At 67.8% G+C, this 115,343-nt stretch carries 98 protein-coding genes, 1 tRNA gene and 7 pseudogenes (1 of these 106 running past the window's edge); 69 read left to right on the top strand and 37 right to left on the bottom strand.

The window, feature by feature from the left end; translation table 11 throughout:
• Positions 1 to 248 carry the 5' end (the start) of a GNAT family N-acetyltransferase gene (locus G6N07_RS11725; RefSeq protein WP_085191201.1) on the bottom strand. Its footprint begins 346 nt before the window's first position, so 248 of the gene's 594 nt are visible here — the first part of the coding sequence; it begins with the start codon at positions 246 to 248; the stop codon falls past the left edge of the window.
• 237 nt (positions 249 to 485) lie between these two features.
• On the opposite strand from G6N07_RS11725, the gene G6N07_RS11720 reads away from it, so the two are divergent.
• The 20 genes from G6N07_RS11720 to G6N07_RS11625 all read left to right on the top strand — a co-directional run bounded on the left by G6N07_RS11720 (position 486) and on the right by G6N07_RS11625 (position 21,729).
• On the top strand, positions 486 to 896 hold the full coding sequence (locus tag G6N07_RS11720; protein WP_085191199.1) for an SCO2097 family morphological protein: 411 nt from the start codon (positions 486 to 488) through the stop codon (positions 894 to 896).
• Positions 897 to 1,193: 297 nt separating this feature from the next.
• Positions 1,194 to 1,625 carry a division/cell wall cluster transcriptional repressor MraZ gene (gene mraZ, locus G6N07_RS11715; protein ID WP_085191197.1) on the top strand — a complete coding sequence of 144 codons (432 nt, stop codon included), beginning with the start codon at positions 1,194 to 1,196 and terminating at the stop codon, positions 1,623 to 1,625.
• A gap of 112 nt (positions 1,626 to 1,737) precedes the next feature.
• Positions 1,738 to 2,712: a 16S rRNA (cytosine(1402)-N(4))-methyltransferase RsmH gene (rsmH, locus tag G6N07_RS11710; protein WP_085191422.1), complete on the top strand. Its 975-nt coding sequence runs from the start codon at positions 1,738 to 1,740 to the stop codon at positions 2,710 to 2,712.
• Entirely contained in the window at positions 2,709 to 3,701 is a 993-nt protein-coding gene (locus G6N07_RS11705) for a cell division protein FtsL (protein WP_163784181.1), read from the top strand. Before rsmH ends, G6N07_RS11705 begins: the two co-directional genes overlap by 4 nt.
• The gene (locus G6N07_RS11700) at positions 3,698 to 5,656 is read left to right on the top strand and encodes a peptidoglycan D,D-transpeptidase FtsI family protein (RefSeq protein ID WP_085192572.1); all 1,959 of its coding nucleotides are present in this window, start codon (positions 3,698 to 3,700) and stop codon (positions 5,654 to 5,656) included. Before G6N07_RS11705 ends, G6N07_RS11700 begins: the two co-directional genes overlap by 4 nt.
• A gap of 43 nt (positions 5,657 to 5,699) precedes the next feature.
• A complete protein-coding gene (locus G6N07_RS11695) occupies positions 5,700 to 7,220 on the top strand; it encodes a UDP-N-acetylmuramoyl-L-alanyl-D-glutamate--2,6-diaminopimelate ligase (protein WP_165756779.1) in 1,521 nt (506 codons plus the stop codon).
• Positions 7,217 to 8,710, top strand: a complete 1,494-nt coding sequence (locus G6N07_RS11690) for a UDP-N-acetylmuramoyl-tripeptide--D-alanyl-D-alanine ligase (protein WP_085192570.1) — start codon at positions 7,217 to 7,219, stop codon at positions 8,708 to 8,710. The genes G6N07_RS11695 and G6N07_RS11690 overlap by 4 nt, the downstream gene beginning before the upstream one ends.
• A complete protein-coding gene (gene mraY / locus G6N07_RS11685; RefSeq protein ID WP_085192569.1) occupies positions 8,707 to 9,786 on the top strand; it encodes a phospho-N-acetylmuramoyl-pentapeptide-transferase in 1,080 nt (359 codons plus the stop codon). The genes G6N07_RS11690 and mraY overlap by 4 nt, the downstream gene beginning before the upstream one ends.
• Position 9,787: 1 nt before the next feature.
• Positions 9,788 to 11,251 (top strand): UDP-N-acetylmuramoyl-L-alanine--D-glutamate ligase, encoded by a 1,464-nt coding sequence (gene murD / locus G6N07_RS11680; protein ID WP_085192568.1) that lies wholly within the window; start codon positions 9,788 to 9,790, stop codon positions 11,249 to 11,251.
• A gap of 5 nt (positions 11,252 to 11,256) precedes the next feature.
• Entirely contained in the window at positions 11,257 to 12,825 is a 1,569-nt protein-coding gene (gene ftsW / locus G6N07_RS11675) for a putative lipid II flippase FtsW (protein ID WP_085192567.1), read from the top strand.
• On the top strand, positions 12,822 to 13,943 hold the full coding sequence (gene murG, locus G6N07_RS11670; RefSeq protein ID WP_085192566.1) for an undecaprenyldiphospho-muramoylpentapeptide beta-N-acetylglucosaminyltransferase: 1,122 nt from the start codon (positions 12,822 to 12,824) through the stop codon (positions 13,941 to 13,943). Before ftsW ends, murG begins: the two co-directional genes overlap by 4 nt.
• Positions 13,940 to 15,394: a UDP-N-acetylmuramate--L-alanine ligase gene (gene murC / locus G6N07_RS11665; RefSeq protein WP_085192565.1), complete on the top strand. Its 1,455-nt coding sequence runs from the start codon at positions 13,940 to 13,942 to the stop codon at positions 15,392 to 15,394. The genes murG and murC overlap by 4 nt, the downstream gene beginning before the upstream one ends.
• The gene (locus tag G6N07_RS11660) at positions 15,391 to 16,320 is read left to right on the top strand and encodes a cell division protein FtsQ/DivIB (RefSeq protein ID WP_085192564.1); all 930 of its coding nucleotides are present in this window, start codon (positions 15,391 to 15,393) and stop codon (positions 16,318 to 16,320) included. The genes murC and G6N07_RS11660 overlap by 4 nt, the downstream gene beginning before the upstream one ends.
• Positions 16,321 to 16,619: 299 nt before the next feature.
• Entirely contained in the window at positions 16,620 to 17,786 is a 1,167-nt protein-coding gene (ftsZ, locus tag G6N07_RS11655) for a cell division protein FtsZ (RefSeq protein WP_085192562.1), read from the top strand.
• Positions 17,787 to 17,807: 21 nt separating this feature from the next.
• A complete protein-coding gene (gene pgeF / locus G6N07_RS11650; RefSeq protein ID WP_179959984.1) occupies positions 17,808 to 18,512 on the top strand; it encodes a peptidoglycan editing factor PgeF in 705 nt (234 codons plus the stop codon).
• Positions 18,509 to 19,282 carry a YggS family pyridoxal phosphate-dependent enzyme gene (locus tag G6N07_RS11645; RefSeq protein WP_085192560.1) on the top strand — a complete coding sequence of 258 codons (774 nt, stop codon included), beginning with the start codon at positions 18,509 to 18,511 and terminating at the stop codon, positions 19,280 to 19,282. Before pgeF ends, G6N07_RS11645 begins: the two co-directional genes overlap by 4 nt.
• 66 nt (positions 19,283 to 19,348) lie before the next feature.
• On the top strand, positions 19,349 to 20,011 hold the full coding sequence (locus tag G6N07_RS11640; RefSeq protein WP_085192559.1) for a cell division protein SepF: 663 nt from the start codon (positions 19,349 to 19,351) through the stop codon (positions 20,009 to 20,011).
• 97 nt (positions 20,012 to 20,108) lie between these two features.
• Complete coding sequence (locus G6N07_RS11635; RefSeq protein ID WP_085192558.1) at positions 20,109 to 20,399, top strand: YggT family protein; 291 nt, start codon at positions 20,109 to 20,111, stop codon at positions 20,397 to 20,399.
• A 206-nt stretch (positions 20,400 to 20,605) separates the two neighbouring features.
• The gene (wag31, locus tag G6N07_RS11630) at positions 20,606 to 21,421 is read left to right on the top strand and encodes a DivIVA-like cell division protein Wag31 (protein ID WP_085192557.1); all 816 of its coding nucleotides are present in this window, start codon (positions 20,606 to 20,608) and stop codon (positions 21,419 to 21,421) included.
• Between the two features lie 17 nt (positions 21,422 to 21,438).
• A complete protein-coding gene (locus G6N07_RS11625; protein WP_085192556.1) occupies positions 21,439 to 21,729 on the top strand; it encodes a hypothetical protein in 291 nt (96 codons plus the stop codon).
• Here G6N07_RS11625 and G6N07_RS11620 read toward each other — a convergent pair.
• Both G6N07_RS11620 and G6N07_RS11615 read right to left on the bottom strand, forming a co-directional pair.
• Complete coding sequence (locus G6N07_RS11620; RefSeq protein ID WP_085192555.1) at positions 21,726 to 22,376, bottom strand: phosphoribosyltransferase; 651 nt, start codon at positions 22,374 to 22,376, stop codon at positions 21,726 to 21,728. The two genes, G6N07_RS11625 and G6N07_RS11620, sit on opposite strands and share 4 nt — an antisense overlap.
• Before the next feature lie 180 nt (positions 22,377 to 22,556).
• Positions 22,557 to 22,706, bottom strand: coding sequence for a hypothetical protein (locus G6N07_RS11615; protein ID WP_163784179.1), 150 nt, complete (start codon positions 22,704 to 22,706; stop codon positions 22,557 to 22,559).
• Here G6N07_RS11615 and G6N07_RS11610 point away from each other — a divergent pair.
• Positions 22,699 to 23,656: pseudogene (locus tag G6N07_RS11610) on the top strand (DUF1731 domain-containing protein); the annotation flags it as partial. The gene G6N07_RS11615 and the pseudogene G6N07_RS11610 overlap by 8 nt on opposite strands.
• Here G6N07_RS11610 and G6N07_RS11605 read toward each other — a convergent pair.
• Positions 23,638 to 24,360: a type 1 glutamine amidotransferase gene (locus G6N07_RS11605; RefSeq protein ID WP_099050296.1), complete on the bottom strand. Its 723-nt coding sequence runs from the start codon at positions 24,358 to 24,360 to the stop codon at positions 23,638 to 23,640. The pseudogene G6N07_RS11610 and the gene G6N07_RS11605 overlap by 19 nt on opposite strands.
• Before the next feature lie 200 nt (positions 24,361 to 24,560).
• Between G6N07_RS11605 and tnpA the strand changes: the two genes are divergently transcribed.
• Genes tnpA through G6N07_RS20380 form a run of 3 tightly spaced genes read left to right on the top strand, consistent with a single transcriptional unit; the run spans position 24,561 to position 26,212 of the window.
• Positions 24,561 to 24,959 carry an IS200/IS605 family transposase gene (gene tnpA, locus G6N07_RS11600; protein ID WP_163784126.1) on the top strand — a complete coding sequence of 133 codons (399 nt, stop codon included), beginning with the start codon at positions 24,561 to 24,563 and terminating at the stop codon, positions 24,957 to 24,959.
• 4 nt (positions 24,960 to 24,963) lie between these two features.
• Positions 24,964 to 26,001 (top strand): RNA-guided endonuclease InsQ/TnpB family protein, encoded by a 1,038-nt coding sequence (locus G6N07_RS11595; RefSeq protein WP_244949065.1) that lies wholly within the window; start codon positions 24,964 to 24,966, stop codon positions 25,999 to 26,001.
• A complete protein-coding gene (locus G6N07_RS20380) occupies positions 25,913 to 26,212 on the top strand; it encodes a zinc ribbon domain-containing protein (RefSeq protein WP_235849947.1) in 300 nt (99 codons plus the stop codon). Before G6N07_RS11595 ends, G6N07_RS20380 begins: the two co-directional genes overlap by 89 nt.
• On the opposite strand, the gene G6N07_RS11590 is transcribed toward G6N07_RS20380, so the two are convergent.
• The 5 genes from G6N07_RS11590 to G6N07_RS11565 form a co-directional block, all read right to left on the bottom strand.
• A complete protein-coding gene (locus G6N07_RS11590; RefSeq protein WP_443678247.1) occupies positions 26,209 to 27,306 on the bottom strand; it encodes a serine hydrolase domain-containing protein in 1,098 nt (365 codons plus the stop codon). The genes G6N07_RS20380 and G6N07_RS11590 overlap by 4 nt on opposite strands.
• A 589-nt stretch (positions 27,307 to 27,895) precedes the next feature.
• Positions 27,896 to 28,579, bottom strand: a complete 684-nt coding sequence (locus G6N07_RS11580; protein WP_085187561.1) for a sensor domain-containing protein — start codon at positions 28,577 to 28,579, stop codon at positions 27,896 to 27,898.
• Between the two features lie 95 nt (positions 28,580 to 28,674).
• Positions 28,675 to 28,983 carry a Rieske (2Fe-2S) protein gene (locus G6N07_RS11575; protein ID WP_085187564.1) on the bottom strand — a complete coding sequence of 103 codons (309 nt, stop codon included), beginning with the start codon at positions 28,981 to 28,983 and terminating at the stop codon, positions 28,675 to 28,677.
• Between the two features lie 60 nt (positions 28,984 to 29,043).
• Positions 29,044 to 31,515 carry a nitrite reductase large subunit NirB gene (gene nirB, locus G6N07_RS11570; protein ID WP_085187567.1) on the bottom strand — a complete coding sequence of 824 codons (2,472 nt, stop codon included), beginning with the start codon at positions 31,513 to 31,515 and terminating at the stop codon, positions 29,044 to 29,046.
• Between the two features lie 2 nt (positions 31,516 to 31,517).
• On the bottom strand, positions 31,518 to 31,871 hold the full coding sequence (locus G6N07_RS11565; RefSeq protein ID WP_085187570.1) for a molybdopterin oxidoreductase: 354 nt from the start codon (positions 31,869 to 31,871) through the stop codon (positions 31,518 to 31,520).
• Between the two features lie 162 nt (positions 31,872 to 32,033).
• On the opposite strand from G6N07_RS11565, the gene G6N07_RS11560 reads away from it, so the two are divergent.
• Complete coding sequence (locus G6N07_RS11560) at positions 32,034 to 33,449, top strand: nitrate/nitrite transporter (protein ID WP_085187573.1); 1,416 nt, start codon at positions 32,034 to 32,036, stop codon at positions 33,447 to 33,449.
• Between the two features lie 109 nt (positions 33,450 to 33,558).
• A complete protein-coding gene (locus G6N07_RS11555) occupies positions 33,559 to 37,617 on the top strand; it encodes a bifunctional nitrate reductase/sulfite reductase flavoprotein subunit alpha (protein ID WP_179959983.1) in 4,059 nt (1,352 codons plus the stop codon).
• 82 nt (positions 37,618 to 37,699) lie between these two features.
• Here the strand turns inward: G6N07_RS11555 and G6N07_RS11550 are convergent, their stop codons facing one another.
• The 5 genes and pseudogenes from G6N07_RS11550 to G6N07_RS11530 form a co-directional block, all read right to left on the bottom strand.
• Complete coding sequence (locus G6N07_RS11550) at positions 37,700 to 40,609, bottom strand: MMPL/RND family transporter (protein ID WP_085187576.1); 2,910 nt, start codon at positions 40,607 to 40,609, stop codon at positions 37,700 to 37,702.
• Positions 40,606 to 41,031, bottom strand: a complete 426-nt coding sequence (locus G6N07_RS11545) for an MmpS family transport accessory protein (protein ID WP_085187579.1) — start codon at positions 41,029 to 41,031, stop codon at positions 40,606 to 40,608. The genes G6N07_RS11550 and G6N07_RS11545 overlap by 4 nt, the downstream gene beginning before the upstream one ends.
• A 382-nt stretch (positions 41,032 to 41,413) precedes the next feature.
• A complete protein-coding gene (locus G6N07_RS11540) occupies positions 41,414 to 41,848 on the bottom strand; it encodes a type II toxin-antitoxin system VapC family toxin (protein ID WP_085187582.1) in 435 nt (144 codons plus the stop codon).
• A gap of 3 nt (positions 41,849 to 41,851) precedes the next feature.
• Positions 41,852 to 42,307: pseudogene (locus tag G6N07_RS20375) on the bottom strand (type II toxin-antitoxin system Phd/YefM family antitoxin).
• A 191-nt stretch (positions 42,308 to 42,498) separates the two neighbouring features.
• Positions 42,499 to 42,584: transfer RNA gene (locus tag G6N07_RS11530), tRNA-Leu, on the bottom strand.
• 76 nt (positions 42,585 to 42,660) lie between these two features.
• On the opposite strand from G6N07_RS11530, the gene G6N07_RS11525 reads away from it, so the two are divergent.
• Both G6N07_RS11525 and G6N07_RS11520 read left to right on the top strand, forming a co-directional pair.
• Positions 42,661 to 43,995, top strand: coding sequence for a M20/M25/M40 family metallo-hydrolase (locus tag G6N07_RS11525; protein ID WP_085187911.1), 1,335 nt, complete (start codon positions 42,661 to 42,663; stop codon positions 43,993 to 43,995).
• A gap of 28 nt (positions 43,996 to 44,023) precedes the next feature.
• Complete coding sequence (locus tag G6N07_RS11520; RefSeq protein ID WP_085187585.1) at positions 44,024 to 44,560, top strand: YbhB/YbcL family Raf kinase inhibitor-like protein; 537 nt, start codon at positions 44,024 to 44,026, stop codon at positions 44,558 to 44,560.
• An 8-nt stretch (positions 44,561 to 44,568) separates the two neighbouring features.
• Here the strand turns inward: G6N07_RS11520 and G6N07_RS11515 are convergent, their stop codons facing one another.
• From G6N07_RS11515 to G6N07_RS11505, 3 genes are read right to left on the bottom strand one after another with little or no spacing between them, the layout of a single operon-like run.
• Positions 44,569 to 45,639: a quinone-dependent dihydroorotate dehydrogenase gene (locus tag G6N07_RS11515; RefSeq protein WP_085187588.1), complete on the bottom strand. Its 1,071-nt coding sequence runs from the start codon at positions 45,637 to 45,639 to the stop codon at positions 44,569 to 44,571.
• Positions 45,636 to 45,866 (bottom strand): DUF5703 family protein, encoded by a 231-nt coding sequence (locus tag G6N07_RS11510; RefSeq protein WP_099050112.1) that lies wholly within the window; start codon positions 45,864 to 45,866, stop codon positions 45,636 to 45,638. Before G6N07_RS11510 ends, G6N07_RS11515 begins: the two co-directional genes overlap by 4 nt.
• A gap of 43 nt (positions 45,867 to 45,909) precedes the next feature.
• A complete protein-coding gene (locus tag G6N07_RS11505) occupies positions 45,910 to 46,941 on the bottom strand; it encodes an NHL repeat-containing protein (RefSeq protein WP_085187594.1) in 1,032 nt (343 codons plus the stop codon).
• Positions 46,942 to 47,073: 132 nt separating this feature from the next.
• Here G6N07_RS11505 and G6N07_RS11500 point away from each other — a divergent pair, with 132 nt between their 5' ends.
• From G6N07_RS11500 to G6N07_RS20370, 13 genes and pseudogenes are all read left to right on the top strand, one after another.
• On the top strand, positions 47,074 to 47,385 hold the full coding sequence (locus G6N07_RS11500) for a hypothetical protein (protein ID WP_085187597.1): 312 nt from the start codon (positions 47,074 to 47,076) through the stop codon (positions 47,383 to 47,385).
• A gap of 44 nt (positions 47,386 to 47,429) precedes the next feature.
• Positions 47,430 to 48,260, top strand: coding sequence for an undecaprenyl-diphosphate phosphatase (locus tag G6N07_RS11495; protein ID WP_085187914.1), 831 nt, complete (start codon positions 47,430 to 47,432; stop codon positions 48,258 to 48,260).
• Entirely contained in the window at positions 48,257 to 48,973 is a 717-nt protein-coding gene (locus G6N07_RS11490) for a histidine phosphatase family protein (protein WP_085187600.1), read from the top strand. The genes G6N07_RS11495 and G6N07_RS11490 overlap by 4 nt, the downstream gene beginning before the upstream one ends.
• 28 nt (positions 48,974 to 49,001) lie before the next feature.
• Positions 49,002 to 49,589: an Rv2134c family protein gene (locus G6N07_RS11485; protein WP_085187603.1), complete on the top strand. Its 588-nt coding sequence runs from the start codon at positions 49,002 to 49,004 to the stop codon at positions 49,587 to 49,589.
• Positions 49,573 to 50,406 carry an Rv2133c family protein gene (locus G6N07_RS11480; RefSeq protein WP_179959982.1) on the top strand — a complete coding sequence of 278 codons (834 nt, stop codon included), beginning with the start codon at positions 49,573 to 49,575 and terminating at the stop codon, positions 50,404 to 50,406. Before G6N07_RS11485 ends, G6N07_RS11480 begins: the two co-directional genes overlap by 17 nt.
• On the top strand, positions 50,406 to 51,164 hold the full coding sequence (locus tag G6N07_RS11475; RefSeq protein ID WP_085187918.1) for a 3'(2'),5'-bisphosphate nucleotidase CysQ: 759 nt from the start codon (positions 50,406 to 50,408) through the stop codon (positions 51,162 to 51,164). The genes G6N07_RS11480 and G6N07_RS11475 overlap by 1 nt, the downstream gene beginning before the upstream one ends.
• A gap of 90 nt (positions 51,165 to 51,254) precedes the next feature.
• A complete protein-coding gene (gene mshC / locus G6N07_RS11470; protein ID WP_085187606.1) occupies positions 51,255 to 52,502 on the top strand; it encodes a cysteine--1-D-myo-inosityl 2-amino-2-deoxy-alpha-D-glucopyranoside ligase in 1,248 nt (415 codons plus the stop codon).
• A 193-nt stretch (positions 52,503 to 52,695) separates the two neighbouring features.
• Positions 52,696 to 53,744 (top strand): annotated as a pseudogene (locus G6N07_RS11465) (DUF222 domain-containing protein); the annotation flags it as partial.
• Between the two features lie 301 nt (positions 53,745 to 54,045).
• Positions 54,046 to 54,450, top strand: coding sequence for a hypothetical protein (locus tag G6N07_RS11460; RefSeq protein ID WP_085187609.1), 405 nt, complete (start codon positions 54,046 to 54,048; stop codon positions 54,448 to 54,450).
• A 57-nt stretch (positions 54,451 to 54,507) separates the two neighbouring features.
• Complete coding sequence (locus G6N07_RS11455) at positions 54,508 to 54,822, top strand: type VII secretion target (RefSeq protein WP_085187612.1); 315 nt, start codon at positions 54,508 to 54,510, stop codon at positions 54,820 to 54,822.
• A gap of 15 nt (positions 54,823 to 54,837) precedes the next feature.
• Entirely contained in the window at positions 54,838 to 56,604 is a 1,767-nt protein-coding gene (locus G6N07_RS11450; protein ID WP_085187615.1) for a TNT domain-containing protein, read from the top strand.
• Positions 56,605 to 57,090, top strand: a complete 486-nt coding sequence (locus tag G6N07_RS11445) for an Imm61 family immunity protein (protein ID WP_133055511.1) — start codon at positions 56,605 to 56,607, stop codon at positions 57,088 to 57,090.
• A 31-nt stretch (positions 57,091 to 57,121) separates the two neighbouring features.
• A pseudogene (locus tag G6N07_RS20370) lies at positions 57,122 to 57,361 on the top strand (HNH endonuclease); the annotation flags it as partial.
• 126 nt (positions 57,362 to 57,487) lie between these two features.
• Here G6N07_RS20370 and G6N07_RS11435 read toward each other — a convergent pair.
• Positions 57,488 to 58,381: a PAC2 family protein gene (locus G6N07_RS11435; protein WP_085187618.1), complete on the bottom strand. Its 894-nt coding sequence runs from the start codon at positions 58,379 to 58,381 to the stop codon at positions 57,488 to 57,490.
• Between the two features lie 374 nt (positions 58,382 to 58,755).
• On the opposite strand from G6N07_RS11435, the gene metH reads away from it, so the two are divergent.
• The 6 genes and pseudogenes from metH to G6N07_RS11405 all read left to right on the top strand — a co-directional run bounded on the left by metH (position 58,756) and on the right by G6N07_RS11405 (position 67,272).
• Positions 58,756 to 62,433 (top strand): methionine synthase, encoded by a 3,678-nt coding sequence (gene metH / locus G6N07_RS11430; RefSeq protein WP_275990665.1) that lies wholly within the window; start codon positions 58,756 to 58,758, stop codon positions 62,431 to 62,433.
• Between the two features lie 246 nt (positions 62,434 to 62,679).
• Complete coding sequence (locus tag G6N07_RS11425; RefSeq protein ID WP_085187920.1) at positions 62,680 to 64,158, top strand: sugar porter family MFS transporter; 1,479 nt, start codon at positions 62,680 to 62,682, stop codon at positions 64,156 to 64,158.
• A gap of 33 nt (positions 64,159 to 64,191) precedes the next feature.
• Entirely contained in the window at positions 64,192 to 64,473 is a 282-nt protein-coding gene (locus tag G6N07_RS11420) for a phosphoribosyl-ATP diphosphatase (RefSeq protein WP_085187624.1), read from the top strand.
• 5 nt (positions 64,474 to 64,478) lie between these two features.
• On the top strand, positions 64,479 to 65,330 hold the full coding sequence (hisG, locus tag G6N07_RS11415; protein WP_085187922.1) for an ATP phosphoribosyltransferase: 852 nt from the start codon (positions 64,479 to 64,481) through the stop codon (positions 65,328 to 65,330).
• A 79-nt stretch (positions 65,331 to 65,409) separates the two neighbouring features.
• Positions 65,410 to 65,891, top strand: a pseudogene (locus tag G6N07_RS11410) (DUF4126 domain-containing protein).
• A gap of 1 nt (position 65,892) precedes the next feature.
• A complete protein-coding gene (locus tag G6N07_RS11405; protein WP_085187626.1) occupies positions 65,893 to 67,272 on the top strand; it encodes an FAD-containing oxidoreductase in 1,380 nt (459 codons plus the stop codon).
• Positions 67,273 to 67,865: 593 nt separating this feature from the next.
• Here the strand turns inward: G6N07_RS11405 and G6N07_RS11400 are convergent.
• Both G6N07_RS11400 and G6N07_RS11395 read right to left on the bottom strand, forming a co-directional pair.
• Positions 67,866 to 68,669, bottom strand: coding sequence for a thioesterase family protein (locus tag G6N07_RS11400; protein WP_085187924.1), 804 nt, complete (start codon positions 68,667 to 68,669; stop codon positions 67,866 to 67,868).
• Positions 68,666 to 69,499 carry a RecB family exonuclease gene (locus G6N07_RS11395; RefSeq protein WP_085187628.1) on the bottom strand — a complete coding sequence of 278 codons (834 nt, stop codon included), beginning with the start codon at positions 69,497 to 69,499 and terminating at the stop codon, positions 68,666 to 68,668. The genes G6N07_RS11400 and G6N07_RS11395 overlap by 4 nt, the downstream gene beginning before the upstream one ends.
• Positions 69,500 to 69,584: 85 nt before the next feature.
• On the opposite strand from G6N07_RS11395, the gene G6N07_RS11390 reads away from it, so the two are divergent.
• Positions 69,585 to 70,436 (top strand): tRNA (adenine-N1)-methyltransferase, encoded by an 852-nt coding sequence (locus G6N07_RS11390; RefSeq protein ID WP_085187631.1) that lies wholly within the window; start codon positions 69,585 to 69,587, stop codon positions 70,434 to 70,436.
• Positions 70,437 to 70,445: 9 nt separating this feature from the next.
• Here the strand turns inward: G6N07_RS11390 and G6N07_RS11385 are convergent, their stop codons facing one another.
• From G6N07_RS11385 to G6N07_RS11375, 3 genes are read right to left on the bottom strand one after another with little or no spacing between them, the layout of a single operon-like run.
• Positions 70,446 to 70,742 carry a DUF503 domain-containing protein gene (locus G6N07_RS11385; protein ID WP_085187634.1) on the bottom strand — a complete coding sequence of 99 codons (297 nt, stop codon included), beginning with the start codon at positions 70,740 to 70,742 and terminating at the stop codon, positions 70,446 to 70,448.
• 3 nt (positions 70,743 to 70,745) lie between these two features.
• Positions 70,746 to 71,273, bottom strand: a complete 528-nt coding sequence (locus G6N07_RS11380; protein ID WP_085187926.1) for a lipoprotein LppK — start codon at positions 71,271 to 71,273, stop codon at positions 70,746 to 70,748.
• A gap of 26 nt (positions 71,274 to 71,299) precedes the next feature.
• Positions 71,300 to 71,797, bottom strand: coding sequence for an MTB12 family secreted protein (locus tag G6N07_RS11375; RefSeq protein WP_179959981.1), 498 nt, complete (start codon positions 71,795 to 71,797; stop codon positions 71,300 to 71,302).
• 146 nt (positions 71,798 to 71,943) lie between these two features.
• Between G6N07_RS11375 and arc the strand changes: the two genes are divergently transcribed.
• The 5 genes from arc to prcA all read left to right on the top strand — a co-directional run bounded on the left by arc (position 71,944) and on the right by prcA (position 77,348).
• The gene (gene arc, locus G6N07_RS11370; RefSeq protein ID WP_085187640.1) at positions 71,944 to 73,791 is read left to right on the top strand and encodes a proteasome ATPase; all 1,848 of its coding nucleotides are present in this window, start codon (positions 71,944 to 71,946) and stop codon (positions 73,789 to 73,791) included.
• Positions 73,792 to 73,853: 62 nt separating this feature from the next.
• Entirely contained in the window at positions 73,854 to 75,353 is a 1,500-nt protein-coding gene (gene dop, locus G6N07_RS11365; RefSeq protein ID WP_085187643.1) for a depupylase/deamidase Dop, read from the top strand.
• A 110-nt stretch (positions 75,354 to 75,463) separates the two neighbouring features.
• On the top strand, positions 75,464 to 75,655 hold the full coding sequence (locus tag G6N07_RS11360) for a ubiquitin-like protein Pup (RefSeq protein ID WP_085187929.1): 192 nt from the start codon (positions 75,464 to 75,466) through the stop codon (positions 75,653 to 75,655).
• Positions 75,652 to 76,605 (top strand): proteasome subunit beta, encoded by a 954-nt coding sequence (gene prcB, locus G6N07_RS11355; RefSeq protein WP_085187646.1) that lies wholly within the window; start codon positions 75,652 to 75,654, stop codon positions 76,603 to 76,605. The genes G6N07_RS11360 and prcB overlap by 4 nt, the downstream gene beginning before the upstream one ends.
• Complete coding sequence (gene prcA / locus G6N07_RS11350; protein ID WP_085187649.1) at positions 76,602 to 77,348, top strand: proteasome subunit alpha; 747 nt, start codon at positions 76,602 to 76,604, stop codon at positions 77,346 to 77,348. The genes prcB and prcA overlap by 4 nt, the downstream gene beginning before the upstream one ends.
• Positions 77,349 to 77,361: 13 nt before the next feature.
• Here the strand turns inward: prcA and G6N07_RS11345 are convergent, their stop codons facing one another.
• On the bottom strand, positions 77,362 to 78,225 hold the full coding sequence (locus tag G6N07_RS11345; protein WP_085187652.1) for an Rv1486c family protein: 864 nt from the start codon (positions 78,223 to 78,225) through the stop codon (positions 77,362 to 77,364).
• Positions 78,226 to 78,284: 59 nt separating this feature from the next.
• On the opposite strand from G6N07_RS11345, the gene G6N07_RS11340 reads away from it, so the two are divergent.
• From G6N07_RS11340 to G6N07_RS11330, 3 genes are read left to right on the top strand one after another with little or no spacing between them, the layout of a single operon-like run.
• Positions 78,285 to 78,719 (top strand): NfeD family protein, encoded by a 435-nt coding sequence (locus tag G6N07_RS11340; RefSeq protein ID WP_085187655.1) that lies wholly within the window; start codon positions 78,285 to 78,287, stop codon positions 78,717 to 78,719.
• Between the two features lie 15 nt (positions 78,720 to 78,734).
• Positions 78,735 to 79,913, top strand: a complete 1,179-nt coding sequence (locus G6N07_RS11335) for an SPFH domain-containing protein (RefSeq protein ID WP_085187658.1) — start codon at positions 78,735 to 78,737, stop codon at positions 79,911 to 79,913.
• Complete coding sequence (locus tag G6N07_RS11330) at positions 79,910 to 80,272, top strand: DoxX family protein (protein ID WP_085187661.1); 363 nt, start codon at positions 79,910 to 79,912, stop codon at positions 80,270 to 80,272. The genes G6N07_RS11335 and G6N07_RS11330 overlap by 4 nt, the downstream gene beginning before the upstream one ends.
• Here the strand turns inward: G6N07_RS11330 and G6N07_RS11325 are convergent.
• From G6N07_RS11325 to G6N07_RS11310, 4 genes are all read right to left on the bottom strand, one after another.
• Positions 80,262 to 80,444, bottom strand: coding sequence for a hypothetical protein (locus G6N07_RS11325; RefSeq protein ID WP_163784177.1), 183 nt, complete (start codon positions 80,442 to 80,444; stop codon positions 80,262 to 80,264). The two genes, G6N07_RS11330 and G6N07_RS11325, sit on opposite strands and share 11 nt — an antisense overlap.
• Positions 80,441 to 80,812 carry a hypothetical protein gene (locus tag G6N07_RS11320; protein ID WP_085187667.1) on the bottom strand — a complete coding sequence of 124 codons (372 nt, stop codon included), beginning with the start codon at positions 80,810 to 80,812 and terminating at the stop codon, positions 80,441 to 80,443. The genes G6N07_RS11325 and G6N07_RS11320 overlap by 4 nt, the downstream gene beginning before the upstream one ends.
• Before the next feature lie 2 nt (positions 80,813 to 80,814).
• Positions 80,815 to 81,534, bottom strand: a complete 720-nt coding sequence (locus G6N07_RS11315) for a hypothetical protein (RefSeq protein WP_133055512.1) — start codon at positions 81,532 to 81,534, stop codon at positions 80,815 to 80,817.
• A gap of 127 nt (positions 81,535 to 81,661) precedes the next feature.
• On the bottom strand, positions 81,662 to 82,390 hold the full coding sequence (locus G6N07_RS11310) for a TVP38/TMEM64 family protein (protein ID WP_235849505.1): 729 nt from the start codon (positions 82,388 to 82,390) through the stop codon (positions 81,662 to 81,664).
• A gap of 151 nt (positions 82,391 to 82,541) precedes the next feature.
• Between G6N07_RS11310 and mutA the strand changes: the two genes are divergently transcribed.
• From mutA to G6N07_RS11275, 7 genes are all read left to right on the top strand, one after another.
• The gene (mutA, locus tag G6N07_RS11305; protein WP_179959980.1) at positions 82,542 to 84,404 is read left to right on the top strand and encodes a methylmalonyl-CoA mutase small subunit; all 1,863 of its coding nucleotides are present in this window, start codon (positions 82,542 to 82,544) and stop codon (positions 84,402 to 84,404) included.
• Position 84,405: 1 nt separating this feature from the next.
• On the top strand, positions 84,406 to 86,688 hold the full coding sequence (scpA, locus tag G6N07_RS11300; RefSeq protein WP_085187676.1) for a methylmalonyl-CoA mutase: 2,283 nt from the start codon (positions 84,406 to 84,408) through the stop codon (positions 86,686 to 86,688).
• 1 nt (position 86,689) lies between these two features.
• Positions 86,690 to 87,679, top strand: coding sequence for a methylmalonyl Co-A mutase-associated GTPase MeaB (gene meaB, locus G6N07_RS11295; RefSeq protein WP_085187679.1), 990 nt, complete (start codon positions 86,690 to 86,692; stop codon positions 87,677 to 87,679).
• Between the two features lie 1,036 nt (positions 87,680 to 88,715).
• Positions 88,716 to 95,009 (top strand): sulfolipid-1 biosynthesis phthioceranic/hydroxyphthioceranic acid synthase, encoded by a 6,294-nt coding sequence (gene pks2 / locus G6N07_RS11290; protein ID WP_085187685.1) that lies wholly within the window; start codon positions 88,716 to 88,718, stop codon positions 95,007 to 95,009.
• A gap of 61 nt (positions 95,010 to 95,070) precedes the next feature.
• On the top strand, positions 95,071 to 96,537 hold the full coding sequence (locus tag G6N07_RS11285) for a condensation domain-containing protein (RefSeq protein WP_085187688.1): 1,467 nt from the start codon (positions 95,071 to 95,073) through the stop codon (positions 96,535 to 96,537).
• Entirely contained in the window at positions 96,537 to 97,934 is a 1,398-nt protein-coding gene (locus tag G6N07_RS11280) for a hypothetical protein (protein WP_085187935.1), read from the top strand. Before G6N07_RS11285 ends, G6N07_RS11280 begins: the two co-directional genes overlap by 1 nt.
• Before the next feature lie 13 nt (positions 97,935 to 97,947).
• Positions 97,948 to 99,336, top strand: coding sequence for a hypothetical protein (locus tag G6N07_RS11275; RefSeq protein WP_085187691.1), 1,389 nt, complete (start codon positions 97,948 to 97,950; stop codon positions 99,334 to 99,336).
• On the opposite strand, the gene G6N07_RS11270 is transcribed toward G6N07_RS11275, so the two are convergent.
• Positions 99,318 to 100,583, bottom strand: coding sequence for a glycosyltransferase (locus G6N07_RS11270; RefSeq protein ID WP_085187694.1), 1,266 nt, complete (start codon positions 100,581 to 100,583; stop codon positions 99,318 to 99,320). The genes G6N07_RS11275 and G6N07_RS11270 overlap by 19 nt on opposite strands.
• A 158-nt stretch (positions 100,584 to 100,741) precedes the next feature.
• On the opposite strand from G6N07_RS11270, the gene G6N07_RS11265 reads away from it, so the two are divergent.
• The 5 genes and pseudogenes from G6N07_RS11265 (at position 100,742) to G6N07_RS11245 (ending at position 107,754) form a co-directional block, all read left to right on the top strand.
• Positions 100,742 to 103,933: an MMPL/RND family transporter gene (locus G6N07_RS11265; RefSeq protein WP_085187937.1), complete on the top strand. Its 3,192-nt coding sequence runs from the start codon at positions 100,742 to 100,744 to the stop codon at positions 103,931 to 103,933.
• 83 nt (positions 103,934 to 104,016) lie between these two features.
• A pseudogene (locus G6N07_RS11260) lies at positions 104,017 to 104,885 on the top strand (UDP-glucose dehydrogenase family protein); the annotation flags it as partial.
• A 10-nt stretch (positions 104,886 to 104,895) separates the two neighbouring features.
• Positions 104,896 to 105,858 (top strand): polysaccharide pyruvyl transferase family protein, encoded by a 963-nt coding sequence (locus tag G6N07_RS11255; protein ID WP_085187940.1) that lies wholly within the window; start codon positions 104,896 to 104,898, stop codon positions 105,856 to 105,858.
• Between the two features lie 47 nt (positions 105,859 to 105,905).
• A complete protein-coding gene (locus tag G6N07_RS11250; RefSeq protein ID WP_235849506.1) occupies positions 105,906 to 106,763 on the top strand; it encodes a glycosyltransferase family 2 protein in 858 nt (285 codons plus the stop codon).
• A 55-nt stretch (positions 106,764 to 106,818) separates the two neighbouring features.
• Complete coding sequence (locus G6N07_RS11245; RefSeq protein ID WP_085187700.1) at positions 106,819 to 107,754, top strand: glycosyltransferase family 2 protein; 936 nt, start codon at positions 106,819 to 106,821, stop codon at positions 107,752 to 107,754.
• Between the two features lie 316 nt (positions 107,755 to 108,070).
• On the opposite strand, the gene G6N07_RS20365 is transcribed toward G6N07_RS11245, so the two are convergent.
• The 8 genes and pseudogenes from G6N07_RS20365 to G6N07_RS11205 all read right to left on the bottom strand — a co-directional run bounded on the left by G6N07_RS20365 (position 108,071) and on the right by G6N07_RS11205 (position 114,382).
• Positions 108,071 to 108,418, bottom strand: coding sequence for a hypothetical protein (locus tag G6N07_RS20365; RefSeq protein ID WP_235849507.1), 348 nt, complete (start codon positions 108,416 to 108,418; stop codon positions 108,071 to 108,073).
• A gap of 191 nt (positions 108,419 to 108,609) precedes the next feature.
• A complete protein-coding gene (locus G6N07_RS11235; RefSeq protein WP_235849508.1) occupies positions 108,610 to 108,834 on the bottom strand; it encodes a hypothetical protein in 225 nt (74 codons plus the stop codon).
• A gap of 167 nt (positions 108,835 to 109,001) precedes the next feature.
• Positions 109,002 to 109,796: an ABC transporter permease gene (locus G6N07_RS11230; RefSeq protein ID WP_085187703.1), complete on the bottom strand. Its 795-nt coding sequence runs from the start codon at positions 109,794 to 109,796 to the stop codon at positions 109,002 to 109,004.
• Positions 109,793 to 110,530, bottom strand: a complete 738-nt coding sequence (locus tag G6N07_RS11225; protein WP_085187706.1) for an ABC transporter permease — start codon at positions 110,528 to 110,530, stop codon at positions 109,793 to 109,795. Before G6N07_RS11225 ends, G6N07_RS11230 begins: the two co-directional genes overlap by 4 nt.
• On the bottom strand, positions 110,527 to 111,459 hold the full coding sequence (locus G6N07_RS11220) for an efflux ABC transporter ATPase subunit, DrrA-related (RefSeq protein WP_085187709.1): 933 nt from the start codon (positions 111,457 to 111,459) through the stop codon (positions 110,527 to 110,529). Before G6N07_RS11220 ends, G6N07_RS11225 begins: the two co-directional genes overlap by 4 nt.
• 43 nt (positions 111,460 to 111,502) lie before the next feature.
• On the bottom strand, positions 111,503 to 113,242 hold the full coding sequence (locus tag G6N07_RS11215; RefSeq protein ID WP_085187713.1) for an AMP-binding protein: 1,740 nt from the start codon (positions 113,240 to 113,242) through the stop codon (positions 111,503 to 111,505).
• 177 nt (positions 113,243 to 113,419) lie between these two features.
• On the bottom strand, positions 113,420 to 113,953 hold the full coding sequence (locus tag G6N07_RS11210) for a hypothetical protein (protein WP_085187715.1): 534 nt from the start codon (positions 113,951 to 113,953) through the stop codon (positions 113,420 to 113,422).
• A gap of 45 nt (positions 113,954 to 113,998) precedes the next feature.
• Positions 113,999 to 114,382, bottom strand: a pseudogene (locus G6N07_RS11205) (XRE family transcriptional regulator).
• A 168-nt stretch (positions 114,383 to 114,550) separates the two neighbouring features.
• Between G6N07_RS11205 and G6N07_RS11200 the strand changes: the two are divergent.
• Complete coding sequence (locus G6N07_RS11200; protein WP_085187943.1) at positions 114,551 to 115,201, top strand: hypothetical protein; 651 nt, start codon at positions 114,551 to 114,553, stop codon at positions 115,199 to 115,201.
• The last annotated feature ends 142 nt before the right edge of the window (positions 115,202 to 115,343 follow it).

The following is a 115,343-nucleotide window of genomic DNA, read 5'->3' as shown; positions in this document are numbered from 1 at the left end:
CAGTAGCCGTACGCGACCCCGAGCAGCGGCGCGCCGCGCAGATCGTCCGGCGTGTCGGGTTCCCGGGCCGGCGATTCGACGACTGCGACGGCCTTCCACCCGTGGCGCCGGGTGTGCTCTATCCACATCGAGGCGCGCTGCTCCTCGGTGCCCCGTGGATAGCGCATGGCGTCGACGTAGATGCCGAGCGCCTCGCCGAGTCGACGCTCCATGTCGGTCGACGACAGATCGATGATATGCGGCGCCAATGTCGTTGCCCTTCGGTCCGTCGCGCGGAAGTGTGCACACAAGTCGTCGGTCCCCATTATCTCCGCGGGCGGGCGGTGTCCTTCCAGGGGCGGCGAAGGTCATACGGCGAAGGTCATACAATGGTGGGCGAACTAGGTGGTACGGCTCAGATCGACCTCGTATCATGACGGTTAGGGGTCCGTGAACGCGGGCACGCACGATTTGAACGAACGGCCGCAGGCGGCGAGGAGGGACGAATGCCACTCTCCGATCATGAGCAGCGCATGCTCGATCAGATCGAGAGCGCGCTTTATGCCGAGGATCCCAAATTCGCGTCGAGTGTGCGCGGTGGGACGCTACGTGCGCCGTCGGCCCGCCGTCGGATACAGGGCGGCGCCCTGTTCGTCGTCGGGCTGGCGATGCTGGTCTCCGGTGTCGCGTTCAAGGCAACCATGGTCGGAAGCTTCCCGATCCTCTCGGTCGTCGGGTTCATCGTGATGTTCGGTGGCGTCGTCTTCGCGATCACCGGCCCAGCGGTGGCCGGTGGCCGGGACCGCTCGGCGCCGCCCGCCAGCGGTGGCCGGCGGCAGAAGCGGTCGAAGGGTTCCGGTGGTGGTTCGTTCACCAGCCGAATGGAAAACCGTTTCCGTCGGCGGTTCGACGAGTAGTCACTGACACGCGCAAGAGGGGCGGCCCCGTGTGGGGCCGCCCCTTTCTCGTGTGGTGAGCCGGGTGAGATTCCCCCACCTTGCCCCACCGCGCCGCTGCGGCCTCTGAACTGCGGCGTTGTGCCTATCGATGTTGCACTTGCAGCCCGGTTACCGGTAACCGACTGCGGCAGGAGCGATTGGAGTGGGGCGACGTAGCGATCTAGTCCCGGCCAATGGCGCAAAGTGGGGGGATGTGGGGTAAAGTGGCGTTCAGCGGAGCGACCGAGGCTCCCAGGGGCGCAGGAGGTGGCCAGGATGTTTCTGGGCACCTACACGCCGAAGCTCGACGACAAAGGGCGGCTCACACTGCCCGCCAAGTTCCGCGACGCACTGGCAGGAGGGTTGATGGTCACCAAGAGCCAGGACCACAGCCTGGCCGTCTATCCGCGTGCAGAATTCGAGAAACTGGCCCGCCGGGCTTCGCAGGCGTCGCGGAGCAATCCGGAAGCGCGTGCCTTCCTGCGGAACCTGGCCGCCGCGACCGACGAACAGCATCCCGACGCCCAGGGCCGGATCACGTTGTCCGCCGACCACCGCCGCTACGCGAACCTGTCGAAGGAATGCGTGGTGATCGGGTCGGTCGACTACCTCGAGATCTGGGACGCCGCGGCGTGGCAGGAGTACCAGCAGGCCCACGAAGAGAACTTCTCCGCGGCGACTGATGAAACTCTGCGCGACGTCATTTGAACCGGCCCTTGCAGCGTGGCCTCTGTCCGAACCGGCCCTGGCGTACTTCCCCGACGCCAGGTCCGCCTCGGACAGGGACCTCGCTGCAGGGGCGTGCAGCCCGGGGGTGGCGATGGAGCACATTCCGGTCCTCCTGGACCGTTGCGTCGAACTGCTCACCCCGGCACTGACCCGCCGGAATCCCGACGGCCGTGGCGCCGTCCTGGTCGACGCCACACTGGGCGCGGGCGGCCACGCCCACCGGTTCCTCAGCGATCTACCCGGACTGCACCTCATCGGATTGGACCGCGACCCGCAGGCGCTGCAGATCGCCGGCGAGCGGCTCGCACCGTTCGGTGACCGGGCGACCCTCGTGCGCACCCGCTACGACGGGATCGACGACGCCCTGGCGCAGGCGGGCGTGGACGAGGTCGGCGGAGTTCTATTCGACCTCGGAGTGTCGTCGATGCAACTCGACCGCACCGAGCGGGGATTCTCCTACAGGGCGGACGCCCCACTGGACATGCGCATGGATAGCGAAGCCCCGCTGACCGCAGCGGAGGTCGTCAACACGTTCGCGGAGAAGGACATCGCACGGATCCTCCGGGAATTCGGCGAGGAACGGTTCGCCGGCCGCATCGCCAAACACATCGTGCGACGCCGGCCACTGACGACCACGGGTGAACTGGTCGAGCTGCTCTACGACGCGATCCCCGCACCGGCCAGGCGGACCGGCGGGCATCCGGCCAAACGCACGTTCCAGGCCCTGCGGATCGCGGTCAACGGCGAGCTGGACTCCCTGCGCGCCGCGCTCCCCGCTGCCCTGGCCGCCATCGAGCCCGGCGGACGGATCGTCGTGATGGCCTACCAGTCGCTGGAGGACCGCATCGTCAAGACCGAGTTCGGCGCGGCCACCGCGTCGCGAACGCCACCCGGTCTGCCCGTCGAACTACCCGGCCATGAACCCGATTTCGTCGCCATCACTCGCGGGGCCGAACGAGCCACCCCCGAGGAGATCGAACGCAACCCGCGCAGTGCTCCGGTGCGGTTGCGCGCGTTGGAGAAGGTCGCCAGCAGGCCAGAGACGGCCAGGAGGGACGCGCCATGAAGGCAAAGCGATCTGCACCCGTGCGTGGTGGCGAGCGACGGCGGGGTCCCCGCCAGCCGGTCCGCACCGCGGCCCGCCGCGGCGTCGAGGCCACTCCGCGTCGTCCTAGGCCGACCCGCGACTCCCGGTCGGCTCCGCAGACCACCCCGATCCCGCGGCCGGCGGAGGTGCCCGCGCGTCCGAAAAACGCCAGTCAGGCCAAGGCCCGGGCGAAGGCGCGCAAGGCGAAGGCGCCCAAGGTGGTACGCCCGCCCCTGCGGGAACGGTTGCTGATCGGGCTCTCGTCGATCGAGCTGAACCCCAGGGCTCTGATCGGGCGGGTGCCCTTCGTGGTGCTGGTCATCGGCTCACTGGGCCTGGGTCTCGGTATCACGCTGTGGCTGTCGACGGGAGCGGCCGAACGGTCCTACCAGCTCGGCGCTGCCCGCCAGACCAATCAGGCACTGGCGCAGCAGAAAGAGGCCCTAGAGCGCGACGTTCTGGAGGCTCAAGCGGCGCCCGCCCTTGCCGAAGCCGCCCGTGGTCTCGGCATGATCCCGTCCCGCGACACCGCCCACCTGGTTCAGGACCCGGCGGGCAACTGGGTGGTCGTCGGAACGCCGAAACCGGCCGAGGGTGTGCCCCCGCCGCCGCTGAACACCCCGATCCCCGACCCGACGCCCGCACCCGCCCCACCCCGGTTGGCAGACCAGGTCACCGCTCCCCGGGTGGTCGATCCGCGCGAGGTCCCCGTCCGCGTCACCACTCGTCCGCAGACCGTCCTCCCGCAGGGTGAGGTACCGCATCTCGCACCCGGTGCTCAGCCGCCGGGACCGGGTCCTGTTGCCGCGCCGCTGGGTACGGCTCCCGCATTACCCGGCGACCCGGCTCAGCTCCCGCCCGCGCCGGTCGACCCGGCCCTGGCCCCGGTGCCGCCCCCGCTTCCGGCGCCCCCGCCGGAGCACCTCGCCGCGCCGCAGACGCCCGTGCAGGCTGGACCCCCGGCATGAGTTCCCGTCGGGGTCCGCGGGTTTCCGCGCCGCGCCGCACCCGTAAGGCGAAGGGGAGGTCCGCACCGGGCCGCCCGGCTCAGGATCATCCGGCTAAGGATCATTCCGCTAAGGCCCGCCGGACCCGTAAAGCGGTCGCCGGGGAAGCCGGCTTGCGCACCTCGTCGTTCGTGTTCCGGCACCGAGCCGGCAACGCGGTGATGATGGTGCTGCTGCTGGTCGCCGGCGCTCAGCTGTTCAACCTGCAGGTGCCGCGGGCCGAGGGCCTGCGCGCGGAGGCGGCGGGGCAGCTCAAGGTCACCGACGTCCAGAAGGCGGTGCGGGGCAGCATCGTCGACCGCAACGATGACAAGCTGGCCTTCACCATCGAGGCACGGGCATTGACGTTCCAGCCGGTCAAGGTCCGCAAGCAACTCGAGGAGGCACGCGCGAAATCGGAGGAGGCGCCGGATCCCAAGCGCCGCCTGGTCGAGATCGCCGACGAGGTCGCGTCGCGGCTGGACAACAAACCTGATGCGAAAACGGTTCTGCGCAAACTGAACGGCAACGAGACGTTCGTCTACCTGGCGCGTGCGGTCGACCCGGTCGTCTCCGATGCGATCACCGAGAAGTTCCCCGAGGTTGGCTCGGAACGTCAGGACATCCGGCAGTATCCGGGTGGCTCGCTGGCGGCGAACATCGTCGGCGGCATCGACTGGGACGGCCACGGCCTGCTGGGTCTGGAGGACTCCCTCGACGCGGTGCTGGCCGGCACCGACGGATCGGTCACCTACGACCGCGGTTCCGACGGTGTGGTGATCCCCGGCAGCTACCGCAACCGCCATGACGCGGTCAACGGTTCGACCGTCCAGCTGACCATCGACGACGATATCCAGTTCCACGTTCAGCAGCAGGTCCAGATGGCCAAGGACGCCTCCGGCGCGAAGAACGTCTCGGCCGTCGTGCTGGACGCCAAAACCGCCGAGGTGTTGGCGATGTCGAACGACAGCACCTTCGACCCCAGCCAGGACATCGGCCGTCAGGACAACCGGCAGATCGGCAACCTTGCGGTGTCCTCACCGTTCGAGCCGGGATCGGTCAACAAGATCGTCACCGCCGCCGCGGCGATCGAGCACGGGCTCACCAACCCCGACGAGGTGTTGCAGGTCCCCGGGTCGATCCACATGGGCGGCGTCACGGTCAGCGACGCATGGAACCACGGCACCATGCCGTACACCACCACCGGGGTGTTCGGGAAGTCCTCGAACGTCGGTACGCTGATGCTCGCCGATCGGGTCGGCCCAGAACGCTACGCCGAGATGCTCGAGAAGTTCGGCCTCGGCCAGCGCACCGGCGTGGGTCTGCCCGGTGAGAGTGCCGGTCTCGTGCCGCCGATCCATCAGTGGTCGGGCAGTTCGTTCGCGAATCTACCTATCGGGCAGGGACTTTCGATGACGCTGCTGCAGATGGCTGGCATGTACCAGGTGATCGCCAACGACGGTGTCCGCATCCCGCCGCGGATCCTCAAGGCGACCGTCGCCCCCGACGGCACCCGCACAGAAGAGGAGCGGCCCGAGGGCGTGCGGGTGGTGTCGCCGCATACCGCGCAGACCGTGCGCAACATGTTCCGCTCGGTCGTACAGCGGGATCCGATGGGGGAGCAGCAGGGCACCGGGCCCGCGGCCGCCGTCGAGGGCTACCAGATCGCCGGCAAGACCGGCACCGCGCAGCAGATCAACCCCGCGTGCGGCTGCTATTACAGCGACGTCTACTGGATCACCTTCGCGGGCATGGCCACCGTCGACGACCCGCGCTACGTGATCGGCATCATGATGGACGCCCCGCACCGTGCCGCCGACGGTTCGCCGGGGTCCTCGGCCGCGCCGTTGTTCCACAACATCGCCTCGTGGCTGCTGCAGCGGGAGAACGTACCGCTGTCGCCGCCGGGCGCGCCGCTGACCTTGCAGGCGACCTGACCGACGCGGCGGGCCGGCTGGGGCTCGGTACTGTGTCATGGCCATGAAGCTGCGCCCCAGCCATCCCGTCGGACACCCGCTCGGTGCCCTCGCCGAGCAGGTGCAGGCGGTTCCCGCCCCCGGATTCCCGCTGCCTGACATCCGGATCACCGGGGTGACGCTGCGCGGTCAGGACGCGCTGCCCGGTGACCTGTTCGCCGCGCTGCCGGGTTCCTCGGCACACGGGGCCCGGTTCGTCGCCGACGCGGTCGCCGGTGGTGCGGTGGCCGTGCTCACCGACGCCGCCGGAGCGGTCATGCTGGGTGCCGACCCGGTGGTTCCAGTACTGGTCCACCCGGACCCCCGCGCGGTGCTCGGTGCCGTCGCCTCGACCGTGTACGGTCATCCGTCGCGGCGCCTGCGCGTCGTCGGCGTGACCGGGACGTCCGGCAAGACCACCACCACCTACCTGATCGAGGCGGGGTTGCGGGCGGCCGGGCGGGTCGCCGGCCTGATCGGCACCGTCGGCATCCGGATCGACGGGCGCGACCAGCCCAGCGGGCTGACCACGCCCGAAGCGCCCGAGCTGCAGGCGCTGCTGGCCGTGATGGTCGAACAGGGTGCCGACACCGTCGTCATGGAGGTGTCCAGCCACGCGCTGAGCCTCGGGCGGGTCGACGGGGTGCGGTTCGCGGCAGGCGGGTTCACCAATCTCTCCCGCGATCACCTGGACTTCCATCCGACCATGGAGGAATACTTCGAGGCCAAAGCCCGACTGTTCGATCCGCAGTCGCGTGCGCACGCCGAGATCTCGGTGGTCTGCGTCGACGACGAAGCGGGTCGGGCGATGGCCACCCGGGCCCGCAGGGCGACGACTGTCAGCGCCACCGGTAAACCCGCGGGCTGGCGCGCGGAGAGCATCCGGGCGGTCGAGGCGGGCGCACAGGAGTTCGTCGCCGTGGACCCGGCGGGCGTGCACCACGGACTGCGGATCGGGCTGCCGGGGCATTACAACGTGGCGAACTGTCTGCTGGCGACCGCGCTGCTCGACGCCGTCGACGTGTCGCCCGAACAGGCGGCGCCGGGGCTGCGCACCGCGACCGTTCCCGGCCGCTTGGAGGCCGTCGACCGCGGCCAGGACTTCCTCGCGCTGGTGGACTACGCGCACAAACCCGGCGCGCTGAGCGCGGTGCTGGGGGCGCTGCGCGGCCAGACCGCGGGCCGCATCGCCGTGGTGTTCGGCGCGGGCGGCAACCGTGACGCCGGGAAACGGGAACCGATGGGCCGCGTCGCCGCCGAACTGGCCGACCTGGTGGTCGTCACCGACGACAACCCCCGCGATGAGGATCCCGCCGAGATCCGCTCGGCCATCATGGCCGGCGCCCGCGCTGTCGCCGGTGGCGCCGCCGTCGTCGAGATCGGTGACCGCCGCGAGGCGATCGCCCACGCCGTGCGGTGGGCGCGCTCCGGTGACGTGGTGCTGATCGCCGGGAAGGGCCACGAGACCGGTCAGACGGCGGCCGGGCGTACCCACCCGTTCGACGACCGGGTCGAACTGGCCGAGCTGCTGGAGAAGCGCGGGTGATCGAACTCTCGCTGGCCCAGGTGGCCGAGATCGTCGGCGGCCGGCTTGCCGACATCAGCTCCGAGGAGGCCGCCGCCACCCGGATCACCGGAACCGTCGAATTCGACTCGCGCGCCGTCACCGCCGGCGGGTTGTTCCTGGCGCTGCCGGGAGCCCGCTCCGACGGCCACGACTTCGCCGCCGCCGCGTTCGCGGCGGGTGCGGCCGCGGTACTGGCCGCGCGGCCGGTGGGGGTGCCCGCCGTGATCGCGCCGCCGGCCGAAGGGCCCGCGGGCGCCGGGGTGCTCGAGTTCGACACCGACGGCGCAGGCGCCGCTGTGCTGGCGGCGCTGGCCAGGTTGGCCGCAGCGGTCGCCGCCGATCTGGTCGACGGTGGGCTGCGGATCGTCGGGATCACCGGCTCGTCCGGGAAGACCTCGACGAAGGATCTGGTGGCCGCCGTGCTGGCCCCGCTCGGTGAGGTGGTGGCCCCACCCGGCTCGTTCAACAACGAACTCGGCCATCCGTGGACGGTGCTGCGCGCCGACCGCTCGACCGACTTCCTCGTCCTGGAGATGTCGGCGCGTCACCCGGGGAACATCGCCGCGCTGGCGGAGATCGCGCCGCCGTCGATCGCGGTGGTGCTGAACGTCGGCACTGCGCACCTCGGCGAGTTCGGCTCCCGGGAAGCCATTGCCGCCACGAAATCCGAACTCCCACAGGCTGTCCCACCATCCGGCGTGGCGATCCTGAACGCCGACGACAGTGCGGTCGCCGCGATGGCCGACACGACGGCGGCCCGGGTGGTGCGGGTGTCGCGGGAACCGGGCGCCGACGTCTGGGCGGATGCGGTCACCCTCGACCGCCTGGCCCGCCCGCGGTTCACCCTGCACGCGGGGGGCGGCGAGGTGGCGGTGAGCCTGGCCGTGCACGGCGACCACCAGGTGTCCAACGCGCTGTGCGCGGCCGCCGTCGCCCTGGAATGCGGGGCCACCCTCGACCAAGTCGCGGCGGCGCTCGCCGGTGCCGGCCCGGTCTCGCCGCACCGCATGCAGGTCACCACCCGCGACGATGGTGTCACCGTGGTCAACGACGCCTACAACGCCAACCCGGACTCCATGCGGGCGGGGCTCAAGGCGCTGGCCTGGATGGCTCGGTCCGGCGAGGCGCCGCGCCGGAGTTGGGCCGTGCTCGGCGAAATGGCCGAACTCGGGGACGACTCGATATCAGAGCACGACAGCATCGGCCGGCTGGCGGTGCGCTTAGATGTGTCTCGACTCGTCGTCGTCGGAACCGGGAGGTCAGCGAGCGCCATGCATCAGGGGGCGGTCATGGAGGGATCCTGGGGCGTGGAGGCCACCCGGGTCGATGACGCCGACGCTGCGCTGACGCTGTTGAACGACGAACTGCAGCGCGGTGACGTCGTGCTGGTGAAGGCGTCCAATTCGGCGGGCCTCGGTGCACTCGCCGACACCCTGGCCGCGGGACGTGACGGGATTGCCGCCCGATGAGGCAGATCCTCATCGCCGTCGGCCTCGCGCTGGCGGTGTCGATCCTGCTGACGCCGGTGCTGATCCGGTTGTTCACCCGGCAGGGCTTCGGCCACGAGATCCGTGCGGACGGCCCCCCGACCCACCACAAGAAGCGGGGCACCCCGTCGATGGGCGGGGTGGCCATCCTGGCCGGCATCTGGGTCAGCTACCTCGGCACCCACCTGGTCGGCATGGCGCTCGACGGGGAGGGTCCGTCGGCCTCGGGCCTGCTGGTCCTCGGTCTGGCCACCGCACTGGGCATCGTCGGGTTCATCGACGACCTGATCAAGATCCGCCGGGCCCGCAACCTGGGCCTGAACAAGACCGCCAAGACCGTCGGAATCCTCGTCGCCGCCCTGCTGTTCGGCGTGCTGGCATTGCAGTTCCGCAACGCCGACGGGCTCACCCCGGGCAGCCCGGAACTGTCCTACGTGCGCGAGATCGCCACCGTGACGCTCGCGCCGCTGATCTTCGTGCTGTTCTGCGTCGTCCTGGTCAGCGCCTGGTCCAATGCGGTGAACTTCACCGATGGGCTCGACGGTCTGGCCGCGGGCGCGATGGCGATGGTGTCGGCGGCCTACGTGCTGATCACGTTCTGGCAGTACCGCAACGCGTGTGCGACCAGTCCCGGCCTGGGCTGCTACAACGTGCGCGATCCGCTGGATCTGGCGCTGGTCGCCGCGGCCACCGCCGGTGCCTGCATCGGTTTCCTGTGGTGGAACGCCGCGCCGGCGAAGATCTTCATGGGCGACACCGGATCCCTGGCACTCGGCGGCATCATCGCCGGCCTGTCGGTGACCAGTCGCACCGAGATCCTCGCCGTCGTGCTCGGCGCGTTGTTCGTGGCCGAGGTGACCTCGGTGGTGGTGCAGATCCTGGCGTTCCGCACCACCGGCCGGCGGGTGTTCCGGATGGCGCCGTTCCACCACCACTTCGAACTCGTGGGCTGGGCAGAGACCACCGTGATCATCCGGTTCTGGCTGCTCACCGCGATCACCTGCGGGCTGGGGGTGTCGCTGTTCTACGGCGAGTGGCTCACCGCCGTCGGGTCCTGACATGGTGCGCGCCACCGTCGAACCGCTGATCCCGGGCGCCCGGATCCTCGTCACCGGCGCCGGGCTGACCGGACGGTCGGTCAGTGCGGTCCTCGAGCCGACCGGGGTGCGGTTGACGATCTGCGACGACGACCCCCTGGCACTGCAACGGCTGATCACCCCGGCCGCCGTCGTCACCACCGACGAGGCGGTGGCCGGCATCGCCGACTATGCCCTGGTCATCACCAGTCCGGGGTTCCCCCCGACGGCCCCGGTGCTGGCCGCGGCCGCAGCCGCCGGCGTGCCCATCTGGGGTGACGTGGAACTGGCGTGGCGGCTGGACCGGGCGGGTTGGTTCGGGCCTCCGCGCCGCTGGCTCGTGGTCACCGGCACCAACGGCAAGACCACGACGACGTCGATGCTCTATGGGATGCTGCAGGCCGCGGGCCGCCGCGCGGCGCTGTGCGGCAACATCGGCAATCCGGTCCTCGACGTGCTGTGCGAGGACAACGACACGCTGGCCGTCGAACTGTCGAGCTTCCAGCTGCACTGGGCGCCATCGCTGCGGCCCGACGCCGGTGTGGTGCTCAACGTGGCCGAGGACCATCTGGACTGGCACGGGTCGATGACGGCCTACGCCCGCGACAAGGCCAGGGCGCTCGACGGCCGGGTGGCCGTGGTGGGCCTCGACGACCCGGTGGCCGCCGATCTGCTCACGACCGCCGCCGCGCCGGTGCGGGTGGGGTTCCGCCTCGGCGCTCCGGTGGCCGGCGAACTCGGCGTACACGACGGGTGGCTCGTCGACCACGCATTCGCCGCCGACCTCCGGCTGGCGCGCGCGGACGACATCCGGGTCGCCGGACCCGTCGGGGTGCTCAACGCGCTGGCGGCGGCCGCACTCGCCCGCGCGGTCGACGTGCCCGCCGCGGCGGTGGGCGCGGCGCTGGCGACCTTCGAGGTGGGGCGCCACCGCGCCGAGGTGGTGGCGGTGGCCGACGGTGTCACCTACGTCGACGACTCCAAGGCCACCAATCCGCATGCCGCGCGCGCCTCGATCGCTGCGTACCCGCGGGTGGTGTGGATCGCTGGCGGACTGCTCAAGGGCGTGTCGGTGGACGCACTCGTCGCCGAGGTCGCCCACCGGCTGGCCGGCGCGGTGCTGATCGGCCGCGACCGCGCGGTGGTCGCCGAGGCGTTATCGCGACACGCGCCGGATGTCCCCGTCGTCGCGCTCGTGACAGGGGAGGATTTTGGGGTGAATGCGACAGATGAGTCAAATGTGAGCTTTGTGACTCGCGTGATCGACACGACGGGGCGGTCGCTACCCGATGCGGTGATGCGGGCGGCGGTCGACGCCGCGCGCCACCTCGCCCGTCCGGGAGACGCTGTGCTGCTGGCGCCCGCAGGCGCCTCATTTGACCAGTTCAGCGGCTATGCTCAGCGCGGCGACGCCTTCGCCGCCGCGGTGCGCGCCGATCTCGGGTAGACGCCGTGGCGACGATCCTCGCCCGGTTGCGCGGCAGCGCGGCCGGAACTCCGAACACCCAACACGCCGGCCACACCGACCGCACCGACGCGCCGACCGCTCCGGAAGCTGTGAAACCCCCGGGTGTGCCCGGCACCCGCATCGCGGCCTGGCTCGGCCGCCCGATGACGTCGTTCCACCTGATCATCGCGGTCACCGCACTGCTGATCACGCTCGGTCTGACCATGGTGCTCTCGGCGTCGGGGGTGTATTCCTACGACTCCGACGGTTCACCCTGGTCGGTCTTCGCCAAACAGGTGCTGTGGACGGCCGTCGGGCTGTTCGCGTTCTACCTCGCGCTGCGCATGCCGGTGAAGAGGCTGCGTCGGTTGGCGTTCCCCGGCTTCGCGTTCACGATCGTGCTGCTGATCCTGGTACTCATCCCGGGCATCGGCACGGTGGCCAACGGTTCGCGCGGCTGGTTCGTCTTCGCCGGATTCTCGATGCAGCCCTCGGAACTCGCCAAGATCGCGTTCGCAATCTGGGGGGCGCACCTGCTGGCCGCACGCCGGTTGGAACGCGCCACGCTGCGCGAGATGCTCATTCCACTGGTGCCCGCCGCGGTCATCGCGCTGGCACTGATCGTGGCCCAGCCCGACCTCGGCCAGACCGTGTCACTGGGCATCATCCTGCTGGCACTGCTCTGGTACGCCGGCCTTCCGCTGCGGGTGTTCCTCAGCTCCCTGCTGGCGGTGATGGTGTCGGCGGCCGTTCTGGCCATGGCCGAGGGCTACCGGTCGGCCCGCGTGCAATCCTGGCTCGATCCGAGCGCCGACACGCAGGGGTCGGGGTATCAGGCGCGGCAGGCGAAGTTCGCGCTGGCCAACGGAGGCGTGTTCGGCGACGGCCTGGGCCAGGGCACCGCGAAGTGGAACTACCTGCCCAACGCCCACAACGACTTCATCTTCGCGATCATCGGCGAGGAACTCGGATTCATCGGCGCGGCCGGGCTGCTCGGCCTCTTCGGCTTGTTCGCCTACACCGGCATGCGGATCGCGCGCCGCTCGGCCGATCCGTTCCTGCGGCTGCTCACCGCCACCGCCACCACATGGGTGCTCGGCCAGGTGTTCATCAACGTCGGCTACGTGGTGGGCCTGCTGCCGGTCACCGGCCTGCAGCTGCCACTGATCTCCGCGGGCGGCACGTCGACGGCGACGACGCTGCTGATGCTGGGCCTGATCACCAACGCGGCGAGACACGAACCCGAGGCGGTGGCCGCACTGCGGGCCGGCCGCGACGACCGGGTCAACCGGCTGCTGCGGCTGCCGAGGCCGGAGCCGTACGTGCCGACCCCGCTGGAGGCGGTCCGCGACCGGCTGCGCTCGCGTCCGGGTAAGCCGGCGGCCCCGCGTGCGGCCAAACCGGCCCGCGCTCCGCGGCGCAGACCCCCCGCGGCTGCAGGACGGGAGCGAGGCTCAAGGCATCATGTAGGCGGTCAGGGTTCGGCAGCGAGCCGGAGCGGTCGGGATCAACAGGGTCGGCGGGGCCAACAGGGTGGACGAGCTCGCCCCGGGGAAGGTCAGCGTTACGGGTGAACGGCACCATCTCGGTCCTCCTCGCCGGCGGCGGAACCGCGGGGCACGTCGAACCGGCGATGGCGGTCGCCGACGCGCTGGCCGCACTGGAGCCGGGGGTGCGGATCACCGCGCTCGGCACCGAGCGGGGGCTGGAGACGCGGCTGGTTCCCGAGCGTGGCTACGACCTCGAACTGATCACACCGGTGCCGCTGCCGCGCAAGCTGTCGGGTGACCTCGCGCGGTTGCCGCTGCGGGTGCTTCGGGCGGTGCGCCAGACCCGCGTGATCCTGGACACCGTGCACGCCGACGTCGTGATCGGATTCGGCGGCTACGTCGCATTACCGGCCTATCTCGCCGCCCGGCGCAACAAGGTCCCGGTCGTCGTGCACGAGGCCAACGCCAGCGCCGGGCTCGCCAACAAGGTCGGCGCCCGGCTCGCGCGGCGGGTGCTCTCCGCGGTGGCGGATCCGGGCCTGGGCCGGGTCGAGGTGGTCGGCACGCCGGTTCGGTCGACGATCACCGAACTGGACCGCGGCGCGTTGCGCGCCGAGGCCCGCGCTCACTTCGGGTTCGCCGACGACGCCCGCGTCCTGCTGGTGTTCGGCGGCTCGCAGGGTGCCCGCTCTCTCAACAACGCGGTGTCCGGCGCCGCGAAAGCTATAGCTGCAGAGGGTATTTCGGTCCTGCACGCATACGGGGCGAAGAACATCGTCGAGCTGCCGGAGCGGGCGCCGGGTGATCCGCCCTACGTGGCGGTGCCGTATCTGAGCCGGATGGACCTCGCCTACGCGGCTGCCGACTTTACGATCTGCCGGGCGGGGGCGATGACGGTGGCCGAGGTGACCGCAGTCGGGTTGCCCGCGGTGTACGTGCCGCTGCCGATCGGCAACGGCGAACAGCGGCTCAACGCGCAACCGGTGGTGGACGCCGGCGGTGGCCTGGTGGTCGACGACGCCGACCTGTCGCCGCAGTTCGTGGCCGACACGGTGGTTCCGCTGCTCACCGACACCGGCCGAATGCAGACCATGACCGCGGGTGCGGCGCTGTCCGGCCACCGGGACGCGGCCCGGCGCGTCGCTCATGTCGCGCTGGACGTGGCGCGCGAGGCGGCGGACGTGCGGAAGGAGGTGCGGTGAGCATGCCGCCGCTGCCCGACGAACTGCGCCGGGTGCACATGGTGGGCATCGGCGGCGCCGGCATGTCGGGCATCGCCCGCATCCTGCTCGACCGTGGGGCGATGGTCTCCGGGTCGGACGCCAAGGAGTCCCGCGCCGTGGTCGCGCTGCGGGCGCGCGGCGCGGTCATCCGGGTCGGGCACGACGCCTCCTCACTCGACCTGCTGCCGGGCGGGCCGACCGCCGTCGTCACCACTTACGCGGCTATCCCCAAGACGAACCCCGAGTTGGTCGAGGCGCGCAGGCGCGCGATCCCGGTCGTGCTGCGACCGGTGGTGCTGGCCAAGATGATGGCCGGCCACACCACCCTGATGGTGACCGGCACCCACGGCAAGACCACGACCACCTCGATGCTCATCGTCGCCCTTCAGCACGGCGGTTTCGATCCGTCCTTCGCCGTCGGCGGTGACCTCGGCGAGGCGGGTACCAATGCCCACCACGGCAGCGGTCAATGCTTCGTGGCCGAGGCCGACGAGAGTGACGGCTCCCTGCTGGAGTACACCCCGGACGTCGCCGTGGTCACCAACATCGAAGCTGACCACCTGGACTTCTTCGGCAGCGCGGAGGCCTACACCGCGGTCTTCGACGCGTTCGTCGAGCGGCTCACCCCGGGTGGCGCGCTCATCGTGTGTGTCGACGATCCCGGCTCCGCTGCGCTCGCGGCACGCACTGAGGCCCTTGGTGTTCGGGTGTTGCGCTACGGATCGGCCGGGGGTGCGGATCTGGCCGGCGCGTTGGCCGGCTGGGAACAGAAGGGGACCGGTGCGGTGGCCCACGTCCAGCTGGCCGGGGAGAGTGCCCCACGGGCGATGCGGCTGTCGGTGCCGGGCCGCCACATGGCGCTCAACGCACTGGGCGCATTGTTGGCGGCGTTGCAGGTCGGGGCGGACGCCGACACCGTGCTCGACGGATTGGCCGGCTTCGAAGGCGTGCGCCGCCGGTTCGAACTGGTCGGCACAGCGGGCGGGGTACGCGTCTTCGACGACTACGCCCACCACCCGACGGAGGTGGCGGCGACGCTTGCGGCGCTGCGCGCGGTCACCGATCAGGCCGGTGACGGGCGTGCGGTGGTCGTGTTCCAGCCCCATCTGTACTCGCGCACCGAGACGTTCGCGCGTCAGTTCGGCGCCGCCCTCAGCACGGCCGACCTGGTGTTCGTACTCGATGTCTACGCCGCCCGTGAACAGCCGATCGCCGGGGTGAGCGGGGCCAGCATCGTCGAGCACGTCGACGCACCGGTCACCTATGTGCCCGACTTCTCCGCGGTGGCCGATCAGGTGGCGGGCTCGGTACGGCCCGGCGACGTCGTCCTCACGATGGGTGCGGGCGACGTGACCATGCTGGGTCCCGAGATCGTCGCCGCGTTGCGTACCCGGGCGAACCGAACCGTACCGGGGGCCGGCCCGCGATGACGTTGCCGCCGTCCGGTCCGGCTCCGGATCAGCCCGAGGCGGCGCCGGAGGAACTCACCCCGCCGCCGACGGCCCCACCGGCCGAGAACCCACCCGCGGGCGACGAGGACCACGAGGGACCCCGCCGCCGCGCCCGGCGGGAGCGGGAGCAGCGCCGTGCGGTGAAGGACCGCGCTATGGCCATCGAGGAGGCCCGCCGCGAGGCCCGACGACGGGTGGTCAGCGGTCCGGTCCGGGAGGCGACACCCATCGACCGCCGGGCGGTACGCGGTCTGAAGGTGCTGGTGTGGTCGGCGCTGCTGTCGGTCGTCGCGGTCGTCCTCGGGCTTCTGCTCTACTTCACCCCGATCATGTCGGTACGCGACATCGTCGTCGTCGGTGTGCAGGCGGTCCCACGAGAAGAGGTGCTCGCCGCCGCTGCCGTGGTGTCCGGCACTCCGCTGCTGCAGGTCGACACCGACGCCGTGGCCGAACGCGTCGCGACCATCCGGCCGGTCGCCAGTGCCCGGGTGCAGCGTGAGTACCCGTCCTCGCTGCGGATCACTGTCGTCGAACGGGTGCCGGTGGTGGTCAAGGACTATCCGGACGGTCCGCACCTGTTCGACCGCGACGGTGTGGATTTCGCTACCGCACCGCCGCCGCCCAACCTGCCGTATCTGGAGACCGCGACACCGGGTCCGAACGATCCGGCGACCGAGGCGGCGCTGCAGGTGATGCTGGCGCTGCCGCCCGAGGTGGCCGGTCAGGTGGGGCGGATTGCCGCGCCCTCGGTGGCGTCGATCACGCTGACTCTCGTCGACGGTCGGGTGGTGGTGTGGGGGACCACCGACCGCACTGACGAGAAGGCACTCAAGCTGGCAGCGCTGCTCACGCAGCCGGGTCGAGCGTATGACGTGTCGAGCCCGGATTTGCCCACGGTCAAGTAGAAATTCGTGCCGACACCGTCGGCGCGCCTGCATGGTCGATCCGGAGCGTCGCCTTACCGTTCTGGTTGCGCGGATCAACTTGACATAACTCTAAGCCTGTGGTTGAGGTTTAGGGTTTGCGGGAAGGCTTCGCACGAGTACTGACAACCAGGCAGCAGAAAGGCGACGCCGATGAGCGCTTGCGCGAAGAGCAGGTCGCAGGGGATGAGCGCTTGCGCGAAGAGCAGGTCGCAGGGGATGAGCGCTTGCGCGAAGAGCAAGTGGCAGGGTATGAGCGCTTGCGCGAAGAAGGTCGAGCGATGACCCCGCCGCACAACTACCTCGCCGTCATCAAGGTGGTCGGCATCGGCGGCGGTGGCGTGAACGCCGTCAACCGGATGATCGAACAGGGCCTCAAGGGTGTGGAGTTCATCGCCATCAACACCGACGCCCAGGCGTTGTTGATGAGCGACGCGGACGTCAAGCTCGACGTCGGGCGGGACTCGACGCGCGGGCTCGGAGCGGGGGCCGACCCCGAGGTGGGCCGCAAGGCCGCCGAGGACGCCAAGGACGACATCGAAGAACTCCTGCGCGGCGCCGACATGGTGTTCGTCACCGCCGGCGAGGGCGGCGGCACCGGTACCGGTGGCGCGCCGGTGGTGGCGTCCATCGCCCGCAAGCTGGGCGCGCTGACGGTCGGCGTGGTGACGCGGCCGTTCTCGTTCGAGGGCAAGCGGCGCAGCAATCAGGCCGAGAACGGCATCCAGTCGCTACGCGAGAGCTGCGACACGCTGATCGTCATCCCCAACGACCGGCTGCTGCAGATGGGCGACGCCGCGGTGTCGCTGATGGACGCGTTCCGCAGCGCCGACGAGGTGCTGCTCAACGGTGTCCAGGGCATCACCGATCTCATCACCACCCCAGGTCTGATCAACGTCGACTTCGCCGACGTCAAGGGTGTGATGAGTGGCGCGGGCACGGCGCTGATGGGTATCGGTTCGGCCCGCGGTGACGGCCGGGCGCTCAAGGCCGCCGAGATCGCAATCAACTCGCCACTGCTCGAAGCCTCGATGGAGGGCGCGCAGGGGGTGCTGCTCTCGGTGGCCGGCGGCAGCGATCTGGGGCTCTTCGAGATCAACGAGGCAGCGTCGCTGGTGCAGGACGCCGCCCACCCCGAGGCCAACATCATCTTCGGCACCGTGATCGACGATTCGCTCGGCGACGAGGTCCGGGTCACCGTGATCGCGGCCGGTTTCGAATCGGCGGGTCCGAGCCGCAATCCGGTGGTGAGCCCCGGTGCGGCCGCCACGCAGCCCATCGCCCCCGGGCGGGCGGGCAAGGTCTCCTCGCCGCTGTTCGAACCGGCCGATCCGGCGAGCGTGCCGGTGCACACCAACGGCGCGACTGTGAGCATCGGTGGCGACGGCCGGGGCGACGGGGGTATCGCAGACGACGACGTCGACGTGCCGCCGTTCATGCGGCACTGACCCAGGTTCGATACTGGCAACGTGACCGTTCGTGTGCGGCGGGTGACCACGACCCGCGCCGGTGGCGTCTCGGCGCCGCCGTACGACACCTTCAACCTCGGCGACCACGTCGGAGATGACCCCGCCGCCGTCGCCGCCAACCGCGAGCGGCTCGCGAAGGCGACCGGACTCGATGGTCGGCTGGTCTGGATGCACCAGGTGCACAGCGAACGGGTGGTGCGCGTGGACCGGCCCGCCGACGGACCGGTGGACGACGCCGACGGTCTGGTGACCACGACCCGCCGCCTGGGGCTCGCCGTCGTGACCGCGGACTGTGTGCCGGTCCTGCTGGCCGATGCGCGCGCCGGGGTTATTGGTGCTGTCCACGCGGGACGGGTCGGGGCGCGCGACGGTGTCGTCGTGCGCGCGGTGGAGACGATGCGCGAAGCCGGCGCGAAGGTGGAGGACATCTCGGTGCTGCTCGGCCCCGCGGTGAGCGGCCGCAACTACGAGGTGCCCGAGGCGATGGCCGCCGAGGTGGAAGCGGTGCTCCCGGGGAGTAGGACCACCACCGCCCGCGGGTCCGTCGGCCTGGACCTGCGAGCCGGAATCGCCCGTCAGCTCATCGATGTGGGTATCACGGCCATCGACATCGACCCACGCTGCACCGTGGCCGATCGCACCCTGTTCAGCCACCGCCGCAACGCCACGACCGGCAGGATGGCGTCTCTGGTGTGGATGGAGTGAACGCCGTGGTCACCGACCGAGAATCCGAGTTGGCCGCCTCGCTGGCAGCGGTTCGGGAGCGGCTCAGGCGTGCGGCGCAGGCGGCGGGCCGCGATGCCGGCGAGATCGCCCTGCTGCCGGTCACCAAGTTCTTCCCGGCCTCCGACATCCTGATCCTGTACGGTCTGGGATGCCGGGATTTCGCCGAGTCGCGGGAGCAGGAGGCCTCGAAGAAGGCCATCGAGGTGGCCTCGGCGCTTGCCGGCGAGTTCGCCGATCCGGTGCGGTGGCACATGGTCGGCCGGATCCAGCGCAACAAGGCCAGGGCGATCGCGCGTTGGGCGTATGCAGCGCACTCGGTGGACAGCGCCAAGCTGATCACCGCGCTCGACCGGGGCGCGGCCGACGCGCTCGCCGACGGGGTGCGCGCTGCGCCGCTACGGGTGTATCTCCAGCTCAGTCTCGACGGCGACGTGGAGCGCGGCGGTATCGACGTCGACCAGCCGGATCTGATCGACGAACTGTGTGCGGCAATCGATTCTGCGGAGGCGTTGCAGTTCGTCGGGTTGATGGGCATTCCACCGCTCGGCGTTGACGCGGCGTCGGCCTTCGCACGTTTGCGGTCGGAATGGCTGCGGGTACAGCGGCTCCGGATCGAACAGGGCCACGAGCAGCGGCTCGAGCTGTCCGCCGGGATGTCCGGCGATCTCGAGACGGCGGTCGAACTCGGCTCCACGTGTGTGCGTGTCGGAACCGCGCTTATGGGACCCCGTCCTCTAACGTCACCCTGAATAGTCACTCCAGTCACATCTTCATCACAGACACCACAGCTTGATGGTCTTCAGAAGGGTCGCGCGATGAGCACACTGCACAAGGTCAAGGCCTACTTCGGTATGGCTCCCATGGATGACTACGACGACGAGTACTACGAGGACGAGGACCGCCCCGAGCGCGGCGCCGCCCGTGGTTACGCCCGCAGGACCCGCGAAGACCGGTTCGAAGACGAGGGCTACCTGGATCGCGGCGGCCGCGAGTACGACGACCGGCCCTCCCCGCGTGAATACGACGAACCGCCGATCTACCGCGGGGGGTACGACGAACCCCGGTTCGAACCCCGGCTCCGCGGTCCCCGCGAGTTCGAGCGGCCGGCCCCGCGACTGGGTGCGCTGCGGGGCTCTACCCGCGGCGCGCTGGCGATGGACCCCCGCCGCATGGCGATGCTCTTCGAGGAAGGCAGCCCACTGGCCAAGATCACGACCCTGCGTCCCAAGGACTACAGCGAGGCCCGCACCATCGGCGAGAAGTTCCGCGACGGGACTCCGGTGATCATGGACCTGGTCTCCATGGACAACGCCGACGCCAAGCGCCTCGTCGACTTCGCCGCCGGGCTGGCCTTCGCATTGCGCGGTTCGTTCGACAAGGTCGCCACCAAGGTGTTCCTGCTGTCGCCGGCCGACGTGGACGTCACCGCCGACGAACGCCGGCGCATCGCCGAGGCGGGCTTCTACGCGTATCAGTGACTTCGGCGGTGCCTCGGCCCGGCAGGTAGGCTGACGAGGTTGTTCTCCCCGCTGTATCGAATGTCACATATCTGCGCGTAGTGAGGTCGAGCTTCCGTTGGAGCAGTTCTTTCAGATCCTTGGTTTTGCGCTGTTCGTCTTCTGGCTTCTGCTGATCGCGCGGGTCGTCGTCGAGTTCATCCGGTCCTTCAGCCGGGACTGGCGCCCGCGGGGGCTGACGGTCGTGGTGCTCGAGGTGATCATGACCCTGACCGATCCGCCGGTGAAGCTGCTGCGCCGCCTGATCCCCCAGCTCACGATCGGTGCGGTGCGTTTCGACCTGTCAATCATGGTGCTGCTGCTCGTCGCCTTCATCGGTATGCAATTGGCGTTCGGGGCGGCGGTCTGATCATGGTCCGAAAGGCCGCCACAGCGGCGTGGTCAGTTCGGTTTGCCGAGGTGCCAAGCGGACGTGGAAGAAATTGAAATTCGCTCTTAAAATCTGACCTCCGCTGCAACCGCCGGGTCTGGTGTGACAGGATGGGCGCCAGTTGCGATCCATGCAGGCTTTACACTTTGAGATCGGTTGACGGTCCAGACTCAAGGGGGCAGACGATGCCGCTCACACCCGCCGACGTTCACAACGTCGCGTTCAGCAAGCCACCCATTGGCAAGCGGGGCTACAACGAGGACGAAGTCGACGCCTTCCTCGACCTGGTCGAGAACGAGCTTACCCGGCTGATCGAGGAGAACACCGACCTGCGTCAGCGGGTCGCCGAGCTGGACCAGGAGCTCTCGTCGGCCCGGTCCGGCGGCGTCTCGCAGCCGCAGGCTGCTCCGGTCTACGAGGCGGAGCCGGAGCCCACTCCGCCGCCGCAGCCGGTGTACGAGGCGCCCCCCGCGGCGCCGGGACCCACTGCGCAGCAGAGCGAGGATTCCACACTGCGTGCGGCCAAGGTGCTCAGCCTGGCCCAGGAGACCGCCGACCGGTTGACCGGTACCGCCAAGGCCGAATCGGACAAGCTGCTCTCCGATGCGCGTGCCCAGGCCGATGCGATGGTCAGCGAGGCCCGCCAGACGGCGGAGAAAACCGTCGCCGAGGCGCGTCAGCGGGCCGACGCCATGCTCGCCGACGCCCAGACCCGATCCGAGGCTCAGCTGCGGCAGGCTCAGGAGAAGGCGGATGCGCTGCAGGCGGACGCCGAGCGCAAGCACTCCGAGATCATGGGCACCATCAACCAGCAGCGGACGGTGCTTGAAGGCCGGCTGGAACAGCTGCGGACCTTCGAACGTGAGTACCGTACGCGGCTGAAGACCTACCTGGAATCGCAGCTCGAGGAGTTGGGCCAGCGCGGTTCGGCCGCCCCGGTGGATTCGAGCACCAACAACGACGGTGGCGGCTTCAACCAATTCAACCGCGGCAACAACTGACACGGCCGCGCTGGTCGATGCTGATCATCGCGCTCGTTCTGGCTGTCGTCGGGCTCACCGCACTGGTGACCGCCGTGGTCACCGGCAACGCGGTGATCGCCTGGCTCTGCATCGCGGCGAGTGTGCTCGGTGTCGTGTTGCTGATCGTCGACGCCGTGCGGGAGCGGTCCCGTAAGCCGGCCACGGGAGCCGCTGACAGCCGGACGGCCGAGGAGTTCGATGCCGACTATCCCGACGAACCCGAGGCCTACCAGCCCGACGACGCCCAAGCCGGCGCCGAGCATCCCGAAGAACCCACCACCCGCTAACGGGTCGGTGTTGCGAGCAGGTCGCGGACCTCGTCGTCGGTGACCTGGTGGAAGTCGGCGTACAGCTGGCCGACCGCCTGGAATCCGGCGGGCATCGTCACGCAGACCACCGCATCGGCTTCGTCGCGGAGCTCACGGCACGCCGATGCGGGAGCAACCGGAACGGCCACCACCACCCGCGCGGGCTCCGATGCCCGGACCGCGCGGACCGCGGCCCGCATGCTGGCACCGGTGGCGATGCCGTCGTCGGTGAGCAGCACCGTCTGCCCGACGAGCACCGGCGGTGGACGCCCCTGCCGGTAGGCGTTCTCACGGCGGCGCAGTTCCGTCGTCTCGCGCTCGATCACCCGCTCCACCGCCTCCTCGGTGATGTTCAGGCGGGCGACGAGCTGCTCGTTCACCACGACCCCGCCACCGGACGCGATGGCCCCCATCGCGAGCTCTTCCCATTGCGGTGCCCCGAGTTTTCGCACGAGAAACACGTCGAGAGGTGCCCCGAGACCGTGGGCCACCTCCCAGCCGACGGGAACGCCGCCGCGTGCAAGGCCGAGCACCACCACGTCGTCGCGGCCCCGATAGGCCGACAACTCCTCGGCCAGGGCCCGGCCGGCGTCCCGGCGGTCCCGGAAGATGCGCCGCGCGATCATCTCGTCACCACCTCGGCAAATAGGATTCCGGTACTTCCCCGGCCGTCCAGCGCCGGGCGTGGAAATAGTGGCCGCCTGCGCCCGAATGAGTGCTGAGGCAGATCGGAAGGGCGTCACCGGCCTCGCGGGCCAGCTGCCCGAGAGTGATCTGGCCGTCCTCTGACATCTCCGTAGCGCGCGTCACCGACGGACGTCGGCATCGGCGGTGGCCACCGAACCGCGCAATCGACTACTCATGACGTTGGCGTACCCGCCGTACACCGGGGCAATCCACCGTCGGGGTGGCGCCGAATACAGATTGTGCACCGGTGACAGGAGGGCCATGGGCATCGAGTTCGAGAGCATCGTGGACCACCCGCTCGGCGAGGTGTTCGCCTGGCACACCCGGCGGGTGCCATGCCCCGGCTGGTTCCGCCGTGGCAGCCGATGACGGTGGTCGCCGAGACCCCGTCGCTGGCGGACGGCCAGGCGGTCCTGGGCCTGCCCGCCGGCCTGCGCTGGATCGCGCAGCACGGAGCCGGCCGCATACCACCCGCCGCACCGGTTCGTCGACGCCCTGTCGTCGCGCGGAGTGCGTTCACTGCCGCCACGGGTGATCGGTCGGCGGCGGCACACTCATGACTTCGCCGACGCAGGCCAAGGCCGCACCGGAGCGCTGCTCCGCCCGACGTTCGTCTACCGGCACCGCCAACTGGCCGACGACCTCGCCGCGCACCGGGACGCCGCCGATTCACCGCGACACACAAGGCCGCGATCAGCGACAGCCGCATCGACCCCACTCGCCGGCTCGCCGAGTTGGCGGGCAGCATGGGCCTGCGCACCTTTGTCAGCGCGTCGGCGATCGGATTCTACGGCTACGACCCCGGGGACGCGGTGCTGTGCGAGGACAGCGCGCGGGGCGCCGGTTTCCTGGCCGACGTCGTCGCGGACTGCGAGGCCGCGGACGGCTGCGCGCCGCACGGCAGTGGCTGTCCTGGATCGGGCTGGACGAGTACTACCGCGCGCTGTGGGACGAGCGGACGAGTGGGCCGGTCAACGCCGTCGCGCCGGACCCGGTGCGAAACGCCGACTACGCCGAGACGCTGGCGGGGGTACTGCACCGGCGGGCCGTGCTGCCGGTGCCGTCAGTCGGCCCCCGGCTCCTGCTCGGTGCTCACGGCGCCCGCGAGCTGGCCGAAGCCGACCAGCGGGTTGTGCCGACGAAACTGCTCTCGCTGGGTCACCGGTTCCGATACCGCCGCCTCGCCGACGCGCTCGCACATCAGCTCGGACATGGCGCCGACGCGACACAGGAGAGGAACGCATTGACGAGCACGCGAACCCGGCTGGCCGCGGCGCCCTCCATTTCCCTTGTGCGGGAGAGCAGTTCATCGTGATCGAGACTGCGGCCGGGGGCCTCGCCGTCGCGGTCGTCGGCCAGCCACTCGGTCAGCAGAGCGTGGTCGATTTCGGGGTGAAACTGCAGCGCGAGGCTACGGTCGAGCAGGAACGCCTGAGACGAGTCCGCTGTCCTGGCGATCTCCACTGCCCCCGGCGGCACCGTCCACCGGTCGAAATGCCACTGGAACCACGGGCCCGTCGAGACGAGGTCCGGTCGGTCGGTCGTGATGTCGTACCACCCGATCTCCGGTGCCGGCGAGCGCCCGACGGTGCCGCCGAACGCCTGGGCGATGATCTGCCCGCCGAAGCACACGCCGAGCAGTGCGACGCCGGCGCCGGCGGCCTGGCGGAGCATCGTCATCTCGGCGCCGACCCAGGTGCGGCGCAGCGCGTCGTCGTAGACCGGCCACCGAGCACCGAGCGGCACGATGACGTCGTAGCCGATCGGGTCGGGGAACACCACGTCGAGGGCGGGGTCCGCAGCCCGCTCCGGGGGCACCACGGTGAAGGTCTCGATGTGGAATCCGGCGTCGGTGAACGCGTCGGCGAGCAGCGCTTCGGTGGCGACGGGGTCGTTGTGGAGGAACAGGACTCGGCGTGTCACCCGGCCATTATCACCGCGGCACCGGCGGGGCGTCGTCCGGTGCCAGTTCGGCGACGATCGAAAGTAGGTAGCGCGGCGGACCCCTGCTTTCAGGTATGGGGGTGAGCGCGTCAAGTTCGTGCTTTGGGTGGCCACTGCGCGGGTACGGTTGCGGCGTGTTGAAACATTAGATGGTTGATCGCTGTCTAATGTTGTCGGGTGTGGGTGTTACGTTGCGGACGAACGCGAATATCGCGTTCGGGTGCGCCTATCACGTTGTCTGGTGCCCGAAATACAGACGCAAGGTGATCGGCGGGCGGATGGAGCAGCGGCTCAAGGACATCATCGTCGAGGTGATCGAGGAGAAGGGGGCATGGTTGATCGAGATGGAGACCATGCCTGAGCACGTGCATTTGCTGGTGGAGGTCGACCCGCAGTTGGGGGTTCACAAGCTGGTGAAGGCGATCAAGGGCAGGTCCTCGCGGTTGCTGCGGCAGGAGTTCTCGTGGCTGAAATCGCGGTTGCCGACATTGTGGACGAATTCGTATTTCGTGGCGACGGTGGGTGGGGCACCGTTGTCGGTGATCAACCGCTACGTCGAGTCGCAGAAGGATCGTTGAGATCGTGGTGACGGGGCGGCGGTTTCGGGTGGAGTTCACCGACGCGCGGGCGGTGTTCGCCGAGCAGATCGGGGCAGTGTGTCGGGCGGTGTGGAACACCGGGTTGGAGCAGCGCGGTGAATACCGCCGGCGCGGGGCGTGGATGAACTACGGGTCCCAGGCCAAAGAGTTGGCCGAAGCCAAGACTGAGCATTCGTGGCTCAGAGACGTTTCGGGGCACTGCCTGCAGCAGACGCTGATGGATCTGGATAAGGCGTGCCGTGAGCAGGGGACGTTTCGGGTGCATTGGCGTTCGGGTCGGCGGTGGGCGCCGTCGTTCCGGTTCCCCGAGGGCAACAAGGTGGTGGTGGAGAAGCTCAGCTGCAAACATGCGCGGGTGAAGCTGCCCAAGCTTGGGTGGGTGAAATTCCGGGCGTCACGCAGCCTGCAGGGGGAAACCGTCTGCTCGGCCACCCTGTCGTGGGGCGGTGCGCACTGGTTCGTGTCGTTGCTCGTCGACGACGGGATCGCGGCCCCGGCAGAGCACGCCGCCCCGGGGACCGCGGTGGGGGTGGATCGTGGTGTGGTGGTGGCCACCAGCGACGGTGAGCTGGCTGACCGGGAGTTCGTCACGACCGGTGAACGCCGCCGCCTGGTAGCGCTGCAACGCAGGCTGTCCCGCGCGGCCAAGGGGTCGGCAAACCGCACCAAGACCCGGCGGGCTCTGGCGAAGTTGCGGGCCACTGAGCGGCACCGCCGCCAGGATTTCTGCGTCCAGACCGCGCACCGCCTGGCCCAGTCGAACGCAGTCGTGGTGCTCGAAGATCTCAAGACCCGCAACATGACGCGCCGTGCTGCTCGGGTCGAAGATCCCGCCAACGCCGGGGCGTTCCTGCCGAACGGCGCGTCGAGTAAATCAGGTTTGAATCGGGCTGTACTGGGGAAAGGATGGTATTCGGTTCGAGCAAGCGTTGATGTCTGTGTCGCGTTATGCCGGGACACAGGTGATCAAGGTTCCGGCGGCCTTCACGTCGCAACGGTGTCCGGTGTGTGGGCATGTTGACCCGAAGTCCCGTGAGAGCCAAGCGGTGTTTCGGTGCACAAACTGCCCGCACGGGCCCGTACACGCTGATGTGAACGCCGCCAAGAATGTATTGGCCGCAGGGCTTGCGGTCACCGCCTGCCGAGAAACCACAGCGCCTGCGGGTGTTGCGGTGACGTCGACGCAGGAACCAGCAGGAAACCGCGAGGAATTACTGCTCCAACCCGTCTAACAGGTTGGAATCCCCCGACTTTCAGCCGTGGGGAGGAACGTCAAACGTGAGAACAGCGTCTGGGCGCCGTTGGTGTAGTCGCCTTGGGCGTCGAATGCCTCGGGGGCGAAGGTGACGGCGACGGCGATCGCGAGGCCGCGCCCGGGTAGATACGCCTCGACAGCCCCGTACCCGGACAACATCGGGTTCTGCAGCAGCCAGTTCCCGGAGATCACGATGCCGAGGCCGTAGGTGTATCGGTCGGTCATCGGCGCGCAGGTGGGGCACCCGGTCTGGGTGCGGGTGCGACCCCGCAGGTCGGTGGCCACCATGCGGCGGTAGGACTCCGGTGAAAGCAGCTTGCCGGATCCGATGCCGACGGCGGTGGCCTCCAGATCGTTGATGGTCGCGGTCTGGATGGCGCCGTGCGTGATGGTCCACGACGGATTCCAGTACGTCGACTCCTCGTAGAATGTCGTCCCTGAAGGAATGCCGAGCTCCTGGCGACGTTCGGAGGTGAAGGCGTGTAACGCCGGTTCGGGGATCTCCGCGGTCAACGAGGCGCGGGTGTCGGTCAGTCCGAGCGGCTGGAGGACTCTCTGGCTCAGCAGGTCGGCCATGGGCGGCCGGTGGCCTTCTCCAGCGCCAGCCCGAGTAGGACGTAGTTGGTGTGGGCGTAGCTCCAATTGGTGCCCGGTTCGTACTGCAACGGCTTGTGCACCGCGAAGTCGAGCAGGTCGTCTGTCGTGTAGGCCCCGGAACGGGTCGGCATACGCCGCGTCGACGAACGCGTCGTTGGCGAGGACGTAGTCGTGGTAGCCCGACGTCATCTGTGCCAGTTGGCCGAGCGTCACGCGGTCGGATTGCGGCACGTCGGGCAGCCATCGTGAGAGCCGGTCGTCGAGGCTCACCGTGCCGTCTTCGGAGAGCAGCAGCAGCGTCGCGACGTAGGAGATCGCCACCGCGCCGTTACGGAAATGCATGTCGGCGTTGGCGTCCAATCCGGTCATCGATTCGCCGACGGCGCGGGTGACGATCTCGTTGCCGTTCTCGGTGACCCGCACGATCACCGCCTGCAGATGGGTGTCGGCGATCGTGTCGCCAACGATCTGCATGACGGCCTCGGCGCGCGGGTCCGTACCGGTGCGCGAGCTGACGAACGCGGCAACCCGTCATCGGATCTGCCGGTGTACTGCGAAGGCAACCCGATGCAACCACTGAGCCACGGCGCGACCTACTTTCGACGCCCTGGCCAACCGAGGTCGAGGCCCCGCGACTGGGTGACCACCCTTCTTCACCGACTGGCGTGGCGACCCGGAGCAGACGTTGCGGGACGGCCTCGAGGTGTTGGTCGATCAGCGGGTCCAGATCGGTGGGTCACACCACCAGAGGTTCGGCGTGATCGGCGATCCGGAGGCGCCCGAACGCGACGCGGCACCTCGATGAACATGTACGACCTCGCCGCGAGGCTCTCGACCGCAACGACCACCGACCTCTACCGGCACGTGCGTGGCTTCATCGCCAGTACTGTGCCGCGCAGAACCTCGGGGTCGACGGCGAGTGCATAGCGACGAAGTCCTTGTCCCGATCTGTTGGGGCCGTGCGCCACGTTCGGCAGCCCGTTCGGTGGCCCGGAGTCACATCCACCCGGATGAAGCGCCGGGTGTCAGTCGCTGAGCCGGTAGCACGTGTTGATCGCGCTTGCTACCACTGAGCGAGCACGTTCTCGCCGATCTGAGCGGCCACCCGCACCGCCGAGTCGGCCGGGTCGGCACTGCACGTGTTGACGTCGACGATGATGTTGTTGCGTAGCGCCAGCGCGCGTCCGCAGCCCCAGCCCGGCGCCTTGGCCTCCTGCATCATGGCGGTGGTGCTCAGAATGTGGTCCCGGTTGACGATCTTCTGCACGTCCCATACCGATCCGCTCTGCGTGTGGGTGTACTGGCGGCACGCCGGCCACTGGCCGACGGACGCCTCGAAGAAGGCGGCGGCCTTCTCCCGGTACGGGAACAGCACCACCGCCTGCTTGAGGTAGCGGGTGAAATCGTCACCGTTGTTCATGCTCACTCCGCGCTCGGCCCAGTAGCCGCTGCCCTCGTAGACGAGGGCCTCCGCGGCGGCGTCGATGGCTAGACACTCGCGCGGCTCCATGATCGCGCTGTTGTCCTCCATCGCGTTCTCGGTCAAGGTGACCGCCATACCAGTGGTCCCCATCACCGCGGACGCCTCTTCGGGAGCCAGCAGCAGTCCTGGGAGCTCGCGCTCGACAAGTGGACGCGGGATCATCGATCGGGTTGTCGTGGCGGACTCGGCGCTGACCGTCTGGGTGCATCCGGTGACCAGAAGACAGATGGCTGCGACAACAACGAGGGCCCTTGATTGGCGCATAGGTAAATGGTGCGCCAAACGCCGACCCACCACGGCGAAATCGACGGCAATTCGCGGTCACGATGCGCCACAAACCCGGTAACGAATCGATGCGGTCAAGATCGGCTGAGCCGGATCACCCCGTCGACCGCGGCGACGGCGTAGCTGCGTACCGAGACATCCGCGCCGCCCGTCTCCGCACCGCTGCACAGGTCGAACGTTTGGCCGTGCAGCGGGCACACCACGACCCGCTCGTCGGCCAACCCGTCGGCCAGCGGTCCGCCACGGTGCGGACACACTGCATCCAAGGCCCGCAGGGACCCGTCGCGCAGCCGGAACACCGCGATCTGGTCGCCCTCGACGGTGAACGTGCGGCCCTCGCCGACGGGGATCTCGTCGAGCGACCCGAGCTCGACGTGTTTCACCGGGGTCCTCGGCTCTTCGCGCGGGCGCTCATCGGTGTCCTCGGCTCTTCGCGCGGGCGCTCATCGCACCGGCACCTGGGGCAGCGGCAGCAGCGGCAGCGACGGCCGGAACTGCCCCGCGGTAGCCGGTTCCCGGCCGTCCTGCCAGGGGTCGCGGTAGGCGTCGACGGAGCGCTGCATCCGGGCGTCGAGTTCTGCGGCGATGCCCTCGCTGTCCTCCACGACGATCTGGCGGATCTTCTCGATGCCGATGCGGGGCACGAACGCGTAGGTGCGCTCCAACCAGTTGGCGTTCTCCCGGTAGTACTGCAGGAACCGCCCCGTCAGCGTCATCACTTCGGCGGGGGAGCCGACGGTGGCCAGTAGGTCACCCTTGCGCACGTGAGCGCCGGCTGCCCCGCCGACGTAAATCTCCCACCGGTCGCCGTCGATCGCGACGACACCGAGATCCTTGCACAGCGATTCCGCGCAGTTGCGGGGGCATCCGGTGACGGCCAGCTTCATCTTTCCCGGGCTGGCCAACCCCTTGTACCGGTCCTCGATCGCGATCCCCAGCGCCGTCGAGTCGCCGACGCCGAACCGGCAGAAGTCGCTGCCAACACAGGTTTTGACCGTGCGGAAGCTCTTGCCGTACGCGTAACCCGACGGCATGTCCAGATCCGCCCACACCGCGGGCAGGTCCTCTTTGCGCACCCCGAGCAGGTCGACGCGTTGCCCGCCGGTGAGTTTGATCATCGGGATCGAGTACTTGTCGGCGACGTCGGCGATGCGACGCAGCTGCCACGGGTTCGTGACGCCGCCCTTCATCTGCGGCACCACTGAGAACGTGCCGTCTCGCTGGATGTTGGCGTGTACCCGGTCGTTGATGAACCGGGCGTCGCGCTCGTCGACGAATTCGTCCGCCCACATCATGTCCAGCAGCGAGGCCAGTGCCATCTTCGATCCCGCGTCCTCCTTGCCGTCCGGCGCCAGCGCGGCGAAAACCGAGGACACCGAATGTAGTCGCAGCTCGCGAATGTGACGCATCAGCGTCGGCTTGTCGTACGGCACACCGGGCACGTACCAGGACGTCGACGGATCCTCGGTGACGGCGCCACCGGCGGCCCATTCGACGATCTGCCCGACGAGCTCCTTGCAGGACCCGCACCCCTTGCCCGCCTTCGTCTTCGCCATCACCCCCGACACCGAGGTCACGCCGTCGCGCACGCAATCCACGAGCGTGCCCTTCGAAACCCCGTTGCAGTTGCACACCTGGGCGTCCTCGGCGAGTTCGGCCACTCCCACTTCGACGTCGGGGGTGCCGATGTCGAACATCAGTGACACCCGTTCCTCGGGCAGCGGCAGTCCCGTGTCGAATGCCTGGGTGAGAAACGACACCTTGCTGACGTCGCCGAGCAGCGTTGCGCCGACCAGCTTTCCGTCACGGATGACGATGGTCTTGTACACGCCATGCCTGGGCTCGGAGTACTGCACGAATTCGTCGTCGGGCAGTTCGGGTGCCTTGAGTCCCATCGACGCGACGTCCACCCCGGCCACCTTCAGTTTGGTCGCCGTGCGGGAACCGTGGTACGCCGCAGTCGGGTCGGTGCCGGTGAGGTGGGCGGCCAGCACACCCGCCTGTTCCCACAGGGGTGCCACCAACCCGTAGACCTGGCCGCGGTGTTGCGCGCATTCGCCGACGACGTAGATTCGGTCGTCGTCGGTCGAGCGCATGTGGTCGTCGACGACAATCGCGCGTTCGACGGTGAGGCCGGCTCGCTGCGCCAGGCCGACATTGGGCCGGATGCCGGCCGCGACGACCAGCATGTCGCAGTCGATCTCGCTGCCGTCGGCGAACACGATGCCGCACAGCTTTCCGTCGGCGCTGGTGCGCACCTCGGTGGTGCGCTTGTCCATGTGCACGGTGATACCGAGCCGCTCCACCGAACGGCGCAGGATTGCGCCGGCGGTGTCGTCGAGTTGGGCGTTCATCAGCACCGGACCCGCGTGCACCACCTCGACGGTCAGGCCGCGGTTCTGCAGTCCGCGCGCGGCTTCCAGGCCCAGCAGGCCGCCGCCGATCACGACGGCCTTCGTCCGGTGTTCGGCCTCCTGGATCATGCCGAGGCAGTCGTCGAGGGTCCGGAAGCCGAACACGCCGTCGGTGAGTGTCTTGTTGTCCGCCCAGAGCCCCGCCATCGGTGGGAAGAATGACCGGCTGCCGGTGGCGAGGATCAAATGGTCGTAATGCAGCACAGTGCCATCGTCGGCGTGCACGAGGCGGGCGAACCGGTCGATCTTGACCACCCGGACCCCGGCCCGCAGGTCGATGCGGTTGTCGGTGTACCAGTCCATCGGGTTCAGGTAGATCTCGGAGCTATCGTCGCTGCCGGCCAGCACGTTCGACAGCAGGATACGGTTGTAGTTGCCGTAGGGTTCGTCGCCGAAGACGGTGATCTGGAACAGGTCGCCACCGCCACGCGCCAGGATCTCTTCGATGGCGCGCACACCGGCCATCCCGTTGCCGACCACCACCAGCGTCCTTCGGGCCATCTCTAGACCTCCACCAATCCGAGGTCGACGATCACCGTGCCGCGGCAGCCGGGCGGGGCGGCGACGAACAGTTCGAGCACCGTGTCGCCGAGAAGATCCTCGACCACCCGCAGGGCGACGTGGGTGGCACCCTTGGCGGCGATCGGGAAGTAACGCATGGGTTTACCGTCGCGGAACAGGACGACGGTGATCATCTCGTCACTGGAATTGCCGCCGCGGAAGTACACGGGCTGGGTTACCGACCCAGCGGGCACGATGTACCGGAGCGACGTGTCGATCGGCATAGGTTTGTCCAACCCGTTGCCTTCGAACTCGAATGGGCCCTGCAGGAATCGGGGAGTGCTGCCGTCGCTCATGCCTCCTGCTTAGGGTTCATGTGTTTCCGATTGGTTTCCGCCACGCTTCGGACATGGGTCCCGTTCACGAACCACCCGCCGCGCCAGGGCTGTGAGGCGGAGTTGACATGGACGACACAAGTCCGCAACCGATGCGGAATGGCCCCGCCGTAAACCGAATTCATGAGCCGCAATCGCACCATCGCACATTGGGACGCCGAAGACGTCGAAGCCTGGGAGGCGGGCGGCAAACACATCGCGAAGAGAAACCTGATCTGGTCCATCGTCGCCGAACACGTCGGCTTCTCGATCTGGTCGATCTGGTCGGTGATGGTGCTGTTCATGCCTCAGGACGTCTACGGCATCGACGCGGCGGGCAAGTTCTACCTCGTCGCGATGCCCACCCTGGTCGGCGCGATGATGCGGATCCCGTACACGATCGCGCCGGCCCGTTTCGGCGGCCGCAACTGGACGATCGTCAGCGCGCTGCTGCTGCTGATTCCGACGGTTCTCACCTGGTATGTGATGGAGCATCCCGGCACGTCCTACACGACCTTCATGGTGGTGGCAGCCTTCGCGGGCTTCGGCGGCGGCAACTTCGCCTCCTCGATGACCAACATCAACGCGTTCTATCCACAGCGGCTCAAGGGATGGGCGCTCGGGCTGAACGCCGGCGGCGGCAACATCGGTGTGCCGGTGATCCAATTGCTCGGGCTGCTGGTGATCGCCACCGTCAGCAACACCGCCGCCGAGATCGTCTGCGCGATCTACCTGGTACTGATCGCGCTGGCCGCGACGGGCGCCGCGATGTTCATGGACAACCTCGGCAATCAGCGGTCGACGCTGAGCGCCCTCGGCGAGGCGCTGCGCTACAAGCACTCCTGGGTGATGAGCTTCCTCTACATCGGTACGTTTGGCTCGTTCATCGGCTTCTCGTTCGCCTTCGGTCAAGTGCTGCAGATCAATTACCTCGCCGGCGGTGACACCCCCGCGCAGGCAGCGCTGCACGCCGCGCAGATCTCGTTCATCGGCCCGCTGCTCGGGTCGATATCCCGGCCCTTCGGAGGGAAGCTGGCCGACCGTATCGGCGGTGGGCGCATCACGCTGTACACGTTCGTCGCGATGACCTTCGCGGCCGGGATTCTGGTGACCACCGGCATGGTCGACGACGGCATGGCCGGGGCCCCGACAGGTTCCCAGATGATCTTCTACGTAGTCGGGTTCATCCTGCTGTTCGTCCTCTCGGGGATCGGCAACGGCTCGACGTACAAGATGATCCCGTCGATCTTCGAGGCCAAGGCCCAGGGCCACAGCGAGTGGAGCACGGCGGAGAAGGCGGCGTGGTCGCGCAGCATGTCGGGGGCATTGATCGGCTTCGCCGGCGCGGTCGGCGCACTCGGCGGGGTGTTCATCAACGTCGTCCTGCGCGCGTCCTACGTGGGTGATGCCAAGTCGGCAACCAATGCGTTCTGGGTGTTCATGGCCTTCTACGTGGTATGCGCAGTAGTGACGTGGGTCGTCTTCCTGCGCCTCCAGACCGCCCGGGTGGGTGGCGGGGAACACATCGGGCGCGTTCCGGCCCCTGTGTCGACGGGTTGACCTGCGGAGATCCGGCTCACCCCGGTGGCCTTGCGCTGGTGAGCATCAGTTTTCCTTCCGATAACGTCAGCGGAAAGCAACCGGAACAAGCCGAGCCCACCATGGGTTCATGGCGGTGACCAGGACGGCGTGTTCGTACTGCGGTGTCGGGTGCGGCATCGAGGTGCAGACCAGACTGCTCGGTGACGAAGACGGTGGTCGCCCGGTCATCGCCCGCGTTTCCGGTGACAAGCTGCACCCCACCAATGGCGGTCGCTTGTGCACCAAGGGCGCGACCCACGCCGAAATGATGCGCGCCGACGACGGCCGGCTCAAGTCGGCGCTGCTGCGTCCCGGGCGCAACGACGAACCGGTGCCGCTACCGGTCGACGACGCGATCGCCGAAGCCGGGCGGCGACTGCGGGCCATCGTCGACAAGCACGGCGCCGACGCCGTGGCGCTCTACGTCTCCGGTCAGATGTCGCTGGAGTCGCAGTATCTGGCGACGAAACTCGCCAAGGGGTTCCTGCGCACCAAGTACCTGGAGTCCAATTCCCGGTTGTGTATGGCCAGCGCGGGCACCGGCTACAAACAGTCGCTCGGCTCAGACGGGCCGCCCGGGTCCTACGAGGACTTCGACCTCACGAACCTGTTCTTCGTCATCGGGTCCAACATGGCCGACTGTCACCCGATCCTGTACCTGCGGATGGCGGACCGGCTCAAGTCGGGCGCCAAACTCATCGTCGTCGACCCGCGCCGCACGACCACGGCCGACAAGGCCAACCTGTACCTGCAGATCAAGCCCGGCACCGACCTCGCCCTGCTGAACGGACTGTTGCACCTGCTCGTCGAAAGCGGTGACATCGACCGGGAGTTCATCGCCGAGCACACCGAGGGCTGGGAGCGGATGCCGGCGTTTTTGGCCGACTATCCACCGGCCAGGGTCTCCCAGATCACCGGCATCGGTGAGTCGGATCTGCGGTTGGCCGCCGCGATGATCGCCGAGGCCGGTGACTGGATGACCTGCTGGGCTGTGGGCATGAACCAGAGTGTCCACGGCACCGCGAACACCAATGCGATCTGCAATCTGCATCTGGCCACCGGTGCGATCTGTCGTCCCGGCAGCGGGCCGATGTCGCTGACCGGTCAGCCCAACGCCATGGGTGGCCGCGAAATGGGGTACATGGGGCCGGGCCTGCCGGGACAGCGGGCCGTGACGTCGGCGGAGGACCGCGAGTTCGTCGAACAGAAGTGGGGCTTGGCGCGCGGAACGATCCGCTCGGAGTTCGGGCCCGGCGCGGTCGACATGTTCGAACGCCTCGCCGCCGGCGAGATCAAGGCGTGCTGGATCATCTGCACCAACCCGGTGGCAACCATGCCGAATCGCAAGACGACGATCGCCGGTTTGGAGGCCGCCGAACTCGTCATCACCCAGGACACCTACCGCGACAACGCCACCAACCGCTATGCCGACATCGTGTTACCCGCCACCCTCTGGGCGGAGCATGACGCGGTGATGGTGAACTCCGACCGCACCATGACCCTGCTGCAGCAGGCGATTCCGCCGGCCGGACAGGCGCGCCCGGACTGGCAGCTGATCTGCCAGATCGCCGATCAGCTCGGCTTCGGGGAGCACTTCAGTTACCAGAGCAGCGCCGAGATCTTCGACGAGATCAGGGAATTCACCAATTTCCGGACTGGATGGGATCTGCGCGGTGCGAGCTACGACCGGTTGCGGCAGACGCCGCTGCAGTGGCCGGTGCCGCCCGATGACCTACCGGGAGGGCGTGAGCACCGCCATCCCATTCGCTACCTCAACGACGGCGTCAGCCAACACCTCTACGTCGACGAGAACGGCCGTCAGCCACGGCTGGCCTTCGCGACTCCGTCACGGCGAGCGGTGTTCATCCCTCGGCCGCATGTCGACGCCGACGAACTGCCCGACGCCGACTACCCGATCGTGCTGAACACCGGTCGACTGCAACACCAGTGGCACACGATGACCAAGACCGGCAAGGTCGACAAGCTCAACAAGCTCAACAGCGGGCCGTTCGTCGAGATCCACCCGGTCGACGCGGTCACACTCGAGATCACCGACGGCGAGTCGGTGGAACTCGCCTCCCGTCGCGGCCGTGCGGTGCTTCCCGCGGTGGTGACCGACAGGGTGCGGCCGGGCAATTGCTTCGTCCCGTTCCACTGGAACGACGAGCACGGTGAGTACCTCACGATCAACGCCCTGACCAACGACGCCGTCGACCCGGAGTCGCTGCAACCGGAGTTCAAGGTCTGTGCAATCAGCCTGCGTCCGGTGAAGCCGGTTGGCACGCCCCCCGGCCATCCGCTTGTCGCGGAGCTGGGCATTGGCCGCATCCGCAAACCTGCGCTCACCGACGACGAGAAGCTCTATCTCGCAGCCTTTCTCGGTGCCCTCGGCGACCACCCGACGGGTGTGCCGGTGCTGCCGCCGCACGCCCCGGTGCGTGCTGACGTGCGGCTGTGGATCGACGGTGTGCTCGCGGGGCGCTATTCCCGGGCTGGTGGCGGCGCCGGCGTCGGACCGGCGCGTCCGGAAGCCGATACGCCCGACCGGGGACCGCTGGTGGTGTGGGCGTCACAGACGGGTAACGCGGAGGACGTCGCAGGGCGGGTCGCCGCGAAACTCGGTGAGGGCCGAATGCGGAACATGGACGAGCTGGCGCTCGCCGAGTTGAAGTCCGCGCGTGACGTGTTGGTGGTCACCAGCACCTTCGGCGACGGAGGTCCACCCGACAACGGAGCGGACTTCTGGAGCCGTCTGGAGTCACCGGAGGCACCGAGCCTCGACGGCGTCCGCTTCGCCGTGCTGGGCATCGGGGACCGGTCCTACGACAACTTCTGCGGCCACGCCCGCTCCCTCGACGCCCGACTGGCCGCGCTGGGCGCCACCCGACTGCGCGACCGAGCCGAATGCGAATCCTACGACGACGAGCCGATGGCGAAGTGGGCCGACGACGTCGCCGCCCTGCTCGGCGGCGACTCGGGTGAGACGGCACCGTCCGGCGGCGGCGCGACGACGATCACCCGACACACCACCGTCGCCGAGCCCTTCACTCGCGCCAAGCCGGTGCTCGCCCCGCTGGCCCGCAACACCGGCCTGAGCGCTCCGACGTCGGCCAAAGAGGTGCGCCACTTCGGATTCGACATCTCCGAGCACGACGTGTCCTACGCGGCAGGTGACTCACTGGGTGTGTTCGCCCGAAACGATCCGCGGGTCGTCGACGCCTGGTTGGACGCCACCGGCCTGCGCGGTGACCTGGTGGTGGAAGTCGACGGTGTCCAGCGGTCGCTGCACGATGCGCTGGTGTGCTGTTACGACATTCGCCGGGTCACCCCGAACCTGTTGCGGTTCGTCGCCGACAACAGCCGCGATGCCGAGGTCCTGCACGCGCCGAAGGAAAAGCTGGACAAGTGGTTGCAACGCCGGGACGGGATCGACATCGTGCGTGAGTTCGCCGTTCATGCCGACCCGCAGCAATGGCAGGAGGTGTTGGTGCGGTTGACCCCCCGCAACTACTCGATCTCGTCGAGCCCACTGGTCAGCCCGCACGAGGTGCAGTTGACGGTCGGGGTGGTGCGGTATCGAGGCGCCGACGGCGGTCTGCGCGGCGGCGCGTGCTCGACCTATCTTGCCGACCGGGCCGGGAACACGCCGGTCCCGGTATTCCTGCAGCGCTCGCCGCACTTCCGGCCGCCGCAGGACGCGGACACCCCGATGATCATGGTCGGCCCGGGCACGGGTGTCGCCCCTTTCCGCGGGTTCCTACAGGAAAGACGGGCACTCGGCCACACGGGACGCAACTGGCTGTTCTTCGGCGACCGGCACCGAGACGAGAACTTCTACTACCGCGACGATCTCCAGGACATGGTCACCGACGGGTTCCTGACCCGGCTCGACCTGGCGTTCTCCCGCGATCAACCGAAGTCGGTGTACGTCCAGCACCGGATGGCCGAACACGGCGCCGAACTGTGGAGCTGGCTGGAGAGCGGCGCCCACCTCTACGTCTGCGGCGACGCCGCCCGGATGGCCAAGGACGTCGACACCGCCCTCACCGAGATCATCCGAAAGCACGGTGGCATGTCGGAATCGGCTGCGCGGGAATACAAGAAGAGTCTTGTCGCAGGCAAACGCTACCTGCGCGACGTGTACTGACCGGCTGTCTACTTGGGAAGACGATGTTCAGGTTTGGGTGAGGCCGAAGACCGCCGGGATCGCGTCGAGGGCGCCATCGAGGTCAGCTACCGGGGCCCCCGACCGATCCGGTGGCACCGGGGGATCCAACTGTCGGCCACGGCCGCGGCAGCGGACGCTGGCGAACGTGCATGGGCCACCAGAACCACTTCCCGAACAGGGCCGCGAGTGACGGTGTCATCAGCGAACGCACGACGAGCGTGTCGAACAGTAGGCCCAGACCGATGGTGGTGCCGACCTGTCCGATGACAATCAGATTGCTGACCGCCATGGACATCATCGTGAACGCGAAGACCAGGCCGGCCGAAGTGACCACCGATCCGGTGCCCGCCATCGACCGGATGATGCCAGTGTTCAGACCGGCGCCGATCTCCTCCTTCATCCGGGAGACCAGGAGCAGGTTGTAGTCCGCACCGACGGCGAGCAGGACGATGACCGCCATCGGCAGAACCATCCAGTGCAGCGGGATCCCGATGAGGTGCTGCCAGATCAGAACCGACAGGCCGAACGATGCTCCGAGACTCAGAACCACGGTCCCGACGATGACTGCGGCGGCGACGATTGCCCGCGTGAGCACCACCATGATGAGGAGGATGAGGAGCAGCGATGCGACCCCTGCGATGAGCAGATCGTAGTCCGCGCCCTGTTGCATGTCCTTGTAGGTGGCGGCGCTGCCACCTACGTAGACCGTAGAGCCTTCCAGTGGCGTGCCCTTTATGGCATCGACGGCGGCGATCTGCAACGGTTCGATGTGCTCGGTACCCTCCTCGGTCAACGGGTCGCCCTGGTGGATCACCGTGAATCGGACGGCGTGACCGTCGGGCGAGAGGAACAGCTTGATGCCGCGCTGGAAGTCCGCCGTCTCGAATGCCTCCGGCGGCAGGTAGAAGGTGTCGTCGTTCATGGCGGCGTCGAACGCCTCACCCATCGCGGTGGCGTTCTCCTGCGCCGCCATGGTGTGGTCCTGCTGCGCTTTCTGTGCCTGGTACTGGTTGAGCAGCAGCTGTTTCTGGTTCTGCAGCGTCTGGATCTGCGCAGGCATCAAGGCGGCCAACTGTGGCGTCAAGGTCGCCAGTTCTTCGATGTCGGGCACCACGGCCTCCAAGTCCTCGGACAACAGGTTGATGCCGTCGAGGCTGTCGAAGACCGAGCGCAACGCCCAGCAGACCGGGATGTCGTAGCAGTGCGGCTCCCAGTAGAAGTAGTTGCGGATCGGCCGGAAGAAGTCGTCGAAATCGGCCAGGTGGTCGCGAACCTCGGTGGTGTGCTCGGAGGTGGTCCTCATCTTTTCGGCCATTCGTGCCGTGACTTCGGCCATCTGGAGAGTGAGGCTGTGCATCCGCGTCATCGAGTCGATGCTGATCTGCAGGTCGTCAGCCTGCTTGAGGGTGTTCTCCAGCACCTTCTGCTGATAATCGTTGGTCATGATCTGGCCCGTGCCGCTCTGGCTGACGGTGTAGGCCAGCGACGCGTGCTCGATCGGCTTGCCGTCGGGCCGTGTGATCGTCTGCACCTGGGCGATGCCGTGCACGCGGACCATCGCCTTGGCGATCTTGTCGATCACCAGGAAGTCGGCGGGGTTGCGTAGGTCGTGATCGGCCTCCACCATGACCAGTTCCGGATTCATCTTGGCCTCGGAGAAATGCCGATTGGCGGCCGCGTAGCCGACGTTGGCCGGCACGTCCTCGGGAAGGAAGATGCGGTCGTTGTAAGTGGTGTGGTAGCCGGGCAGCGTCAACAGGCCCACCAGAGCCAGGACCACCGCCATGACCAGCACCGCGCCGGGCCAACGCACCGTGGCCGCTCCGACACGACGCCACCCGCGGGCCCGCTTCGTACCCTTGGGCTCCAGAATCCGCCCGAAACGAGTCACGATCGAGATGACCGCCGGACCCAGCGTCAGTGCGGCGGCCACCACGATGACCATGCCGATCGACAACGGGAAGCCCATGGTCTGGAAGTACGGCAGTCGGGTGAAGTGCAGGCACAGCGCCGCCCCCGCTATCGTCATGCCCGATGCCAGCACGACGTGCGCGGTGCCGTGGAACATGGTGTAGTAGGCCGACTCTCGATCCTCACCTGCGCGTCTGGCCTCCTGGTAGCGCCCGATGAGGAAGATGGCGTAGTCGGTGGCGGCCGCGATGGCCAGCGTCACCAGCAAGTTGGTGGCGAACGTGGAGAGCCCGAAGATCTCGTGATAGCCGAGGAACGCGACGATCCCCCGCGCGGAGAGCAGCCCGACGACCACCATCCCCATCGTGATCACCACCGTGACGACCGAGCGGTAGACCAGCAGCAGCATGACGATGATGACGGCGAACGTCAGAGCCTCGATCGTCCTCATGCTCGCGTCACCGACCACGCGCTGATCCGCCGTCGTCGCCGCCGGCCCGGTCACGTAGGCCTGCACGCCGGCGGGCGGCTGGATTCCGGCGATGATCTCGCGCACCGTCTGGACCGACTCGTTGGCCAGCGACTCGCCTTGATTACCGGCGATGTACACCTGCACGTAGGCGGCCTTGCCGTCCATGCTCTGGGCCCCCGATGAGGTCAAAGGGTCGCCCCAGAAGTCCTGGACGTGCTGGACGTGGGTGGCGTCGGCGCGTAACTGGCGCACCATCTCGTCGTAGAACGCGTGCGCGTCTGGGCCCAGGGGTTCGTCACCCTCGAGCACGATCATCACCGAGCTGCTGGTGGTGTACTCCTCAAAGACCGCGCCGACGCGCTTGGTGGCGATGAGGGCGGGCGCGTCATCGGGGCTCATGGACACCGCGCGCATCTCGCCGACGTCCTCGAGCTGCGGCACGGAGACGTTGAGGAAGGCCACGATCGCGATCCACACCAGGACGATCGGAACGGCGAAGGCTCGAATGAACCGGGCCAGCGGCGACCGGTGCGGTTGGTGAGAACCGGGAAGGGCGTCGGTCACGCTGTCGCCGATGTGAGTCGTCATGCCGCCTTCACCAAGCAGTACGTCGCCGCGTTCACACCCTCAGCCGTCCTTTCGTCTTCTACCTCACCGTCGACGGTCACCCGGCAACCGATGAACTGCCCGTCGCCCTGGGCGAGGAGATCCGGTCTGACCGACGGGATGGTCGTCTCCAAGGTCAGGGTCCATGGCAGACCTACCTGCCCGGTCCGCTGCGGCAACCCGTCGAGATCGGTGTAGTTGATGACCGCGGATGTGCCTGTGCCGAACACTTCATAGGTGACGACCGTGGGATTGAAGTCCTCGGCAGTGTCCGACCCCACCGGTGTCACCACCGCCCCATTCGATCCGAAGACCGACCGCAGGTAGGAAATGCTGACGAAGCCGATCGCCAATGCTGCCACGATCAGCACAGGTAGCCACGACTTCTTGATCACGGTGATCATGCCAACCTGCCTTCTTACCTGTCTGATACCGCGGTTACGGGCGGAATTTAGGTAGTTAACCTAAACTGACGAGTGGGAGTGCGTCAATCCGGCTACGCCGAGCGCTCTCCCACGGCGAGGCCGCTGAATGCGTCATGCTGCTCTGCGATCCTGCGTACGCTGCGCGCGAGCACCACGTTGACACCCTCGGCACAGCAGCCGATAGCAGCAAAATCGGAGAACCCGCTCTGATCGGCTCAGAGCGGGTTCAGCTATTCTTCGAGCTCACAAATTGTGTCCGAGGGGGGACTTGGCCATCTACGACACGAGTTGAGACTTGGCAAATGGGTACCTGATCGTCGTCCGCCGCCGGGCTGGCGCACTCTAACGTCGAACGGTCGGACTAGGGATCAAGTTGCGCGGGGGCGACTCGGCACCCGGCGGCTTGGGCTCCGGCGTGCAGGCGTCGGTCCCAAACGGCGACGATCAGCCCGGGTTCGCCGACAGCCAAGGCGCTGGCCAAATGAACTGCGTCAGCTCCGCGCAAGGCGTGGACTCGGGCCAGGTGGCCGGCGTGCTGTTCAACCGTCGCGGTGAGTTCGACTGGGCGGGTGGCGGCCCAGAAGTCCTCCCAGTCACGCTCGGCGTCGGCGAGCTCGGATTCGGTTAGGTCGTGATTGCGGGCCGCTGCGGCGAGTGCGGCGCGGACTTCGGGGTAGGCCAGGCGGTTGGACAGTGCGGCGTCGCAGCCGTCCCATAACGCGGCCGCCAGCGAGCTCCCTGTCTCGGTGGTGAGAAGTTTGACGAAGGCGCTGGCGTCGAAGTAGACCAGCGGCACCGGTCACCGCCGCTGGTCGCTGACCCGGTCAGACACCGGCCGCCGCGGTCGGGGCCTGGGCCGTCCCGCAGCGACGGGGCGCTGCGCGGCGGGCTTGCCAATCACGCCTTCGGCCGTGAGACGCTCCAAGGTGTCTGTGCTGTCCAGCGCAGCGAGTCGCGCGACCGGAATCCCGCGGTCGGTGATGACGACCTCAACACCAGCCCGAACCTGATCGAGCCAATCGCTGAGGTGCGCGCGCAACTCTGTCACGGATACATCCACACCGTGAACTGTACACTCGTTGAACCGTGATTTGTACATGTCACTGCTGAGTGCGGCGACGACGACTTGAGAGATTGATCTGCGCAACCCGGACGCGCGGTGGCAACGCAGCCAGTACACCGATTCGTCCGCGGTGCTAGCGACACCGAGACGGTCGATGTCATGGTGGCTGGTCGCCTTCCGTCCAAGCTCCATCCGAAGGTGTCGCGGCGGACACGCCGCGCCATAGCACCGCAATGGGATATTCGCCGTTCCTGTCGTACGACAGATTGTCGTACGACAGATTTAGAACATCAATGCGATGCCCAATCGATGGGAGCAAATGAACACAAACGGCTCCTACCAAGCTCAGAGCGGGTTCAGCTATTATTCGAGCTCACAAATTGTGTCCGAGGGGGGACTTGAACCCCCACGCCCGTTAATAGGGCACTAGCACCTCAAGCTAGCGCGTCTGCCATTCCGCCACTCGGACCTGCCCACGTCCAGCGTGGGCAGCTAAGGCTATCGGATCAGGCAGCCCGAACCCAAACCAAGTGCCCCTGGTACGAATAGTGGTTGTGACAGGACCCGCGGATGAGGTGATCGGACTGGTCAGCTCGCTGATTCGCTTCGACACCTCCAACACCGGAGACCCGGCCACCACCAAGGGTGAGGGGGAGTGTGCTCGGTGGGTGCAGACGCAACTCGAAGAGGTCGGCTACGACTGTGAGTACCTCGAGGCCGGCGCACTGAATCGGGGCAACGTGTTCGCGCGTCTGCCGGGTGCCGACCCGTCGCGCGGTGCGCTGATGATCCACGGCCACCTCGACGTGGTGCCGGCCGAACCGGCCGACTGGAGCGTGCACCCGTTCTCCGGTGCGGTCTGCGACGGCTACGTGTGGGGTCGTGGCGCGGTGGACATGAAAGACATGTGCGGGATGATGATCGCCGTCGCCCGCCACTTCAAACGCGAAGGCATCGTCCCGCCGCGCGATCTGGTCTTCGCCTTCGTCTCCGACGAGGAGCACGGCGGTACCTACGGCGCCAATTGGCTGGTGGACAACCGGCCCGACCTGTTCCACGGCGTCACCGAGGCGATCGGCGAGGTCGGTGGTTTCTCCCTGACGGTCCCGCGTCGCGACGGCGGTGATCGCCGCCTCTACCTCATCGAGACGGCCGAGAAGGGCCTGTCGTGGATGCGGCTCACCGCGCGCGGCCGCGCGGGGCACGGCTCGATGGTGCACGACGACAACGCGGTCACCGCGATCGCCGAAGCAGTCGCCAAGCTCGGGCGTCACCAGTTCCCGCTCGTGCTCAGCGACACCGTCGAACAGTTCCTGACTGCCGTCGCCGAGGAGACCGGGTACTCGTTCGACGTGGACTCCCCGGACCTGGAGGGGTCGATCGCCAAGCTAGGCGGCATCGCGCGCATCGTCGGCGCCACGCTGCGCGACACCGCCAACCCCACGATGCTCAAGGCCGGCTACAAGGCCAACGTCATCCCGCAGACCGCGGAGGCCATGGTGGACTGCCGGGTGTTGCCGGGCCGCAAGGAGGCGTTCGAACGCGAGGTCGACGCGCTGATCGGACCCGACGTGGTGCGCTCCTGGGAGCGTGACCTGCCGTCGTACGAGACGACGTTCGACGGCGACCTCGTCGACCAGATGAACGCCTCACTGCTGGCGCTGGACCCCGACGCCCGCACCGTGCCGTACATGCTCTCCGGCGGCACTGACGCAAAGTCGTTCCAACGGTTGGGCATCCGCTGCTTCGGATTCATCCCGCTGCGGCTGCCGCCGGAACTCGACTTTGCCGCGCTCTTCCACGGCACCGACGAACGGGTACCCGTCGATGCTCTCGAATTCGGGGCGCAGGTTCTGCAACACTTCCTCGAGCACTGCTGAGCGGTTCCCATCCACGCGAAAGGACATCATGGCTTTTCCGTACAACCCGTATGAGTTTTTGCCGAAACTGCCGTCGTTCACGCTGACCTCCGAGTCGGTGGCCGACGGGCAGCCACTGTCCAACGACCAGGTGAGCGGCCTGATGGGCGCGGGCGGCTCCGACGTGTCGCCGCAGCTGTCCTGGTCGGGCTTCCCGGAAGAGACGCGCAGCTTCGCCGTCACGGTCTATGACCCCGACGCGCCGACCGGATCCGGCTTCTGGCACTGGGCGGTGTTCAACCTGCCGGCCACGGTCACCGACCTGCCCGCCGGCGTGGGTGACGGCAGCGCGAAGGGCTTCCCCGGCGATGCCGTCACGCTGGCCAACGACGCCGGCATGAAACGTTACGTGGGCGCCGCGCCGCCGCCGGGGCACGGCCCGCACCGCTACTTCGTCGTGGTGCACGCCGTTGACGTCGAGAGTCTCGACATTCCCGAGGACGCCACCCCCGCCTATCTCGGGTTCAACCTGTTCAGCCACGCTATCGCCCGCGCAATCATCCACGGCACGCACGAGCAGAAGTAGGCCTCGGCTCAGCGGCGCAGCGCGGATCCCACGGCGTCGGACAGTGCGGTGAAGCCCTCGGCGTGCAGTCGCTGGGCGAGCCCGTCGTGAATGTGCTTGGCCCACAACCCGCCCCCGTAGACGAACCCCGTGTAACCCTGCAACAGCGAGGCGCCCGAGGTGATGCGCTCCCAGGCATCGTCGGCGGTCTCGATGCCACCGACGCTGATGAGAACCAACCGGTCACCGGCGCGGCGGTACAGCCGACGCAACACCTCGAGCGACCGGGCGGCCAACGGTGCGCCGGACACGCCGCCCGGTCCGAGGTCCTCGACGCCCGGAGTCTTCAATCCCGTGCGCGACACCGTGGTGTTGGTGGCCACGATGCCGGCCAACCCTAACTCCACTGCCAGGTCGGCGATCTCGTCGACGTCGGTATCGGACAGATCGGGGGCGATCTTCACCAGCACCGGGGTCGAGGTATGGGCGCACACCGCGGTCAGGATGGGCCGCAAGGCCTCGACCGCCTGCAGGTCACGCAGGCCGGGAGTGTTCGGCGAGCTGACGTTGACCACGAGAAACGTCGCGAGGCCCCCAAGCTGGCGTGCGCTGTCGGCGTAGTCCTCCACGGCGCGCTCGGCAGGGGTGGTCTTCGTCTTGCCGATATTCACGCCGACGGGGGCGCCGCAGGTATGGCGGGTGAGGCGCTGCGCGAGCCGCGCCGCGCCGTCGTTGTTGAACCCCATGCGGTTGAGCAGCGCCCGGTCCTCGGGGAGGCGGAACAACCGGGGTTCGGGGTTGCCGGGTTGCGGGCGGGCGGTGACGGTGCCCACTTCGGCGTAACCAAATCCCAATGCCGCCCAGGTGTGCAGGCCGCGGCCGTCCTTGTCGAAGCCGGCCGCCAACCCTAGCGGCCCCGGGAAGCGCACGCCGAACACGGTGCTGGCCAGCACGGGGTCGCGGGGTGCGAGCCGGCTGCGCATCGCCCGGCGCAGCGGGCCCGGGGTGGTGACAGCGCGAAGGAGCGTGAAGACCCAGGTGTGGATGCGTTCGGGGGAGACCAGGAACAGCACCCGCCGCAACGCGCGGTAGCCGGTCACTGCTCCGGCTGCTCCACCGAGCCCGCCGCCTTGCGGCGGCGCAGCAGCACCCGCCGGCTGCCGTCGGTGTAGGCCCGCACCCGGGTCAGCTCCCACCCGCGGTACTCGGCCTCGATCGACAGCCGGATCGAGGCGCTGATCCTGGTGACATCCGGTGGCAGCCGCAGCGGAGCCCACTCCCACTCGTCGGACGCCTCCGCGACCACCTTGTCCCATGCCGCAGGCATCCGGCCACGCGCGGCCGTCACCGCGGCTTCATCGCTTCTGCCGTCACCGCGGCTCCGCGGCGCCGCTGATCACCTGCACACCCGCTCCCGTCCCAGACACCACATACAGGGTGCCAGACACATCGTCGTAGGCGAGGAGGTTCGGTTGCTGCACGGTTCGGTGACGCACCTTTTCGACGGGGATTCCGGTGGAGAGATCGTAGCCAATCACTGTGTTCGTCGCCGTCTGCGACACCCACGCCAGCCCGCTCGAGCCGGCCAGCCCGTAGGGGGAGTCGGGCACCGGGTAGCGCTGTCGCATGATCAGCGGGTCCGTGCCGAACACCAGCAGTTCGTTCCCTCGAGTGTCGGTGACCAGCACCCGGCCCTGCGGATCGGCGGCCATCGTGGTGGCGCCGTCACCGGCGCGCAGGGCCTGCGCCGCCTTGGTGCCGCTGGCGTCGACCGTCGTCACCGATGTCTGTCCCCGGTCCAGTACGACCGTAGTGTTGCCCTGTGTGACAAGGCCGTCCACGCGGGCGAAGATCGCCAACCGAGCACCGACAGTGGTGTCCGACTCGAGCGTCAGCACCGCGCCGTCGGACGTGCCGAGCACCAGGCGCCCGTCGTCGCGACGCGTGATGGCGGTGAAATCCGTGTTGGCCTCACCTTCCACGTCGACCCGGTCGACGGCGCCGGCCGCGACGTCGACGCGCAGGTAGCCGCCGCGCGCGGAAAGGTAAAGCATGCCGTCGTCGCCCCCGGCCATCGCCGTCGCCGCCTCGGGGGTCGGCACGGTGCGCGGCGCCCCCGCCGAGGGCAGCACCGTCAGCGCCGACTGACCATGGGGCCCAGACGCGAGCACCACAAGTGATCGGGTCGCTGGATCGAAGAGCGCGGCGCGGGCCTCGGCGGCCAGCGGACGCACGGTCCCGTCCGGCGTACCGATGACCGGGGGCGACGTCGCGGCCGATGCGGGCGTGATCGTGGGAGGTGGCGCATCGACCGGATTCGACGAACAGCCGGCAGTGGCGATGGCCACCGTCGCGACGGCGACGGCCAGCAGCTGAGATCGAGGGTTCACGCGCAGCGACACGGGGTAGCTCTCGGTTGTGCGAACGAAGTTTCTTGGCATTCGTCGGTCGGTGCGCCAGTCTAGGCACTATCGGACTGACCGACTCCGTGGATTCCCTAGACCGTCTTACATAACTCTGGCTATGGTGACGCTATGACGCTGGTGACAGAGCGGCGCGCGGGTAGCGACGAGTTCACATTCGAGGACATCTCCACCGGTGTCCACGCCAGTGGCTTTGGACACCTCGGCGACGGCCGGAGCTTCTCGTTCCACGTCGAGCGACAGCACCTCGTCATCGAGGTGTACCGGCCGCGGCTGCGCGGCCCGGTCCCGACCGAGGAGGACGTGGTCGCCGCGACCAGCCGCAGGCTCACCGACATCGACCTGACCGACGAACGCAGCGTGGCCGCCGCGGTGCGCGACGCGGTCCGGACCGCCCAGCCGGTGGCTCGGCCCGGTCGCTGACCCCCGGCCACGGTACGGTCGTCGTCGTGATCGACGCCCCGGACATGTCGTGGTTGCAGGTCATCGTCCTCGCCGTCGTCCAGGGTCTCACCGAATTCCTGCCCGTATCGTCTTCGGGCCACCTCGCGATCGTGTCGAGGGTGTTCTTCGATGACGACGCGGGCGCGTCCTTCACCGCGGTTACTCAGCTGGGCACCGAGGTGGCGGTCCTGGTGTACTTCACCCGCGACATCGGGCGGATCGTGCGGGCATGGTTGGGCGGTCTGCGCGACCGCGAGCGCCGTGACGCCGACTACCGGCTGGGCTGGTACGTGATCATCGGCACCATCCCGATCGCCGTGACGGGGCTGTTGCTCAAAGACGAGATCCGTACCGCTGCCCGCAACCTGTGGGCCATAGCGATCGCGCTGATCGTGTTCTCCGCCGTCATCGCCGCCGCCGAGTACTTCGGCAGGCAGGTCCGCCACGTCGAACAACTCACCTGGCGCGACGGCGTCATCGTGGGCTTCGCCCAGTGCCTGGCGTTGCTCCCCGGGGTGTCGCGGTCCGGGGCGACGATCAGCGCCGGGCTGTTCCTGAGCCTCGACCGCGAACTGGCCGCGCGGTTCGGGTTCCTGCTCGCCATCCCCGCGGTGTTCGCCTCGGGGCTGTTCTCGCTACCCGACGCCTTCGCCCCGGTGGGTGAGGGGATGAGCGCCACCGGACCGCAGTTGCTGGTGGCCACGGTGATCGCGTTCGTCGTCGGGTTCGCCGCGGTGGCGTGGTTCCTGCGGTTCCTGGTACGCCACGGCATGTACTGGTTCGTCGGCTACCGGGTGGGGTTGGGCGTGGTGGTGCTGATCTTGTTGTCGACCGGGGTGGTGGCCGCGCAATGACCGTGATCCTGCTGCGCCACGGCCGTTCGACGTCCAACACCGCGCACACACTCGCCGGCCGCAGCGAGGGTGTGGATCTCGACGAACGCGGCGCCGAACAGGCCGAGGCCGTGGTCGGCCGGATGAGCGGTCTGCCGGTGCGGGCGATTGTGCGCTCACCGCTGCTGCGCTGCCGGCGCACCGTCGAGCCGCTCGCCGCTGCGCTGGGCCTCGAACCCGTCGTCGAGGAGAGGCTCTCCGAGGTCGACTACGGCACCTGGACCGGTCGCAAGATCGGCGAACTCGTCAAGGAACCACTGTGGGCGGTGGTGCAGCAGCAGCCGAGCGCGGCGGTGTTCCCGGAGGGGGAAGGCCTCGCACAGGTGCAGGCCCGGGCCGTCGCGGCCGTGCGCGAACACGATCGGCGCCTGGCCGAGGAGCACGGCGGCGACGCCCTGTGGGTGGCATGCAGCCACGGCGACGTCATCAAGGCCGTGCTCGCCGACGCGCTGGGCACGCACCTGGACAGCTTCCAGCGCATCACCGCCGATCCGGCGTCGATGAGCGTGATCCGCTACACGACACTGCGCCCGTTTGTCGTGCACATCAACCACACCGGTGCCGAGCTGGCTGCCGGACTGGTGGCCACACCCGCACCCGCCGCCGACGGCCGGCAGGACGGTTCCGACGAGCTTCCTCCGGAAGACGCGGTCGTCGGCGGTTCCACCGGCTGATCCGCCGCCCGGTATTTTGGAAGGTGCCATGGCCCGAGCAATTCACGTCTTCCGCACGCCCGACCGCTTCGTGGCCGGGACGGTCGGCCAGCCCGGGAACCGGACGTTCTATCTGCAGGCCGTGCACGACAAGCGCGTGGTCTCGGTCGTGCTGGAGAAGCAGCAGGTGGCCGTGCTCGCCGAACGCATCGCAGCGCTGCTGCAGGAAATCAACCGACGCTTCGGCACCCCGATCCCGCCCGACACCGGTGAGGTCGACGATCTCAGCCCGCTGGTGACACCGGTCGACGCAGAATTTCGGGTCGGCACCATGGGGTTGGGGTGGGACTCCGAGGCGCAGACCATCGTCGTGGAACTGCTCGCGGTGTCGGAGACCGAGTTCGACGCCTCGGTGGTGCTCGACGACGCCGAGGACGGCCCGGACGCGGTGCGGGTGTTCCTCACCCCCGAATCGGCGCGCCAGTTCGCGACCCGTTCGAACCGCGTCATCTCCGCAGGGCGCCCGCCGTGCCCGCTGTGCGACGAACCCCTCGATCCGGAGGGCCACATCTGTGTGCGCACCAACGGCTATCGGCGCGGCGCGCTCGCCGGAACCGACGATGACGCCGACGTCTGAGGGCGGCACAGACGGGGGCACGGTCATGCGGTCGGGAGATCTGACCGTCATCGGCCGGATCCGCTCGGCCAGCAATGCCACCTTCCTGTGCGAAGCGCACCTCGACGACGCCCAGATCCACTGCGTGTACAAACCGGTCGCCGGTGAGGCGCCGCTGTGGGACTTCCCGGACGGCACGCTGGCGGGGCGCGAATACGGGGCCTATCTCGTGTCTGCGGCGTCGGGCTGGGACATCGTGCCCGACACGGTGATCCGCGACGGACCGGCCGGCCCGGGCATGGTCCAGCGGTGGGTCGACCAACTCGGCGACGAGGACGGCGAGGACGGCGAGGATCTTCGCCCGGAGCTGGTGGACCTGTTGCCTGCGGGCCGCGTCCCGTCGGGATACCTTCCGATCCTGCAGGCCTACGACTACGCCGGTGACGAGGTCACGCTGGTGCATGCCGACGACGTCCGGTTGCGTCGGATGGCGGTGTTCGACGTGCTGATCAACAACGCCGACCGCAAAGGCGGCCACATCCTCGCCGGCGCCGACGGCCGCGTGTACGGCGTCGACCACGGCGTGAGTCTGCACGCCGAGGACAAACTGCGCACCGTGCTGTGGGGCTGGGCGGGCAAACCGGTCGACGACGAGACCCTCCAGGTCTTGGCCCGGCTCGGCGACGAACTGCGCGGCGGTGCCCTCCGCGAGCAGCTGCGGCCGCACATCACCGCCCGTGAGGTCGCCGCCCTCCGCACGAGAATCGTTGGCCTGCTGGACAATCCGGTCATGCCGACCCCGGACCGTCGCCGTCCGATCCCGTGGCCGGCCTTCTGATGCAGACCGACGCGGAGCTGGCCGCCGCGGTGGCCGCCGAAGCCGGTGAGATGCTCGTCGCGCTGCGTGCGGAGTACGACTGGTACCAGCCCTACGACCTGGGGGACGCGGGCGACAAACGTGCCAACGTGCTGATCCTCGACCGGCTGCGCGAACACCGCCCGCACGACGCGGTGCTCAGCGAGGAGGCGGTCGACGACGTGACCAGGGTCGACGCCGACCGGGTGTGGATCGTCGACCCCGTCGACGGCACGCGTGAGTACGCGCTTCCGCCACGGTCGGACTGGGCGGTGCACATCGCGCTCTGGCAGCGCACCGGTGGACCCGGTGGCGGGCTCACCGACGCCGCCGTCGCCCTGCCCGCCCGCGGCGAGGTGTACCGAACCGACACCGTCACGCCGCCCGGGGCGCGCCCCGACGGGCCGATCCGGATCACGGCCAGCGCCGCCCGTCCACCCGCGGTGCTGTGGTGGATCCGCGAGCGCCTGGACATCGAGATGGTCGGCATCGGCTCCGCGGGCGCCAAGGCGATGGCGGTGGTGCGCGGCGACGTCGACGCCTACATCCACGCCGGCGGCCAGTGGGAATGGGATTCGGCGGCCCCAGCGGCGGTGGTGCGGGCGGCGGGTCTGCACGCCTCCCGGCTCGACGGGTCTCCGCTGGTGTACAACCGGCGTGATCCCTACCTGCCCGATCTGCTGATGTGCCGCACCGAAGTGGTCGACGTGCTGCTCGCCGCGATCCATTCGGCGTACTGAGCGGGACGAAAGCGCTGCCGCCGTTGTCGCACTGCGCGTGACCGCCACCAACCGGAGGCTGCCCTGATCGAACACCCTAGAGTCGACGTCATGGAATCGTGGTCCGCGCCGGAGGTCCCGGCCCTGCCCGGCCGTGGCCCGCAACTGCGGCTCTACGACAGCGCAGACCGCCAGGTCCGGCCCGTGTCGGCGGGCGAGACGGCCACCATGTATGTCTGCGGGATCACGCCGTACGACGCGACGCACCTCGGCCACGCCGCCACCTATCTGGCGTTCGACCTCGTGCACCGGCTGTGGCTGGACGCCGGACAACGGGTGCATTACGTGCAGAACATCACCGACGTCGACGATCCGCTGTTCGAGCGCGCCGCCCGCGACGGGATCGACTGGCGCGAACTCGGCGCCCGGGAGATCCAGCTGTTCCGCGAGGACATGGCCGCCTTGCGGGTGCTGCCGCCGCACGACTACGTCGCGGCCACCGACGCGATCGCGGAGGTCATCGAGTTGGTGGAGAAGATGCTGGCCTCCGGCGCCGCCTACGTCGTCGACGACGCCGAGTTTCCCGACGTGTACTATCGCGCCGACGCGACGGTCCAGTTCGGCTACGAGTCGAACTACGACCACGACACGATGCTGACCCTGTTCGCCGAGCGCGGCGGCGACCCGGAACGCCCCGGTAAGGCCGACCGACTCGATGCGCTGCTGTGGCGCACCCAGCGCCCGGGCGAGCCGAGCTGGCCGTCGCCGTTCGGCCCGGGCCGCCCCGGCTGGCACGTGGAGTGCGCGGCCATCGCGCTCAGCCGCATCGGCGCTGGTCTGGACATCCAGGGCGGCGGCAGCGACCTGATCTTCCCGCACCACGAGTTCTCGGCCGCCCACGCGGAGTCGGTCACCGGCGAGCGGCGCTTCGCCCGGCATTACGTGCACGCCGGCATGATCGGCTGGGACGGGCACAAGATGAGCAAGAGCCGCGGCAACCTGGTGCTGGTGTCGCGGTTGCGCGCCGAGGGTGTCGACCCGTCCGCGATCCGCCTGGGTCTGCTCGCCGGCCATTACCGGTCCGACCGGTTCTGGAGCGACGAGGTTCTGGCCGACGCGCAGACCCGGCTGCAGCGCTGGCGGCGCGCCACCGCCCTGCCGGCGGGGCCTGACGCCACTGACGTGCTGGCCAGGGTGCGCACCTACCTCGCCGACGATCTGAACACCCCGAAAGCGCTCGTCGCGCTGGACGCCTGGTGTACCGAGGCGCTCGACGACGGCGGCAGTGACGCCCAGGCGCCCGAAATCGTCGCCTCGGCCATCGACGCGTTGCTCGGTGTTGCGCTCGCCGTGGATTAGCCGGCGGAATCGACATCGCCAACGACATCGACATCGACATCGCCAACGCGGGGATCGCCGGCTACGGCTCTGTCCTGGTGGTGGATCCCGACGCCATCCACGGGGTACTCGACGTCAACGTGGTCGTGTTTCACGTTCGGCCTTCACCGGATCACGGCTCAGAAATCTCGGACCCTGCTGCGAGTATGGGATCATGCCCTCGAACGCATCGTCTAGCGCGGTGGCGGTGCGCCCCATGGGTCGTCTCGAGGTGTTGTTCGAGGAATTGGCGGAGCTGGCGGGTCAACGTAATCCGATCGATGGCCGCATCGTGGAGATCGCCGCCGAGATCGGACCATGACGAGTTGTGTGGCATCACCGGCGCCCGATCGGTGGCGGCGCTGATGGCGTGGAAGACTGGTTCTTCGTCTAACCACGGTAAGACGGTCGCCGCGATCGCGCACCGGTTGGCGGAGTTCCCGCGCTGCGCGCAAGCCTTGCGGGAGGGCCGGCTGTCGCTGGATCAGGTCGGGGTGATCGCCGCGGGGGCCGGCGCTGGATCCGATGAGCACTACGCCGAGTTTGGCCAAGCACGCCAGCGTCAACCAATTGCGCACGGCGATCAAGCTCGAACCCCGCCCCACCCCCGAACCGGAATCGGAGTCTGAATTCGACGCGGAGCCCGACCCGAAACCTGAGCCAGGTCCTCGGCCGGAACCCCAGCCCTCGGTCTCCAAGACCACCGATGACGAACACACCTACTGACATCACCCTGCCGCATGCGCAGGCGGCGACGTTCGACGCGGCCCTTCAGTCCCATCACATCACCAGGGCTATCGCAGTGGAAACGCACCACGGCGATAGCACTGCTGTGGGCCGGCCGCCGCTGCCCACCATCGCCGACGCTTTCACGGCGCTGGTCGAGGCCGGCTGGGACGCCGAAGCCGCCCGCCGCCCACACGATCACCACACACCGTGGCGATGCACCTCGACGTCAAGGACCGCAGCGCCGCGCTGCACCTGGGTCCGCTGCTCTGCGATGCCGACCGCCGCTACCTGACCTGTGACGCCACCTGTGAGGTGTGGTTTGAACGGGACGGCCGCCCCATCGGCTCCGGCCGTACCACCCGGCTGATCAGCCGCAGGCTCCGACGCGCGCTCGAACACCGCGACCGCGCCTGCTCGGTCCCCGGGTGTGGCGCAACCCGCGAACTGCACGCACACCACATCCAGCACTGGGAAGACGGCGGGGCCAGCGACCTGTGCTGCGGGATCATCCTCAACAAATTCGATGAGCCAAATCTGCAGGTCGCCCTGCTCGATAATCAGTTGTGGGACACCATCGTGCGAGCTGTCGAACCCTTCCCGTTCAGCATCTGAACGCGATGGATACAGACTGATCCGCCTGGGACCGTTCTTCCATAGCAGTGAGATGTCCTCCTTATCGAGGTAGCCCCGGGCCAGTTCGTGGTGTCGGTGATGGCGAGGTTGTCAGCAACCTGGTAGCCCTCGGAATTGACGCGAGTCCCTCGGAATTGACGCGAGTAACGAACCGCAGGAACGGTTGGCGGCGCGCTTCGACGGATTCGCCGCCCTCTGTCGTCAGGTCAGCCACCTTGCGCAACGTCGTGGCGATCATCCCCAGGGTGTCGGCGACGTCGCCGACGTGACATTCGATGAGGCTGCGGGTAGGCGGGGCGTCGGCCGGCACAGTATCGGCCAGAATCCGGGCCCGGCCGATCAGCTCGTCGAGCCCTCACAGGCGGCGGCACCAATGGGCCGGTGCCCAATCGTGCGGCCGGTCTGGTGCCGCTGCGCTTCCAGCCATCGCAGCATCGCCTGCAGACTCTTCATCGCATCGCCGGGTTTGGCGCCATCGCGGCAGTGCGCCACACCACGCATCGCGACCGCGATGAACGCCGGGCTGACCTGCGTCGTCGAGTTCGGAATGGTCGCCGTGGCGTCTTGAGACGGCGGCCGGTGGTGTAGTCTGCGGCTGATACCGGGTTTGCTGCAAGGGGGCCATATGAGGACTCCGGGGGAGCCGTTGACGGTCGATCCGGGCGAGCTGCACCAGACCGCCGGCCAGCTCGACACTCACGCCAGCGGGTTTGGGGCCGCGTATCAGGCGGCGCAGGCGCGGGCGGGCAAGGTAGCGCTTGGATCGGGGCTGGCGTCTGCGGGGTTGCCGGGGATGCTGGCGGCCTGGGCGGCCGACGCCACGCGTTACGGCGCGCAGTTCGCCAAGCACGCGAAGGGCCATCGGGACGCCGCCGACGCCTATGTGCGCACCGACACCCATGGCGCAGGCACCATCGACGACGCTGTCCCGAGGTCGTAAGCGGAGTTCGTTGCGATGAACTTGCGGGAGCTGCGCGAGTGGCCTACTGAGATCGACGACCTCGCGACCGCGACCCGCGATGCCGCCACCAACCACACCAACTCGGCGGACGTCTACCGCGCGCTGGCCACAGCGTCTACTTGGGAAGGCGAAGGCGGCGAGGCGGCCCGCGAGGGGATGGTGGCCAGCGCCGGCGATCATGACGCGACCGCCGAGAACCTGGGCACCGCCGCCACCGGCATGGGGCGCGCCCAGGAACAATCCGAGCTCATCGCCAACCAGATCAAAAGCATTCTCAATGACGCCGCCGAGATGCCCTACCCGGTGGAGATCGACCAGGAAACCAATCAGGTCATCGCGCCCAACACCGACTACCTGACCGACGATGCGGCTGCCGAGGTCGCGGCCAAGGTCACCCACCTGCAAGAGCGCATTGCCGCGGTCGAGGCCGCCGGCCGACTGGTGGATGCTGATCTGGCGCAAGCGATACGCACCGCCAGCACCACGGACACGGCACCAGCCCCGGCGCCGAGGCAGATCGGACCGTTCGCGGTGCCGCCCTCCGTCGCCGCCGCCGCCAAGCCCGCTGACGACGCGCCCACATCACCGGACAGTCTGGGTGGTGCACTCGAGCAGCTTGCCGGGCAGCCTGTGCCGGCATCCGCAGGGGATTCGGCAGCCGGCACCGCACCGGTGCCGTTGGACCCGAAGGCAGTTGAGAGCGCCAAAGCGACCGCTCGGCGGATACTGCAAGACCAGGGCGTGCCGGCCGATCAGATCGAGGCGCGCCTGGACGCCATGATCGCCGCGGCCCGGCAACCCCTGTCGGACTACAAACCCACCGAGAAGCCCGGGCCGGCTCCCAGTGTCTCCGACGGGTTCGCCGAAGGCTGGTTTAACACCGAAGAACACCTCCAAGACCTGATCGCGGCAAACGGATTGGAGGATTTCAAGGACTCCTGGACCGACACGGCCAAGGGCACCTGGGAACGAATCACCAACCCCATCGACTCCTGGACCGAGGAAGTCGAGCACGCCACGAAATACCCCGGCCACTACCTGGGTGAGCAACTCGGCGAAACCGCCGTCACCGCGCCCGGCGCCATCCTCGGCGGCGAAGCCGCCCTCGTCGCCAGAGCCGGCGCCGGGGAACTCGACGACCTCGCCGCCGCCGGAGCCAACGCTCACACCCCCGTCCCCAACGACCTCATTGACAACCCAACACCCACAATCGACCACCCCATCCCACTCCCTGGCAGCGACCATCACACACCAGTCGTTGGCGACCACGCTGGCGGCTCGTCGCCTCACGCGCCAGTGGCAGGCGGTCCGCTCCCAGCGGACTCACCCTTGTTCGACGGATACCACCCGACACCTCCAGGTCCGGAATTCACCAACCCTGACGGTAGCCTCGTCTACCCCGACGACAGCCTGCCGAGCAAACCGTACGCGGTACAGGGCACCGTCGTTCCCGAAGCCGAATTGCCCGCTGGCACCGTCGTGGACCGCTTCGGTCACCCCGGCGGCGCTTGGCTAGCTCCCGACGGAACTCCCTTCACTGAACGCGCGCTGCCCCCAGGCAGCGCTCAAAAAGACTACTTCCAATATGTCGTGGACGATCCCACAGCACTTCCGCCCGGTTACCACGTCGAACAATCAGACGCGGCATCTTGGTTTCATCAGCCCGGCGGTGGCACCCAATATCGGATCATCGCGCCCCCTGGAGAAGAGGCTTCAGTGCAGAAGCTGCTCGATTCGGGCTTCCTGAAGGAGATTGAATAAATGTCGACGGACTTTTCAAAATTGGCCGCGAGCTGGATTGAATGGGCCAATTCGGCTCACTTGACGCACGTAGCCGTATCGACCGACTGTGAAGACTGCGAAGTAGCTTTTACCTCCGACGACCAATCTTTCCACCTGCGACAAGACAATGGCTGGTGGGTGCTCGACACAGTCGACGAACGCGGACGACGGTACAGCAGCACTGCCAAATTCTCTACTTTCGACCTGGCGGAGAAGTATCTCGTGTGGAGATGGGCATCAGTAGCTCGAAGTGTGATGCGTGCGAAACAATTGGGCAGGTATCTTCACTCACTCGGTATCAAACCAGGAGTCGAGGTGCTCCCGACGGACCGTGAGTATGTCGTTGAACTGTGGCTGCACGGCGGCATTGCCATCCTGCCGGCTTCGGAGGTTCCGGTGTTTAGCCACGTGCTGGATATGTCCCTGGAAGAGGTTGAGCAGACGGTGAGGGAAGGTGTCGCGTAGCTTCCAGGGGGTAGATCTTCGACTTTTCAGCAACCTCGTGCTGCTCTGCCGTACCACCATCGGTTGCACCACCGCGGCGTCATCACCATCACCGGACCCACATCCCAGCTGACCGTCACCGACAGCACCGGGCGACAACTGCACTCGGGATCGCTGGCCCGCCCACCCAACCACCCCCGCCGAAGGTCGCCCCCTACCGCGGACCCAGCGCGCAACGCGCCGATTGGTGGTGGTACTAACCATTCAAACCCCACCGCCAACCAAAAACTGAGCCGCTTCGGAAGCCGGCCGCGCCGCGATTCACTCGATGTGGCCCAGAGCCAACGGTGGGCGAGAACCCAGGCCCACCGTGTTTCCCGGTCGATCTGTACATTCGGCCAGCGCGAAGAGCGGCAAATCAGCTGTTGCGGAAACCGGGCCCGCGCCTGCGCAGGTACCGTTCGAATTCGGCGGCGAGCGCGTCGCCGTCGATCTTGCCCAGCACCTCGGTCATGTCGACCTCGGCGTCGCCGCGTTGTTCGAGGGAGGCCACGTACTCGGCGATCTCGTCATCTTCGGCGGTCATCTCGGTGACCGCCTCCTCCCACTCCTCGGCCTCCGTCGGCAGGTCGGCCAGCGGGACCTCGATGTCGAGGACGTCCTCGACGCGGCGCAGCAGCGCCACGGTCGCCTTCGGGTTCGGCGGCTGGGACACGTAGTGAGGGACGGCCGCCCAGAACGTCACCGCCGGGATCCCGGCCTGCACACAGGCGTCCTGGAACACCCCGGCGATGCCGGTCGGCCCCTCGTAGCGGGTCTCCTCCAGGCCGAAGAACTTCGCCGACTCGGGGGAGTAGGCCGCGCCGGAGACCGGCACCGGCCGGGTGTGCGGGGTGTCGGCGAGCAGCGCCCCCAGGATGACGACGGTCTGCACGTTGAGTTTGTCGGCGATGTTGAGCAACTCCGCGCAGAACGTGCGCCAGCGCATGTTGGGCTCCACCCCGTGCATCAGCACGATGTCGCGCTCGGCGCCGGGCGGGCGGCAGTGCGAGATCCGCATCGACGGCCACACCAGTTCGCGGGTCACACCGTCGACCTGGCGGATCACCGGCCGGTTGACCTGATAGTCGTAGTACGACTCGTCGTCGATCTCGGCGATCGGCTCGGCCTCCCAGATCGCGTCCAGGTGTTCGAGTGCGTCGCTGGCCGCGTCGCCGGCATCGTTCCACCCCTCGAACGCGGCGACGACCACGGCATCGCGCAACGGCGCCACGTCAGGTCCCTTCTCTGGGCCGAAGTCCGATGGGGTCACAACGTCAGCCTAAGGCCTGACGGGCATGCATGAGCCCCATCGACTCAGTCGGCGGTTTGCAGTCACGTACTACCCTGACGATGAAACTGCTGCGGACAAGTGAGCCGTCGCCCCAGTTCGGTGACGAGCTGTGCGTCCATACGTCGTTCGGGTGACGACGTAGACTCTTCTGGTCGAGAGGCGTTGCAACGGTTATCTCGGGGGACCGGGTCCCTCGGTATCCGCCACGCTCGGCAGAGTCAAGGACGCCTTCCGCTACGGAAGGAGTGCACGTGAGCGTTGTCAAGACGAACAGCTCCGCGTCGAAAGCCTTCGAGCCGAACATCCGCCCAGACTGCACCGATGAACTGACCGCAGCTCTGCGCCGGCGGATCATGGTGATCGACGGCGCGATGGGCACGGCGATCCAGCGGGACCGCCCGGACGAGGCCGGCTACCGCGGCGATCGATTCACGGAGTGGCCGACCGCCCTTCAGGGCAACAACGACCTGCTCAACCTGACGCAGCCGCAGATCATCGAGCGAATCCACCGCGAATACCTCGAGGCGGGCGCCGACATCCTCGAGACCAACACGTTCAACGCGAACGCGATCTCACTGTCCGACTACGACATGGCGGACCTGGCCTACGAGCTGAACTACGCCGGCGCTGCCCTGGCGCGCAAGGCCGCCGACGAGTACAGCACCCCGGACAAGCCCCGCTACGTCGCCGGCGCCATCGGACCCACCACACGGACCGCGTCGATCTCGCCGGACGTCAACGACCCCGGCGCCCGCAACGTCTCCTATGACGAGCTCGTCGCCGCCTACCTCGAAGCCGCAACGGGACTGGTCGACGGCGGCGCCGACCTGCTCATCATCGAGACGATCTTCGACTCGTTGAACGCCAAGGCGGCAGTGTTCGCCATCGAGACACTGTTCGAGCAGCGTGGACGCCGCTGGCCGGTGATCATCTCGGGCACCATCACCGATGCCTCCGGGCGGACCTTGTCCGGTCAGGTCACCGAAGCGTTCTGGAACGCGATCAGGCACGCGAAGCCGCTCGCAATCGGCTTGAACTGTGCCCTCGGGGCTCCGGAGATGAGGCCCTACATCGCCGAGGTCGCGCGGATCGCGGACACCTTCGTCTCCTGCTATCCGAACGCCGGGCTGCCCAACGCCTTCGGCGAGTACGACGAGTCCCCGGAGCAGCAGGCCGGCTACATCGCCGAGTTCGCCGAGGCGGGCCTGGTGAACCTGGTCGGTGGGTGCTGCGGAACGGCACCGCCGCACATCGCCGAGATCGCCAAGGTCGTCGAGGGCAAGCCGCCACGGGAGCTGCCGGAGCTCCCGGTGGCCACCCGGCTCTCGGGCCTCGAGCCGCTCAACATCACCGATGACTCGCTGTTCGTGAACATCGGTGAGCGCACCAACATCACCGGCTCCGCCCGGTTCCGCAACCTGATCAAAGCCGAGGACTACGACAGCGCGCTGTCGGTCGCCCTGCAGCAGGTCGAGGTCGGTGCCCAGGTCATCGACATCAACATGGACGAGGGCATGATCGACGGTGTCGCCGCGATGGACCGGTTCACCAAGCTGATCGCGGCGGAGCCGGACATCAGCCGCGTCCCGGTAATGATCGACTCCTCCAAGTGGGAGGTCATCGAGGCGGGCCTGAAGAACGTTCAGGGCAAGCCGATCGTCAACTCGATCTCACTGAAGGAGGGCGAGGAGAAGTTCATCCGCGAGGCGCGGCTGTGCCGCAAGTACGGCGCCGCAGTCGTCGTGATGGCCTTCGACGAGCAGGGTCAGGCCGACAACCTGGAACGCCGCAAGGCGATCTGCTCGCGCGCCTACCGGATTCTCACCGAAGAGGTCGGCTTCCCGGCCGAGGACATCATCTTCGACCCGAACTGCTTCGCGCTGGCGACCGGGATCGAGGAGCACGCGACATACGGGATCGACTTCATCGAGGCGTGCGCCTGGATCAAGGAGAACCTGCCCGGGGTGCACATCTCCGGCGGCATTTCCAACGTGTCGTTCTCGTTCCGCGGGAACAACCCGGTCCGCGAGGCGATCCACTCGGTGTTCCTGTTCCACGCCATCAAGGCCGGTCTGGACATGGGCATCGTCAACGCAGGTGCGCTGGTGCCCTACGACTCGATCGACCCGGAGCTGCGGGACCGTATCGAGGATGTCGTCCTGAACCGTCGCGAGGACGCCGCCGAGCGGCTGCTGGAGATCGCGGAACGGTTCAACACGTCGCAACGAACCGACGACCCCGCTGTCCAAGAATGGCGCAGCCTGCCGGTCCGCGAGCGGATCACCCACGCCCTGGTCAAGGGCATCGACGCCGACGTCGAGACCGACACCGAGGAACTGCGGGCCGAGATCGCCGCCGCCGGAGGGCGGCCGATCGAGGTGATCGAGGGCCCGCTGATGGACGGCATGAACGTCGTCGGCGATCTCTTCGGCGCAGGCAAGATGTTCCTGCCGCAGGTCGTGAAGTCGGCCCGGGTGATGAAGAAGGCCGTGGCGTACCTGCTGCCGTTCATCGAGGCGGAGAAGGCGCAGCCCTTGCCCGGGGAGGCTGCGAAAAAGGACACAAACGGCACGATCGTCATGGCGACGGTCAAGGGCGACGTCCACGACATCGGCAAGAACATCGTCGGCGTGGTCCTGCAGTGCAACAACTTCGAGGTGATCGACCTGGGTGTGATGGTGCCCGCCCAGAAGATCCTCGACGCGGCCAAGGAGCACGACGCCGACATCATCGGACTCTCCGGGCTGATCACCCCGTCGCTGGACGAGATGGTCAACTTCGCCGTCGAGATGGAACGCGAGGGGCTCCAGATCCCGCTGCTGATCGGTGGCGCGACCACTTCGCGCGCTCACACGGCCGTGAAGGTGGCGCCACGGCGTAGCGGTCCGGTGGTCTGGGTCAAGGATGCGTCCCGCTCGGTGCCGGTCGCCGCCGCGCTCCTCGACGACAAGCAGCGACCGGCCCTGCTGGAGGCCACCGAGAAGGATTACGCATCGCTGCGCGAACGGCATGCCCAGAAGAACGAGCGGCCGATGCTGACGCTGGAAAAGGCGCGTGCGAACCGCACGCCGATCGAGTGGGACCGCTACACGCCGCCGGTGCCCGCAATCGGTGCGGGAGTGCGGGATTTTTCCGACTACGACATCGCCGAGCTTCGTGAATACATCGACTGGCAGCCGTTCTTCAACGCCTGGGAGATGAAGGGGAGATTCCCCGACATCCTCAACAACCCCGTCTCGGGCGAGACGGCCCGCAAGCTTTACGACGACGCCCAAGAGATGCTCGACACCCTGATCAAGGAGAAGTGGCTGACCGCCAACGGGGTGATCGGCTTCTTCCCGGCCAACGCCGTCGCCTCGGGTGCAGAAGACATCGAGGTCTACACCGACGACACCCGTTCCGAGGTGCTGACCACATTGCACCACCTGCGTCAGCAAGGCGAGCACCGCGACGGCATCCCGAACCGGAGCCTCGGCGACTACATCGCGCCGAAGGACACCGGTCTCGCCGACTACGTGGGGGCCTTTGCCGTCACGGCGGGGCTCGGCAGCCAAGACAAGATCGCCGAGTTCAAGGCAGCCAACGACGACTACAGCGCGATCCTGTTGGAGTCACTCGCCGACCGACTGGCAGAGGCCTTCGCCGAACGGATGCACCAACGGGTCCGCAAGGAGTTCTGGGGATACCAGCCTGAGGAGCAGCTGGACAACGACGCACTCATAGGCGAGAAGTACGTGGGGATCCGCCCGGCCCCCGGCTATCCGGCCTGCCCCGAGCACACCGAGAAGTCAACGCTCTGGGAGCTGATGGACGTCACGGAACGGACCGGCATCGAGCTGACCGAGTCGATGGCGATGTGGCCCGGCGCTGCTGTCAGCGGGTGGTACTTCTCGCATCCGCAGTCGCAGTACTTCGTGGTCGGTCGGATCGCCCAGGACCAGGTCGCCGACTATGCGAGACGCAAGGGTTGGACCCTGAAGGAAGCCGAGCGCTGGCTTGCCCCCAACCTCGGGTACAACCCCGAGGACTGAGCGTGCGCGCGGTGCCCACCGATGTCGTCGTCCCCGACGGCTACTGAGTTCGCTGCACGAGGTGGCCGTCGATGACCTACGCGGGTTGCACGCCGAGATCGACGCCGTCTCCGGCAGACGCACCGCTTGACGGCGGCGTCCAAACGTTGTCCGGTTTCGCCCGGCGCGCCTGGGGGAACCCACCTGTTCCGGCCGGAACGGTCCTGAATGCGGTTTCCGGTCATGCGCGCGGGAAAGGGACGTTCGATGGCTCGTCATCGAGGGGCGCCGGTAGGAGACGATCTGCCGACCTCGGAGGACCAATTCGCCTCCGGCAAGACCGCGGTCCGGATCGCCTCCGTGGCGGCCCTCGGTGGGCTCCTGTTCGGTTACGACAGCGCGGTCGTCAACGGCGCCGTCGACTCGATCCAGGAGGACTTCGGCATCGGTGACGCCGAACTCGGATTCGCCGTCGCGTCGGCGCTGCTCGGCGCCGCTGCCGGGGCGATGACCGCCGGGCGCATCGCCGACAGGATCGGGCGCATCGCGGTGATGAAGATCGCGGCGGTGCTGTTCCTGGTGAGCGCGTTCGGCACGGGTTTCGCGCCGGAGGTGTGGGCCGTCGTGCTGTTCCGGATCGTCGGCGGCATCGGCGTCGGTGTGGCATCGGTGATCGCACCGGCCTACATCGCGGAGACCTCACCACCGAGCATCCGGGGCCGCCTCGGTTCCCTGCAGCAGCTGGCGATCGTGTCCGGCATCTTCCTGTCTTTCGTCGTCAACTGGGTGCTGCAGTGGGCCGCAGGAGGGCCGAACGAGCCGCTGTGGTTCGGGGTGGACGCTTGGCGCTGGATGTTCCTGGCGATGGCGGTGCCCGCCGTGGTGTACGGCGCGCTGGCGTTCACGATCCCCGAATCACCGCGCTATCTTGTTGCCAGCCACAAGATCCCGGAGGCACGCCGGGTGCTCAGCACGCTGCTCGGGCAGAAGAACCTGGAGATCACGATCACCCGCATCCGGGAGACCCTGGAGCGCGAGGACAAGCCGTCGTGGCGGGATCTGCGCAAACCCACCGGCGGCCTCTACGGCATCGTCTGGGTGGGCCTCGGGCTGTCCGTTTTCCAGCAGTTCGTCGGTATCAACGTGATCTTCTACTACTCGAACGTGCTGTGGCAGGCGGTCGGCTTCAGCGCCGACGAATCGGCGGTCTACACCGTGATCACGTCGGTGATCAACGTGTTGACCACGCTCATCGCGATCGCGCTGATCGACAAGATCGGCCGCAAACCGCTGCTGCTCATCGGCTCCTCCGGCATGGCGGTCACCCTGATCACCATGGCGGTCATCTTCGCCAATGCGACGCTCGACGCCGCAGGCAACCCGAGCCTGCCCGGCGCATCCGGTGTGATCGCGCTGATCGCGGCGAACCTGTTCGTCGTCGCGTTCGGCATGTCCTGGGGCCCGGTGGTGTGGGTGCTGCTCGGCGAGATGTTCCCCAACCGCATCCGGGCCGCCGCGCTGGGTCTGGCCGCCGCCGGCCAGTGGGCGGCCAACTGGCTGATCACCGTCAGCTTCCCGGGATTGCGCGAGCACCTCGGTCTGGCCTATGGCTTCTACGGGCTGTGCGCGATCCTGTCGGGCCTGTTCGTCTGGCGCTGGGTGCGGGAGACCAAGGGCGTGTCCCTGGAGGACATGCACGGCGAGATACTCAAGGAGGACCTGCCCACGGGCGCAAAGGAGGGCTGAGCGCCGTGCCCGCACAGGGCTGCGCGGCAAGGCGTGGGAGAATCGCAGCCTGTGAAGACCTTCGATGCGCTGTTCGACGAGCTGACCGAACGCGCGCGCACCCGGCCTGAGGGCAGCGGCACCGTGGCGGCCCTCGACGGTGGCGTGCACGGCGTGGGCAAGAAGATCCTCGAGGAGGCCGGCGAAGTGTGGTTGGCCGCCGAACACGAGAGTGACGACGCGCTTGCCGAGGAGATCAGCCAGTTGCTGTACTGGACGCAGGTGTTGATGATCGCCCGTGGACTTTCGCCCGACGACGTCTACCGCAAGCTGTGAACGGCATGCTGAGGGTCGCCGTGCCCAACAAGGGCACGTTGAGCGAACCGGCCTCCGAGATCCTGTCGGAGGCCGGCTACCGGCGCCGCACCGATACCAAGGACCTCACGGTCGTCGACCCGGCCAACAACGTCGAGTTCTTCTTCCTGCGGCCCAAGGACATCGCCATCTACGTCGGCTCGGGCCAACTCGATTTCGGTATCACCGGACGTGACCTGGCCGCCGAATCCGATGCGCGGGTGCGCGAACGGTTGGCGCTGGGGTTCGGTTCGTCGACTTTCCGCTACGCCGCACCGGCGGGCCGCGACTGGACGACCGCGGACCTGGCCGGTAAGCGAATCGCCACCGCGTTTCCGAATCTGGTGCGAAAGGACCTTGCCGCCAAAGGGATCGATGCGACCGTGATCCGCCTGGACGGCGCGGTGGAGATCTCGGTGGCGCTCGGCGTCGCCGACGCTATCGCCGACGTGGTCGGTTCGGGACGCACTTTGGGGCTGCACAACCTGGTCGCGTTCGGTGATTCGCTGTGCGATTCGGAGGCGGTGCTGATCGAGCGCGACGGCGCCGGTGACGAAAACACTGCCCCGCGTGAGCAACTCGCCGCCCGCGTGCAGGGCGTGGTGTTCGGGCAGCAGTACCTGATGCTCGACTACGACTGCCCTCGACATGTGCTCGAACGGGCCACCGAGGTGACGCCGGGTCTGGAATCGCCCACCATCGCCCCGCTTGCCGACCCGGATTGGGTGGCGGTTCGGGCGCTGGTGCCCCGGCGCGACGTCAACTCGATCATGGACGAACTGGCCGCGATCGGCGCCAAGGCGATCCTGGCCTCCGATATCCGGTTCTGCCGCTTCTGAGCACCGTCGCTCGTTGTCCGGTGGAAGCGGGGGTTACGTGATAGCTTCCGGAAGACTTCGTCCCCGGCCGGAGGTTGCCATGACGCATGCCGTTGTCCTGCTCCTCGCCCTGCTGATCGGTGTGGTGGCCGGGCCGCGCGCCTTCACCGGGCCCGCCGCGGTCGCGTGGCGGCGATGCTCGACTGGATCGTCCTCGACCGAACCTGGGCGCTGTGGATCGCCCGCCCGATCACGGTGACGGTCCTGACCATGCTCGCAGCCGGCGAACCCGTCACCGACCAGCTGCCGAAGACGCCCAGTCGCAAGACGCCGATGCAGTTCATCCCTCGCCTGGTGTCCGGCGGGTTCGCCGGCGCGGTGATCCGAACTGCCTCGGGCTACACGTTTGGCGGCATCGGCGCCGGGGTCATCGGCGCGGTGCTCGGCACGCTCGGGGGATACCAGCACCGTAAACGTCTGGTCGCTGCCAACGGTGGCCGGGACCTGCCTGTCGCGCTGCCTGAGGACGGCGTGGCCGTCATCGGCGGCATCGCCATCGCGTGGCTCACCTCGGTGGTGTGAGATGACCTCGGAGCCAACGACCTTCGACGCGATCATCGTCGGCGCCGGGCAGGCCGGTCCGCCGCTGGCCGGGCGGCTGACCGAGGCCGGGCAGTCCGTCGCCGTCATCGAACGCAAGCTGGTCGGCGGCACCTGCGTGAACTACGGGTGCATCCCCACCAAGACGCTCGTCGCCAGCGCGCATGCGGCGCAGCTGGCCCGGCGCGGCGCCGAATACGGTGTCGGCACCGGTGAGGTGACCGTCGACATGGCAAAAGTCAAGGCCCGCAAGGACAAGATCATGCTCGACGACCGCCACGGCGTCGAATCATGGCTGAAGGGGATGGACGGCTGCACGTTCATCCGCGGCCACGCCCGTTTCGAAGACCCGCATACCGTGCGCGTCGACGACCAGCTGCTCAAGGGCGACCGCATCTACCTCAACGTCGGCGGCCGCGCCGTCGCCCCGGATCTGCCCGGGCTCTCGGACATCGACTACCTCACCAACGTCGGCATCCTCGACCTCGAGACCCTGCCGGAGCATCTGGTCATCGTCGGCGGCAGCTACATCGCGTTGGAATTCGCCCAGATGTACCGCCGGTTCGGCGCCCGGGTGACGGTGCTCGAACGCGGCCCGCGGCTGACCTCCCGCGAAGACGAAGACATCTCGGCGGCGATCAAGGGCATCCTGGAAGCCGAGGGCATCGACATCGTTCTCGACGCCAAGGACATCCGGTTCACCAAGCAAGACAACGGGTTCGAGGCTGTTCCGAATGCCGGCGCGGAACCCGTCGTCGGTAGCCATCTGCTGTTGGCGGTCGGCAGACAGCCCAACACCGACAATCTCGGGCTCGACGCCGCCGGTGTGCAGACCGACGAGCGCGGCTACATCGTCGTCGACGACCAGCTTCGCACCACCGCCGACCACATCTGGGCGATGGGGGACTGCAACGGCATGGGCGCCTTCACGCATACCTCGTACAACGATTTCGAGATTGTCGCGGCGAACCTCCTCGACGACGACCCACGGCGCGTCAGCGATCGGATCACCACCTACGCGCTCTACATCGACCCGCCCCTCGGGCGCGCCGGCATGACGGTCGACCAGGTGCGCAAGTCCGGACGCAAGGCATTGGTCGGCAAGCGCCCGATGACCCGTGTCGGCCGCGCGGTCGAAAAGGGCGAGACCCAGGGATTCATGAAGGTGGTCGTCGATGCGGAGACCGAGGAGATCCTCGGGGCGGCGATCCTCGGCGTCGGTGGCGACGAGGTCGTGCACGCGATCCTCGACATCATGACGGCCAAGAAACCCTACACCGCGATCTCGCGCACCATGCACATCCATCCGACCGTCAGCGAACTGGTGCCGACGATGCTGCAGGACCTCAAACCGCTGACGTGACCCGACGCCCGGCCGTGAGTTCGGCGGCCACCCGCGCGACACGCCCGCCCAGATGGTGGCGTGTGCTCCCGTCGGAGGGGTGCGCCCTCGGGTCCGGTGTCGACATCGGTTTTCGCGCCGGCACCGAGGAAGGACCTCAGCCGATAGAGAATCCTCGGGGCTGGCCGAACTGTTCCAGCCGGCCACCAGTCGATGCTCACCCAGTGCAGGTGGTGCTGGGCGAAGACCGCCAACGACGTCAGCGTCGCCACCTTGTCGCCGCTCTTCGCCCCCGAGTTGGTGAACCAGGCAGCCACCTTGTGGTGCGAGGTGCCGTCCTGACACCGCCGGCCCGTGCCCCCCCATTCCGGTAGTGGGTCACCAGCGAGGTAGGCGGCGACTCGGTCGAGGGAGGCGGCGCGTCAATCGTGGCGCGGCCGCGACCACTGCCCGCGTTCGGCGGGTCCGTGATCGCCGAACACACACACCACGGCGATCAGGAACGGCAGGGTTCGCACGATTCGCGGGCTGCAGAGGGAGTCGTCGCGGTGACCGCGGACAGGTGAAGCTCGGACAGCGCCCACGCCGGCTGGAACTGGCCGACCAGGCCGTCCTCACCGCCGCTGCACCAGCAGCGTCTGGGCGGAGGTTCCGATGAATCCCCGGCGGTCGAAGATCTCGGCTGTGGTGACGCCGATGCCGTCGGGACCGATCGACCCGCGGCTGCGCAGCGCGAAATCCGACCCCTCGGGCAGACGGTGCAGATGCACGACGGTGTCGGTGTTCATGAACATGAACTCCCGCGGATCGAGTGCCGCACCGATTCCGTTCGCCGAGTCCACCACCATCGCCAGCCGCTGCAGCGCTGTCGTCGGTTCGTCGTCGATGAGCGGTACAAGCGGGGTCAACCACGCTACCGCGGACGTCGCGTCGTCGGCCTGCCGGCGCCAGCTCACCGTCTCCAGATAGCCCGGTGCACTCTCCCAGGCATGCGAGACGTCCGACGCCTCGCCTTCCACCAGCGGCGGATACCGATCGATGGCGGCGTCGGCGGTGTCACTCCGCGCGAGCAGCCACGCCGTCACCCGCGCGACCGTGCGGAGACTGCCGTCGGGGCGGCCGGCGAGCATGTCGGCCGCGATCAGCGAGATCCGGTTACCCGGCCGCAGCACCTCCGCGCGCACCCAGACCGGGGCCACCGGTACCGCGCCGAGGATGTCGAGCGAGAGCCGTCCGACCCGCAACTCACTGCCGGCCGCGAGATCCTCGATGGCCTTCGTGAGCAACGCCAGCGGCGGTGACCCGTGCTGGATGGCCGGGTCCCAGTTGCTGCGGGTGTCGGCGGTCGATTCGAATGCGGCGAGGCCTCCGCTGTCCGACGGGTCGTCCGGCAACCGGTGATAGAGATGGCCGATCATGCCGCCGGCCTTTCGGGCCAACCGGGGTAGGGCGGCGGTGTGCCGCCGAACTCCGGGCACAGCGCGCGGTGGCTGCACCAACCACACAGCCGTGACCGCTTGGGTCGGAAATCGCCGGTGGCGCCTGCCGCCAGGATCGCCCGCCAGATCGCGGTCAACGTGCGCTCGAAGCGGATGAGCTCCTCGAGATCGGGCGAATAGTCCAGTACCTGACTGTCGGCGAGGTAGAGCAACCGCAACCGGGTTGGCAGCACTCCGCGGGAGCGCAGCAGCGCCACCGCGTAGAACTTCATCTGGAACAGCGCCTTCGCCTCGGCCAGCGCCCGCGCCTCCGGCGGCGCCTTACCGGTCTTGTAGTCGACCACCCGCAGTTCACCGGTCGGGGCGACGTCGATGCGGTCGACGAACCCGCGCAGCAGCGTCCCGTCATCCAGTTCGGCTTCGACGTGCTGTTCGCAGCACTGCGGGTCAAACCGGGTCGGATCCTCCAGGCGGTAGTAGCCCGCAAACAGCGTGCGGGCTTCCCGGAGCAGGGCGTCGCGCAGCGCGGGCTCGATGTCCGCCACCGCCTCGGGCCGTTCGGCGATCACCCGGTCCCAGGCCGCCGCCACCAGGGTCAGCGCCGTGTCGGGGCCGCGGTCCGCGGCGGGTAACGCGTAGAGCTGTTCGAGCGCGGCGTGCACCACCGAGCCGCGCAGCTGGGCAGTGGACTGCGGCTCGGGCAGTCGGTCGATCGCGCGGAACCGGTACAGCAGCGGACACTGTTTGAAGTCGGCGGCGCGCGACGGCGACAGCGCGGGACGCCGGACCGGCGCGGGCTGCTCCCTCATGCTCAGCAGCCTAGGGCGAGTCTCCGACAGATCCGCGCAACCCCGCGGACCCGTGGCGGCGCCCCGACTGGCAGGCTTGGCGGCTATGCCCAGAACCGGTCCGTTCGCCGTCGGAGACCGCGTCCAACTCACCGACGCCAAGGGTCGGCATTACACGATGCTGCTGACGCCCGGGGGGGAGTTCCACACCCACCGCGGCATGATCGCGCTGGACAGCGTCATCGGGCTGCCCGAGGGCAGCGTCGTCAAATCCACCAGCGGCGACCAATTCCTGGTGCTGCGCCCGCTGCTCGTCGACTACGTCATGTCGATGCCGCGTGGCGCACAGGTCATCTATCCCAAGGACGCCGCACAGATCGTCCACGAGGGTGACATCTTCCCCGGGGCCCGCGTACTCGAAGCCGGCGCCGGTTCGGGTGCGCTCACCTGCTCGCTGCTGCGGGCGGTCGGACCGCAGGGCCAGGTGACGTCGTATGAGGTGCGCGACGACCACGCGGTGCACGCCGCGCACAACGTCGACACGTTCTTCGGTGAACGGCCGGACAACTGGGACCTGGTCATGGCGGATCTCAACGACTACACCGGCGGTGAGGTCGACCGTGTCGTGCTCGACATGCTCGCACCGTGGGAGGTGCTCGACACCGTCTCCCGCAACCTCGTGCCGGGCGGCGTGTTGATGATCTACGTCGCGACCGTCACGCAGCTGTCGCGGGCCGTGGAGGCGTTGCGCCAACAGCAGTGCTGGACCGAACCGCGCGCGTGGGAAAGCATGCAGCGCGGTTGGTACGTCGTCGGACTGGCGGTCCGGCCACAGCACACCATGCGCGGCCACACCGCGTTCCTGATCAGTGCCCGCCGGCTGGCGCCCGGAGCCATCGCCCCGGTCCCGTTGCGGCGCAAGCGGCAGCTGGCCGTGCCGACGGAGGCGACCGACTAGGTCCGCGGACTAATCATCGTCGCTGCGCCGCAGACCGCGGCGTGCCGAGAGCAGCTCCATCTCCGGGCGGGCGGCGACCAGCCGTTCGGCGGCGTCGAGCACGTCCACCACATGCGCGAGGTCGGCGGCCACGACGGCCAGCCCGATACCGGCCCGGCGATGCAGATCCTGAGCGCCGGTCTCGGCCGCCGAGACGGTGAACCGTCGCTGCAGTTCGGCGATCACCGGCCGGATCGCGGAACGCTTCTGTTTGAGTGAACGCACATCACCGAGGAGAAGGTCGAACTCCAGCCAACCGATCCACATGTTTCAGCGCGGCGGTCCCTGGCCGGCGTCCACCTCGAGCAGCGTGTCGGCGCTGTCGCGGGTCAGCTGCCAACCGCCGTCGGGGGTACGCGCGAATTCCATCGGGAACGTGAAGTCGCCACCGGTGCGGCCCGGCGGCGTCCTGGCGATCACGGTGGCCACCACGTCGTCGGCCGCCGCCGCCCACGCCAGGTCGGCCGCGTCGAAGGTCATCGGGTGATAGCCATTGTCGGCCAACGCCTTGCCGAAGCGGTCGAGTGTCGCCGCGTCGCCGGGTCCGGCATCTTCGACCAGGCCGAGTTTCTCGGTGCCCGGCACGTTGGGATCGGCCAGCCGGTACAGCACGTCGGTCAGCGCGCTGGGTGGCGGCAGGGGCGCGGGCACCGCAGGAGCCGCTGCCGCGGCCGGGGTGGAGGCCACCGGCGACGGGGCGGGGGCCGGCGGTTTGTCGCTACCGCAGCCGCCCAGACCGACTGAAAGGCCGAACGCCGCCACCAGAACGGTGACGGCGCTTCGGACTACTGCGGTCATGGTGCGGTGCGGCACCGGCGGACGGCTCAGCCGACCGCCGAGAGCAACGCCAGGGCGGAGCTTCTCGACACCTGCCAGCCACTCGGGCTGGGGCCGGCGACGAAGACGATGTTCTGCGTGGCGACGCCGCCGGTAGCCGCGGTCGCGGTGACGTCGGCCGTGGCCACGCCGCCGTTCTGGTCGACATTGGCGACGCTGAAGCTCAGCGGGAACTTGCCTTGCGCGGCCGCGTTCTGGTACGCGCGGTCGGCGCCGACCGCTTCGACCCTCCCGATGCCGCCCTGGATGAACGGCGCCTTACCCCGGAAGGACCCGGGTCCGGCGAGGGCCTGCAGCGTCTGGGTCAGCGGACCTGCCAGGTCGGGTGCCGGAACCTGGGGCACGGGCACGCCGAACACGACGGGCGCCACGGCGGGCAGGGCTGCCGGAGCCACCGTATTCGATGCAATGGAGGTCACACCTGTCGCGCCACCTGCTACTACAGCGGCTGCTGCAACGCCGGTTACGAGGGTTTTCAGGGTCACGGGTGTCCTTTCGATCGGTCTAGCTCGGGTCCGAGGTTAACAGTGCTGGGGGTGTGTCGAATCCCGACGCCACACACAAAGTCTGAATCGCCGGTAGCGTTGAAGTTGTTACTGCACCACTATTCGGTGTGGGAAAGGGGCGCAACATGAGTGAGTCACAGCGTCACGAAGCCAGAGAAGACGGTTTCACGACACCCCACGAGTCCGGCCTGTCCAGTGAGGACGCCGCGGAGTTGGAGGAGCTGCGCCGCGAGGCGACCGCCCTCCGAGAGCAGCTCGAGAACGCGGTAGGCCCGCAGAGCGGTCTGCGCAGTGCCCGTGACGTCCACCAGCTCGAAGCGCGCATCGACTCGCTCGCCGCGCGCAACGCGAAGCTGATGGACACCCTCAAGGAGGCGCGGCAGCAACTGCTCGCGCTGCGTGAGGAGGTCGACCGGCTGGGGCAGCCCCCGAGCGGCTACGGCGTCCTGCTCGCCGCCCACGAGGACGACACGGTCGACGTGTTCACCTCCGGACGCAAGATGCGGCTGACCTGCTCACCCAACATCGACGTCAAGGCGCTCAAGCAAGGGCAGACCGTCCGCCTCAACGAGGCGCTGACCGTGGTCGAGGCCGGCACGTTCGAGGCCGTCGGCGAGATCAGCACCCTGCGCGAGATCCTCTCCGACGGACACCGCGCGCTGGTCGTCGGTCACGCCGACGAGGAGCGCATCGTCTGGCTGGCCGAGCCGCTGGTGTCGGTCGAGCACCTGCCCGACGCCGAGGTCGCCGGCCCGGAACTCGAAGACGACCGGCCTCGCCGGCTGCGCCCGGGTGATTCGCTGCTGGTCGACACCAAGGCCGGTTACGCCTTCGAGCGCATTCCCAAGGCCGAGGTCGAGGATCTGGTGCTCGAGGAGGTGCCCGACGTGGCCTACAGCGACATCGGTGGCCTTACCCGCCAGATCGAGCAGATCCGCGACGCCGTCGAGTTGCCGTTCCTGCACAAGGAGCTCTACCGGGAATACTCGCTGCGGCCGCCCAAGGGCGTGCTGCTCTACGGTCCGCCCGGCTGCGGTAAGACACTGATCGCCAAGGCGGTTGCCAACTCCCTGGCCAAGAAGATGGCCGAGGTGCGCGGCGACGACGCCCGCGAGGCGAAGTCGTACTTCCTCAACATCAAGGGCCCCGAGCTGCTGAACAAGTTCGTCGGCGAGACCGAGCGGCACATCCGACTGATCTTCCAGCGGGCGCGGGAGAAGGCGTCCGAGGGCACCCCGGTGATCGTGTTCTTCGACGAAATGGACTCGATCTTCCGCACCCGCGGTACCGGCGTCAGCTCGGACGTGGAGACGACGGTGGTCCCGCAGCTGCTGAGCGAGATCGACGGTGTCGAGGGCCTGGAGAACGTCATCGTGATCGGCGCCTCCAACCGTGAGGACATGATCGACCCGGCGATCCTGCGACCCGGCCGCCTGGACGTCAAGATCAAGATCGAGCGACCGGATGCCGAGGCGGCGCAGGACATCTTCAGCAAGTACCTCACCGAGGAACTGCCGGTCAACGAAGACGATCTGGCGGAGTTCGGTGGGGACCGGTCGCTGACGATCAAGGCGATGATCGAGAAGGTGGTCGACCGGATGTACGCCGAGATCGACGACAACCGCTTCCTCGAGGTCACATACGCCAACGGCGACAAAGAGGTCATGTACTTCAAGGATTTCAACTCCGGCGCGATGATCCAGAACGTCGTCGACCGCGCCAAGAAGTACGCGATCAAGTCTGTGCTCGAGACCGGCAGGAAGGGGCTGCGGATCCAGCATCTGCTCGACTCGATCGTCGACGAGTTCGCCGAGAACGAGGACCTGCCCAACACCACCAACCCGGACGACTGGGCGCGGATCTCGGGTAAGAAGGGTGAGCGGATCGTCTACATCCGCACGCTGGTCACCGGCAAGAGCAGCAGCGCCAACCGAGCGATCGACACGGAGTCGAATCTCGGCCAGTACCTGTAGGCCGTGGCTGTCGGCGGCCCGCCGCTCACCCGGTCGCGGTGCGCGTCGCCTAGGCTGAGGTCATGCAGCGGATCATCGGAACCGAGGTCGAATACGGTATCTCCTCACCGTCCGATCCGACCGCCAACCCGATCCTGACGTCCACGCAGGCGGTTCTGGCCTACGCGGCGGCGGCCGGTATCCAGCGGGCCAAGCGGACCCGGTGGGACTACGAGGTGGAGTCGCCGCTGCGCGACGCCCGCGGCTTCGACCTGAGCCGCGCATCCGGCTCGCCCCCGGTCGTCGACGCCGACGAGGTCGGCGCCGCCAACATGATCCTGACTAACGGTGCCCGGCTCTACGTCGACCACGCCCACCCCGAGTACTCCGCACCGGAGTGCACCGATCCGCTCGACGCGGTGATCTGGGACAAGGCCGGAGAGCGGGTGATGGAGGCCGCGGCGCGGCACGTCGCGAGCGTGCCGGGCGCGGCCAAGCTGCAGCTCTACAAGAACAACGTGGACGGCAAGGGCGCGTCCTACGGGTCGCACGAGAACTACCTGATGAGCCGTCAGACCCCATTCTCCGCGGTGATCGCCGGGCTTACCCCGTTCCTGGTGTCACGCCAGGTGGTCACCGGGTCGGGCCGGGTCGGTATCGGGCCCTCGGGTGACGAACCCGGCTTCCAGCTGTCCCAGCGCGCCGACTACATCGAGGTCGAGGTCGGTCTGGAGACCACGCTCAAACGCGGCATCATCAACACCCGCGACGAACCGCACGCCGACGCCGACAAGTACCGGCGCCTGCACGTCATCATCGGCGACGCGAACCTGGCGGAGACCTCGACCTATCTCAAGCTGGGCGCCACCTCGTTGGTCCTCGACCTCATCGAGGAGAGGATGGACCTGTCGGACCTGGCGCTGGCCCGGCCGGTGCACGCGGTGCACGTGATCAGCCGGGATCCGTCGCTGCGGGCGACGGTCGCGCTCGCCGACGGCCGTGAGCTCACGGCGCTGGCGCTGCAACGCATCTACCTCGACCGGGTGGCCAAGCTGGTCGACTCCCGCGACCCCGACCCGCGAGCCTCCCACGTCGTCGAGACCTGGGCCGACGTGCTGGACCTGCTCGAGCGCGACCCCATGGAGTGCGCCGAGATCCTCGACTGGCCGGCCAAGCTGCGGCTGCTCGAAGGGTTCCGGCACCGGGAGAACCTCGGCTGGTCGGCGCCCCGGCTGCACTTGGTGGACCTGCAGTACTCGGACGTCCGGCTGGACAAGGGGCTGTACAACCGACTGGTCGCCCGCGGGTCGATGAAGCGTCTGGTCACCGAACAGCAGGTACTCGACGCTGTCGACAGCCCGCCCACCGACACCCGCGCGTACTTCCGGGGTGAGTGCCTGCGCCGGTTCGGCGCCGATATCGCAGCCGCCAGCTGGGACTCGGTGATCTTCGATCTCGGCGGCGATTCGCTGGTACGGATCCCGACGCTGGAACCGCTGCGCGGCAGCAAGGCGCACGTGGGGGCCCTGCTCGACTCAGTCGACAGCGCAGTCGAGCTCGTCGAGCAGCTCACCGCCACCTGACCGTCCATTCCGAACGCCCGGCTATCCCCGGCAATCCGAACGTCGACCGGTACTGTGGAGGAACCGGCGGGTGGCTGTGAGCCCGCCGATGACAAGTGCAGGAGGCGGCGATGGCGCAGGAGCAGACCAAGCGTGGCGGCGGTGGCGAGGACGACGACCTCTCCGGCGGCGCCGGCGCCGGGCAGGAGCGTCGCGAAAAGCTCACCGAGGAGACCGACGACCTGCTGGACGAGATAGACGACGTCCTCGAAGAGAACGCCGAGGACTTTGTGCGCGCTTACGTCCAAAAGGGCGGACAGTGACCTGGCCGCACTTCGAGCAGCTGGCCTTCCCTCACCTCCCCGGACATCCACTCCACTCTACGACCCGAGGGGTTCCCTCCGTACCCATGGACTTGTCGTCCTTCTCTGACATGCTGCGCCGCCAGGCGCCGCACCTGCTGCCGTTCGCCGTCGACGCACACGTGACGCCTCACGGCACTTCTACCGACTCGGTGCCTCACGGCACTTCTACCGACTCGCTACCTCACGGCACCACGATCGTCGCGCTGAAATTCCCCGGCGGTGTGGTGATGGCTGGTGACCGGCGCGCCACGCAGGGCAACATGATCGCCAGCCGGGACGTGCAGAAGGTCTACATCACCGACGATTACACGGCGACCGGCATTGCGGGCACTGCTGCCATCGCGGTCGAGTTCGCGCGCCTGTACGCCGTGGAGCTCGAACACTACGAGAAGCTCGAGGGTGTCGCGCTCACATTCGCGGGCAAGGTGAACCGGCTCGCCACCATGGTGCGTGGCAATCTCGGTGCCGCGCTGCAGGGTTTCGTGGCCCTGCCGTTGCTGGCCGGCTTCGATCTCGACGACCCCGATTCGCAGGCTGCGGGGCGCATCGTTTCGTTCGACGCCGCGGGCGGGCACAACCTCGAAGAAGAGGGTTACCAGTCTGTGGGTTCGGGCTCTATCTTCGCCAAGTCCTCGATGAAGAAGCTCTACCACCAGGTGAACGATGCTGATTCGGCGCTGCGCGTGGCCGTCGAGGCGCTCTACGATGCCGCCGACGACGATTCGGCCACCGGCGGGCCGGATCTGGTGCGCGGCATCTTCCCGACCGCCGTGCTGATCACCGCCGACGGGGCCGAAGAGGTCACCCAGGAGAGGATCGCCGAGCTGGCCCGTGAAGTGATCCAGAACCGTTCCCGAGCCGATACTTTCGGCCCTGACGCGCATGCGCCGCGAGGTACAGATTCGTGAGTTTCCCGTATTTCATTTCGCCTGAGCAGGCGATGCGCGAGCGATCCGAGCTCGCACGCAAGGGGATCAGTCGGGGCCGCAGCGTCGTGGCGCTGGCCTATGCCGACGGCGTCTTGTTCGTCGCGGAGAACCCGTCGCGGTCGCTGCAGAAGGTCAGCGAACTGTACGACCGCGTCGGCTTCGCCGCGGTCGGGCGGTTCAACGAGTTCAACAACCTGCGCAGCGGCGGGATCCGGTTCGCCGACACCCAGGGCTACGCCTATTCGCGCCGCGACGTGACCGGCCGCCAACTGGCCAACGTCTACGCGCAGACCCTCGGCACGATCTTCACCGAACAGGCCAAGCCCTACGAGGTCGAGTTGTGTGTGGCCGAGGTGGCCCACTTCGGCGAGTCCAAAGCCCCGGAGCTGTACCGGATCACCTACGACGGGTCGATTGCCGACGAACCCCACTTCGTGGTGATGGGTGGGACGACCGAGCCCATCATCGCCAAGCTCAACGACTCCTACACCGAGAAGGCTGAACTCGCCGACGCGGTGCGCATCGCCGTCGACGCCCTCGAGTCCGGTGGTAACGGCTCCGAAACCCGCACGCTGGGTCCGTCGACTCTCGAGGTCGCCATCCTCGACGCCAACCGGCCCCGTCGGGCGTTTCGCCGGATCACCGGACCAGCCCTGGAAGCACTCCTGCCGCAACGGGATCCGGCACCGTCCGGGGATGCGACGGAGAAACCCGCCGAGTGACCCACCGGATGGGCTAGCGCCGCCAGGCGGAGTGCAGGATCGCGGTCAGCGCGGCGATCCGTGCCGCGCGCACCACGCCCACCAGCGGACGCAGTGCGTCGTTGGCGATCTGCACCTCCGACGAGTTCTGCAGGCCAATCGGCATGAGTCCAGAGCTCACCGTGATGATCGCGTACACGTGGGCGGCGTTCTCCAGCACCCGCACGGCTCGGTTCGGTGTGTGCTCCGGCAGGCGGTGCCCCCGCCCGGACTCCAGCGCCTGTTCGACCAGACCCCGCGGATCGTCGACGTCGGCACCACCACCCATACCGGCACGCAGGGTGCCGAGGGCCTCGGCGGCCGCACGTACCGCCGAACGTAGTTCGTACTCCGCCTCACCGAGGTCGATGTGCGCGGCGAGCGGCGTCGCAGGCGCCGAATAGACTGTCCACGACAGCGCCGACACCTCGGGATCGAGCCCGGAATCGTCGCTGTCGTCGTCGTCGAACTCGAAATCGGGGACAAGACCCACCGCGGTCGACGGGAGGTGTGGGTCGGTGACGATGAGCGCCTCGCCGACGGCGATCGCATCGCGTTGGAATTGGGTGCCCGCTGGCAGTCCGCGCACATCACCGGGTACCGGAAGGGCGACGGACAGCGAAGGGCCGGATGGTGCGGGACCGGCCGCGGTGCGCAGCGTCTGCAACAGCGATACCGCGCCGGTGCCGTTGAGATCGGGCCACGGCAGACCGGTCCGGCCCGCCGCGGCGGAATCGTAGGCGGTCACGGAATGCCTTGGCGCCCAAACGGAGAGCGAGTCGAGCACGTCGTCGGGCGCGGCGGTACCCGCGAGCCACGAATTGGCCCACACCGCCAGCGTTGCACTGGGACACCACATGATGCCCGCAGTGTAGTTGTTCGCCGCTGGAGTAGCCGCTCACGCGTTACGCTGGCGTCATGCCCGTTTGGCTGATCTGGCTCGTCCTCGCGATCGTGCTGGCCGGGGCAGAGGCGCTCACCGGTGACATGTTCCTGCTCATGCTGTCCGGTGGTGCGTTGGCGGCCACGGGGACAAGTTGGTTGTTCGACTGGCCGATCTGGGCCGACGGCGTGGTGTTCCTGCTGGTGTCGGTGCTGTTGCTGGGGGTGGTCCGGCCGGTGTTGCGGAGACGCTTCTACTCCGGCGTCGGGCTGCCGGAGCCCGCCAAGGCGCTGGAAGGCAAGACCGCACTGGTGCTCGACCGGGTCGCCCGGCACGTCGGCCAGGTCAAGCTCGAGGGCGAGGTCTGGACGGCCCGGCCGCTGGATGACAACGATGTGTACGAACCGGGCGACCAGGTGACCGTCATGCGGATCGACGGCGCCACCGCGGTGGTCTGGAAGAACCCCTAGCGAAGGAAGTCCGATATGGATGGTGCCGTCGCCGGCCTGGTCCTGTTGTTGGTGCTGGTCGTGTTCGCCGTCATCGTGGTGGCGAAATCGGTCGCGCTGATCCCGCAGGCGGAGGCCGCAGTCATCGAACGACTCGGCCGCTACAGCCGCACGGTCAGCGGCCAGCTCACGCTGCTTATCCCGTTCATCGACAAGATCCGCGCCCGGGTGGACCTGCGCGAGCGGGTGGTGTCCTTCCCGCCCCAGCCGGTGATCACCGAGGACAACCTGACGGTCGCGATCGATACCGTCGTCTACTTCCAGGTCACCGAGCCGCAGGCTGCCGTCTACCAGATCAGCAACTACATCGTCGGCGTCGAGCAGCTCACCACCACCACGCTGCGCAACCTGGTCGGTGGGATGACGCTGGAGCAGACACTGACCTCGCGCGACCAGATCAACACCGCGCTGCGCGGGGTGCTCGACGAGGCCACCAACCGGTGGGGTCTGCGGGTGGCCCGCGTCGAACTGCGCGCGATCGACCCGCCCCCCTCGATCCAGGACTCGATGGAGAAGCAGATGCGCGCCGACCGCGAGAAGCGGGCGATGATCCTGACCGCCGAAGGCAGCCGCGAAGCGGCCATCAAACAGGCGGAAGGTCAGAAGCAGGCGCAGATCCTCGCCGCCGAGGGCGCCAAACAGGCCGCGATCCTCGGCGCCGAGGCCGAGCGCCAGTCACGGATGCTGCGGGCGCAGGGTGAGCGGGCCGCGGCCTACCTGCAGGCCCAGGGGCAGGCGAAGGCCATCGAGAAGACGTTCGCGGCCATCAAGGCGGCCCGGCCGACCCCCGAACTGCTGGCCTACCAGTACCTCCAGACGCTGCCGGAGATGGCCAGGGGCGAAGCGAACAAGGTCTGGGTGGTGCCCAGCGATTTCGCCGGCGCACTGGGCGGTTTCACGAAACTGCTGGGGGCCCCGGGAGAGGATGGTGTCATCCGCTACACCCCCTCGCCCGACGATGACCGGCCGCCAGCCGAGGACGACTGGGAGGAAGTGGCCGATTGGTTCTCCACCGAGACCGATCCCGCGATCGCGCAGGCGGTCGCCGAGGCCGAGGCGCAGGCCCGTACCCCGGTACAGGGGCCCGGCCTGCTTTCGTCCACCGAGCCGCTCAGCGAGCTGAACGCACCCCGCCACGGCAGCGCTGACCAATGAACGCACTGAATTCCAGGCGGACCTACGCCGTGCTCGCGGCGATGCAGGCCGTCGACGCGGTGGCCTGTGTCAAACCGATCGCGCCGATCAAGAAGACATTCGACGACGTCGGGCTCCCGGAGAATCTGCGGCCGCTCATCCCGGTCGTCAAGGCGGCGAGCGCGGTCGGTTTGCTGTCGGTGTTCGGCTGGCCACCGCTGGCGCGACTGACCACCTTCATGCTGACGATCTACTTCATGCTCGCGGCCGGTTCCCACCTTCGGGTCCGGGACTGGAGCCCTGGGCTGGTCGCCTCGTCGTCGCTGCTCGTGCTCTTCGGCGCGATGACCGTGAAGGGTCCCGCGCGCGTCACCCGGTGACGAAGTCCCGCAGCACCTCGGCGGGAGACCGGCCCTCGAGATCAATTCGTCGCCAGCCGTTCCCGTCGTCGCTGACGGCGACCGAGCCGCCGTTGATTGCGAGGTGGCGGCGCGGCAACCCGGCCCGGTGACGGATGACGACGGTGAGTTCGGCAGAGGCGTCGATGCTCACCTCGCCGGCGTGCAGCGCGAGGAACGCGCGACCGTCGACGATCGCCACCTCGACGTGGCATCCCGGTGCGGCGAAGTAGAGCACGCTGCGCTGCGCTGCGGTCCGACGTTGACCACGGTGATCGCCGGGTCGGCGGCGAGCACGGAAGCGACCGCGTCGAAGTAGGCCGCCGTTTCCGCGTGCCCAGGGGCATCGCTCCCGCCGACACGCGCACGGTGCAGACGCCGACCCAGCGCCAGAACGTCTTCGCGGCCGAAGTACGTGGTCGTGCCCAGCGCGCCGTCGAGCATCGCCGGATCACCGCCGGCCCCGGCGGTCAGATGGCCCAGTTCGGCCAGCGCGATCTCGGTGTAGACCTCGGCAGTCATGGTCAGAAGAGCCTGCCGAAGAAGTCTTTGACCTTCTCGGCGGTGGTGTCCATTTTGTCGGAGATCATGTTGGCCACCCCGATCGGTCCCTCATAGCGACGACTCAGCATGTCCCGCTGAGCGGTGGTTAGATCCTCGGCGTCGCGGCCGAACATGTGGTGGGAGCCCATGTCGAGTACCTCGTCGTAATCTTTCTCGCCGAGCGGAATCGTGGCCTCGATGAAGCCGCCCGCCACGCCGAGGGCAAGGCCGAGCGGATTGGTCGGCAGCTTGGCCAGGTCGGCCAGCCCGAGGATCAGCGAGCTCATCCCGAGCCCACCGACGATGCGTCGCCCGCCGGTGTCCTCGCCCAGCAGGTCCGCCACGTCGCCACCGGATCCCAGCACGCCGAGGCCCGTCATGACCTGGCCGATCGGACCGGGCAGCTTCGACCCGCTGATGGTTTCGAAATATCCGGCTGCGGTGGACAAGACGTTGTTCGTGTCGAACAGGTCCTCGGCCGAGAACACGTCCGCCCGTCCGGTCTGCACATCTGCGCAGACCACCCCACCGGCCACCTCCTGCTCGAGCGCGTTTCGGCGCAGCGCCGCGGCGGCGTTGTCGAGTCCCGCCGCGGCGGAAGCCAGGTGTTGAGAACCCTCATAGCGCCACTGCTGTCCGAAGCGCTCGGCGTCCGGTCCGCGCGACCCCAGCGGCAGGCCGAGCTGCTGGCCCAACACCATGCGCACCGAGTCGAGCCGGCGGGCGGCCCTGGCCCATTTCGTCGGCCAATGTCCGCAGGTCTCCGACGTCCGCCCCAAGTACCGCCATGGCCAGCAATGTAGCGGCGGCAGTATGCATCCGCGTCGGTTAAGGGCGGAGTTCGCACCTTCGGGGGACACCGACGGTAAGCCTGCGCTGCAAGCGGTTCTCGTAGAACAGCACCACCACGCCGATGCTCGCGGTGGCCGCGGAGATGAGCACCAGCAGCGGATTGACCTGGCCGGTAAGCGCGTCGCCGAGGATCACCACCGCCGCGGTGCCCGGCACCATACCGAAGAGGGTCGCCAGCGAATAGGGGAGCAGTCGGACCGCCGACGCGCCCGCGGCGTAGTTCAGTACGGCGAACGGCACGGCCGGGATCAGCCGCAGTGCGATCACCGACGGCCAGCCGCGACGCCGCAGCCGCACGTCGATGCGGTCGACGGCGGGGTGGCTGACCAGGTTGTTCAGCTGCCAGCCCAGCGCGCGGATCAACAGGACCGCGAGCAGCGCGCTGACGGTGCTCGCCGCCACCGCGATCGCGATGCCCAGCAGCGGGCCGAAAAGCAGCCCGGCGGCGAGGGTGAAGGCCGTTCGGGGGAACGGAAACGTCGTCACCACGACGTGGGTGGCCAGGAATACGAGAGGGAACCAGGCGCCAACCGACGTCGCCCAGTCGCGCAGCTCCAGCGCGTTGGGGATCGGAAGCCACCAGGCGAGTGCGACGAGAATCACAATCGCGGCGGCGAGCGCGATGAGGTGCCGACGCGGTACCTGCAGGTCTGCGGCGGCCACCGTCGCTTGCACTGCCTGCAAGGTCTTGACGACGGCTTTCACATTCACAAAGCCTACGGCTCGGAGCCGTCGGGTGATGCCCGGCACGTCGGCCGACCGGCGGGAAGCACCGTGACCACCATCATTTAGCCTGGTGGGCGGATACGTCAGTCACACGCGGATACGTCAAGTCACACACTGCGACAACAGGAGAATGCCGGTGTCTGTGCAGGGGGCCAGTGCTGTCGAGTCCGGTCTGGCGCAGTGGCGCTCCGCGGTAGCCGGGGTGCTGGCCAAGAGCGCCCGCAAAGATCCCGCCGACCTGCCCGCCGAACCCGAGCGGCTGCTCGATTCGCCGACCTACGACGGTTTCGCGATCCGCCCGCTCTACACCAGCCTCGACGAGCTGCCCGAGCCGCCGCTGCCCGGGCAGTGGCCGTACGTGCGCGGTGCCGACGCCGCGCGCGACGTGAAGTCCGGGTGGAAGGTCGCCGAGACCTTTCCGGCCGCCCCGGGGAGCGCCGCCGAGGCCAACGGTGCGGTGCTGCTCGGCCTCACCGAAGGCGTCAGCGCGCTGGTGCTGCGTGTCGGAGCCGACGGTGTGGCGCCAGCCGACCTCGGACGGCTCCTCGACTCGGTGTTTCTCGACCTGGTCCCGGTACAACTGGAGGCCGGCACCGATTACACCGCCGCCACCGAGGCCCTGCTGGCGCTGTTGACCGATCTCGATGCCGAACAGCGCGAACGGCTCTCGGTGGATTTGGGCGCCGACCCGCTCACCACACCGTTCAGTGACCGGCCGGCCCCGGAGGTGGCGGACGTCGTGTCGACGGCGGCCGGAGTCACCGGCTACGACGGCCACGTGCGGGCCATCACCGTCGACGGACCGGCGCTGCACAACCGGGGGGCGAGCCCCTCCTGGGAACTCGCTGGCGCCGTCGCGGCGGGGGTGTCGTACCTGCGCCTGCTGGACCAGGGCGGGCTCGACATCGCCGACGCCGTACGCCAGATCAGCTTCCGATTCGCCGCCGACGACGACCAGTTCATCACGATCGCGAAGCTGCGGGCCGCGCGGCTGCTGTGGGCCCGCGTGTGCGAGGTCGTCGGCGCCGCCGACGTGGGCGCGGCCACCGTCCACGCGATGTCCTCGCTGCCGATGATGGCCAAGCGTGATCCGTGGGTGAACATGCTTCGCACCACCCTGGCGGCCTTCTCCGCCGGCGTCGGCGGAGCGGACACCGTGCTGGTGCACCCGTTTGACGTGGCGATCCCGGACGGCTTCCCCGGCACCTCACGGACGTTCGCCCGCCGCATCGCCCGCAATACCCAGTTGCTGCTGCTCGAGGAATCCCACATCGGCCGGGTGCTCGATCCGGCGGGCGGCTCGTGGTTCGTCGAGGATCTGACCGCTCGGTTGGCCGAGCAGGCGTGGAGCCACTTCCAGGACATCGAGGCCCGCGGGGGGTTCGTCGCCGCGCACCATCACGTCGCCGAGCAGATCGCCGAGATCGCCGCCCGGCGCGCCGACGACATCGCGCATCGACGCACTGCGCTGACCGGAGTCAACGAGTACCCGAACATCGACGAACCCGCGCTGCCGCCGGGTGAGGCGTTGACGGCCGTCGCCCGCTACGCGGCCGGGTTCGAGGCGCTGCGCGACCGCTCCGACGCATTCATGGAGAGCACCGGGGCCCGCCCGATGGTGCTGCTGCTGCCGCTCGGTCCGCTGGCCGAACACAACATCCGCGCCACGTTCGCCACCAACCTGCTCGCCTCCGGCGGGATCGAGGCCGTCAATCCGGGCACCGTCGGCGCTGCCGATGTCGCGCAGGCGGTGGCGGCCGCGGGCAGCCCGTCGGTTGCGGTGATCTGCGGCACCGATGCGCGCTACGGCACCGACGCCGCCGGTGTGGTGGCGGCCGCCCGTGCGGCCGGTGTCACCCGCGTCTACCTCGCCGGCCCGGAGAAAGCCCTGGGTGAGTGGGCGGAGGCGGACCCGAAGCCTGACGAGTACCTGACCGCCAAGATCGACGCGGTCGCGGCCCTGTCGAACCTCCTCGCCCGATTGGGGGCCTGAGATGACCGCCAACGACCTCGCCGGCACGCCGGCTCCGGCAGCCCCAGGAGTCAGGAGCTTCGCCGACGTCCCACTGCACGGTGAGCACACCGGCGCACCGCCGAACGACGCGGCCGTCGCCGACCACATCGCAGCCGCCGCTGCCGCGCACGGGTACACCCCTGAGCAACTCGACTGGGTGACACCCGAGGGCATCGACGTCAAACCCGTCTATGTCGCCGCCGACCGCGCTGCCGCCGCCGCGGCGGGCTACCCGCTGGACTCGTTCCCGGGCGCGCCGCCGTTCCTGCGGGGGCCGTACCCGACGATGTACGTCAACCAGCCCTGGACCATCAGGCAGTACGCCGGCTTTTCGACCGCCGCCGAGTCGAACGCGTTTTACCGGCGCAACCTGGCGGCCGGCCAGAAGGGTCTCTCCGTGGCGTTCGACCTAGCCACCCACCGCGGATACGACTCCGACCACCCGCGGGTGCAGGGAGACGTCGGCATGGCTGGGGTGGCCATCGACTCCATCCTCGACATGCGGCAGCTCTTCGACGGCATCGACCTGTCGTCGGTGTCGGTGTCGATGACGATGAACGGCGCAGTGCTGCCGATCCTGGCGCTCTACGTCGTGGCGGCCGAGGAGCAGGGGGTACCGCCGGAGAAGTTGGCCGGGACCATCCAGAACGACATCCTCAAAGAGTTCATGGTGCGCAACACCTACATCTATCCGCCCACGGCGTCAATGCGGATCATCTCGGACATCTTCGGCTACACCAGCGCGAAGATGCCGAAGTTCAACTCGATCTCGATCTCGGGCTACCACATCCAGGAAGCGGGTGCCACGGCCGATTTGGAACTTGCCTACACGCTGGCCGACGGTGTCGAGTACATCAAGGCCGGCCTCGACGCGGGGCTGTCCATCGACCGATTCGCCCCGCGACTGTCCTTCTTCTGGGGCATCGGGATGAACTTCTTCATGGAGGTTGCCAAGCTGCGGGCCGGCCGGCTGCTGTGGAGTGAGCTGGTCGCCGATTTCGACCCGAAGAACGAGAAGTCGCTGTCGCTGCGCACCCACTCGCAGACCTCGGGCTGGTCGCTCACCGCGCAGGATCCCTTCAACAACGTGGCGCGCACCTGCATCGAGGCGATGGCCGCCACCCAGGGGCACACGCAGTCGCTACACACCAACGCCCTCGACGAGGCGCTGGCGCTGCCGACCGACTTCTCGGCCCGCATCGCCCGCAACACCCAGCTGCTGCTGCAGCAGGAGTCTGGCACCACCCGGCCGATCGACCCGTGGGGCGGGTCGTACTACGTCGAATGGCTGACCCACCAGCTGGCCACCGCGGCGCGGATGCACATCGGCGAGGTCGTCGCGCATGGTGGAATGGCACAGGCGATCAGCGAGGGCATCCCGAAGCTGCGCATCGAGGAGGCCGCGGCTCGCACCCAGGCGCGCATCGACTCGGGTGCACAGACCGTGATCGGCGTCAACAAGTACCAGGTGACCGAGGACCACGAGATCGAGGTGCTCAAGGTCGAGAACAGCCGGGTCCGTGCCGAGCAACTCGCCAAGCTGGAGCAGTTGCGCGCCGAACGCGACGAGGACGCCACCCGCACGGCGCTCGACGAGCTGACTCGGGCGGCAGGGGCACAGGGGCCGGCCGGTGAGGACGGGCTGGGCAACAATCTGTTGGCGCTGGCGATCAACGCCGCACGTGCCAAGGCGACCGTGGGGGAGATCTCCGACGCGCTGGAGAAGGTCTACGGCCGCCACGTCGCCGAGATCCGCACGATCTCGGGCGTCTACCGCGACGAAGCCGGGAAGGCCACGAACATGGCGTCCGCCACCGAACTCGTGGAAAAGTTCGCCGAGGCCGACGGCCGCAGGCCCCGCATCCTGGTGGCCAAGATGGGGCAGGACGGCCACGACCGCGGCCAGAAGGTCATCGCCACGGCGTTCGCGGACATCGGGTTCGACGTCGATGTGGGGTCGTTGTTCTCCACACCCGACGAGGTTGCCCAGCAGGCCGCCGACAACGACGTCCACGTCGTAGGCGTCTCGTCGCTGGCCGCTGGGCACCTGACGCTGGTACCCGCGCTCCGCGACGCGCTGGCCGCGGTGGGCCGGCCCGACATCATGGTGGTCGTCGGCGGGGTGATTCCGCCCGGCGACTTCGATGAGCTCCGCGCTGCCGGTGCCGCGGCCATCTTCCCGCCGGGAACCGTGATCGCCGACGCCGCTACGGGGCTGCTGCACAAGCTCGCCGAGCGGCTCGGCTACGACCTGACCGCCTGACATGCCGGTTCCGACCGTCGCCGAGCTGTCCGCAGCGATCCGCAGCGGTGACCGGTCCGCACTGGCGAAGGGGATCACGCTTGTCGAGTCGGCCCGCGCCGACCACCGCGAGCGGGCGCAGGAGCTGCTGCTGGAGCTGATGCCGCAGGCGGGGGAATCGATGCACGTGGGCATCACCGGGGTGCCGGGCGTCGGGAAATCGACCGCGATCGAAGCGCTTGGCATGTACCTCGTCGAGCAGGGGCACCGGGTCGCGGTGCTGGCGGTGGATCCGTCGTCGACCCGGACGGGCGGCTCGATCCTCGGGGACAAGACGCGGATGGCCAGGCTCGCCGTACATCCCGACGCCTACATCCGCCCGTCACCCACCTCGGGCACTCTCGGCGGGGTGGCAAAGGCCACCCGCGAGACGATCGTGCTGCTCGAGGCAGCCGGATACGACGTGGTCCTGGTCGAGACCGTCGGCGTGGGACAGTCCGAGGTGACGGTGGCGAACATGGTCGACACGTTCGTGTTCCTGACGCTGGCCCGCACCGGTGACCAGCTGCAGGGCATCAAGAAGGGCGTGCTCGAACTCGCCGACATCGTCGTTGTGAACAAGGCCGACGGCGAGCACGCCACGGAGGCGAAGTCCGCGGCCCGTGAGCTGACCGCCGCATTGCGGCTGATCTATCCCCGCGAGACGCTGTGGCGCCCGCCGGTGCTGACGATGAGCGCACTGCACGACGAGGGGGTGCGTGAGCTGTGGGACAAGGTGCTCCAACATCGCGACGTGCTGCGCGAAGCGGGGCAGTTCGAGAGCCGTCGGCGTACGCAGCAGGTCGAGTGGACCTGGTCGATGGTCCGTGACGCGGTCCTCGACCGCGTGCTGACCCATCCCGAGGTGCGCCGAATCCGCGCCGAGGTGGAACGTCAGGTTCGCGACGGTGAACTTACCCCGGCGCTGGCCGCCCGCCAGATCCTCGACGCCGCTCACTGGTCCGGGGCCTGACCTGGCCGTTGACGTTCGATAACAATCTGTTCAATCAACTCGTGGTGTGGGCACATCGATACCCCTGGGCACATCCATACCCCTGAGGAACCTCTCAGCCGTTCTCCGGCCGTCACTTGGAGGCGGGGCGTACACGGGAGGGCGACATCCCGTTTCTCGACGCGGAGATCGCGTCGTCGGCCAACGGCGTCGCGACGGCAACCTCGGCCTCCTGCTGGCCGTCCCAAACCGATTGCCGGGTAGGGTCGCCAATCCCCTCCTGTGCATCCCTCGGGGACCGGTTGTGGGCCATCTCACCAGAATTGCTGACGACGGATGTTCTCCTTGGAAGCCTTTGCGCGCCAAGGGAAAACGTTCTTACCCTGACGGGCTAGCGGCTTCGCGGACGGTGGCGCGTCAGGGTCTGAACGCCTCTGCCGATGGCGGCAATCGCGACAACGTTGTTATTCACCCCCGGGTTGCCATTGCCCACAAGTGCTGCCTTGCGCACAGAATCAGCACACCGAGGGCCGTCCGCCGACCGTCTGCCCGGCCACGGTGATGTTGACCGCGCAAATACGCTGTGGGCTGCTCAAACAAGATCGGCCACGCCGGATGCCGTCCGGCTGACCATCAGGATTTGGCACTGTCGATTCATTTACAGCAACGACAATAGCTTCCCTTTAAAGTTTGCTGACTTTTTGCATAGCGAAGAACATGAGAAGAACCCAAGAAAGCGCCAAGTTCGACACCAATGTCAAATAGCGGAATAACCGCAGTTCATAGGCACTGCAGGTACGTGAGACTGCGGTGTTGACCTTGCTCGTGTAACGTTTTGGCCGCGAACATTGATTTGGCCACAGCCTAGAAAGATTTGCTCGGTACGTGCACCTGAGTCGGCTCTAGCGGTTACGCTCCGACTCGGCGCCAACGAACGCCGTAGAGACGTAGAGGGGAGCGGACGGAGCACGCCGAGAAGTGCTGAATTTGCGAACCTATCGATTTTCAAGCCGTCCCGACACTTCACGTATCCCGTTCCCAGAAGAGGTTTGTACACGTGGTCGATGCACCGGTCACTCCCATCGCCATCATCGGAATGGCCTGCCGGCTGCCCGGGGGAATCGACTCCCCTGAGCGGTTATGGGAGGCGCTGCTGCGCGGCGACGACTTCGTCGCCGAGGTCCCGCTGGACCGGTGGGATGCCGAGGAGTTCTACGACCCCGAGCCCGGCGTACCGGGACGATCGGTGTCGAAGTGGGGCGCCTTCCTCGACGACGTGGCCGGCTTCGATGCCGAGTTCTTCGGTATCAGCGAGCGTGAAGCGACAGCCATCGACCCGCAGCACCGGCTACTACTCGAGACTGCCTGGGAAGCCGTCGAGCACGCCGGCATGGATCCCGGCACCCTGAACGAATCACTGACCGGTGTCTTCATCGGTATGACGCACGGTGACTACCAGCTCGTGGCCGCCGACGCCAACGCCATCGAAGGACCCTACGGCTTCACCGGCAACAACTACAGCCTCGCCTCCGGCCGCATCTCCTACGCCATGGGCTTGCATGGTCCCGCGTACACCGTCGACTCTGCCTGCTCGTCGAGCCTTCTGGCCGTCCACATGGCCTGCCGCAGCCTGCACGACGGCGAGAGCGACATGGCGCTCGCCGGTGGGGTCTCGATCATGCTGGAGCCGCGCAAGATGTCCTCCGGCTCAGCTCAGGGGATGCTCTCGCCGACCGGCCACTGCCACGCCTTCGACGTGGACGCCGACGGGTTCGTCTCCGGCGAGGCTTCGGTGATCCTCATGTTCAAGCGGCTCGCGGACGCCGAGCGTGACGGGGACCGCATCCTTGCCGTGGTCAAGGGTTCGGCCGCCAACCAGGACGGTCATACGGTCAACATCGCCACGCCGTCCCGCGATGCGCAGGTCTCGGTCTACCGGGCCGCACTGGCCGCTGCCGGCATGGATCCCGCGACGGTGGGCATGGTCGAGGCGCACGGCACCGGAACCCCGGTCGGTGACCCGATCGAGTACGCCGGCCTCGCGCAGGTGTACGGCGTCGACGCGCCGTGCGCCCTCGGTGCGGTGAAGACCAACTTCGGCCACGGCCAGTCCGCCTCGGGCGCCGTCGGCATGATGAAAGCGATCCTGTCCCTGCAGCACGCAACCGTGCCGCAGAACCTGCACTACACACGCATGCCCGACGAGATGGCACGCATCAGCACCAAGCTGTTCATTCCGCGGGAGATCACCCCCTGGCCGCTCGGTAACCAACAGCCCCGGCGCGCCGCCGTCTCCTCCTACGGGCTCTCCGGCACCAATGTGCACACCGTCCTCCAGCAGGCTCCAGAAGCCCCGGCGCGGGCGGTCGAGCCCACCGACAAAGCGATGCTCTTCCCGCTGTCGGCCACCTCGGCCGAAGAGCTACGGCGCACCGCAGCACGCCTGGCCGACTGGGTGGACGCCCAGTCCGGTGGAGACCTCCGCGATCTCGCCTACACTTTGGCGCGCCGGCGTGGGCACCGCCCGATGCGCACCACCGTCAGTGCCGGCACCCGTGAAGAGCTGATCAAGGCGCTGCGTGAGATCGCCGACGGACAGACGCCCTACCAGCCCGCGGTCGCCAACGGCGAGCGCGGTCCGGTGTGGGTGTTCTCCGGTCAGGGCTCGCAGTGGGCCGGGATGGGCAAAGGCCTGCTGGCCACCGAGTCGGTGTTCGCCGCCGCCGTGGCCGAACTCGAACCGCTGATCGCCCGTGAGTCCGGCTTCTCGGTCACCGAGGCGATGTCCGCACCGGAGAAGGTCACCGGGATCGACCGCGTGCAGCCGACGGTGTTCGCCGTGCAGGTAGCGCTCGCGGCCACCATGAAGTCCTACGGGGTCACCCCCGGGGCCGTCATCGGCCACTCGATGGGTGAGTCGGCCGCGGCTGTCGTCGCCGGCGGCCTGTCGCTGGAGGACGGCGCCAAGGTGATCTGCCGCCGGTCCCGGCTGATGGCGCGTATCGCCGGCTCGGGTGCGATGGCGTCGGTGGAACTGCCCGCGCAACAAGTGCTTTCGGAGTTGGCCGCCCGCGGTATCAGCGATGTGGTGCTCTCCGTCGTGGCCTCTCCGCAGTCCACCGTGGTCGGTGGTGCCAAGGACGCCATCGGAGAACTCGTCGCCGAGTGGGACGCGCGCGGTGTGATGGCCCGCGAGGTTGCCGTCGACGTGGCGTCCCATTCGCCGCAGGTCGACCCGATCCTCGACGAGCTCATCGAGGCGCTCGAGGACATCGAGCCGATGGAGCCCGAGATCCCGTATTACTCGGCCACGCTTTACGATCCGCGTGATCCGGCCGAGTTCGACGCCTACTACTGGGTGGACAACCTGCGGCACGCGGTGCGGTTCTCCGCGGCCGTGCAGGCGGCGCTCGAGGACGGGTTCCGGGTGTTCGGCGAACTCGCCCCGCACCCACTGCTGACCCACGCTGTCGACCAGACCGGCCGCAGCCTCGACATGAGCCTCGCCGCACTGGCCGCGATGCGTCGTGAGCAGGAGCCGCCCGACGGTCTGCTGGGCTTCGTCGCCGACGTCCACAACGCCGGTGGGGCAGTGGACTTCTCGGTGATCTACCCCGACGGGCGTCTGGTCGACGCACCGCTGCCCACCTGGACCCACATCCACCTGATGCTGAGCCGCGACAGCCAGGAACAGGCGCAGGGCGGCTCGACAGTGGCGGTGCACCCGCTGCTCGGCGCGCACGTGCGGCTCCCGGAGCAGCCGGAACGCCACGTATGGCAGGTCGACGTGGGCACCACGACCCAGCCATGGCTGGGCGACCACAAGGTCCACAACGTCGCGGCGCTGCCCGGTGCGGCGTACTGCGAGATGGCGCTCGCCGCCTCACGCACCGTCTTCGGTGACTCCGCCGAGGTCCGAGACATCACCTTCGAGGCAATGCTGCTGCTTGAGGAGCAGACACCGGTCTCCTCGGTCGCCACCGTGAAATGTCCCGGTGTGGCCGACTTCGTGGCGGCGACCTACGACGAGGGTGCGGAGGTGCGGCGGGCCACCGCCGTCCTGCGCGGTGAGGACGCCGCCCAGACCCCGGCCGCCTACGACGTCGACGCACTGCTGACCGCACATCCCGACCGGCGCGAAGGCGACGACCTGCACGCGTGGTTCGCCGAACGCGGCATCTCCTACGGGCAGGCCTTCTCTGGTCTGGTTGCCGCCCACACCCGCGACGACGGCGGCAACACCGTCCTCGCCGAGGTGGCACTGCCCGGCACAATCCGTTCACAGCAGGGCGCATACGGCATCCATCCCGCGCTGCTCGACGCCTGCTTTCAGGCCGTCGGCGCACACTCCGCCCTGCAGGCCGACGTCACTGGGACGCTGATGCTGCCGCTCGGCGTGCGCCGGCTCAGTGCGCACGCTTCCACGCGCAACGCGCACTACTGCTATGTCGCGGTCACCAACGTGAGCGCCGCCGCCGTCGAGGCCGACATCGAGGTGCTCGACGAGGATGGTGCGGTGCTGCTCACCGTGGAGGGTCTTCGCCTCGGCAGCGGCGCCACCGCGGGCGGACACCGCGAGCGGCTGCTCAACGATCGGCTGCTGACCATCGACTGGCGTGCCCAGGACCGGCCGGAGGCCGACCATGTCGAGTCCGGACGCTGGCTGCTCATCGCCACGTCGACCGATGCGCAGCCGGAGGCGGCCCGGTTCGCCGCCGCCCTCAGCGTGTCCGACGCCAAGGTGACCACGACGGTGTGGCCGGTCGACAGCGAGCACGCCGACCATGCCGGGATCGCCACACAGGTGCGCGACCAGCTCATCGCCGACCACCACAGCGGTGTGGCCGTGGTGACCGCTCCCTCGCTCACAGACGCCGCTTCGGGGGACGACGCACCGGCGCTGGGCGCCGACCACGTCCGCCATCTGGTCCGCATCGCGCGCGAACTGCCGGAGATCCCCGGCGCGCCGCCGCGGCTGTTCGTACTGACCCGTAATGCGCAGACCGTGCTCGCCGACGACGTCCCCAACCTCGAGCAGGCCGGCCTGCGCGGTCTCATGCGCGTGCTCGCCATGGAGCACCCGGCGCTGCGGCCGACCCAGGTCGACCTCGATGCCGCCACCGATGCCGCGGCTGTCGCCGCACAGCTGCTGTCCGGTTCGGAGGAAGACGAAACCGCCTGGCGCGGTGGCGAGTTCTACGTCGCGCGACTGGCTCTGAGCCCACTGCGGCCGGAGGAGCGCCGCACCACCGTGGTCGACCACGAAACCGACGGCGTGCGGCTGCAGATCCGCACCCCGGGAGACCTGCAGTCGCTGGAACTGACCGCGTTCGACCGGGTGCCGCCGGGGCCGGGTGAGATCGAGGTCTCGGTGACGGCGTCGAACCTCAACTTCGCCGACGTGCTCGTCGCCTACGGCCGCTACCCGAGCTTCGAAGGCCGGCTGCCGAAGCTGGGCGCCGACTTCGCCGGTGTGGTCACCGGTGTCGGACCGGGTGTCACCGAACACCGGGTCGGCGACCGGGTGGCGGGCATCTCGGCCAACGGCGCCTGGGCGACGTTCCTCACCTGCGACGCCAACCTGGCAGTCAAACTGCCCGCGGGTGTCCCCGAGCACCGGGCGGCCGCGGTGCCCAGCGCGCACGCCACCGCCTGGTACGGCCTGCACGACCTGGCTCGCATCGGGGCTCGCGACAAGGTGCTGATCCACTCCGCGACCGGCGGTGTCGGCCAGGCCGCGGTTGCGATCGCCAAGGCGGCGGGTGCGGAGATCTTCGCCACCGCGGGTTGCCCCGAGCGGCGCAAGCTATTGCGCGACTGGGGGATCGAGCACGTCTACGACTCCCGCAGCAGCGCGTTCGCCGACGAGATCCGTACGGATACGGCTGGCTATGGTGTCGATATCGTGCTGAACTCGTTGCCGGGCGCCGCGCAGCGTGCGGGTCTGGAACTGCTGTCCTTCGGTGGCCGCTTCGTCGAGATCGGCAAGCGCGACATCTACGGCGACAGCAAGATGGGTCTGTTCCCGTTCCGGCGCAACCTGGCGTTCTATGCCGTCGACCTGGCGCTGTTGACGCTGACCAACCCGGACACCATGCGACGCCTGCTGGAGACGATCTATCAGCAGATCGCTGACGAAGTGCTGCCGCTGCCGAAGACTACGCACTACCCGCTGGCCGAGGGTGCGACCGCGATCCGCGTGATGGGCGCGGCCGGACACATCGGCAAGTTGGTGCTCGACGTCCCGAACACCGGGCAGAGCACCGCCGTGGTGCCGCCGCAGAACGCCGAGGTCTTCCGTGGCGACGGCGCCTACGTCGTCACCGGCGGTATGGGCGGGCTCGGACTGTTCCTGGCCGAGAGGATGGCCGCGGGAGGGTGCGGCCGGATCGTGCTCAACGGCCGGTCGGCCCCGAGCGCGCGAGCGGCTGGCGTGATCGACCGCATCCGTGCCCGCGGTACCGAGGTCGAGGTGACGCTCGGCGACATCGCCGATCCGGCCACCGCGCAGCGCGCGGTCGCCGCGGCGACCGCCACCGGCCTGCCGGTGCGCGGTGTGCTGCACGCCGCCGCCGTCGTCGAGGACGCGACGCTGCCCAACATCACCGACGAGCTGCTCCACCGCGACTGGGCTCCCAAGGTCTACGGCGCGTGGAACCTGCACACCGCGCTGCGGGATTCGGGGCAGGGCCACCTTCTGGACTGGTTCTGTTCGTTCTCCTCGGCAGCCGCGATGGTGGGTTCTCCGGGCCAGGGCGCCTACGCCGCCGCCAACAGCTGGCTCGATGCGTTCACGCATTGGCGCAGGACGCAGGGACTGCCTGCCTCCTCGATCGCCTGGGGCGCGTGGGCGGAGATCGGCAAGGGCCAGGGGATGGCCGAGGACACCGCGTTGGCGATCCTGCCCGACGACGGCGCCGACGCCTTCGACGCGCTGCTGCGCTATGACCGCGGCTACTGCGGATATGCGCCGGTTGCCGGCGCTCGGTGGCTGACCGCGTTCGCGCAGACCAGCAAGTTCGCCGAGGCCTTCTCGTCGATCGGCCAGGGTAACGCCGGCACGAGCGCGTTCCTCACCGAGCTCTTCGAGCTGCCACAGGAGCAGTGGCCGGGCCGGTTGCGCAAGCTGGTCGCCGACCAGATCGGACTGATCCTGCGCCGGTCGGTCGACGCCGACCGGCCACTGTCCGAGTACGGCTTGGACTCGCTCGGCACGCTGGAGGTGCGTACCCGCATCGAGAACGAGACGGGTATCCGCATCGGATCGACCGACATCACCACCGTTCGGGCGCTCGCTCAGCGCCTTGCCGACACGCTCGCCGGTGAATCGGCCACATCGAGCTCGTCGTGAGCACGGCTGACATGGCGTCGACGAAGTCGCCCGTGAACACACATGAAGAACGGGAGGTCTGATGGTTGCCATCAAAGCGATCCATGACTGGATCGGCGCCCCCGGTACGCTGGTCTCCTGGAATCCGTCGGCGACGTCGCTGGCCAAGATGGCTGATGCACCGATCAGCCCGGTGCCGGTGAGTTACCAACAGGAGCAGCACATCCGGGGGTACCGCAGACACCTGTCGCAGGGCACGGACATGGCCCGGTTGAACATCCCGGCCTGGGACATGCCGGGTCAGTGCGACCTCCGCGCGATGACCCACGTCATCAACGCCTACATCGGCCGCCACGACACGTACCACAGCCGGTTCGAGTTCACCGAGGCCGACGACGTCATCCGGCGCACGATCCGTACTCCGCGTGACATCAGGTTCGTGCCCACCCAGCACGGCGAAGTGACCGCCGACGAGTGGCGCCGTCATGTCCTGGCCACCCCGGATCCGTTGCAGTGGGACTGCTTCGGTTTCGGCATCATCCAGCGTGCGGACCACTTCACCTTCTACATCAGCGTCGACCACGTGCACACCGATGCCATGTTCATGGGCCTGGTGCTCGTCGAGATCCACATGATGTACGCGACCCTCGTCGGTGGCGGGGCCCCGTTGAAACTGCCCGATGCCGGCAGCTACGACGACTACTGCGTCCGTCAGCGCAAGTACACGGACTCGCTGACGCTGGAATCACCGGAGGTACGGGACTGGGTGCGGTTCGCCCAGAACAACGACGGCACGCTGCCGCACTTCCCGCTGCCGCTCGGCGATCCAGCCGAACCCTGCGCTGGAGAACTGCTTACCGTGCGACTGCTGGACAAGCAGCAGGGCGAGCGGTTCGAAGCGGCCTGCAACGCCGCCGACGCGCGGTTTATCGGTGGCGTTTTCGCCTGCGCGGCGCTGACCGACCAAGAATTCACCGGCAACTCGGAGTACCACACCATCACCCCGACGACCACGCGGCGCACCCCGGCCGAGTTCATGACCACGGGCTGGTTCACCGGGCTGGTGCCGGTCACGGTGTCGGTGGACCGAAACAGCTTCGGGGACACCGCCCGTTCGGCGCAGAAGTCCTTCGACTCCGGGCTGGACCTCTCCCACGTGCCGTTCGAGCGGGTGCTCGAACTCGCCGAGTCGGTGGGCGTTCGCCCTGCCGATCCGGGTGTGCCGATGGTGTCCTACCTCGATGCCGGACTTCCGCCCCTGTCGCCGAGCGTCATCGCCCAGTGGGAGGGGATGAACGGCAAGGTCTACAGTGACGCGCGCGCGGCCTTCCAGGTGGGGATGTGGGTCAACCGCACCGAGCGCCAAACGACGGTGACCGTGGCCTTCCCGGACAACCCGGTTGCCAGGGAGTCGATCAACCGGTACCTGCAGGTGATGACGTCGTGGTACCTGCGCGTGGCGGACGGTGGCGCAGCGGCACCGCTGGCCGGTCGGCACGGTGCCGCCGTGCGCCCGCGCGACGAATTGGTTCCCGTAGTCGGAGGGTGATGTTGTCGACGCAGATCAGTCCGGCGCGCAGGTCTTTTCGCAGTCACGCCAGCAAAATCGAAGAGCGACCCGACGATCGGCTGTCGTATCTCGATCAAGCCCTGTTCCTCGGCCTGCGGGCGACCGGACAGGCCGCCGTCATGCAGTGCGTGTGGGTCTACCAGCGCGCGGTCGATCTGGAGGGTCTGCGCCGGTTCCACCACAACTTCGGTTACGGGCTGGCGGGCAGGCGCATCGAACCGTCGCCCCTGCCGTTCGGCCGTCACCGCTGGGTGTCCTCACTGGGACCGCCGTCGAGGATGGACATCGAGCAGAACCCACGTCCGCGTGCGGAGTTGAGCGACTGGATCGACGAGCGCGCGCAGTTGCCGGTCGACCCGGAGTGGGGTCCGGCGTGGCACATGGGCGTGCTGCCGATGACCGACGGGTCCACCGCCATCAGCCTGGTGGGATCGCACTGCATCGGGGACGGGGGCGGTGCGCTGCTGACCGTCTTCAACGCCGTCACCGGCAGCACCCCGGACTTCGGATACCCGATGCCCGGTGTGCGCACCCGGATGCGCGGCCTGGCCGCCGACGCCCGCCAGACGCTGCGCGACGCCCCCGAGGTGGCGCGGACACTGCTCGCCGCGGTCAGGCTTGCCTACCGGAGGCGTAAGGACTTCCCGCGGTCGGACAAAACCGCGAACGTCTTCGTCGGTCAGGAACACGTTGTGGTGCCGTCGGTTTCGCTCTTCGTCGACGGAGACGATTGGGACGCGCGGGCCGCGGCGCTGGGCGGCAACAGCTATTCGCTGCTGGCAGGATTCGCCGCCACGCTGTCCGAGCGGATCGGTCGTCGTCAGCCCGGCGACGGATTAGTGCCGTTCATCATCCCGATCAACGACCGCTCGCTGGAGGACACCCGCGCGAACGCGGTGAAGCTGGCCAACGCCAGGATCGATCCGCGCGGGGTCACCAGTGACCTCTCCGGCGTGCGGGCGAGGATCAAACAGGCGCTCAAGGCGCTGGGCGAAGAGCCCGACGAGACCCTGGCGCTTCTACCGTTGACACCGTTCATCCCGAAGCGCGCCGTGAAGTCCACCGCCAACGTGGCTTTCGGGTTCTCCGACCTGCCCGTCTCGTGTTCGAATCTTGGTGAGCTCCCGCCCGACATCGGCCGCATTGACGGCACCGACGCGGAGTACGTGATCCTGCGGGGCGTGGACAGCTTCATCCCCCGCTCGGTGCTCGAGCAACGTCGCGGTCTGCTCACCGTGATCGGCGCCAGGGTCGGCGACAAGATCTCCATCGCGGTGATCGGGTACCAGCCCGGCGCCACGAATTCCAAACCCCGTCTACGGGAACTGGCCACGGCGGCGCTGGCGGACTTCGGTCTGACTGCCGCGGTCATCTGAGGGGCCGGCACCGATGGCGATTCAGACGCGGCCCACGCGGGTGACGGTCGAACCACGAGAATCCGGCCCTGCCCGAGCAAGCGACCACCGGCTCGCCTACATCGACCAGGCGGCCTACCTGCAGCAGCGGGCGACCGGAGTCGGCAAGCTGGCTCAGGCGGTGTGGGTGTACGAGCATCCCGTGGACCTCGCAGCCCTGCACAGCTTCCACGCCAATCTCGACCACAGCCTGCTCGGCAGACGCATCGAGCCGTCCATCCTCCCCTTCGGCCGGCATCGGTGGGTGAGCGCCAGGGCGGGTCGGCCCGCGATGTCCCGGCCGCGACCGCGCACGGCCCTCAGCGACTGGATCGACGAGCGGTCAGCGGTGCCGATCGACCCGGCGCTCGGTCCGAGCTGGCACCTCGGCGTCCTGCCGATGGACGACGGGTCGACGGCGATCACCCTGGTGGCCTCGCACTGCGTCACAGACGGCATCGGACTGCTGCGCTCGGTCGCCGACGCCGCCGAAGGTCGCACCCGCCACCTGCACTATGCCGCCCCTCGTTCACGTTCCGCGCTCGAGGCGCTGCGCTCCGACACCCGCCAGACGGTGCGCGACATGTCGGAGGTAGGCCGGACGCTTTCCGCGGCGGCGCGGTTGGCGTATCGGCGCCGCCACGACGTCGTGAAGAGCGGTGAGACGCACTCGGCCCTGACCGTCGCCGACCGCGGCGAGTCCGTGACCATCCCGGTGATCAACGCCTTCATCGACGCCGCGCACTGGGATTCGTGTGCGAAGAAACGCAACGGCACGACGTATTCGCTGCTGGCCGGTTTCACGGCTCGGCTGGCCGAACGCACGGGGCGCCACCGCCCCGACGACGGCGCGGTGTCGCTACTGATCGCGATCAGCGAGCGCACCACCGAGGACACCCGCGCGAATGCCGTTGCGTTGACCAATGCATGCGTCGATCCCGCGCGGGTCACCGTTGATCTCACGGACACCCGCACGGCGATCCGACACGCCATCAAGACGCTTCGTGAAGCGCCCGACGAGACGTTCGCCCTGCTGCCGCTCAACCCGTTCGTACCGAAGCGGGCCGTCAAGCGCGCGACCGACGTGATGTTCGGCGACCTGCCGGTGTCGTGCTCCAACCTCGGCGAACTCGACCCCGCGGTAGGGCGTCCCGACGGCACCGACGCCGAGTACTTCATGCTGCGCGGTGTCGACCAGAACCTCACGCGCGACCAGATCGAGCGGGCGCGTGGGCAATTGGTCGTGGCGAGTGTGCGCCTCGGCGACGTAATCTCACTGGGAATCGTGTCCTACCAAGCGGGCGGTACCAACACCAAACGCCGTCTGCGCGACCTCACGATGCTCACGCTGGCCGAGTTCGACCTCTACGGCGAGATGGTCTGATCATGCCGGCGCCCCTGACGCGCCGCATCTTCGAGAAGGTCGGCCGCGGTACCCACACTCGTGGCCGGTTTCGCCATCGCCACGGCGACCTCGCGCGCGCGCTCGGCGTACCGCGGGTCGAGAACCCTGCGCAGGGCCTGGCGAAGCGACTTGCGCGTGGTGGACGAGAACCGTTGGTAATCGCCCACACCGAGGCGTTTGACCCGCCAGCCCCAGATCGGCTGTTCGGCGCCCACCCACAGCACCAACGTCGGCACCCCGGCGCGGACACCGGCTGCCGTCGTCCCTGCGCCACCGTGGTGAACCACGGCGCGGCACAGCGGGAAGACCGCCGCGTGGTTGACGCTGCGGACGATCTTCACATGGTTGGCCTGCGGCAGCTCGTCGAGGTCCCACACCCCCGAGCAGATCAGCGCCCGCTCGCCCAGATCGGCACACGCCGCGTCGATCATCGCCAGCGCGTCGGCGGGAGACTTCACCGGCATACTGCCGAATCCGAAGTAGATCGGCGGCGTTCCGGCGGCGATCCACGAGACCACGTCGCCGTCGGCGGCGGTGTTCTTCTCGAGAGTGATTCCGCCCACCAGAGGTCGCCGCGGACCCCACTCCTGTGCGAGGCCGGGAAAGAAGACCTGGTCGTATGCCTGGATTTCCAGTGCGCCGCTGTCAATCATGCGCTGCACCGCGCGGGTGCCAGCCGGGGGAAGACCCAGCTCGCGTCGCTGCTCGTCCTCTGCGCCCTTGAGCACCCGCCAGTGTGCCCACTCGACAACGCCCCACACCCGGCCGGCCAGGGCCGAGGGTACGGGCACGGGCAGTACCTCGGTGCTCGGACGCACCGGGAAGTAGTGCAGCGCCGCCAGCGGGATCTGGTGCGCCTCAGCGATGTTGGCGGCGAGCTCCTGATACGTCGTCCCGGTCAGGATCAGGTCGGCGTCGTCGGCGAGCGTGTCGAGCGAGCGGCTCATCTCCGCCCAGCCCTCGACGACGTACTCGCGTGCTTCGCGCAGTACCGTCATCGGATTTCGCAGTCGGTACCACTCGCGGAAGACGTCCGCGTCGAGCTGCTGCTGCGAGTCGACCCCGTAGGAGACCGGAACGCCGAGTCCACATTCCTCGACGAAGGAAACGAGGTTGGGCGGCACGGCAGTACACACCTCGTGTCCGCGCCGGGCGAGTTCGAGCCCGACGGCGGCGCAGGGTTCGACATCGCCCCGTGTGCCGTGGACGGCGACCACGAATCTCACAGGCGCTCGCTTCCGGGCAGCGCGTGTGACGACGAGAAGTGCACACCCGATTACAACATGGATTTTTTCGGTCGGTGCTCGGCGATGAGACCGGCGACGTGCGCTGAGCGCGATTGCGTCAAGGGTTTTGGTCCAGTGAGCCGTGTAGCGTGAAAATCATGCTCGATCGCACCAAGCTCCGTGGTGCGTTTGCAGACGGGGGACTTCCGCTCCTCGGGCGGTTCATCGTCCGCCACCCCGTCCTCATCATTGTCGCCTGGGTGGCGACCGCCGTGACGCTCTTCCTGCTCATCCCGCCGCTGGCCGTCGTGTCGCAGAAGAACCCTCCGGAGTTCCTGCCGAAGGACGCGTCGGTCATGGTCGACAGCCGGGAGATGAGCGAGGCGTTCAAGGGGGCCGAGGAGACCAACACCAGCAATCTCAACGTCGTCATCCTCAGCAACCCCAACGGGTTGTCGCCCGAGGACGAGCAGACGTACAAGGAACTCGTCGAACGGCTAAAGGCCGACGAAGAACATGTGATCAGCACGCAGGATTTCGTGTCGACACCCCAACTCCGGGAGGTGATGACGAGCAAGGACGGCCAGGCCTGGAACCTTCCGGTGAGCCTCGTCGGCAGCATGGGCACGCCGAAGGGGCAGGCGGCGTACCGCGCCGCGGGCGAGATCGTCAAGGAGACGACCGCCGACACCTCGCTGCAGGCCAACATGGTGGGCGCGGCGGCGACGCTGGAGGACATCAACGCCATCGGTGCGCGCGACCAGCGGGTGATCGAGATCGCCACGATCGGAACGATTTTTACGATTCTGCTGATCGTCTACCGCAGCATCATCGGGATGCTGATCCCACTATTGACGATCGGTCTGGCGCTCGGCGTGGCCAACCAGGCGGTGGCCGGACTCGGCGAACTCGGACTCGGATTGGGACCGCAGACCATCGTCTTGATGACCGGCATGCTGATGGGGGCCGGTACCGACTTCTCGATCTTCTTCTTCAGTCGCTACCACGAACTCATCCGGGAAGGGATGGAGTCCGACGAGGCCATGGTGGGCGCCCTGGTGACGATCGGCAAGGTGGTCGCCGGGTCCGCGGCGACCACGGCCATCGCGTTCATCGGGCTGGCGTTCACCACCCTCGGCGTCTTCGCCACCGTGGGCCCGGCGCTGTCGGTGACGATCGCTATCGGGTTCCTGGCCTCGATCACGTTGCTGCCGTCGCTCATCGTGCTCGCCGGGCGGCGCGGCTGGGTCAAGCCCCGCAAGGATTTGACCGGTCGGTTTTGGCGCCGCTCAGGGATTCAGATCGTCCGCAGGCCGGTCGCCCATCTGGTCGGCAGCCTCGCCGTGCTGATCGTTCTGGCGGCGTGCGCCGGGTTCGTCAAGTTCAACTACGACGATCGCAAGGCGCTGCCCGCCGACTCGGAGAGCAACCTGGCTTACCAGGCGATGGACGACCACTTCCCGATCAGCACCACGATGCAGCAATTCGTCGTGGTCCAGGCGCCTGATCAGGATCTGCGATCGCCGCGTTCGCTCGCCGACATGGAGGAGATGGCGCAGCGGATCGCCGCGCTGCCCGACATTGACATGGTGCGCGGTATCACCCGGCCGACGGGGGAGGTGCTCGAACAGGCCAAGGCCACCTACCAGGCCGGTGAGGTGGGCGGGAAGCTCGACGAGGCGTCGACCCTCATCGTAGACAACGACACCAACCTCAACCAGCTCAGCGGTGGAGCCCACCAGCTCGCCGACGTCCTGGACCAGGTTCGCGACGGCGTCATCGGTGCGGCCGGCAGTGTGCGCGGGCTGGCCGGTGCGCTCGACGACATGTCGCGCAAGTACGGCGGCGCCAAGACGCTCGACGAGATCGACCGGACGGCTCGGCTGGTGACGAACATGCGTGATCTCGGTGATGCGATCGGTGTCGACGTCAACCGGATGACCGACATCTATGCGTGGGCCGATCCGGTGCTGCGCTCGTTGGACACCAGCCCGACCTGCGATGCGGACCCTGAGTGCGTCAGCTCGCGGGAAGACATGCGACGCATCGTCAGCACCCGGGAGAGCCTCTACCTGAACAGCATCTCCGACCTGGGCAGCGAACTGCAGAACACCGAGGGCTATCAGACCCTCGACGAAACGATCCAGGGGCTCAGCAAGAGCCTCAAGACCGCGACGGCCGCCGCGCGAGAACTCGGCCTCGACGAACCGAACGGCGTGCAGAACAAGATCCGCGAGGCCACTCAAGGGGCAAACACGCTGGCCGATTCCAGCCGCCAACTCGCCGAGGGTGTGCAGCTGCTGGTCGATCAGACCAAAAACATCGGTGGCGGTCTGGACCAGGCATCGGACTTCCTACTGGCGATGAAACGTGACGCGGCCGAACCCAACCAAGCGGGTTTCTACATCCCACCGCAGTTTCTCACCCAGCCGGAGTTCAAGAAGGCCGCGAATCTGTTCGTCTCGAAGGACGGGCACACCGCACGCTACCTGGTGCAGACTGCGCTGGATCCGTTCGGGACCGAGGCGATGGACCAGGTCGACGACATCGTCGGCGCCGCCGAGGGGGCGAGGCCCAACACCACGCTGGCCAACGCGGACATCTCGATGGTGGGCTTCTCGCCGGTACAGGCCAACCTGCGGGAGTACTACAACGGTGACATCCGGTTCATCATCATCTTCACACTTCTGGTGGTGTTCCTGGTCCTGGTCCTGCTGCTGCGGGCCATCGTCGCGCCGATCTACCTGGTCGCCTCCGTCGTGCTGTCCTATGTGTCCGCGATCGGGATCGGCGTGGTGTTCTTCCAGTTCATCCTCGGACAGGAATTGGCCTGGACGGTGCCGGGTATGGCGTTCTTGGTGCTGGTGGCCGTCGGCGCCGACTACAACCTGTTGCTTATTGCACGAATACGCGAGGAATCCCGCGACGGGATCCGCACCGGGATCATCCGCACCGTGGGCGCCACGGGCGGTGTGATCACCTCTGCCGGTTTGATTTTCGCAGCGTCGATGTTGTCGCTGACGGTGAGCAGCATCGGGACGGTCATCCAGCTCGGCTTCGTCATCGGCGTCGGGTTGCTGCTCGACACGTTCATCGTCCGAACCGTCACCGTGCCGGCCGCCGCTGTGCTGATCGGCAATGCGAACTGGTGGCCGTCCAAACCGAAGTACGAGGAGCGGGTGCGCCGGGGCGAGGCGGCCGACGCGGACACCGTCCCGCTGCTGCCACGCAGTCCGCGTGCACGGGTGCGTCAGCGTCTGGCCGAAGTCACCCAGGCGTACCGCGCGGTGCGGGACGATCGCCTGCCGGAGCAGGTGCCAAAGGCGACGACGGCTCGCATCGATGTCTGACATCCGGCTTCGAGTGCACATGACACGTCTAGGAACAGATTCGAGGGGGGGGGCTATCACATGACGGTGAGCGTCATCGGATATTCCTGCGGGAGGGCAAGACGATCGAGGACACCCTGCAGCCCGACCGATTGGTGTTCGGAGTGACCTCCGAGGCCGCTGAGAAGACGCTGCGCGAGGTGTACGCCGCTCTCCTCGACGCCGGTACACCGCATCTCACCACATACCTCCCGACCGCCGAGATGGTCAAGGTGGCGGCGAATTCGTTTTTCGCCACCAAGATCTCGTTCATCAACGCGATGGCCGAGATGTGTGAAGCCGTCGATGCCGACGTGGTCACCCTCAGCGAGGTGCTGGGATACGACAGTCGGATCGGGCGCAGGTCCCTCAACGCGGGGCTCGGCTTCGGCGGTGGCTGTCTTCCCAAGGATATCCAAGCGTTCAGTGCCCGAGCCGGCGAGGTGGGCGCCTCGGCAGCGCTGACCTTCCTTCACGATGTCTACAAGATCAACATCCACCGACGAGAGAAGGCGGTGTCGTGGCCGGGGCGCTGATCGGCGGGGATTTCCTCGGCAAGAACATCACCGTGCTCGGAGCGGCGTTCAAACCCGACAGCGACGACGTGCGGGACTCACCTGCCCTCAACGTCGCGGCCGCCATGCATCTCAAGGGCTCCTATGTCCGCATGCACGACCCCAAGGCGATTTCCAACGCCAGATTTGGGTTCCCCACGCTCACCTACTGTGACGACGTTCAGGAGGCGTGCAGGAACGCCGACTTGATCGTGTTGGCCACCGAGTGGGATGAATACCGCAATCTGGACCCGGTCGCGCTCCGATCGACCGTACGGACACCGACCCTGTTGGACACCCGCAACGCGCTCGACGCCGAACTCTGGACGAGCGCCGGCTGGCGGGTCTACGGCCTGGGCCGCGGGCATCTCAATGTCTGACGGTGCTGCCTTGACTGATTTCGTCGAGCGGATCCGCGACCGGCTGATGAACGACCTGAGGCCCGTCTTCGCCGGAGTACCCGAGTGGGATCTGGTCGATTTCCCGCATCACTTCAACTGCGGCGATCACGTGATCTGGCTTGGATGTCTCAAGATCGCCGAGGAGTTCGGCATCAGGGTGTGCTCGACCACGTCGTCACATACCTACCGAGCTGACAAGCTGAAAGCGACTGGGCCGATTGTGATTAACGGTGGGGGCAATCTGGGCGGCCTCTACCCGCACCATGACGACCTCAGACTTCGAATCCTGACCGACTTCCGCAACCGGCCGATCGTGCAGATGCCACAGTCAATTGAGTTGACGAACGCAGACGCCTTGGGAAAGTTGAAGCGGGCGGTCGCACTGCACGGCGACTTCACACTCCTCGTGCGCGACCACCGGTCCCTCGTGATTGCCCGCCGGGAATTCGACTGCCGGACCGAACTCGTTCCCGACGCAGCGTTCGCTCTCGGGAACCTCGAACGGAGACCACCTCGCGAAGAGGTTGTGTTGCATGCGCGACAAGATGACGAAGCCGCCGGTGAACAGATTTCAGGGCACCCGACCGTTGACTGGAACAAAGCCGGAATCCTCAGTCTCCGCAATCTCGGGAGAAGTGCTGTCTCCGTGGCCGACAAGCTGTCGTCTCCTGTGCTGACTTCAGCCGTGGCGAACCGCTTCGCGCAACAGAATCTTGACTGCGCCATCCGCACATTATCGAGAGGACGTTTCCTCGTAACCGATCGACTGCACGGCCACGTCATCGCCACACTCTGCGGAATCGAGCACATCGTGGTGAACGATCGATACGGCAAGGTCCAAGCGCTCTGGGAAGCCTGGACTAAGAACGCGCCCATGGCGACCTTCGTCCCGACGTGGATCACCGCCGAAACTGCCTTGGCGGAACGCATCAGCCGCCGATACGTGTTCTGAGCGCGGCCACCATGAGCATTCGGGACCATGAGTTATCGTCACAGCCCGTGGGGGATTCGGTCGATGTCAGCGTGGTCATCCCCGTGCGCAACGGCGGCCCGTTCCTCAGCCGGCAGATCGAGGCGTTGCTCGCCCAGGAATCGGACGCGACCTTCGAGGTGGTCGTCGCCGACAACGGATCGACAGATGACACGGCGCAAGTCGCACAGAGGCTTGCGGAGCGCGATCCACGGGTGCGTGTGGTGGACGCCTCCCGAGGCGTAGGCGTCAACGTGGCGCGCAACGTGGGCGCTGGAGCCGCGAAAGGTCGGGTCATCCTGTTGACCGACGCCGACGACGTCGTGCATCCCGGATGGGTCGACGCCTACTGGCGGGCATTCCAGAACGGTGCTCACACAGCCGGCGGCTCACTGCACCGCAAACTCGAGGACGGCACGGTGCTGGCCACAGAATCGCAGCTGTACTCATCGCGGATGACCGGTTGTGCCTACGCGAATGGCACGAACTGCGGGTTCACCCGGGCGGCGTTCGATGCGGTGGGCGGCTTCGACGAAAACTTGATGGGCGGCGCCGACGAGATCGACTTTTTCACCCGCACGTCCCGCAACGGGCATCGGATGACGCTGGTGGCCGATGCCGTCGTCGACAAGCGTCAGCACACCGACCTGTCGGCGGCCTTCCACCAGCACTTCAACTTCGGCCGCGGCGAGATCCTTCTCGCCACCAGGTTCAAGCCGTCGATGGTGTCGCTGCCCATGGCAGCTGTTGCGGCCGTGCATGCCCTACTGTGGTTCACCGCCTGGACCACCGTGGGCCGGCTGCGGCGGTGGCGGCGTCCGACGGTGATGCGGGTGGCCTTCGCACTCGGCATGCTGGTTGAAGAGGTGAAGATGCTGTCGCGTTGAGCCTTTCATGCGCTTGGCGCGCTCCGGTTGAACTGTCCTTCAAGGAGGTTGATCGATGGCTGAGCCGACGATCGAGGTCATCATCCCGGTGCGTGACATGGCTGACCACCTGCCGAAGTTACTCCGGCCGTTGCTCGCCCAAACAGCAGACGGCGATTGGATCACTGTCGTCGACGACGCATCTGGCGACGACACCGCAGCGGTGGCGCGCTCGCTCGGGGCCGGTGTGGTGGCGTTGAAGGACAGTCGTGGCCCCTACTATGCGCGTCAAGTCGCGGCAAGCAGATCGACCGCTGACATCCTGTTGTTCACCGACGCCCGGTGCCGGCCCCTTCCCGGCCTACTCGAGGCGCATCGCACGCTTCAGCGTCAGCCGGGAGTCGCCTTGTCATGCACCAACGTTCGTACGTTGTCCGGGCCCACGCTCGCTGCGAAACTGGCCGCCGGCATGCAACCGTTCATGCTTCCGCGCGGCGGCGGGGCGATGAAGGCGACCATCGGCATGGTGCCACCTCGGCCCGACTACTATCCGACCGCCAATCTCGGGATGGACAGGGTTGCCTTCGCCACGGTGGGCGGGTTCAGATCGATGCGCGGCGGCGGCGACACCGACATCTGTTGGCGCATCCAGGAGCAGTCACTGGGCACGATCGCCACCGACACCCGTGTACTGATGGAGTGGGAGCCGCGGAACTCGATGCGGGACCTGGCAAGCCAATGGAAGCGTTACGGGCACAGCAACGCCTACATGCGCTGGGTGCACCGCAATGACGACGACGCCAGCCTGGGCGACGCCTCACCACGGCGGCATTCGCCGATGGAGGCCTGGGCGACGCTGCGAGCCGAACTACGGCGACCGCCGGCCGAACTGGCAGCCACGGCCCTGGTCGGTGTGGCATTCCAGTACGGCTACTTCTCGGCGAAGTTGAACAGTTCGCAGTTCGAGATGCCGGCGTACTTCGACGTGGCTCCCGATCTGGACTCCGCCTGAGAGACCCGGGCGCGGGGCGAGGCCGGCGCACGTCGATCACGGCGTGGACGGATCAGCAGAACCACCGTGGTCCGCGGCGGATCCGCCGGTGCCGGCGCCCTTTTGCGCCACCGGGTCACGGCCGTCATCGCGACGCCCAAGGGGCCGCGACACGTCGCCGTCGCGTCGGCGAAACACAGTTCGTGCTTCGGAGGGCCAGCGACTTCCCCCGCTCAGCATCAGCGACCATGTGCCGACGCAGGGCACTACCGCGAGCTAAAACAGCAGGGAATACCCAACTTTCCCGTGGCCGGCCGTCGTGCCCGGTCGAACTACCTCACGACCGGTCTCCAGATCGCAGCTCACCCATCCGCGCGCGAGGGTGCCACCACGACACGAAGGCCCCATAGGCGGTGACGGCGTGACTGAACGTCATGTTCATCACCAGATGCACGCCCAGGTGAAAGACTGTTGTCGCGATGGCCAGCGTGGTACGAAAGGCGCGCCACCACGGCAGTGCGAGCAGGATGGCCAATTCGAATGCGACGGTCAACCAGTCGGCGAGTTCCCACGCGGGCCGGTAGTCGTGCGCAGCGACCCACCCGCCAACCAGTTCGTTCTGTCCTGCGTCAGGAAGCCGAGCACGGAATATCCGCGTGCGGCTTGGCTGCCGAACGAGAGCCACCCCGTCAGGAGCTTCGTCAGCGCGGCGGTGAAGAAACCCCACCCGATCAGGAGGCCCAGTAGGCGTAACGGCCATTGCTGTAGTTGCGAGGGTTGCCGCTTCTCAACGCGTCGATCGGGAAGCGGTCGCCCCAGTTGGCGAAGGCAAGCACCAGGGGAACCAGCCGAGCAGAATGGTGTGGTCGACCTTGCTCAAGCTGTAGGTGATGCCATACGTGGTGATGAGCATCGCCGAACGGTGTACGACGGTTCATACTCGATCGCGGATTCATCAGCCGCCTCGTAGGTCGCCTTCTGCCATACGATGTCGAGCCACGAAACGGCTTCACCGGGGAAGCGATCGCCGATCCGCGACTTCAGCCACGCCACCGCCTCTGGGGCGGACGTGAAATTCTCGTTCTTGTACGCGTTCCACACGAACGTGACAGTGAAAACTATCCGTATCGTGCGTTTACTGGTGTGCCTCATCGATGCCCTGATTCGTGGATGGTGGCCGTCGCCAACCGCGGGACAAAGCGACCGTACAACCCGCGGACGTCCCCACGGGCGCAACCAAAGATATGCAACTCAGCTTCCGGAGCCTCTCAGCTGTCCACCTTGCCGCCCTCGACCGCGCTCCGATATCCCCGGACGGTGAGCGGTACGAACACGGCCGCGATGACGGTGGCCCACAACGCCGTCAGCAGCATCGGGCGTGTCACGTCGCCTCCAGCGGCCAGCGCACGCATGGTCGCGGCGGGCGCTGCGAGGGGCTGTAATTCCGCCAGCGGCCGCAGGACAGCCGGAACTCTTTCAGGGGGCGCGAGCGTCCCGAACGCCAAACCCACAGAGATCGTCTGGACCCACGTCAGAATGATCCGGCCCTGTGGCCGCAGAGCGAGGGTGATCACCACCATCGCGAAGACGACCACCACGATGACCGGGATCAGCAGATATCCGAGCAGCTCCGGCCAGCCCCCGGAGAACCGGAAGCCCATCACATATCCGGCCACGACGACGACCGCCGATGCCACGAACGTGCGCAGGGCTTCGGCAAGCAGCGCACCGGTCAACGGTGCCGTCCGGTGCACCGGCATGATCCACATGCGGGTGAGCAGACCGCTGTCGCGGTCCCAGGGCACCATGAGGCCGGCGCCGACAGCGCCCGCCATGGCCCCGGCCAGCGTGCACACCGGGATCAGCTCGTTCAACCCGCTACTACCGGTGATGCGAACCATCGACTTGCCCACCAGCGCGCCGTAGATGACCAGCAACAAGGTTGGAAACAGCAAGGCCTGCAGCGGCACCATCGGGTAGCGACGCCACTGGATGAAAAGCCGGCTGGCGAAGACCCAACTCTCGGTCAGCAGCGAGTGCTGGTGTTCCGACGTGGAGGTCACGGTGTCCGTCCCTGCACCCGGACGGCGATCGTGCCCAACACCACCAGCAGACCGATGCACCATGCCACGCTGACCCCGAGGGTGCCCGGCTCGACCTGACCGATGGTGAAACCGCGCATCGCCTCGGTGATCTGTGAGACCGGCTGGTAGAGCACGAAGCCCTGGAGCCACGAGGGGAACGCGTCGAGCGGCGCCAGCCCGGTCGACAACAGGACGAGAAGCAGTTGGGGGACCAGAAGCAGTTGGCTGGCCACCTCGGTCCGGGCGGCCTTCGTGCCGGTCGCGTCCGCACCGAGCGACAACCCCAAGGTCAGCGTCAACGCCATCAAGACGAACGCGGCACCGTAGCCGTACCCGGTGGTGAAGCGGAATCCGAAACAGTACGCGGCCAGAACCGACGCCAACACCGCCAGCCCGCCGCGGATCAGGCAGTAAACCATCCTCGCCGTCAACATCGCATAAGGCGAGATCGGCAATGTGCGCATCCGCGTGCTCAGGCCGCTGATCGCGTCCCACGCTGCCCGATCGGTTGTGGTCAGCGCACCGAACAACATCGCCTGAACGACCACCGCCGGCAACACGTATTGCGTGTAGCTCATCTGGCCGGTTGTGATGACATCGCGCAGCAGGAGCGTCAGGCCCGCCAACACGAAGATCGGCATGAGCACCGCGAACACCAGATCCACTCGACCGCGCAGCAGTGTGCGGCGCGTCAGGAGCGCGATTGCCGTCACTTCAACGACGCCGGGGTGGTCAGATGGAGGAACACCTCATCGAGTGACGGTCGGCGAAGTGAGATGTCGAGCAACTCGATGTCCAGGTCACTGAGCCGTCTGAACACTTCGGAGAGGGTCGCCACGCCGTGCGCCGCGGGTACGGAGACACTGCTGGTGCCGGAATCGACCTCCACCTCGGCGAAGTCGGCCAGCGCCGCGGCGATGCGGGGCACCTCCTCAGGACTTCTCGCGGTCATCTGGCAATAGCTGACACCGGTTTGCTGCTTGAGTTCATCGGCGGTGCCGCTGGCGACGATCCTCCCGGCATTTAGGATCACCACCGAATCGCTGAGGATGTCGGCCTCTTCGAGGTACTGCGTCGTCAGCAGCACGGTGATGTCCTGGGCCGCCATCGATGAGACCAGGTTCCAGACGTCGCGTCGGCTGCGGGGATCGAGGCCGGTCGTCGGCTCATCGAGGAAGAGGACCTTCGGCGGGACCACGAGCGACACCGCGATGTCGATTCGGCGACGCATACCGCCGGAGTAGGTGTTGACTCGTCGGTCGGCTGCATCCGCCATGTCGAATTGGTCGACCAGCTCATCGGCGCGGGCCCGGGCGTCTGAGCGGCGTAGACCCCGCAGCCGTCCGAACAGGATGAGGTTCTCGCGCCCGGTGAGCCGGGAATCCAAGGCAGCGTCCTGTCCGGTGACGCCGATTCGACGACGCACCTCCGCCGGTGCCTGCGACACGTCGTAACCAGCGACGATCGCCTGACCCGAACTCGGCCGCAGCAATGTCGACAGGATTCTGACCGTCGTCGTCTTACCGGCGCCGTTGTGCCCTAACAGCGCGCAAACCGACCCCGTCGGGACGGAGAAGCTGACATCACGCAGAGCCGGAACACCCCCGCCGAACGTCTTCGCGACGTTGATGACCTCGATCACGGGAGCTCCCCATACGGGAAGTGGACCGGTTGGTGTGTGGCTGTCATGCGTCGAGGCGGGTGAAGGCGCCCTCGCGGTAGAGCTCGGCGCAGGAGGCGCGGCGCACCTTGCCGCTGGTGGTGATCGGGATCGAGCCGCGGGGGACGAGTACCAGGTCGGCGGCGCTGATCCCGTGGGCGGTGGAGACCGCGCTGGTCACCCTGTTCTTTAGGTCTGCGAAGTTCGCGGCGGCGTCCTCCTCGGTGTCCCCGCGCTTCTTGACCTCCACGATGGCGACCAGTTGTTCGGTCCGGTCCTGTTCGACGGAGATGGCGGCGACCCGGCCGCCGGAGATCTCCTGGATCGTGCCTTCGATGTCGTCGGGATAGTGGTTGCGGCCGCGCACGATCAGCAGGTCCTTGAGCCGTCCCATGATGAACAACTCACCTTCGGAGATGAAGCCCAGGTCACCGGTACGCAGCCACGGCCCCGGGTCGGTACCCGACGACGGGGACTCGAGGAATGCGTTGAAGACGTCCTCGGTCTGTTCGGGTTTCCGCCAGTACCCGAGGCACACGTTCTCCCCGCGCACCCAGATCTCGCCGATCGCGCCGGCTGACAACTCGTTCCTGGTCTGCGGGTCGACGATCCGGACCGCGGGTGAGTTGGGGCTGCCGTAACTCACCAGCGGGGTGCCGGTCGCGCTCGCGCAACGCTTAGCATGCCCGGCCGACAGCTTCTCGGGTTCGAAATGCACGATCGTCGGCGGCTTTTCGGGGGCATCCGTCGCCACGTAGAGCGTCGCCTCGGCCAGCCCGTAGGCTGGGCGCAGCACCTCCTCGGGCAGGTTGAACTTGCCGAAACGCTGCGCGAAACGCTTCAGGGTCGCGTCGTGCACCCGCTCGCTGCCGCTGATGATGATGCAGGTGTTGCCGAGGTCGTACCCGGCCATGTCGTCGTCGGAGGTCTTGCCCACGGCGAGTTCGAAGGCGAAGTTCGGACCCGCGGTGATGGCGAGCGGGCTGCTGGCCACCATCTGCATCCACCGCCCCGGTCGGGCCAGGAACGACAGCGGGGTGGTGAACACCGTCGGCCAGCCGGCGAGGATAGGGGCGAATACCCCGAGCAGCAGCCCCATGTCGTGATAAAAGGGCAGCCACGTCACCGCCGTGGTTCCGGGCGGAGCGATCCCGCCGTAGTGGGCCAGGAACGAGGCCATGATCTGCTCGAAGTTGGCCGACAGATTGCGGTAGGACACCATCACGCCCGCCGGGGTGCGCGTGGAGCCCGAGGTGTACTGCAGGTAGGCGGTCTGCGGTCGGTCCACCGGGCGCGCCGCCGACTTCGGCCGGCTCTCGAGGTCGAGCAGGTCGACCTCGATCAGCGTCGCCGCGGTCTCGCCGTTCTCCGGCGTCACATACTCGGTGACCATTGCGCCGATCGAGGACGTGGTGAGCACGACGGTGGGGGCGGCGTCGCGCAACACCGCGCTGATCCGCTCGTCGTGCACGCCGGGCATGGGTGTGGACAGCGGCACCGCGATAAGCCCCGCCTGCAACGAGCCAAGGAACGCGACCAGGTAGTCGAGTCCCTGCGGTGCGACGATCACGGCCCGGTCACCGGGCTGCGCGCGTTCGCTGAGGTCATGCGCGAGGTTCACCGTGCGGCGGTACAGTTGCGCCCACGTGAGCGACTCGCGGACGCCTTCGACGGTCTTCTCGTAATCGATAAACGTGAATGCCGTGTCGTTGGGCTGCAGACTTGCGCGTTCCCGCAGCACGGTGGGAAGTGAAGACGCAGTCATAGCGGGGACCTTCATCCTTGCCGTAGCGAACAATCCTTTCGAGCATAAGGCACCCAATGCCCAAAACGCGCATTCGCCGACGACGGCGAAATGCGCCGAGCGTGTTCCTGATGAGCTGACCGGCTTGGCCTGCCTACCTTCGGAAATGCCCGGATCTGATTGCTGGCGTCGTCGCCATCAAGGACGTGCGCCGGTGAACCACCTGGTCTTGACCCGCCATGAGTGTGCGGAGGCGAGAGCAAAGCCGGCGCCGCACAGGCAGGCGAAGATCCACACCAGGGTTCCGCCCTCGACCGCCAGCAGCCACGGCACGTAGGCGGTGGCGATGCGGATCGCGCAGGCGATGATGCCGCTCGCCGACGCCACCAAGTAGATGTCCGCGATGCGCCGCGACCTCGGATCCTTGCGCAGGACGAGCATGGCGTGGTCGTCCTGGAGGCGGTCCAGCGCGTTGTAGACGACCGCTGAGGCGGCCACGATGTAGAGGTCGTGGGCGATGTAGTCCTCGAGGTTCGACTTGCCGGTGAGTTCGCGAAGCAGGTGTCCGAGGGTTTCGGAGGCAAGCGGCGACATCAGCACCACAGCGCCAAGCTGCAACGCGATGTTGAGGGTGGCGGCAACCTCCCAGCGAGAATTCCACGTGATTCGGCGGATCCACAGACTCCACGCCATAGCGCAAACCGTGGTGGCAATGAGTAACGCGAGTGTCATCGGGAGTCGCTCTCGTGCCGAAAGGCCGTCAGCAAATGGTACGGACTACAGCGGTGGAGCGCCGGGACGCGGCGCCAATTCCGACAGTTTTGGCCTGCGTCGTGTCGTCGGCGCAGCTTCGGCAACCGTGGTCACGGTGAACGGGGCCGACTCGACGTAGTGTCACACTTCCTGACGGGTCATCAGGCCGAACCTGATTTGAAGGTCCGGATAGCTCAGCGCGAACCGGTCGGCGACGCGTCGTAGCTCCTCAGCGTCGGGATAGTTGTAGCTCCTCAGCGTCGGGATAGTTTACTCTTTGATCCGGCGGTAATACGTACTGCTGGAGAAGCCCAGAGCGTCGTAGACTGCTTTGGCGTCCACGTCGCCGTCGAGCAAATGGTCGAGCAACGCTTTGAGCTGTCTGCCGTTCTCGTCGGTGCGTGGCATTCGTCCACGATAGATGCCGTTCCGGAAAACCCAGTGGCAACCGCCCCTTGCATTCCCATACCTATATTGACACGTACCTATATTATTGACACGTACCTATATTGACACGGCTGTCACCTGTCGGCAGTGGTCTCCCAATCCTGGGACACACCGCGTAGCGTGTCCCTCATGGTTGCTCCCCGCCTGGCTAAACGGCGCGGGTTCGCGACGGACGTCGCGGTATCTGCCCTGCGGATGCGGGTCACCGACCGTGACGCACCCCTCGGCTCGCATCCCGGCAACCCGGTTCACCTGTCGGCGCCGCTCGACACGGTGCTGACCCTCGAACTGGACGGGGCCGCGTTCGCGCTCGGGGTGGCGGCCGACGAACTGCTGCTCGCTGCGTTGGGGCGCGCCCTCGCGCGCACCATGGGCGAGGGTGTCGGCGCCGTCGACGTCGTCGGGGACGGCCGCTCGGTGCCTGCACTGGTCGATCTGCACTGCGTCGGTGAGGCGGAACTCGACGCCACCGAGATGGTGCTCATGGCGCATCATGCGCTGACCGATGTGTCGACCGGCCGCCTTGCCGGCTTCATCGGTGGCCACGCGCCCACCGCCGACGTGTTCTTCAACTACGTCGGCACCACGCCGGCCCGCGGCACCGAGCCACCGCTACTCGGACACGCACTGGAGATCCGCGCCTATCGTGACCGTGGGGTGATGCAGGTGGATTGGTGGTTCGACAGCCAGCGGTTCGACGGCGCCACCGTCCAGGAACTGGCCGAACAGTTCCCGCTGGCGCTCATCGCGCTGACCTCCGAAGCGACGCCGTGGGCGTAACCGCTAGAATGGCTGTTCAGCGGCACTGATCCGGCCATCACCGGGGAGCCTCCGGAAGAACCGTCACCTCGTAGGTGGCCCACTAGACCCGGACGGGTTGGCCCGTCACAGCCTCGAATCAAGCGGCGCACACCGTAGTGCG

This window comes from Mycolicibacterium doricum (assembly GCF_010728155.1).
In the GTDB taxonomy this organism is placed as follows: domain Bacteria; phylum Actinomycetota; class Actinomycetes; order Mycobacteriales; family Mycobacteriaceae; genus Mycobacterium; species Mycobacterium doricum.
This window is presented reverse-complemented; position numbering and strand designations above follow the sequence as displayed.

Excerpts from the sequence above, each read along its gene's own strand:
- mshC (WP_085187606.1), top strand. The coding sequence starts at position 51,255 with ATGGAATCGTGGTCCGCGCCGGAGGTCCCGGCCCTGCCCGGCCGTGGC.
- G6N07_RS11640 (WP_085192559.1), top strand. The coding sequence starts at position 19,349 with ATGAGCACACTGCACAAGGTCAAGGCCTACTTCGGTATGGCTCCCATG.
- mutA (WP_179959980.1), top strand. The coding sequence starts at position 82,542 with ATGCCGGTGTCTGTGCAGGGGGCCAGTGCTGTCGAGTCCGGTCTGGCG.
- mraZ (WP_085191197.1), top strand. The coding sequence starts at position 1,194 with ATGTTTCTGGGCACCTACACGCCGAAGCTCGACGACAAAGGGCGGCTC.
- G6N07_RS11660 (WP_085192564.1), top strand. The coding sequence starts at position 15,391 with ATGACGTTGCCGCCGTCCGGTCCGGCTCCGGATCAGCCCGAGGCGGCG.
- G6N07_RS11545 (WP_085187579.1), bottom strand. The coding sequence starts at position 41,031 with ATGATCACCGTGATCAAGAAGTCGTGGCTACCTGTGCTGATCGTGGCA.
- G6N07_RS11555 (WP_179959983.1), top strand. The coding sequence starts at position 33,559 with ATGGCGGTGACCAGGACGGCGTGTTCGTACTGCGGTGTCGGGTGCGGC.
- G6N07_RS11400 (WP_085187924.1), bottom strand. The coding sequence starts at position 68,669 with ATGATCGGCCATCTCTATCACCGGTTGCCGGACGACCCGTCGGACAGC.
- G6N07_RS11380 (WP_085187926.1), bottom strand. The coding sequence starts at position 71,273 with ATGACCGCAGTAGTCCGAAGCGCCGTCACCGTTCTGGTGGCGGCGTTC.
- nirB (WP_085187567.1), bottom strand. The coding sequence starts at position 31,515 with ATGGCCCGAAGGACGCTGGTGGTGGTCGGCAACGGGATGGCCGGTGTG.
- hisG (WP_085187922.1), top strand. The coding sequence starts at position 64,479 with ATGCTGAGGGTCGCCGTGCCCAACAAGGGCACGTTGAGCGAACCGGCC.
- G6N07_RS11285 (WP_085187688.1), top strand. The coding sequence starts at position 95,071 with ATGGTTGCCATCAAAGCGATCCATGACTGGATCGGCGCCCCCGGTACG.
- murD (WP_085192568.1), top strand. The coding sequence starts at position 9,788 with ATGGTGCGCGCCACCGTCGAACCGCTGATCCCGGGCGCCCGGATCCTC.
- G6N07_RS11620 (WP_085192555.1), bottom strand. The coding sequence starts at position 22,376 with ATGATCGCGCGGCGCATCTTCCGGGACCGCCGGGACGCCGGCCGGGCC.
- arc (WP_085187640.1), top strand. The coding sequence starts at position 71,944 with ATGAGTGAGTCACAGCGTCACGAAGCCAGAGAAGACGGTTTCACGACA.
- G6N07_RS11520 (WP_085187585.1), top strand. The coding sequence starts at position 44,024 with ATGGCTTTTCCGTACAACCCGTATGAGTTTTTGCCGAAACTGCCGTCG.
- G6N07_RS11485 (WP_085187603.1), top strand. The coding sequence starts at position 49,002 with ATGGCCCGAGCAATTCACGTCTTCCGCACGCCCGACCGCTTCGTGGCC.
- dop (WP_085187643.1), top strand. The coding sequence starts at position 73,854 with ATGCAGCGGATCATCGGAACCGAGGTCGAATACGGTATCTCCTCACCG.
- G6N07_RS11210 (WP_085187715.1), bottom strand. The coding sequence starts at position 113,953 with ATGACACTCGCGTTACTCATTGCCACCACGGTTTGCGCTATGGCGTGG.
- mraY (WP_085192569.1), top strand. The coding sequence starts at position 8,707 with ATGAGGCAGATCCTCATCGCCGTCGGCCTCGCGCTGGCGGTGTCGATC.
- G6N07_RS11200 (WP_085187943.1), top strand. The coding sequence starts at position 114,551 with ATGGTTGCTCCCCGCCTGGCTAAACGGCGCGGGTTCGCGACGGACGTC.
- G6N07_RS11625 (WP_085192556.1), top strand. The coding sequence starts at position 21,439 with ATGCTGATCATCGCGCTCGTTCTGGCTGTCGTCGGGCTCACCGCACTG.
- G6N07_RS11265 (WP_085187937.1), top strand. The coding sequence starts at position 100,742 with ATGCTCGATCGCACCAAGCTCCGTGGTGCGTTTGCAGACGGGGGACTT.
- G6N07_RS11450 (WP_085187615.1), top strand. The coding sequence starts at position 54,838 with ATGAACTTGCGGGAGCTGCGCGAGTGGCCTACTGAGATCGACGACCTC.
- G6N07_RS11695 (WP_165756779.1), top strand. The coding sequence starts at position 5,700 with ATGAAGCTGCGCCCCAGCCATCCCGTCGGACACCCGCTCGGTGCCCTC.
- G6N07_RS11495 (WP_085187914.1), top strand. The coding sequence starts at position 47,430 with ATGTCGTGGTTGCAGGTCATCGTCCTCGCCGTCGTCCAGGGTCTCACC.
- G6N07_RS11330 (WP_085187661.1), top strand. The coding sequence starts at position 79,910 with ATGAACGCACTGAATTCCAGGCGGACCTACGCCGTGCTCGCGGCGATG.
- G6N07_RS11405 (WP_085187626.1), top strand. The coding sequence starts at position 65,893 with ATGACCTCGGAGCCAACGACCTTCGACGCGATCATCGTCGGCGCCGGG.
- G6N07_RS11320 (WP_085187667.1), bottom strand. The coding sequence starts at position 80,812 with ATGACTGCCGAGGTCTACACCGAGATCGCGCTGGCCGAACTGGGCCAT.
- G6N07_RS11490 (WP_085187600.1), top strand. The coding sequence starts at position 48,257 with ATGACCGTGATCCTGCTGCGCCACGGCCGTTCGACGTCCAACACCGCG.
- scpA (WP_085187676.1), top strand. The coding sequence starts at position 84,406 with ATGACCGCCAACGACCTCGCCGGCACGCCGGCTCCGGCAGCCCCAGGA.
- metH (WP_275990665.1), top strand. The coding sequence starts at position 58,756 with ATGGTGATCGACGGCGCGATGGGCACGGCGATCCAGCGGGACCGCCCG.
- G6N07_RS11480 (WP_179959982.1), top strand. The coding sequence starts at position 49,573 with ATGACGCCGACGTCTGAGGGCGGCACAGACGGGGGCACGGTCATGCGG.
- G6N07_RS11345 (WP_085187652.1), bottom strand. The coding sequence starts at position 78,225 with ATGTGGTGTCCCAGTGCAACGCTGGCGGTGTGGGCCAATTCGTGGCTC.
- G6N07_RS11390 (WP_085187631.1), top strand. The coding sequence starts at position 69,585 with ATGCCCAGAACCGGTCCGTTCGCCGTCGGAGACCGCGTCCAACTCACC.
- G6N07_RS11360 (WP_085187929.1), top strand. The coding sequence starts at position 75,464 with ATGGCGCAGGAGCAGACCAAGCGTGGCGGCGGTGGCGAGGACGACGAC.
- G6N07_RS11275 (WP_085187691.1), top strand. The coding sequence starts at position 97,948 with ATGGCGATTCAGACGCGGCCCACGCGGGTGACGGTCGAACCACGAGAA.
- G6N07_RS11395 (WP_085187628.1), bottom strand. The coding sequence starts at position 69,499 with ATGAGGGAGCAGCCCGCGCCGGTCCGGCGTCCCGCGCTGTCGCCGTCG.
- G6N07_RS11705 (WP_163784181.1), top strand. The coding sequence starts at position 2,709 with ATGAAGGCAAAGCGATCTGCACCCGTGCGTGGTGGCGAGCGACGGCGG.
- meaB (WP_085187679.1), top strand. The coding sequence starts at position 86,690 with ATGCCGGTTCCGACCGTCGCCGAGCTGTCCGCAGCGATCCGCAGCGGT.
- G6N07_RS11475 (WP_085187918.1), top strand. The coding sequence starts at position 50,406 with ATGCAGACCGACGCGGAGCTGGCCGCCGCGGTGGCCGCCGAAGCCGGT.
- wag31 (WP_085192557.1), top strand. The coding sequence starts at position 20,606 with ATGCCGCTCACACCCGCCGACGTTCACAACGTCGCGTTCAGCAAGCCA.
- ftsZ (WP_085192562.1), top strand. The coding sequence starts at position 16,620 with ATGACCCCGCCGCACAACTACCTCGCCGTCATCAAGGTGGTCGGCATC.
- G6N07_RS11425 (WP_085187920.1), top strand. The coding sequence starts at position 62,680 with ATGGCTCGTCATCGAGGGGCGCCGGTAGGAGACGATCTGCCGACCTCG.
- G6N07_RS11280 (WP_085187935.1), top strand. The coding sequence starts at position 96,537 with ATGTTGTCGACGCAGATCAGTCCGGCGCGCAGGTCTTTTCGCAGTCAC.
- G6N07_RS11500 (WP_085187597.1), top strand. The coding sequence starts at position 47,074 with ATGACGCTGGTGACAGAGCGGCGCGCGGGTAGCGACGAGTTCACATTC.
- G6N07_RS11580 (WP_085187561.1), bottom strand. The coding sequence starts at position 28,579 with ATGCGCCAATCAAGGGCCCTCGTTGTTGTCGCAGCCATCTGTCTTCTG.
- G6N07_RS11550 (WP_085187576.1), bottom strand. The coding sequence starts at position 40,609 with ATGACGACTCACATCGGCGACAGCGTGACCGACGCCCTTCCCGGTTCT.
- G6N07_RS11510 (WP_099050112.1), bottom strand. The coding sequence starts at position 45,866 with ATGCCTGCGGCATGGGACAAGGTGGTCGCGGAGGCGTCCGACGAGTGG.
- G6N07_RS11340 (WP_085187655.1), top strand. The coding sequence starts at position 78,285 with ATGCCCGTTTGGCTGATCTGGCTCGTCCTCGCGATCGTGCTGGCCGGG.
- G6N07_RS11455 (WP_085187612.1), top strand. The coding sequence starts at position 54,508 with ATGAGGACTCCGGGGGAGCCGTTGACGGTCGATCCGGGCGAGCTGCAC.
- G6N07_RS11445 (WP_133055511.1), top strand. The coding sequence starts at position 56,605 with ATGTCGACGGACTTTTCAAAATTGGCCGCGAGCTGGATTGAATGGGCC.
- G6N07_RS11560 (WP_085187573.1), top strand. The coding sequence starts at position 32,034 with ATGAGCCGCAATCGCACCATCGCACATTGGGACGCCGAAGACGTCGAA.
- G6N07_RS11315 (WP_133055512.1), bottom strand. The coding sequence starts at position 81,534 with ATGGTGTTGGGCCAGCAGCTCGGCCTGCCGCTGGGGTCGCGCGGACCG.
- G6N07_RS11245 (WP_085187700.1), top strand. The coding sequence starts at position 106,819 with ATGGCTGAGCCGACGATCGAGGTCATCATCCCGGTGCGTGACATGGCT.
- G6N07_RS11700 (WP_085192572.1), top strand. The coding sequence starts at position 3,698 with ATGAGTTCCCGTCGGGGTCCGCGGGTTTCCGCGCCGCGCCGCACCCGT.
- G6N07_RS20380 (WP_235849947.1), top strand. The coding sequence starts at position 25,913 with ATGTCTGTGTCGCGTTATGCCGGGACACAGGTGATCAAGGTTCCGGCG.
- G6N07_RS11615 (WP_163784179.1), bottom strand. The coding sequence starts at position 22,706 with ATGCCCATGGCCCTCCTGTCACCGGTGCACAATCTGTATTCGGCGCCA.
- G6N07_RS11335 (WP_085187658.1), top strand. The coding sequence starts at position 78,735 with ATGGATGGTGCCGTCGCCGGCCTGGTCCTGTTGTTGGTGCTGGTCGTG.
- G6N07_RS11590 (WP_443678247.1), bottom strand. The coding sequence starts at position 27,306 with ATGCAGATCGTTGGCGACACGATCGCCGACACCCATCTGCAGGCGGTG.
- rsmH (WP_085191422.1), top strand. The coding sequence starts at position 1,738 with ATGGAGCACATTCCGGTCCTCCTGGACCGTTGCGTCGAACTGCTCACC.
- G6N07_RS11720 (WP_085191199.1), top strand. The coding sequence starts at position 486 with ATGCCACTCTCCGATCATGAGCAGCGCATGCTCGATCAGATCGAGAGC.
- G6N07_RS11215 (WP_085187713.1), bottom strand. The coding sequence starts at position 113,242 with ATGACTGCGTCTTCACTTCCCACCGTGCTGCGGGAACGCGCAAGTCTG.
- G6N07_RS11385 (WP_085187634.1), bottom strand. The coding sequence starts at position 70,742 with ATGTGGATCGGTTGGCTGGAGTTCGACCTTCTCCTCGGTGATGTGCGT.
- G6N07_RS11565 (WP_085187570.1), bottom strand. The coding sequence starts at position 31,871 with ATGAGCGACGGCAGCACTCCCCGATTCCTGCAGGGCCCATTCGAGTTC.